94 protein-coding genes (2 of these 94 running past the window's edge) are annotated in these 115,343 nt (G+C 61.7%); 43 read left to right on the top strand and 51 right to left on the bottom strand.

The genetic code is table 11. The features are described 5' to 3' along the window. From ABD837_RS09660 to ABD837_RS09645, 4 genes are all read left to right on the top strand, one after another. Positions 1-746, top strand: partial view of an NYN domain-containing protein gene (locus tag ABD837_RS09660; protein WP_345053447.1) — the 3' portion only. The gene continues 352 nt to the left of window position 1, outside the view; only the last 746 of its 1,098 coding nucleotides appear in the window; the start codon falls outside the window, past its left edge; its stop codon occupies positions 744-746. A gap of 154 nt (positions 747-900) precedes the next feature. Beyond that, the gene (locus ABD837_RS09655) at positions 901-1,248 is read left to right on the top strand and encodes a hypothetical protein (RefSeq protein WP_345053444.1); all 348 of its coding nucleotides are present in this window, start codon (positions 901-903) and stop codon (positions 1,246-1,248) included. A gap of 188 nt (positions 1,249-1,436) precedes the next feature. Continuing rightward, on the top strand, positions 1,437-1,811 hold the full coding sequence (locus tag ABD837_RS09650) for a hypothetical protein (RefSeq protein ID WP_345053442.1): 375 nt from the start codon (positions 1,437-1,439) through the stop codon (positions 1,809-1,811). A gap of 112 nt (positions 1,812-1,923) precedes the next feature. After that, positions 1,924-2,412, top strand: coding sequence for an SMI1/KNR4 family protein (locus tag ABD837_RS09645; protein ID WP_345053439.1), 489 nt, complete (start codon positions 1,924-1,926; stop codon positions 2,410-2,412). A 63-nt stretch (positions 2,413-2,475) separates the two neighbouring features. Here ABD837_RS09645 and ggt read toward each other — a convergent pair whose 3' ends face one another. Next, positions 2,476-4,227, bottom strand: a complete 1,752-nt coding sequence (ggt, locus tag ABD837_RS09640) for a gamma-glutamyltransferase (protein WP_345053436.1) — start codon at positions 4,225-4,227, stop codon at positions 2,476-2,478. 159 nt (positions 4,228-4,386) lie between these two features. Between ggt and ABD837_RS09635 the strand changes: the two genes are divergently transcribed. The 5 genes from ABD837_RS09635 to ABD837_RS09615 all read left to right on the top strand — a co-directional run bounded on the left by ABD837_RS09635 (position 4,387) and on the right by ABD837_RS09615 (position 17,172). Further along, positions 4,387-6,615 (top strand): alpha amylase C-terminal domain-containing protein, encoded by a 2,229-nt coding sequence (locus tag ABD837_RS09635; protein ID WP_345053434.1) that lies wholly within the window; start codon positions 4,387-4,389, stop codon positions 6,613-6,615. 1,074 nt (positions 6,616-7,689) lie between these two features. Beyond that, on the top strand, positions 7,690-9,528 hold the full coding sequence (locus tag ABD837_RS09630) for a carbohydrate-binding protein (protein WP_345053431.1): 1,839 nt from the start codon (positions 7,690-7,692) through the stop codon (positions 9,526-9,528). A 150-nt stretch (positions 9,529-9,678) separates the two neighbouring features. Continuing rightward, positions 9,679-11,628 carry a 7TM diverse intracellular signaling domain-containing protein gene (locus ABD837_RS09625; protein ID WP_345053428.1) on the top strand — a complete coding sequence of 650 codons (1,950 nt, stop codon included), beginning with the start codon at positions 9,679-9,681 and terminating at the stop codon, positions 11,626-11,628. A 522-nt stretch (positions 11,629-12,150) separates the two neighbouring features. Next, a complete protein-coding gene (locus ABD837_RS09620; protein ID WP_345053425.1) occupies positions 12,151-13,983 on the top strand; it encodes a tetratricopeptide repeat protein in 1,833 nt (610 codons plus the stop codon). A 282-nt stretch (positions 13,984-14,265) separates the two neighbouring features. Further along, positions 14,266-17,172, top strand: coding sequence for a M4 family metallopeptidase (locus tag ABD837_RS09615; RefSeq protein ID WP_345053422.1), 2,907 nt, complete (start codon positions 14,266-14,268; stop codon positions 17,170-17,172). Between the two features lie 333 nt (positions 17,173-17,505). Here the strand turns inward: ABD837_RS09615 and ABD837_RS09610 are convergent, their stop codons facing one another. The 5 genes from ABD837_RS09610 to ABD837_RS09590 form a co-directional block, all read right to left on the bottom strand. Next, the gene (locus ABD837_RS09610; protein WP_345053419.1) at positions 17,506-17,967 is read right to left on the bottom strand and encodes a hypothetical protein; all 462 of its coding nucleotides are present in this window, start codon (positions 17,965-17,967) and stop codon (positions 17,506-17,508) included. A 691-nt stretch (positions 17,968-18,658) separates the two neighbouring features. Then, positions 18,659-19,090 carry a hypothetical protein gene (locus ABD837_RS09605; RefSeq protein ID WP_345053417.1) on the bottom strand — a complete coding sequence of 144 codons (432 nt, stop codon included), beginning with the start codon at positions 19,088-19,090 and terminating at the stop codon, positions 18,659-18,661. A 395-nt stretch (positions 19,091-19,485) separates the two neighbouring features. Further along, entirely contained in the window at positions 19,486-21,369 is a 1,884-nt protein-coding gene (locus ABD837_RS09600; RefSeq protein ID WP_345053414.1) for an alpha-amylase family glycosyl hydrolase, read from the bottom strand. A 167-nt stretch (positions 21,370-21,536) separates the two neighbouring features. Continuing rightward, a complete protein-coding gene (locus ABD837_RS09595; RefSeq protein WP_345053411.1) occupies positions 21,537-22,007 on the bottom strand; it encodes a DUF1905 domain-containing protein in 471 nt (156 codons plus the stop codon). 173 nt (positions 22,008-22,180) lie between these two features. Further along, complete coding sequence (locus ABD837_RS09590) at positions 22,181-23,530, bottom strand: glycosyltransferase family 4 protein (protein WP_345053409.1); 1,350 nt, start codon at positions 23,528-23,530, stop codon at positions 22,181-22,183. A 231-nt stretch (positions 23,531-23,761) separates the two neighbouring features. On the opposite strand from ABD837_RS09590, the gene ABD837_RS09585 reads away from it, so the two are divergent. Together ABD837_RS09585 and ABD837_RS09580 are read left to right on the top strand one after the other, a co-directional pair. Beyond that, positions 23,762-26,230, top strand: a complete 2,469-nt coding sequence (locus ABD837_RS09585) for a glycoside hydrolase family 31 protein (RefSeq protein ID WP_345053406.1) — start codon at positions 23,762-23,764, stop codon at positions 26,228-26,230. Between the two features lie 26 nt (positions 26,231-26,256). After that, a complete protein-coding gene (locus tag ABD837_RS09580) occupies positions 26,257-26,583 on the top strand; it encodes a DUF1493 family protein (protein WP_345053404.1) in 327 nt (108 codons plus the stop codon). A 104-nt stretch (positions 26,584-26,687) separates the two neighbouring features. Here the strand turns inward: ABD837_RS09580 and ABD837_RS09575 are convergent, their stop codons facing one another. After that, positions 26,688-27,377 carry a hypothetical protein gene (locus ABD837_RS09575; RefSeq protein ID WP_345053401.1) on the bottom strand — a complete coding sequence of 230 codons (690 nt, stop codon included), beginning with the start codon at positions 27,375-27,377 and terminating at the stop codon, positions 26,688-26,690. A gap of 494 nt (positions 27,378-27,871) precedes the next feature. Here ABD837_RS09575 and ABD837_RS09570 point away from each other — a divergent pair, with 494 nt between their 5' ends. Beyond that, positions 27,872-27,997, top strand: a complete 126-nt coding sequence (locus tag ABD837_RS09570; protein WP_345053398.1) for a hypothetical protein — start codon at positions 27,872-27,874, stop codon at positions 27,995-27,997. A 38-nt stretch (positions 27,998-28,035) separates the two neighbouring features. Next, positions 28,036-28,464: a hypothetical protein gene (locus tag ABD837_RS09565; protein ID WP_345053396.1), complete on the top strand. Its 429-nt coding sequence runs from the start codon at positions 28,036-28,038 to the stop codon at positions 28,462-28,464. 222 nt (positions 28,465-28,686) lie between these two features. Here ABD837_RS09565 and ABD837_RS09560 read toward each other — a convergent pair whose 3' ends face one another. Continuing rightward, positions 28,687-29,802, bottom strand: a complete 1,116-nt coding sequence (locus tag ABD837_RS09560; protein WP_345053394.1) for a fatty acid desaturase family protein — start codon at positions 29,800-29,802, stop codon at positions 28,687-28,689. 337 nt (positions 29,803-30,139) lie between these two features. Here ABD837_RS09560 and ABD837_RS09555 point away from each other — a divergent pair, with 337 nt between their 5' ends. Together ABD837_RS09555 and ABD837_RS09550 are read left to right on the top strand one after the other, a co-directional pair. Continuing rightward, positions 30,140-30,316, top strand: a complete 177-nt coding sequence (locus ABD837_RS09555; RefSeq protein WP_345053391.1) for a hypothetical protein — start codon at positions 30,140-30,142, stop codon at positions 30,314-30,316. Between the two features lie 75 nt (positions 30,317-30,391). Further along, entirely contained in the window at positions 30,392-30,808 is a 417-nt protein-coding gene (locus tag ABD837_RS09550; protein WP_345053389.1) for a hypothetical protein, read from the top strand. 102 nt (positions 30,809-30,910) lie between these two features. On the opposite strand, the gene ABD837_RS09545 is transcribed toward ABD837_RS09550, so the two are convergent. Then, positions 30,911-31,060, bottom strand: a complete 150-nt coding sequence (locus tag ABD837_RS09545; RefSeq protein WP_345053387.1) for a hypothetical protein — start codon at positions 31,058-31,060, stop codon at positions 30,911-30,913. Between the two features lie 153 nt (positions 31,061-31,213). Between ABD837_RS09545 and ABD837_RS09540 the strand changes: the two genes are divergently transcribed. The 4 genes from ABD837_RS09540 (at position 31,214) to ABD837_RS09525 (ending at position 34,232) form a co-directional block, all read left to right on the top strand. Beyond that, positions 31,214-31,873 (top strand): outer membrane beta-barrel protein, encoded by a 660-nt coding sequence (locus tag ABD837_RS09540; protein WP_345053384.1) that lies wholly within the window; start codon positions 31,214-31,216, stop codon positions 31,871-31,873. Between the two features lie 68 nt (positions 31,874-31,941). Beyond that, positions 31,942-32,220 carry a hypothetical protein gene (locus ABD837_RS09535; protein WP_345053382.1) on the top strand — a complete coding sequence of 93 codons (279 nt, stop codon included), beginning with the start codon at positions 31,942-31,944 and terminating at the stop codon, positions 32,218-32,220. A gap of 102 nt (positions 32,221-32,322) precedes the next feature. Further along, entirely contained in the window at positions 32,323-32,820 is a 498-nt protein-coding gene (locus ABD837_RS09530) for a hypothetical protein (protein ID WP_345053380.1), read from the top strand. 296 nt (positions 32,821-33,116) lie between these two features. Continuing rightward, on the top strand, positions 33,117-34,232 hold the full coding sequence (locus ABD837_RS09525; RefSeq protein ID WP_345053377.1) for a mandelate racemase/muconate lactonizing enzyme family protein: 1,116 nt from the start codon (positions 33,117-33,119) through the stop codon (positions 34,230-34,232). Positions 34,233-34,418: 186 nt separating this feature from the next. Here the strand turns inward: ABD837_RS09525 and ABD837_RS09520 are convergent, their stop codons facing one another. From ABD837_RS09520 to ABD837_RS09485, 8 genes are all read right to left on the bottom strand, one after another. Then, positions 34,419-35,228, bottom strand: coding sequence for a hypothetical protein (locus ABD837_RS09520; RefSeq protein WP_345053375.1), 810 nt, complete (start codon positions 35,226-35,228; stop codon positions 34,419-34,421). 54 nt (positions 35,229-35,282) lie between these two features. Next, positions 35,283-35,624 carry a hypothetical protein gene (locus ABD837_RS09515; protein WP_345053374.1) on the bottom strand — a complete coding sequence of 114 codons (342 nt, stop codon included), beginning with the start codon at positions 35,622-35,624 and terminating at the stop codon, positions 35,283-35,285. Positions 35,625-35,788: 164 nt separating this feature from the next. Next, positions 35,789-36,526, bottom strand: coding sequence for a LytR/AlgR family response regulator transcription factor (locus ABD837_RS09510; protein WP_345053373.1), 738 nt, complete (start codon positions 36,524-36,526; stop codon positions 35,789-35,791). Continuing rightward, entirely contained in the window at positions 36,526-37,548 is a 1,023-nt protein-coding gene (locus ABD837_RS09505; protein WP_345053370.1) for a sensor histidine kinase, read from the bottom strand. The genes ABD837_RS09510 and ABD837_RS09505 overlap by 1 nt, the downstream gene beginning before the upstream one ends. A 74-nt stretch (positions 37,549-37,622) precedes the next feature. Continuing rightward, the gene (locus ABD837_RS09500) at positions 37,623-38,645 is read right to left on the bottom strand and encodes a sensor histidine kinase (protein ID WP_345053367.1); all 1,023 of its coding nucleotides are present in this window, start codon (positions 38,643-38,645) and stop codon (positions 37,623-37,625) included. Positions 38,646-38,719: 74 nt separating this feature from the next. Then, positions 38,720-39,766, bottom strand: a complete 1,047-nt coding sequence (locus ABD837_RS09495; RefSeq protein WP_345053365.1) for a sensor histidine kinase — start codon at positions 39,764-39,766, stop codon at positions 38,720-38,722. Positions 39,767-39,858: 92 nt separating this feature from the next. Then, positions 39,859-40,515, bottom strand: coding sequence for a hypothetical protein (locus ABD837_RS09490; protein ID WP_345053362.1), 657 nt, complete (start codon positions 40,513-40,515; stop codon positions 39,859-39,861). Between the two features lie 229 nt (positions 40,516-40,744). Further along, positions 40,745-41,689, bottom strand: a complete 945-nt coding sequence (locus tag ABD837_RS09485) for a T9SS type A sorting domain-containing protein (RefSeq protein ID WP_345053360.1) — start codon at positions 41,687-41,689, stop codon at positions 40,745-40,747. A 194-nt stretch (positions 41,690-41,883) separates the two neighbouring features. Here ABD837_RS09485 and ABD837_RS09480 point away from each other — a divergent pair, with 194 nt between their 5' ends. Beyond that, entirely contained in the window at positions 41,884-43,116 is a 1,233-nt protein-coding gene (locus tag ABD837_RS09480; protein WP_345053357.1) for a serine hydrolase, read from the top strand. Here ABD837_RS09480 and ABD837_RS09475 read toward each other — a convergent pair. Then, positions 43,113-43,532 carry a thiol-disulfide oxidoreductase DCC family protein gene (locus ABD837_RS09475; protein WP_345053354.1) on the bottom strand — a complete coding sequence of 140 codons (420 nt, stop codon included), beginning with the start codon at positions 43,530-43,532 and terminating at the stop codon, positions 43,113-43,115. The genes ABD837_RS09480 and ABD837_RS09475 overlap by 4 nt on opposite strands. A 141-nt stretch (positions 43,533-43,673) precedes the next feature. Beyond that, positions 43,674-43,850 (bottom strand): hypothetical protein, encoded by a 177-nt coding sequence (locus ABD837_RS09470; protein WP_345053351.1) that lies wholly within the window; start codon positions 43,848-43,850, stop codon positions 43,674-43,676. Here ABD837_RS09470 and ABD837_RS09465 point away from each other — a divergent pair. The 3 genes from ABD837_RS09465 to ABD837_RS09455 all read left to right on the top strand — a co-directional run bounded on the left by ABD837_RS09465 (position 43,849) and on the right by ABD837_RS09455 (position 46,330). After that, positions 43,849-44,145 carry a hypothetical protein gene (locus ABD837_RS09465; RefSeq protein ID WP_345053349.1) on the top strand — a complete coding sequence of 99 codons (297 nt, stop codon included), beginning with the start codon at positions 43,849-43,851 and terminating at the stop codon, positions 44,143-44,145. The genes ABD837_RS09470 and ABD837_RS09465 overlap by 2 nt on opposite strands. Positions 44,146-44,331: 186 nt before the next feature. After that, positions 44,332-45,909: an HTTM domain-containing protein gene (locus ABD837_RS09460; protein WP_345053346.1), complete on the top strand. Its 1,578-nt coding sequence runs from the start codon at positions 44,332-44,334 to the stop codon at positions 45,907-45,909. A 130-nt stretch (positions 45,910-46,039) separates the two neighbouring features. Then, positions 46,040-46,330: a hypothetical protein gene (locus ABD837_RS09455; protein WP_345053342.1), complete on the top strand. Its 291-nt coding sequence runs from the start codon at positions 46,040-46,042 to the stop codon at positions 46,328-46,330. 92 nt (positions 46,331-46,422) lie between these two features. Here ABD837_RS09455 and ABD837_RS09450 read toward each other — a convergent pair whose 3' ends face one another. After that, positions 46,423-47,574: an esterase/lipase family protein gene (locus tag ABD837_RS09450; protein WP_345053339.1), complete on the bottom strand. Its 1,152-nt coding sequence runs from the start codon at positions 47,572-47,574 to the stop codon at positions 46,423-46,425. Between the two features lie 114 nt (positions 47,575-47,688). Here ABD837_RS09450 and ABD837_RS09445 point away from each other — a divergent pair, with 114 nt between their 5' ends. Both ABD837_RS09445 and ABD837_RS09440 read left to right on the top strand, forming a co-directional pair. Continuing rightward, entirely contained in the window at positions 47,689-48,027 is a 339-nt protein-coding gene (locus ABD837_RS09445) for a hypothetical protein (RefSeq protein ID WP_345053337.1), read from the top strand. Between the two features lie 197 nt (positions 48,028-48,224). Next, positions 48,225-49,373, top strand: a complete 1,149-nt coding sequence (locus ABD837_RS09440) for an MBL fold metallo-hydrolase (RefSeq protein ID WP_345053335.1) — start codon at positions 48,225-48,227, stop codon at positions 49,371-49,373. A gap of 131 nt (positions 49,374-49,504) precedes the next feature. Here ABD837_RS09440 and ABD837_RS09435 read toward each other — a convergent pair whose 3' ends face one another. Beyond that, positions 49,505-49,951, bottom strand: coding sequence for an IS4 family transposase (locus ABD837_RS09435; protein WP_345053333.1), 447 nt, complete (start codon positions 49,949-49,951; stop codon positions 49,505-49,507). A 178-nt stretch (positions 49,952-50,129) separates the two neighbouring features. Here ABD837_RS09435 and ABD837_RS09430 point away from each other — a divergent pair, with 178 nt between their 5' ends. The 3 genes from ABD837_RS09430 to ABD837_RS09420 all read left to right on the top strand — a co-directional run bounded on the left by ABD837_RS09430 (position 50,130) and on the right by ABD837_RS09420 (position 52,185). Next, the gene (locus ABD837_RS09430; protein ID WP_345053987.1) at positions 50,130-51,143 is read left to right on the top strand and encodes an ISAs1 family transposase; all 1,014 of its coding nucleotides are present in this window, start codon (positions 50,130-50,132) and stop codon (positions 51,141-51,143) included. A gap of 213 nt (positions 51,144-51,356) precedes the next feature. After that, positions 51,357-51,767, top strand: coding sequence for an LIC_13387 family protein (locus tag ABD837_RS09425; protein WP_345053332.1), 411 nt, complete (start codon positions 51,357-51,359; stop codon positions 51,765-51,767). Between the two features lie 25 nt (positions 51,768-51,792). Then, entirely contained in the window at positions 51,793-52,185 is a 393-nt protein-coding gene (locus ABD837_RS09420) for a hypothetical protein (protein WP_345053330.1), read from the top strand. A gap of 252 nt (positions 52,186-52,437) precedes the next feature. Here ABD837_RS09420 and ABD837_RS09415 read toward each other — a convergent pair whose 3' ends face one another. Both ABD837_RS09415 and ABD837_RS09410 read right to left on the bottom strand, forming a co-directional pair. Continuing rightward, positions 52,438-52,800, bottom strand: coding sequence for a DUF6463 family protein (locus ABD837_RS09415; RefSeq protein ID WP_345053328.1), 363 nt, complete (start codon positions 52,798-52,800; stop codon positions 52,438-52,440). 358 nt (positions 52,801-53,158) lie between these two features. Continuing rightward, positions 53,159-53,788, bottom strand: coding sequence for a flavin reductase family protein (locus ABD837_RS09410; protein ID WP_345053325.1), 630 nt, complete (start codon positions 53,786-53,788; stop codon positions 53,159-53,161). A gap of 139 nt (positions 53,789-53,927) precedes the next feature. Between ABD837_RS09410 and ABD837_RS09405 the strand changes: the two genes are divergently transcribed. Continuing rightward, a complete protein-coding gene (locus ABD837_RS09405; protein ID WP_345053323.1) occupies positions 53,928-55,385 on the top strand; it encodes a M20 family peptidase in 1,458 nt (485 codons plus the stop codon). Between the two features lie 87 nt (positions 55,386-55,472). Further along, positions 55,473-55,961: a hypothetical protein gene (locus ABD837_RS09400; protein ID WP_345053321.1), complete on the top strand. Its 489-nt coding sequence runs from the start codon at positions 55,473-55,475 to the stop codon at positions 55,959-55,961. Here the strand turns inward: ABD837_RS09400 and ABD837_RS09395 are convergent. The 4 genes from ABD837_RS09395 to ABD837_RS09380 form a co-directional block, all read right to left on the bottom strand. Next, the gene (locus ABD837_RS09395) at positions 55,945-57,456 is read right to left on the bottom strand and encodes a M28 family peptidase (protein WP_345053319.1); all 1,512 of its coding nucleotides are present in this window, start codon (positions 57,454-57,456) and stop codon (positions 55,945-55,947) included. The two genes, ABD837_RS09400 and ABD837_RS09395, sit on opposite strands and share 17 nt — an antisense overlap. Positions 57,457-57,588: 132 nt before the next feature. Next, positions 57,589-59,580 carry a S9 family peptidase gene (locus ABD837_RS09390; protein WP_345053316.1) on the bottom strand — a complete coding sequence of 664 codons (1,992 nt, stop codon included), beginning with the start codon at positions 59,578-59,580 and terminating at the stop codon, positions 57,589-57,591. Between the two features lie 168 nt (positions 59,581-59,748). Further along, entirely contained in the window at positions 59,749-61,140 is a 1,392-nt protein-coding gene (locus ABD837_RS09385; RefSeq protein ID WP_345053315.1) for a POT-type proton-dependent oligopeptide transporter, read from the bottom strand. Positions 61,141-61,309: 169 nt separating this feature from the next. Then, a complete protein-coding gene (locus tag ABD837_RS09380; RefSeq protein WP_345053313.1) occupies positions 61,310-62,728 on the bottom strand; it encodes an alpha/beta hydrolase family protein in 1,419 nt (472 codons plus the stop codon). A 265-nt stretch (positions 62,729-62,993) separates the two neighbouring features. Here ABD837_RS09380 and ABD837_RS09375 point away from each other — a divergent pair, with 265 nt between their 5' ends. Together ABD837_RS09375 and ABD837_RS09370 are read left to right on the top strand one after the other, a co-directional pair. After that, positions 62,994-64,031 carry a sensor histidine kinase gene (locus ABD837_RS09375; RefSeq protein WP_345053310.1) on the top strand — a complete coding sequence of 346 codons (1,038 nt, stop codon included), beginning with the start codon at positions 62,994-62,996 and terminating at the stop codon, positions 64,029-64,031. Further along, positions 64,028-64,771 (top strand): LytR/AlgR family response regulator transcription factor, encoded by a 744-nt coding sequence (locus ABD837_RS09370; RefSeq protein ID WP_345053309.1) that lies wholly within the window; start codon positions 64,028-64,030, stop codon positions 64,769-64,771. Before ABD837_RS09375 ends, ABD837_RS09370 begins: the two co-directional genes overlap by 4 nt. Positions 64,772-64,924: 153 nt before the next feature. Here ABD837_RS09370 and ABD837_RS09365 read toward each other — a convergent pair whose 3' ends face one another. The 10 genes from ABD837_RS09365 to ABD837_RS09320 all read right to left on the bottom strand — a co-directional run bounded on the left by ABD837_RS09365 (position 64,925) and on the right by ABD837_RS09320 (position 83,167). Continuing rightward, a complete protein-coding gene (locus ABD837_RS09365; RefSeq protein WP_345053307.1) occupies positions 64,925-67,264 on the bottom strand; it encodes a S9 family peptidase in 2,340 nt (779 codons plus the stop codon). Between the two features lie 179 nt (positions 67,265-67,443). Beyond that, positions 67,444-69,273 carry a DUF885 domain-containing protein gene (locus ABD837_RS09360; RefSeq protein WP_345053305.1) on the bottom strand — a complete coding sequence of 610 codons (1,830 nt, stop codon included), beginning with the start codon at positions 69,271-69,273 and terminating at the stop codon, positions 67,444-67,446. 176 nt (positions 69,274-69,449) lie between these two features. Continuing rightward, positions 69,450-71,264, bottom strand: coding sequence for a DUF885 domain-containing protein (locus tag ABD837_RS09355; RefSeq protein WP_345053302.1), 1,815 nt, complete (start codon positions 71,262-71,264; stop codon positions 69,450-69,452). Between the two features lie 159 nt (positions 71,265-71,423). Further along, entirely contained in the window at positions 71,424-72,542 is a 1,119-nt protein-coding gene (locus tag ABD837_RS09350) for a DUF3575 domain-containing protein (protein WP_345053299.1), read from the bottom strand. Between the two features lie 127 nt (positions 72,543-72,669). Beyond that, positions 72,670-74,913 carry a M3 family metallopeptidase gene (locus tag ABD837_RS09345; protein WP_345053297.1) on the bottom strand — a complete coding sequence of 748 codons (2,244 nt, stop codon included), beginning with the start codon at positions 74,911-74,913 and terminating at the stop codon, positions 72,670-72,672. Between the two features lie 51 nt (positions 74,914-74,964). Then, a complete protein-coding gene (locus ABD837_RS09340) occupies positions 74,965-76,731 on the bottom strand; it encodes a DUF885 domain-containing protein (RefSeq protein ID WP_345053294.1) in 1,767 nt (588 codons plus the stop codon). A gap of 140 nt (positions 76,732-76,871) precedes the next feature. After that, positions 76,872-78,500: a serine hydrolase gene (locus ABD837_RS09335; protein ID WP_345053291.1), complete on the bottom strand. Its 1,629-nt coding sequence runs from the start codon at positions 78,498-78,500 to the stop codon at positions 76,872-76,874. Between the two features lie 103 nt (positions 78,501-78,603). After that, positions 78,604-80,388 (bottom strand): DUF885 domain-containing protein, encoded by a 1,785-nt coding sequence (locus ABD837_RS09330; RefSeq protein ID WP_345053288.1) that lies wholly within the window; start codon positions 80,386-80,388, stop codon positions 78,604-78,606. 280 nt (positions 80,389-80,668) lie between these two features. Beyond that, positions 80,669-82,480: a DUF885 domain-containing protein gene (locus tag ABD837_RS09325; RefSeq protein WP_345053285.1), complete on the bottom strand. Its 1,812-nt coding sequence runs from the start codon at positions 82,478-82,480 to the stop codon at positions 80,669-80,671. A gap of 168 nt (positions 82,481-82,648) precedes the next feature. Further along, complete coding sequence (locus tag ABD837_RS09320) at positions 82,649-83,167, bottom strand: T9SS type A sorting domain-containing protein (RefSeq protein ID WP_345053283.1); 519 nt, start codon at positions 83,165-83,167, stop codon at positions 82,649-82,651. A 1,025-nt stretch (positions 83,168-84,192) separates the two neighbouring features. Between ABD837_RS09320 and ABD837_RS09315 the strand changes: the two genes are divergently transcribed. After that, the gene (locus ABD837_RS09315; RefSeq protein WP_345053280.1) at positions 84,193-87,324 is read left to right on the top strand and encodes a serine hydrolase domain-containing protein; all 3,132 of its coding nucleotides are present in this window, start codon (positions 84,193-84,195) and stop codon (positions 87,322-87,324) included. 200 nt (positions 87,325-87,524) lie between these two features. On the opposite strand, the gene ABD837_RS09310 is transcribed toward ABD837_RS09315, so the two are convergent. After that, positions 87,525-89,564 (bottom strand): T9SS type A sorting domain-containing protein, encoded by a 2,040-nt coding sequence (locus ABD837_RS09310; RefSeq protein ID WP_345053278.1) that lies wholly within the window; start codon positions 89,562-89,564, stop codon positions 87,525-87,527. Between the two features lie 302 nt (positions 89,565-89,866). Between ABD837_RS09310 and ABD837_RS09305 the strand changes: the two genes are divergently transcribed. After that, positions 89,867-91,492 (top strand): 3-(methylthio)propionyl-CoA ligase, encoded by a 1,626-nt coding sequence (locus tag ABD837_RS09305; protein ID WP_345053275.1) that lies wholly within the window; start codon positions 89,867-89,869, stop codon positions 91,490-91,492. Between the two features lie 62 nt (positions 91,493-91,554). Here ABD837_RS09305 and ABD837_RS09300 read toward each other — a convergent pair whose 3' ends face one another. From ABD837_RS09300 to ABD837_RS09280, 5 genes are all read right to left on the bottom strand, one after another. Continuing rightward, complete coding sequence (locus ABD837_RS09300; RefSeq protein ID WP_345053272.1) at positions 91,555-92,055, bottom strand: DUF2059 domain-containing protein; 501 nt, start codon at positions 92,053-92,055, stop codon at positions 91,555-91,557. Between the two features lie 38 nt (positions 92,056-92,093). Further along, positions 92,094-92,894 carry a pyrroline-5-carboxylate reductase gene (gene proC / locus ABD837_RS09295; RefSeq protein WP_345053270.1) on the bottom strand — a complete coding sequence of 267 codons (801 nt, stop codon included), beginning with the start codon at positions 92,892-92,894 and terminating at the stop codon, positions 92,094-92,096. A 199-nt stretch (positions 92,895-93,093) separates the two neighbouring features. After that, positions 93,094-94,467 (bottom strand): vanadium-dependent haloperoxidase, encoded by a 1,374-nt coding sequence (locus ABD837_RS09290; RefSeq protein ID WP_345053267.1) that lies wholly within the window; start codon positions 94,465-94,467, stop codon positions 93,094-93,096. Between the two features lie 121 nt (positions 94,468-94,588). Further along, positions 94,589-94,807: a hypothetical protein gene (locus ABD837_RS09285; RefSeq protein WP_345053265.1), complete on the bottom strand. Its 219-nt coding sequence runs from the start codon at positions 94,805-94,807 to the stop codon at positions 94,589-94,591. 25 nt (positions 94,808-94,832) lie between these two features. Then, a complete protein-coding gene (locus tag ABD837_RS09280; protein WP_345053263.1) occupies positions 94,833-95,750 on the bottom strand; it encodes a DUF58 domain-containing protein in 918 nt (305 codons plus the stop codon). A gap of 264 nt (positions 95,751-96,014) precedes the next feature. On the opposite strand from ABD837_RS09280, the gene ABD837_RS09275 reads away from it, so the two are divergent. Continuing rightward, positions 96,015-96,383, top strand: coding sequence for a DUF3276 family protein (locus ABD837_RS09275; RefSeq protein WP_345053261.1), 369 nt, complete (start codon positions 96,015-96,017; stop codon positions 96,381-96,383). A 266-nt stretch (positions 96,384-96,649) separates the two neighbouring features. Beyond that, entirely contained in the window at positions 96,650-97,750 is a 1,101-nt protein-coding gene (ychF, locus tag ABD837_RS09270; protein WP_345053259.1) for a redox-regulated ATPase YchF, read from the top strand. Between the two features lie 110 nt (positions 97,751-97,860). On the opposite strand, the gene ABD837_RS09265 is transcribed toward ychF, so the two are convergent. Genes ABD837_RS09265 through ABD837_RS09255 form a run of 3 tightly spaced genes read right to left on the bottom strand, consistent with a single transcriptional unit; the run spans position 97,861 to position 100,401 of the window. After that, the gene (locus tag ABD837_RS09265) at positions 97,861-98,730 is read right to left on the bottom strand and encodes an SDR family oxidoreductase (RefSeq protein ID WP_345053256.1); all 870 of its coding nucleotides are present in this window, start codon (positions 98,728-98,730) and stop codon (positions 97,861-97,863) included. Beyond that, positions 98,723-99,715 carry an NAD-dependent epimerase/dehydratase family protein gene (locus ABD837_RS09260; protein ID WP_345053254.1) on the bottom strand — a complete coding sequence of 331 codons (993 nt, stop codon included), beginning with the start codon at positions 99,713-99,715 and terminating at the stop codon, positions 98,723-98,725. Before ABD837_RS09260 ends, ABD837_RS09265 begins: the two co-directional genes overlap by 8 nt. Then, complete coding sequence (locus ABD837_RS09255) at positions 99,715-100,401, bottom strand: TIGR04283 family arsenosugar biosynthesis glycosyltransferase (RefSeq protein ID WP_345053252.1); 687 nt, start codon at positions 100,399-100,401, stop codon at positions 99,715-99,717. The genes ABD837_RS09260 and ABD837_RS09255 overlap by 1 nt, the downstream gene beginning before the upstream one ends. Positions 100,402-100,546: 145 nt before the next feature. Between ABD837_RS09255 and ABD837_RS09250 the strand changes: the two genes are divergently transcribed. Further along, positions 100,547-101,170: a DUF6134 family protein gene (locus tag ABD837_RS09250; RefSeq protein ID WP_345053248.1), complete on the top strand. Its 624-nt coding sequence runs from the start codon at positions 100,547-100,549 to the stop codon at positions 101,168-101,170. A gap of 136 nt (positions 101,171-101,306) precedes the next feature. On the opposite strand, the gene ABD837_RS09245 is transcribed toward ABD837_RS09250, so the two are convergent. Further along, positions 101,307-102,770: a M48 family metalloprotease gene (locus tag ABD837_RS09245; protein WP_345053245.1), complete on the bottom strand. Its 1,464-nt coding sequence runs from the start codon at positions 102,768-102,770 to the stop codon at positions 101,307-101,309. Positions 102,771-102,988: 218 nt separating this feature from the next. Here ABD837_RS09245 and ABD837_RS09240 point away from each other — a divergent pair, with 218 nt between their 5' ends. Next, positions 102,989-103,780, top strand: a complete 792-nt coding sequence (locus ABD837_RS09240) for a hypothetical protein (RefSeq protein ID WP_345053242.1) — start codon at positions 102,989-102,991, stop codon at positions 103,778-103,780. Between the two features lie 104 nt (positions 103,781-103,884). Here ABD837_RS09240 and ABD837_RS09235 read toward each other — a convergent pair whose 3' ends face one another. Both ABD837_RS09235 and ABD837_RS09230 read right to left on the bottom strand, forming a co-directional pair. Beyond that, positions 103,885-105,351 carry a M48 family metalloprotease gene (locus tag ABD837_RS09235; protein WP_345053239.1) on the bottom strand — a complete coding sequence of 489 codons (1,467 nt, stop codon included), beginning with the start codon at positions 105,349-105,351 and terminating at the stop codon, positions 103,885-103,887. A gap of 111 nt (positions 105,352-105,462) precedes the next feature. Beyond that, positions 105,463-106,797: a type IX secretion system plug protein gene (locus ABD837_RS09230; RefSeq protein ID WP_345053236.1), complete on the bottom strand. Its 1,335-nt coding sequence runs from the start codon at positions 106,795-106,797 to the stop codon at positions 105,463-105,465. A gap of 277 nt (positions 106,798-107,074) precedes the next feature. On the opposite strand from ABD837_RS09230, the gene ABD837_RS09225 reads away from it, so the two are divergent. The 4 genes from ABD837_RS09225 (at position 107,075) to ABD837_RS09210 (ending at position 111,112) form a co-directional block, all read left to right on the top strand. After that, positions 107,075-108,166 (top strand): hypothetical protein, encoded by a 1,092-nt coding sequence (locus tag ABD837_RS09225; RefSeq protein ID WP_345053233.1) that lies wholly within the window; start codon positions 107,075-107,077, stop codon positions 108,164-108,166. Then, the gene (locus ABD837_RS09220) at positions 108,132-108,239 is read left to right on the top strand and encodes a hypothetical protein (protein ID WP_345053230.1); all 108 of its coding nucleotides are present in this window, start codon (positions 108,132-108,134) and stop codon (positions 108,237-108,239) included. The genes ABD837_RS09225 and ABD837_RS09220 overlap by 35 nt, the downstream gene beginning before the upstream one ends. Before the next feature lie 286 nt (positions 108,240-108,525). Beyond that, a complete protein-coding gene (locus ABD837_RS09215) occupies positions 108,526-108,879 on the top strand; it encodes a nuclear transport factor 2 family protein (protein ID WP_345053227.1) in 354 nt (117 codons plus the stop codon). A gap of 604 nt (positions 108,880-109,483) precedes the next feature. Continuing rightward, positions 109,484-111,112 carry an eCIS core domain-containing protein gene (locus ABD837_RS09210; protein ID WP_345053225.1) on the top strand — a complete coding sequence of 543 codons (1,629 nt, stop codon included), beginning with the start codon at positions 109,484-109,486 and terminating at the stop codon, positions 111,110-111,112. A 258-nt stretch (positions 111,113-111,370) separates the two neighbouring features. Here the strand turns inward: ABD837_RS09210 and ABD837_RS09205 are convergent, their stop codons facing one another. Beyond that, positions 111,371-113,275 carry an ABC-F family ATP-binding cassette domain-containing protein gene (locus ABD837_RS09205; RefSeq protein ID WP_345053223.1) on the bottom strand — a complete coding sequence of 635 codons (1,905 nt, stop codon included), beginning with the start codon at positions 113,273-113,275 and terminating at the stop codon, positions 111,371-111,373. Positions 113,276-113,441: 166 nt separating this feature from the next. Between ABD837_RS09205 and ABD837_RS09200 the strand changes: the two genes are divergently transcribed. Next, positions 113,442-114,485, top strand: coding sequence for a hypothetical protein (locus tag ABD837_RS09200; RefSeq protein ID WP_345053220.1), 1,044 nt, complete (start codon positions 113,442-113,444; stop codon positions 114,483-114,485). Positions 114,486-114,825: 340 nt separating this feature from the next. Here ABD837_RS09200 and ABD837_RS09195 read toward each other — a convergent pair whose 3' ends face one another. Further along, a protein-coding gene (locus tag ABD837_RS09195; protein WP_345053217.1) for an AsmA family protein crosses the window boundary here: on the bottom strand, positions 114,826-115,343 show its final stretch. Its footprint extends 2,167 nt past the window's final position; 518 of the gene's 2,685 nt are visible here — the last part of the coding sequence; its start codon lies off the right edge, out of view; it ends in the stop codon at positions 114,826-114,828.

The following is a 115,343-nucleotide window of genomic DNA, read 5'->3' as shown; positions in this document are numbered from 1 at the left end:
TCGTGGCCGGCGACCGCGACTACATTCCTGTGCTGCAGCACCTGCGCCGCCAGGCCCGGCAGGTGCTGGTGGCGGGCTTTCGCGAGTCGGTATCCGGCGATTTGCTCCAAAACATCGGAGCTGCGCAGTTTATCGATGCGCGCGACTTGCTCACGCCGGCCCGCATCGAGCAACTCGAAAAACGCCGCACCGACCGCCAGCGCTCCATCGAGGAAAGCCGCCGCCTGCGCGAGCAGGGGCTGGCCGGTGTGCCCTCGGCGGCGGCCCTGGCCGCCCGGGCCTCCGCACCCGAAGCCCCAAATGGCGCGGCCGAAACTTCGCCCGAAAACGCCGTCCCGCTGCCGCGCGTGGTGCCGGTGCCCTCGGCTGCAGCGCCCCGGCCGCTTGCTCCGACCCGGCCGTTCGTGTCGCGCCCGGGCGAAGAGGGCGCCGAATTTTCGCCTACCCGAAGGCTGGCCACCGACACCGAGCGCCGCACCCTGGCTTTCATGCTGGCCGAGTTTCAGAAGCTCGAAACCAAGCAGCAGCGCCGCGTAACGGAACTGTGGCTGGGCCCGTTCATGCGCCTGCTCACCGATGAGCTTCCCGAACTGCCGGACTACGAGCGCCGCGACCTGTTGAACAAGCTGCGCGATGCCGGCACCATTCGCATCGAAAAACGCGAAGGCGAGCCGCACCCGTTTTCGGTCATCGTGGTGAACTACAGCCACCCCGACGTGCAGGAGCTGCACCCCGGCGAGGAGTAGCGACCGGCGGCTGCTTAACCAGTCGCTGGTCCGAAAAGTTTGTTAGCAAATTGTGTAAAAATAAATGACAAAATTTTGTAATTCAGAAAGTTAACATCTGCGGGTTTGCTGGGTTGCTAGGGCATCAATTCACCCAAACAAACTCTCTTTCAACATGGATAATCAATCGCAAAGCAGCCAGGGCACCAGCCAGCTCGACGCTACCCTTAACGCCCTCCAGGGCGGCCTCGCCGCCGCCGCTGGAGCTGCCGGCCCCAACATTGCCGGCTGGATTAAAACCCTGCAGGGCAACCCGCAGCTGTCGGGCATCAGCTCCGAGCTGCAGAATCTGCACGATGCTCTCAGCAGCGGCGCTTCCGATACCGGCGCGCTGGCCAGCAGCCTGAGCACCCTCGGCGAGCACACCACCAAAGTGGCCGACGCTGCCACCCCCGATGCCCAGGACAAGCTGCGCCAACTGGGCCAAGCCCTGAGCTCGGCCGCCAGCCAGCTGAAAGGCTAAATTCTGATTAGCACCAGCCCAACGGGCACTCTGGGCCGATGCCTGGGGTGCCCGTTTTGCATGCCCGGGCCAGTGGGCTGGGTAGCAGTTTAGCTGCCCGGCTGCGTATCTTCGTGGCCGAAACCAGGCCGGGCGGATGCTCCATTCGTGGCCTCATTGCCGTACCATCTCACTTCTAAGTTTATCCCATGAGCTTTTTCTCCGAAGCTGAATCCAGCATTCGTCTCCTCTTCGATACCGTTAACCTCGGCTTCAACGTGGACCCCAGCAAGGGCCAGGACCACCTCGAAAACTGGATTCAGCACTTGCGCAGCATCGACCAGCCCGCCACCCGGCCCATCGTGGCCGAGCTCGAAACCCTGCGCGGCCACGTAAACGCCAACAATGCCGCCGCCATGGCCCAGTCGTTCCAGACCCTGGGCGAGCTAACGGCTCAAGCCGCTGCCGGCACTCACAGCTTTAAGGGCGAAGGCGACAAAGCCCGCGAACTGAGCCAGAAGCTCATTACCGCCGCCGGCAACCTGCGCCTGGTAGCCCGCCAGACCCCGGTGCAGCAGCAATAGGTTAATAATAAGTAAGTTGCTAGAATGGCCGTTCTGGCGTGTAGCGTCCTACGTTGCCCGGCAGAACGGCCCTTTCGCTTGCTGCCGGAAGCAAACCCGTATAACTGGTAGAATGAAAGAAATCGTGCTAAACGGCGTGGCAACCGCCGTTAATCTGGAGCGGTACCCGGCGGCCCTGCCGAGCGAAACGCAAGTGGAGCAGTTTGAACAGGCACTGGGCCATCGGCTGCCGCCTGACTATCGCACCTTTTTGCTCACGTACAATGGCGGCGTCTGCGATTTTGAACGGATGCTCATGCCTATTGAAGTTTATATCTGCGACTTGTTCGGTCTTCCCGTAGGCGACTCAGCAGAAACCCTGGTGCCTTTGCTACTTCCCAATAGCCCACAACTCACGGAGCTATGGGATGATTTGCCGGCTAACCTGCTGCCCATCGGAGAAACCGACGGCGGCGATATGGTGGCCATCCGGTTTCTGCCCAAGGGCAGCGAGGTGGTGGTGCTGGACCACGAAAGCAGCGCACTACGGGAAATGCTGCGGGCCAGCACTTTCACCGAGCTACTGCTCAGTACCTGCCCGCCAGATGAAGATGATGAGTAAGCAACTGCCTGGTTAGGAGATAATACCCGAAAAAACAGAACATCAACCTCTCAGCCTCTCATTCTAATACCCCAGCGCCTTGTCGTCGCCGCGCGGGTCGGCGCCGCCTTCGAGCACGCCATCGGTGCGAATGTGGATGAGGTCGAGGCGGCCCCACGGCAGGCGGGGGTTCAGGATGTAGCCGTGGGCGCGCAGGGTGTCCTGGGCGGCGGGCAGCAGGGCGCCGGCTTCTACCTCAATCTGGTCGGGCAGCCACTGGTGGTGCAGGCGCGGCGCCGTCACGACCTGTTGAGCGTTCAGGCCGTAGTCGACAATGCCCAGGATGCTTTGCAACACGCTGGTGATGATGGTGCTGCCCCCGGGGGTGCCCGTCACGAGGGCTACTTTGCCGTTGCGGGTGAGAATAGTAGGCGTCATGCTGCTGAGCATGCGCTTGCCGGGGGCAATAGCATTGGCCGAGCCGCCCACCAGCCCGTAGGCGTTGGGCACGCCGGCCTTGGCCGAAAAGTCATCCATCTCATTGTTCAGCAAGAAGCCCGCGCCGGGCACCACCACGCGGCTGCCGTAGGCGCCGTTGAGGGTGGTGGTGCAGCTCACGGCGTTGCCAAAGGCATCGACGATGCTGTAGTGGGTGGTTTCGGAGCTTTCGTAGCCGGGCAACTTGGCGCCGGCGGCTACGCTGGCGCTGGGCGTGGCCCGGCCGCGCGAGCGGAACGAGGCAGCCCGCTGGCGGTTGTAGTCCACGTCGAGCAGCTTCTGCACCGGCACGTTGCCGAAGTCGGGGTCGCCGAGGTAGGTGGCGCGGTCGGCGTACACGCGCCGCTCGGCCTCGGTAATATAGTGCACGGCCAGGGGCGTGTGGTAGCCAGCCTGGGCCAGGTCCACGGGCTCCAGCATCTGCAGCATTTGCAGCAGGGCCACGCCGCCCGAGCTGGGCGGCGGCATTGTAATCACGTCGTAGTCGCGGTAGCGGCCGCGCAACGGCTCGCGCCATTTAGCCTGATACTTATCGAGGTCGGCCTGGCGTACCAAGCCCCCGCCGCGCTGCATGGAGGCCAGCAGCAGGCGGGCCGTCTCGCCTTTATAAAAGCCGTCGCGGCCCTGGTCGCGCACGCGGGCCAGGGTGCGGGCCAGCTCGGGCAGGTGCAGGGTATCGCCGGCCTGCCACTCGCCGCCTCCGGGGTGCAGGTAGGCGGGGGTGCTGCCGGGGTTGTACTTCTGGAAATCGGCCCGGAAATTATTCAGCAGGTTAGCTTCCTTGGGCGTGAGGGCTAAACCGCGTTTGGCCAGCGCCACGGCGGGCTGCACCAGCGAAGCCCACGAGAGCTTGCCCAGTTGCTTGTGCAATGCCGCCATGCCCGCCACCGTGCCGGGGGTGCCCACGGCCAGCGGACCGGCGGTGCTCAGGTCGGGCACTACATTGCCTTTTTTGTCGAGGTACATGTCGCGCGTGGCCCCGGCCGGGGCAGTTTCGCGGAAATCGAGCGAGCCAGCCGAGCCGTTGCGGTCGCGGTAGAGCAGGAACCCGCCGCCGCCGATGTTGCCGGCTACGGGCAACGCCACGGCCAGCGCAAATTGCACCGCCACGGCTGCGTCGTAGGCATTGCCGCCGCGCTGCAGAATCTGGGTGCCGATTTTAGACGCCTCGGGATGAGCAGAAACCACCATGGCGTAGCGGGCCAGCTTGGGCGCGGCAGCCGGCGGCAGGGGCGAGGCCAGCGAACCCTCAAAAGCGCGCGAGGTGGAGGTAACGGGGCGCTCGGCCGAGCAGGCCAGCAGCAGGGCCAGCGGAATAGCGAGTAAACGGTGCTTCATTGGGGTTGGAAATAGAGCACCAAAGTACGCCAAAGCCTGGCCTCGATTGGGATAGACCCAATAAAATATAGAATGTTGGCTGCGCAACCGATGGCACGGCAGCTCTCTGCTAGCAGTGCCCGCGCCGGCCCCTTACATTTGGCCTAAACCGACTTTCCCATGGCTAAGAAAACTCCCGCGGCCCCTGCCGCTGCCCAGGCTCCTGCCGTCACTCCCGGCTCATCGACCACTTCCACCAAGCGGGCGGCGGCTGTCAAACCGTCTCAGCCCACGGCAAAGGCTGCTCCGGTCGACACTACGGAAATTGCTGCCATTAAAACGGCTAAGGCGTCGTCAGCGAAAGCTGCTCCCGCAGCTAAAGCCGTGGCTGCTGCCAAACCCCGCCGCCCGGCTTCGCTGACACTCGTTCAACATGACCCCTGGCTGGCTCCGTTCGAGCCGGTGCTGCGCGCCCGCCAGGCCCGGCTGCAAGCGCGGCTGGCCGAAATTGAGCAGTACCACGGCTCGTTGCTGAACTACGCTACTGCACACCAGCAGCTGGGCCTGAACCACGACGCGGCCCGTGGCGGCTGGGTGTACCGCGAGTGGGCGCCTGCCGCGGCCGGCTTGTTTCTGATTGGCGATTTCAACGTCTGGGACCGCCGCGCTACACCGCTGCAGAAGCTTGATTTTGGCGTGTGGGAAGTGTTTCTGCCCGATGCGGAATACGACCAGCGCCTGAGCCACGGCAGTCGCTTCAAGGTGCACGTTGTGACGGAGGCCGGGGGCAAAGACCGCCTGCCCGCCACCCTGCGCCGCGCTGTGCAGGATGAGGAGACTAAGGATTTCGCTGGCCAAATCTGGCGGCCCGAGCAGCCCTTTGCCTGGACCGACCAGCAGTTCCGGCCCGCCACCGCCGTGGCCGAACCACTGATTTACGAGGCCCACGTGGGCATGGCCACCGAGGAAGGCCGGGTGGGCACCTACCGCGAATTCGCCGAAAATATTCTGCCCCGCATCGAAGCCGGCGGCTACAACACCGTGCAGCTCATGGCCGTGATGGAGCACCCCTACTACGGCTCGTTTGGCTACCACGTGGCCAATCTGTTTGCCGCCAGCTCGCGCTTCGGCCCGCCCGAAGACCTGAAGTTTCTCATCGACGAAGCGCACCGGCGCGGCATTGCCGTGCTGCTCGACATCGTACACTCGCACGCCGTGAAGAACGAAGCCGAGGGCCTGGCCGATTTTGATGGCTCCGGCAACCTGTACTTCCACAAAGGCGAGCGCGGCAACCACCCCGGCTGGGACAGCAAGCTGTTCGACTACGGGCGGCCCGAGGTGCAGCAGTTCCTGCTCAGCAACCTTCGCTACTGGCTCGAAGAATTCCACTTCGACGGCTTCCGCTTCGACGGTGTGACGAGCATGCTCTACCACCACCACGGCGAGGGCGTGGCCTTCGTGGGCTACGACAACTACTTCGGCCCGGCCGCCGATGAGGACGCCATTTTGTACCTGCAGTTGGCCACCACGCTGGCCCACGAGTTCAAAAAAGGAAGCCTGCTGATTGCCGAGGACATGAGCGGCCTGCCCGGCCTGTGCCGTCCCATTAAGGAAGGCGGCGTGGGCTTCGACTACCGCCTGGCCATGGGCATTCCGGACTACTGGATTAAACTGCTCAAGCACACGCCCGACGAAAACTGGCCCCTTGGCGACCTCTGGCATACGCTCACGAACCGCCGCGCCGGCGAGAAAACCATTGCCTACGCCGAAAGCCACGACCAGGCTTTGGTGGGCGATAAAACGCTCGCCCATTGGTTGTTCGATGCCGGTATTTATGCCCATATGCACGTGACCGACGGCGACCCCGGCGCGGCGCGGGCCCTGGCCCTGCACAAAATCATCCGGGTGCTTACGCTGGCGGCCGGCGGCGAGGGCTACCTCACCTTTATTGGCAACGAGTTCGGCCACCCCGAGTGGGTTGATTTCCCTCGGGAGGGCAACAACTGGAGTTATCAATTTGCCCGCCGCCAATGGGGCTTGGGCAACAACCCCGACCTGAAATTTCACCAGATGGGCGAGTTCGATAAGGCCATGGTGCATTTGGCTAAAACCCGCCACCTGCTGGGCGCCGGCCCGGCTACGCTTTTGAAGCACGACGAGGAAAACCAGGTGCTGGCCTTCGAACGCGGCGGTTTGGTGTTCATCGTGAACCTGCACGTCGAAAAAAGCCTGACCGACTACCGTTTCTGGGCAACCGAGGAAGGCAAGTACCGCGTGGTGCTCTCTTCCGATAACGGCCGTTTCGGCGGCTTCGACCGGCCTGATGAGGGCTATGCATACGAAACGTATGAGCACCAGCTTAGTCTGTACCTGCCGAGTCGGGTGGCGCTGGTGCTGGCGCGGGGGTAAGCCGCCGCAGGTGGTTTCTTTGGTCCCTTACATTACTCACCCAAGCCGTTGCAGCATGCGTCCGTTGTTCCCAGCCTTGGCGCGCGGTTGCACTGTCAGCCTATTGGCGTTGGCCCTGTTGGTTTCGGCCTGTGAACGGCCGTCCTCGCCCGTGGCCAGGCGCGCCGTGCCTACGGACGAGCTAGGGGAAACCGGCGCCCTCTCGATGCGCAGTGCGAGCAGTTACCGCCAAGCTTTCGGAACGTACTCTCCCCGGACGAAAGGCTTTACAGGCACCGACCTGGGCACGACATCACGGTACTACGATGTGCAGGTGCTCGCCGAGCGGTACCTACAGGTCGCTGACCTGACGGCCGATGGAAGCAGGCGGCAAAGCGATATGGTGCTCCGCGACGAGATACAGGAGCTACCAAAAGTAGGAGCTTTTCCATTTCACTATTCTTCCGTTGTGCTGTGCCAGCCCAACGAGTTGTTTGGGCCAGCCCAGCGGTTGGAATACTGTTGGACTGCTTCCTGCTTAATCATCTGGTCAGCACCGATGCCGGTTCAGTTAGGCTTTCCAACACTGGATATCCCCCGTCCCGCTATCCAGTTAGACTTTGAGGAGTGAGGCGAGGGGCGCTGGGAAACCCACTCGACCACCCAAGCTTGCTACGTCGCTGGGTATGTTGTCGGTATTGCACAGGCTAGTGATGCAGCAGCCACAGAGTTGGCGAATAGGAGCAGTGTCGGTATGCCAAAGCCAAGGCGAGCTCCCAACGCCAACCTGCTTGGGCCAACCCAAGCCAAATCACCTGCAACCAGATAACATAATTCGGGCTTTCGTCGGCTTTTTTCTTGTTGCTCAACCGATTTTCTTGTGCCTGACCTGGTGTGTCCTAGTGCGCCTGCTCGCGCAAAAGCGAGAGGTTTGCATGTGTCGGAAGCGTAACGGGGAATTTGAAAAGGTTGTTTTTAAGCGTTTTAAGCGGTTTTTGAAGCTGCTTGCGTAACAGTTGGTGGATATATTTGGCCCAGTTGCCGGACTCGCGACCGAGCCTGCAGCTTCCATTACTTACCAAAATCCCACCCTCTATGAACAAACGTTTTCGCACTGGCTCCGCGCTGGTACTTGCCGTACTTGGCACTGTAGCCGCCCAGGGCCAAACTTATAAGGCCACGCCCGTGTGGGCCGATGAATTCAACGGCACGACTGTGAACACCGCCAACTGGAACTTCGATACCGGCAACAACGGCGGCTGGGGCAACCACGAATGGGAGAACTACCAGGTGGCCAACGCCACGGTAGGCGGCGGCGTACTGGCCATCACGGCCCGCAAGGAGTATCTGAATGGCTCGTGGCAATACACCTCGGCCCGCATGAAAACCCGCAACCTGCAGGATTTCCGGTTTGGCAAAGTGGAAGCCCGCATCAAGATGCCGCTGGGGCGGGGCCTGTGGCCCGGCTTCTGGATGCTGGGCAGCAACGAAACCGCCGCCCGGCCCTGGCCCCTGTGCGGCGAGATTGACATCATGGAGCACGTAAACGCCGACAACGTGACCCACGCCACCGAGCACTGGGACAACGGTGGCCACGTGCAGTACGGTACCACTGGCACCATACCGGCCCCCACCGACGGCTACCACACCTACACCCTGACCTGGGATACCAACTACATCCACACCTTCGTGGACGGCGTGGGCTACCACGACTTCAAGATTGCCGGGGGCGTGGGCAGCACTGAAGAGTTTCAGAAGCGCTTCTACATTCTGCTGAACCTGGCAGTGGGTGGCGACTTCCCCAACGTTACCAGCATCGACGAGAGCAAGCTGCCTGGCACCATGTACGTCGACTACGTGCGGGTGTATGAAGAGGCCACGGCGCCGGTGGTGAACCCGGCCGTGCTGCTCGAAGCCGAAAACGCCAACGCCGGCCACGGCATGCTGGCCGAAGCCACCACCGACGCGGGCGGCGGCGAAAATATGGGCTACATCGACGCTGGCGACTACCTCAAGTTCAACGTCAACTTCCCGGCCCCGGGCAGCTACAACATTGAATACCGGGTGGCCAGCGGCGGCACCGGCGGCACCATCTCCTGCGACCTCAACGGCGGCGCTACGGCCCTGGGCAGCACGTCCTTCGGCGGCACCGGGGGCTGGCAGAACTGGACCACCGTGTCGAAAGTTGTGACCGTGCCGGCCGCTGGTACCTACGACTTCGGCGTGTTTGCCCAAACCGGCGGCTTCAACCTTAATTGGGTGCGCATCAGCAAAGGCTCGGTTTTGCTGCAGGCTGAAAACGCCAATGTGAACAACGGCATGGTGGCCGAAGCCTGCTCCGACGCCGGCGGTGGCCAGGACATGGGCTACGTCGACGCCGGTGATTACCTGGTGTTTAATCAGGTCACGTTTCCTACTTCGGGCAGCTACGTTATCGAGTACCGGGTGGCCAGCGGGGTCGGGGGCGGCACGGTGTCGTCGGACCTGAACGCAGGGTCGATTCAGCTGGGCAGCACGACTATTCCGGGCACCGGCAGTTGGCAGAACTGGACCACCGTGTCGCGCACCGTGAATGTGAATGCCGGCACGTACAACTTCGGCGTGTTTGCCCAAACTGGCGGCTGGAACATTAACTGGGTCCGCATCAGCAAAGCAGTGAGTGGAGCCCGCGAGACCTTGGCAACCACCAGCTCGAACAGTGGCCCGGCCCTGGTGCTGTACCCCAACCCGGCCACCGACCGGCTGGCCCTGGATGCGCCGGCCAGCCTGCTCGGGGCCGCTCTGCGCATTACTGACATCACCGGTCGCCAGGTGTGGGCCGGAACCTATACCGGGGCGGCGCTCGACGTGGCAGCGCTGCGGCCCGGGCTGTATACCCTGGCGGTAGCGGCCCCCAACCAGCCGGTGCTGGTGCGGCGCTTCAGCAAGGAATAAGTAGCGCCACTGCAAGGTTCGGGGAAGCCCAGCGCGCTGGGCTTCCCTTTTTTCGTTGGGCCCGGCTGCTGGCCTTACCCAAGTATCTTTACTTTCTGCGTTCATCTGCTGCCGATTATCATGTTTCCCGCCTCCTTACTTCGTTGCTTGATGCTGGCAGCCCTGCTGCTTGGGCCGCTGTGGGCGCGGGCCGAAGCCACGAAACCCGTGGTGGTTGACGCCAAAACGGAAGTCATCCTGCTCGACAAAGTCTACTTCGACGTGCTGGAAGACCCCACCGGCCGCCTCACGCTAGCCCAGGTGCAGCAGCCAGCCGTGGCGGCCCGGTTCGGGACGCTGCCCGGGCAGCCCTACACCATGAGGCAGCCCGGCGCGGTGTACTGGATGCGGTTTCGGGTGCGCAACGACGGCCTGCTCCCCAGCCAGTGGTTTCTGGAGCTGTTTGATTCGCACCTGGCGCATGTTACCTGGTACCAGCCCCGCGGCACCGGCATGCTCCCCGACAGCGTGGTGACGGGCGCGGGCCGGCCCTACCTCACCCGCTATTACCAGTACCGCGACTTTATCTTCCCCCTGCAGCTGGCGCCGCGCAGCGAGCAGGTGTACTACGTGCGGCTGAGCTCGCCCACCAAAACCAGCCTGCGCAGCATCGTCTGGAACGAGCAGAACCTGGTCATCCACCTGCGCAACGACTCCATCTGGCTCGGCATTTTCTACGGCATTCTGGGCATCATCGTGCTCTACAACCTGTGCCTGTTTTGCTTTGTGCGCGAGCGCACCTACCTCTACTACATTCTCTACGTGCTCAGCTGCGGGCTGTTTTTCCTCTCGGAAGACGGCCTGGGCTTCGAATACCTGTGGCCCAGCCACCCGGCCCTGAATCTGATTATCAGTGACTTTGCGCCCGTGTTGCTACTGGTGCTGTTCGCCCTCTACTCGCACCGCTTCCTCGACACTGCTCCGCGCTTACCGCGCTACAACTCTTGGCTGAAGCGCCTCACGCTGCTCAGCGTGGCACTCATTCTGCTCGATGTAGTGGTGCTGCGCAGCGGGCGGGGCTACTGGCTGTACGTGCTGCCCTACGCGGCCTACTACGCCGCCGGCGTGCTGCTCCTGAAGCAGGGCTCGAAGCCGGCCCGGTTCTACCTGGCGGCCAACTTGGTGGTGGCCATTAGCGTGGTGTTTCTCATTGCCCGCAAGCTGGGAATCGAGCTGCTGAGCGACCAGCCCATCACCGTGTACAGCATGAACATTGCCCTGGTACTCGAGGTGTTTGTGCTGTCGTACGCCCTGGGCGAGAAAATCCAGGACATTCGCAACGCCGCCCTGCACACGCAGCAGCAGCTACTAAAGCAGCTGCGCAAAAAGCACCGCGTGCAGGAACAGCTCGTGGCCCAACTGCGCCGCAACCAGGAGCTCAAAGACAACCTCAACACCGAGCTGGAACGGCAGGTGCTGGTGCGCACCGACGAGCTGCAGCGCCACGCCCAAACCATTGCCGGGCAGAACGCGGAGCTGTCCGGGGCGCTGGCCCTGCTCCACGAGCAGTCGGTAACCATCGAGCAGCTCAACCACGAGCTCAAGCGCGACCTGCAGCACACCCAGGAAGCGCGCGTACTCAGCAAAGCCGTAAGCTTCGAAGACTTCTGCCTGACCTACCCCGACCGCGACGCCTGCCTGCGCTACCTGGCTGAGATGAAGTGGGCCACTGGTTTCCGCTGCCGCAAATGTGGCCACGAGAAAAGCTGCGAGGCGCGCGAGCCCTACGCTCAGCGCTGCACCCGCTGCGGCTACGTGGAGTCGCCCACGGCCTACACGCCGCTGCACCGCTGCAAATTCGACATCGTGAAGGCGCTCTACTGCATTTTCGTGGTGTACACCAACCAGGGCAACTACTCATCGCTGCTGCTCTCGCAAACGCTGCAGCTGCGCCGCGCCACCTGCCACAGCTTTCTGCAAAAGGTGCACGCGGCAGTGCTGGCCCGCCAGCAAGCGCCCGGCTACGTCAAAAACGAAAGCTGGACGAATATTCTGTTCGAGGAGTACCAGGCCATCGAGCCCGACGAAGCCGTCTGGAGCAACGTGGGGGAATTGGAGTAGCAGGTGCTAACCAGGCGTGTATTTGCCGCGTCGGGTGGCGCTTCTGTTTGAAACCCTTGAAAGGTGCCGAAAGTAAGAGCATCACCCTTTCGCTGAACGAGAGGCTGTTGCCCTTATCTTCGGCACCTACGCTTCTTTCGCATGGATAATTTTCAACGCTTGATTGGTGAATAACCGAGCGCAGTTTGCTGTGTCCAGGATTACCTGCATGTGTAATTTGATGGCTACAAGTTCGCCACGTACACTACGCCCGTGGTGCAACTAGCGCCAAGTGAGCGGCTCGTCTACACACACGACCAGTATAAGAACCAGCTGTGCCGCTTCATTACCCACTGAGTTGAATCCGTGGGGTGCGAATCAACCTAAGTGATAATTGCTTTTCAAAACTGTTGCCAACGCATCGTATTGCCTCGGCATCCAGGGCATGACAATGTCTATTACACCGACTATGAGGACCGTTGATTCATGCTTTAAAGCACCCTTCAAGTCGACCGAGCTGGTATGAGTCTGACACGGTTTTTTTTGCTTTTTGCCACCTGCTACTTCCTTGCCGGCCCCGAGGCGCAGGCCAGCCCGGCCATGAGTTTTGCCAACCGGGCGTCGCCAGCAGCGGCGGTCGGTGATACCGCTCAGGTAGTGCGCCTGCTCAAGCTGGCTGAGCTGAGCGTTACCAGCAAACCCGACAGCGCGCTGCACTACGCCAACGAAGCCCTGACCCTGGCGCGGCGGCGGCATCGGCCGCGCCAGGAAGCCGAGGCCCTGGAATACATCGGCTGGGTTAGCTACGTTCGGGGCGACTACCCCGGCAGCCTGCGCCTGTACCAGCAGGCCCTGAGCGTGGCCCAGGCCGCGGGCTATGCCAAGGAGTGCGCCCGGCTGCACACGTACATTGGCATGGTGCTGCAGGCCGAAGGCGCCTACCCCGAAGCGCTGGCCAACAACCTGGCGGCACTCAAGTACTACACCGCCGTGCGCGACACGGCGAACCTGGCGTTTTCCATTATGAACGTGGCCGCGGTGGAATACCACGCGCACCACTACGCCCAGGCCATTGCCTACTACCAGCAAGCCATCCAGCAGCTGAAGAAAAACAACGACCTGGAAGACCTGAATGCCAGCTACCTGGGCCTGGCCAGTGTGTACACCGACATGGGGAATCTGGGCCAGGCCGAAACGTACTTCCGGCTGGGGCTGGACTTCTTCCGACGCCAGAAAGACCGCACCAACGAAGCCATTGTGCTGAACAACCTGGGCGAGGTCAGCACCAAACAGAAAAACTACGCCCAGGCACACCGCTTCCTGACGCAGGCCTTGCAGCTGGCGCAAGCCAATCAGGATGCCTCGGTAACTGCGGCATCCTCCGCCGCCCTGGCACAGGTGTTTTTCCTGCAGGGCCAGCACGACCAAGCCCAGACGTACGCCCGGCGCAGCCTGGCACTGGCCCAGCGCATCAAAGCCCGACCGGTAGCCAAAGACGCCTGCTTGGTGCTGGCCAACTCCCTGGCCGCGCAACGCCGCTTCGAACCCGCCCTGGCCTTTTATAAGCAAGGCAAGGTCCTGGAAGACTCGATTTATGGCCTCGAGCACACCGCGCAGCTCGAAGCGTTGCGCAGCCAGTACCAGGAGTACCGCCGAGAGCAGCAAGAATCGGCGCAACGCTACCGAATCCAGCAGTTGGAACGCGACCAGCGCATCAGCCGCTTAACGCTGACACTAGTACTGGGCGTGGGCCTGAGTTTGCTGGTATTCGCGTGGCTGGGGTGGCGCCAGTACCAGGCCACTCGCCAGCGCAACCGCGCCCAGAAGCAAGCCGAGCAGGCCGCCGAGCGGGTAGAGCAGCTGCAGAACGAATCCCGGCTGCAGCAGGCAGAGTACGAGCTGGGGTTTAAGGACCGCAAGCTGGCCACCCTCGCGCTGGCGGCCATGCAGAAAGGCGAGTTCCTGCACGAGGTGAAGGAGCGCCTCGACGTGATTGCCCAGACGGCCGATGAGGAGGTGCGTCGGCAGCTGGGGCGCCTGCGGCTCAGCATTGAGCAGAACGGCTCGTCGAACAAAGACTGGGACCAGTTCCGCGTCATCTTCGAGGAAGTGCACCCCAATTTCTTTGCGGAGCTGCAGCGGCAGTTTCCCGAAGTTACCCCCAACGAGCTGCGGCTGGCAGCCTTGCTGCGCCTCAACTTTTCCTCCAAGGCCATGGCCGGCCTGCTGGGCATTTCGGAGGAGAGCGTAAAGAAGGCCCGCTACCGGCTTCGTCAAAAATTGCAATTGAGCACCGCTGACAACTTGGTGGAGTTTATGATGCGCCTCGATGCGGCCAGCCTGAGCGGCACCGCCGCAATCAAGAATCAAGAGTAGACTTTTCGAGGGTTTGTTGGACTATTTCGCCAATGTCCACCTGAAGTCACCCCGATTTGGGGTCGCTGTCCACTTTGGGTAGCCCTGCCGGGGCATTGGGGCGGCCCGGGAGGCCGGTAGTTTTGCATTCGCTAGCTGAGTGGTGACCGGCGCCACGCTAGCAAAAAACCAAAAAGCGGGAGGGACGCCTCCCCGGGTTTATCACGCTTCGGCAGGTCGTACGGCCTGCCCTTTCGTACCATTTTCCTTTTTCCAATTCCCACGTTTCGCGCTTCTTATCTTATGATGAAAAAATACTCGGCGATGTCCCTGCTCGTGCTCGGCACCGCCTTCTTTGCCTCACCAATCCAGGCCCAGGATGCCTCCCGGATTCAGGCCAAAGTGCTGGGCGACGACCGCCAGCCCGTGCTGGTTGCCTTCTCTGCCGCCGGCCAAAATGCGTACCGCGGCGTGCCCGGCGAGCAGGTGCTCCGGCAGGAGCTAGCCCTGGGCAGCGCCGACCAGCTGCGCCTGTCGAAAGTGGAAACCGACCAGCTCGGCTTCACCCACCAGAAGTATGCGCAGTACTACCAAGGCATCCGGGTAGAGCACGCCGACTACACGGTGCACGCCAAGGGCGGCACGGTAGAAAGCATCAGCGGTGACTTTGAGAGAATTGCCGGCCTCAGCACGACGCCGGCCCTGAATGAGCAGGCTGCGCTGGCCCGGGCCCTGGCTTCGGTAGGCGCCCGCACCTACATGTGGCAGAGCAAGGAAGCCAACGCGGCCTCGTTCCGGCCGGCCGGCGAACTGGTGGTGGTGCGCGACGGCCGCGTGAGCGCCGGAGCCGGTCCCCTGGTGCTGGCCTGGAAGTTCAACATCTACGCCCAGCAGCCCATCAGCCGCGCCTTCATCTACGTGGACGCCCGCACCGGCGAGGTAGTGCTGACCGACAACATCATCAAGCACGCGGCGGCCACCGGCACCTTCGCCACGGCCTACAACGGCACGCGGACCTTCAACAACGGCACCACCACGGGCGGCTACTTCCTGCGCGAAGGCACCACCCGGGGCCAGGGCATCGAAACCTACAACTGCCGCAAAAGCAACAACTTTACCGCCGCCACCGACTTCATCGACGCCGACAACAACTGGACCGCGGCCGAGTACAACAACGCCAACTTCGACAACGTGGCCGGCGACGCCCATGTGGGGGCCCAAGCCACTTACGACTACTGGAAAAATATCCACGGCCGCAACAGCTACGACAACGCGGGCGCCAAAATCAAGAGCTACGTGCACTTCGATGAAACCCCTGGCGACGGCGTAGGCACCGAAAATGCGTTCTGGGACGGAACGGAGATGATTTACGGCGACGGCGCAACGCGCTTCCGCCCGCTGACATCGCTCGACGTGTGCGGCCACGAAATCGGCCACGCCGTGTGCGAAAAAACCGCCGGCCTGGTGTACGCCAACGAATCGGGGGCCATGAACGAAGGCCTCTCCGACGTCTGGGGCGCCGCCATCGAGGCCTACGCGGTGGCCAGCCTGGGCTTTACCTCAAGCGGTTCGAGAGCCAAGTCAACCTGGCTGATTGGCGAAGAAATTGACAAGCAGCAGGCTGCACTGCGCTCGATGAGCGACCCCAAGTCGCTGGGCCAGCCCGCCTTCTACCGCGGCCAGTACTGGGCGGCCAACAGTGCTTCTCCTACCCGGGCCAACGACTGGGGCGGAGTGCACAGCAACTCGGGCGTGCTCAACTACTGGTTTTACCTGACGGCGGCGGGCAAGACCGGTACCAACGAGCAGGGCAATTCCTTCGCGGTAACGGCGCTGGGCCTGGACGCCGCCGCCAAAATCACCTACCGCATGGAAAGCGTGTACATGATTCCCAACTCCACCTTTGCCCAAGCCCGCACCTATTCCATCCAGGCGGCCACTGATTTGTACGGTGCCACTTCCCAGCAGGTGCAGTCCGTAACCAACGCCTGGTATGCCGTTGGCGTCGGTGCGGCCTACAGCGGCACGCCCACCCCGGTTCCCAGCAGCTACTGCACCTCGCAGAGCAGCACCGTGGCCTACGAATACCTGGCGCAGGTAAGCCTGGGCAGCATCAACCGCACTTCGGGGGCTGACGGCGGCTATTACAACGGCACCGCCCTGAGCACCAGCGTAGCCCAGGGCTCCTCGCAAACGGTTAGCTACAAAGCCGGCTTCGTCGGTACGGCCTACCTGGAATATGTGAAAGTGTACATCGACTGGAACCAGAACGGCAGCTTCGCCGATGCTGGCGAAGTCGTTGCTTCGGGCACAGTGAGCACGACCACGGCCCAGTCCGTAGCCTTCACGGTGCCGGCCACGGCCAAAACCGGCCCGACGCGGATGCGCGTAGTCATGAGCGACAACGCGGCCACCACCAGCTGCGGCAGCTACACCTACGGCGAAACCGAAGACTACACGGTGAACGTGACCACTGGCACCACGCCGCCCCCCACGCTTGCCTACTGCGTTTCGAAAGGCAGCAGCCAGGCTTACGAGTACCTGGCGCAGGTAAGCCTGGGCAGCATCAGCCGCACCTCGGGCGCCGATGGCGGCTACTACAACGGCACGGCCCTGAACACCAACGTGGCCGCCGGCTCCTCGCAGACCATGACCCTGGCCTTTGGCTACACCGGCACCGTGTACACCGAGTACGTGAGCGTGTTTGTGGACTGGAACCAGAACGGCATCTTCGAAGCCGCCGAGCGCATGGACTACGGCTCGGCCGCCACCACCGGCCTCCTCACCAGCACCTGGACGGTGCCCGCCACGGCTAAAACCGGCACCACCCGCCTGCGGGTCGTGCTGAGCGACAACGCCGCTACCCCGGCCTGCGGCACGTACAGCTACGGCGAAACCGAGGACTACTCCATCACTGTAATGGGCGGCACCATGGCGGCCCCCGCCAACAAGCCGCTTGCCGGCACTCCGCTGGGCCACGAGGCGGCGCAGGTGCTGGCCGTGTACCCGAACCCCGCTACTGAAGTGCTGCGCCTCTCGCTGCCCGGCACTGCCGTAACCGTAGAAATCGCCGATGTGCGCGGTGTTCGCGTGCGCAACGTGCCCGTTGCCAACGGCGAAGTGAACATCCGCGGCCTGGCTAAAGGCCTGTACATCATCACCGTGAGCAACGGTGAGAAAACCTTCCACCAGCGCTTTGTAAAAGAGTAGGTGCCCACACTTCCGAGCTATGAAAAAGACCCGTCAGCATTGCTGACGGGTCTTTTTGATGCGCACCACTAACTGGCTTCTTATCGCAGCCGCGCCCATGCTGCGTCTTTTTCGGTCCCGGAAACAACAAAAAGCGTGACCAATAACCCCGCATAACACGCCGCAAACAATTCGTTACGGGCGTTATCCCCGGTATATACCCGGTATGCGCCTGGTTTTAACCGGGTATGCGGCACTCATGCAGCAAGTATTTGATATACAAACCTTGGTTTCACCAAACTGAATGCGTTCACGTTTGGACCATTTTGCCAAACAGGGTGCTGCTACCGCCCTTTAGGCACTATGCTCTGCCTTAAGGGTCGTGGAAAGTATCAGGAGGGAAGGGTCGTACTCCCCGTCCTCGTATTGCTCTTGGAAATAAACCGCCCGCTGAAGTTGTTGACTTAGGTCGGGCAACTGCACTGCGGCCTGCACCGTTTGCGTCACTACATCCGAAGGCTGCGGAAATAAATAAAACGAAGGCGGGGTATGGCCCAGCGCGTCTTCCAATGGGAGCCTGTCAATGGGCTGACCGGCAGCTGAAACGGAAGTGGTTGCCAGGTGGATAATGAGCAGTATCTGATAGTTCTGGCGGGCAATCAGTTGCTCTAGGACTTCGAGGACCATCACGCTCGCTTCCATCCAGCGTCCGGGGCGTCGGAACTGCGAATCCAGCTCGTCGACGTGCAAATCGTCAAAATGCTCCCACCGCTGACCACGTATGACTTCGTCAACCCACTCTTGGAGTGCGGGCATATACTTCGCTACGTTCAAAGGCTGCATCGCTATCAGGACAAGAAATAGAAATGGGTTAAGGGGCACGCGAAGAAACACACGTTTACCTTGCCACCGTTTGAATGAACGGGTCCTACCCAGAAAATAGAACCTTGTTTTGCACTCAAATTAACTTTCTTCTTCCACTTTCCGGGTTGAATCCCCTAGCCAGCTGGGCTAATTCAGACCATCAATGAATAGTGTCAATCTACAAGCTCGAATTAGGCGAAATATGCTGGACAAGCTTTCCGGCACTTATTACGTCGCGGAACACTCCGCGATAATCAAACAACTGAATGCTGTACATAAACACGCATTGGTAGGCATCCAAAGAGCGGATGGCATATATACTATAATCGGCTCGGAGAACATCTATTATTCAACCTCTTTCGGAGTTGAGGGAGAAATAAGTATTAAGGATTTTTTGAATATTTTAAGGGAAAATGCTTTACGGCTTGGCAAGACTGCCAAATATGAATTCATTGCAATAAATGACAGGGATGTTGTTTGGGTAATGAATCCTCAAGTAATGAGTGCGCTATGGAACACGCTTCTTTTGCTCGCCGGGTCCTCACGTTAAACCAGGTACTTAAACAGAGTGCGTTTACCTTCGGACCGTTTTTGTAGACTAGGGTGCGTAAGTCATCTAGGCGGCTCCCTTACAGATGCTGCCTTAATCAATGCGGTGTTTCCACTGCTCGTCATGGTTAATCACGGCAATAACAATCCGGCTTGGTAGCTCCGCATAAGGCCCCAAGTTATAGTTGAAACTCACAAACAGCGATTGGTCACCGGCTAGGGCAATCACGGAATCCTTTTGAAGTGGGCCAAACGTGACGTGCAGCCGGTGCGGGCCGGGGCAAACAGCGAGCGACTTGGTGAGCTTCTCAGAACTGGCGAGCAGCCGAGGAATCAGCGCGTCCACGACCACCGTATCATCCAGCAGGATGCGGGCGTGTACCACGGTATCGGGCTGGCTGATGTTGACCGCGTACACGTCCAGTCCTTTCGGGTGCGCGCAGCCAGAAGCCTTGGGAGCAGGCGGATGACAGCTGGGCAGCAGACCCAAGAAAAGAAGCACACTGAACTTGGGGTCGAAACGCATAGCCCAACAAAGATGAACAACGAACTTTAACGCTCGTGGCTGTTGCAGAACTCTCCAAAAGCCCGCACCGCCGAGCAACAGCCATGGCGCACGGCCGAAAACGGGCCGCCAGGGACTTGTTCTGGCAGGTGATGAACCATCAAATAGGTGGCAAATGGCCGTTTAGCGAGTTCTGCAACAGCCACGCTCCTTTTCCTAAACCAATGTTTACAGAGGTCTAAAAGCAATTCAATAGCATCTACCGCTCAAGTGGAGTTCAGCAAACTGGTTCACCTTTCAACGTTCGCGAGACTCATCGCTGAATTGAGTTTCGTGAACTATGAAAGGTAGATTTCGGCAGCCATTTTGGACAACATATTTTGCTCTGGTTGTTTGGTAGTGCGCCATCCAAGTGGCTACTTCCCCAACTCCAGCACCACGGCGGTTTTGGCGGGCAGCTGCAACGTGGCCAGGTTGCCTAGGCTTTCGCCCGTGAGCACATTGCGGGCCTTCGTGAAGCCAGTCATGCGCTCGGCGAAGCGGGCAGTGGACAGCGCGGCGGGCTTGTCGGTGGTGTTGGATGCCACCATTACCGTGCCGGTGGCATCGTAGCGGAAGTACACGTAGAGGCCGTTTTCGGGTAGATACTGCATCAGCTTGCCCGAATGCACCACCTTATGGTCGCGACGGTAGGTAGCTAGTTTTTTGACGAAGTCGAAGGCCTCGTTTTCCTTAGCCGACCGGCCGGCGGCAGTGAACTTGTTTTCCTTGTCGCCGGGCCAGCCGCCGGGGAAATCCTTGCGCACCTCGGCATCAGTGGGGTCCTTGAAATTCTTCATCAGGATTTCGGTGCCGTAGTACATGCTCGGAATGCCGCGCGTGGTGAGCAGCCAGGTGAGGCCCATCTTGTAGCGGTCGAAGTCGTCGCCGATGACGGACAGGTAGCGGTCGTGGTCGAAGTTGTCGAGGAAGGTGACGAGCTTGTTGGGGTTCTCATACACCACATCCTGCGCCAGGGTCTGGTAGAGGTGCTGTGCGCCGCCGTCCCAGCCGGTGGCGGCCGGTGTGCCCACTTCCTTCAGCGCACCCAGGAAGCCGCCTTCGAGCACAAAGTCAAGCCCGCCGGGCTGGTTCGACTTGAAGGGAAAGTCGATTTTGTTGCGGGTGTAGTAGGCCTGGTCAATCACATTATTCACCGACGACTCGCCGAAGATGTGCAGGCGCGGGTACTCGGCCAGCAGCGCCGCGTTGCAGCGGTTCATAAAGGGCTGGTCGTTGTACAGGTAGGTGTCGATGCGGTAGGCGTCGATGCCGAAGTTCTCCACGTTCCAGAGGGCGTTTTCAATCAGGTAGTTGGCCACGTAGGGGTTTTGCTGATTGAGGTCGGGCAGGAAGGGCACGAACCAGCCGTCGAGCGTGACTTTGCGGTCGCTCTGGGCGGCGTGCGGGTCGGTCACGGGCTGGTACTTGTAGGTAGTGTTGGTGTAGGTAGGCCACTGGTGCAGCCAGCTTTTCATGGGCAAGTCCTGTAGTATCCAGTGGGTGTTGCCCACGTGGTTGTACACGGCATCCTGCACCACTTTCAGCCCCGCCGCGTGGGCCTGCTGGATGTAGCTTTTGTAGCCCGAGTTGCCGCCAAAGCGCCGGTCAATCTTATACTGGTCGGTGAAGCCAAAGCCGTGGTAGGAGGCGCGCATGGTGCCGCCCTCGTTGGTGAGGGGCTGGTCGTTTTCGGTCACCGGGGTCAGCCACACGGCCGTCACGCCCAGCTCTTTCAGGTAGGGGAAGTGCTGGGCTACCCCGGCCAGGTCGCCGCCGTGACGGGAGAAAGGATTGGCGCGGTCGAGGTTGGGGTCGCGCATGTCGGCGAACTTGTCGTTGGCCGGGTCGCCGTTGGCGAAGCGGTCAATCATCGCCACGTAAATGAAGTCGGCATCGGTTACCCCCTGGGCTTTGGGCGACTTGTCGCGGGACCGGATTTCCCAGGTTTGCGTTACCGTCTGGCTGCCTTTCTTGCCGGTAATCTGCACCCGACCGGGCTTGGCGGTAGGGGCAATAACGAGGTCGAGGAAGGCGTAGTTGGGGTTCTCGACCGTGTTGGTTTTCACCAGCTTCACCCCGGGGTAATTGATGCTGTAGGCCAGCGTGCCCGCAGCCGGCCCGTGCACCAGCACCTGCACGCTGGGGTTTTTCATGCCCACCCACCAGTTGGTCGGGTTCACGCGGTCGATGGCCGCAGTTTGGGCCTCCGATAAGTACGGCAGCAGGGCCAGCAGCGGCAGCAGGAAGCGGTTTTTCATGGGGCGGTAATAGGTCGGTGGGAAGAAGTAGAAGGCTAAAAGCACGTCATGCAGAGCGCAGCGAAGCATCTAGCATGTAGTCACTAATCCAATCGAAAGAATTAGCTCTTGCACGCGAGATGCTTCGCTGCGCTCTGCATGACGTGCGTTTTAATCGGGATGACGGACTACGGGCGCTTGCGGCCCTGGCCCAGCAGCTCCAGGGTTTCGGCCAGGCGGCGGGCGCGGGTTTCGGGGCGCTTGGCGCCTTCGAGCCAGCGCACGAACTCGCGCTGGTGGGTGTAAGCCAGTTTGTCGAAATAGGCGGCGGCTTTGGGATTGGTGGCCAGTTGCTCGGCCAGGTCGGCTGGCGCTTCCATTTTGCGCACTTCCGTATCGTGCGACATCGTCACGCGGACGGAGTCGCCAATGGTTTTGTCGATGGCTTTGCGGATTTGCTTGAGGATGAGCAGGGCATGGTGCCCGTCGCCGAGCGGTACGGCGCTGCCCTGGTAGGGGTAGCCATCGAAGGTGGCTTTGACCGGCAGCTGGCCGCGCTTGCCATACGCTTCCTGAATCGAAAACGGTATCACGACAAACACGCCGCCATCGCCATCGCCCGTTTCTAAAACTGCTTCAAATTCGTGTTCGGGCTGCATGGGTTTACTGATTAGAGGCCTTTGAGAGCGCAAAGGAAGCCAATTTGGCGCAACTCGCGAGCCGGAATTGCCAGCATTCCGCATTTGCAATCCGACTACGGCAATGATGCTTGCCAAGCTGGCTACACCCTGGATTGACGCTTCGGGGTACTGGTGCCACAGCCCCAACCGCCTCAGCCCAGCGCCACTTCGGCCAGCACCAGCTGCAGGGCCGCTTCGTCGGTGGCGGGCACAATGCGGATTTCGCCCAGCGCATCGGGGTGGCGGGTACGTATCTGGTGCAGCACCTCGGCATCGGGCACCAGCACGAGGTGGGCGCGGCGCAGGGCCATGCGCTCGAGGCCCAGCAGCCAGCCCCGCTCGGCAGCGGGGGCCGTGTCGCTGGCCAGCGCGGCCGCGTACAGCACCAGCGGCTGCCCCGAGCGAAGGCGAATTTCGAGCGCCGCCAGCCAGGCTGGCCAGCTGGGCGCGTAAATCACGCCGAAGTCCTGCCGGCTATCCACGAGCTGCGCTGCCTGTCGGGCATACTGTATCATGCGGAAGTTGAGGCCTTCCAGTGTGGGCTGGCGCACGGCCCAGGTAGCCGCGGGCGCTGGCGCGGAGGCTTCTGCTTCCGTTGCGGGCGCAGTCGCCGTTTGGGCCGGCGGGGCAATATCAGGCACAAGGTCGTCTTCCGGTGCGCTGAGGTCGCTGGCTTCGGCGGCGCCCATTTCCTCCACCGGCGCATCAAAAAGTGCCGGTACGGTCACATCAGCCGGTGAAGGCACTGTTGAAACAGAAGCCGCCTGCAAAGGGGAAGTAGCAACCGCCGTGTCGGTTTCCGGAGCGTGGCTGGCCTCGCGAACTACCTGGGGCTCTGCCGGAAATGGAGTAGTTGGCACCGGGCGAGGCGGCGGGGCCGGGAAAGATTCGCGGGCAGCCCGCTGGGGTGGTTCCTGAGTTGCTTTAGGGGATTCATCGGTGGCCCCGGCGTACGGCGCGGCCGGCGCCTGCCAGCCTGCCGCCCGCAAGGGGCCGGAGTGGGCAGGCCACTGGCTGCGGGCGGCTGAAGCGGAGTTGGCGGCAGCCAGTGGCCCGCCCGCTCCCTGGGCCACTGCCGACGCAAGCGACAGGCTATGCGCGGTCGGCAGTGCGCCCTGCACGGCGGGCAGCAACTCATCGAGGCCGACGAGGCGGGAGCTGCCGGCCGGCGTGGGCGGCGTGGGGCCAGTTGGGGCCGTAACTAGTAGCAGGCGGACGCCCGGGCCGTTGGTTTCGGCTTCGAGCGGACTAGGAACGATGCCGGGCTCGGGCCAAGTTGATGCAGCGCTGGTAGCAGTAGAAGCAAGGGGCGACTGGGGGGTGTCTTCAATCTGTGTAGCAGCGGCGGGCAGGTGCGGATACAGCGCCAACACGGGTTGCTGGGTGGCCAGCCGGTACACCAGCGGCAGGGTAGGGGGCAGGGCGGAGCCGCCGAGCACGGCCACGCCAGGGTCGGCGTCGTCCCAGGCCAGGAGCAGGACGGAAAAATCGGTCGGATTCATGGGCAGCAGCGAAGGAGCGGACGGCGACAGTAAGCGCGACGCCAGGCCCCGCACGCCGTTCAGCCAAAACTTCCCCAATGCTACGGCCTACAGGCCACATCTCGCCGAAAATTCCTTTCCGGAGGTTTCATAAAAAAGTAACTTGCGAACTTAACCCGACCGCAACCGGCCCGGCTAACTGGATTTTGGTTGATTCGTTGCCCGGGTTGCCCTTTGCTTAGAAACGACTTTATGGATACCTCTATTCAGGAAAACAACTACATGGTGAACGACCTGGCGGCCAAAAGCCACCAGGAACATTATCCCGGCGAAATCATCCGGGCCGACGAGCTCGACAACCACCGCTTCCTCTTCAATTGCCAGAACGGCGTGCGCCTGCTGCTGCACGTGCTCAACGATAAGATTCTGCGCTTCCGCTACCTCACCGACGGCCCGCTCTCGCCCGACTTTTCTTACGCCGTGCCCGCCGATGCCTTGTCGCGCATGGCCCCGGCCCAGGTGGAATTCCGCGAAAAGCCCGACCACTACCGCCTGACGACGGCCCGCCTCATCTGCATCATTCAGAAGGAAAACCTGAAGGCCCGCGTGCTCGACCGCTCCGGTACCATCCTGAGCGACGACGAAAAGGGCTTCCACTGGGAGTACGACTACGACACCGGCAACGACATCGTGAAGATGAGCAAGCAGGTGCCGCCCGGCGTGCACTACTACGGCCTCGGCGACAAGCCCGACAACATGAACCTGCGCGGCAAGCGCTACACCAACTGGGGCTCCGATACCTACGGCTACGTGAAGGGCTCCGACCCGTTGTACAAGAACATCCCGTTCTACCACGTGCTGCACCAGAAAATTGCCCACGGCATTTTCTTCGATAACACCTTCAAAGCCTGCTTCGACTTCGCCGCCGAGCGGGCCGACGTCACCAGCTTCTGGGCCCAGGGCGGCGAGCTGAACTACTACTTCATCTACGGCCCCACGCTGCTGGAGGTAACCGAGGAGTACACCCTGCTCACCTGCCCACCCGAGCTGCCGCCGCTCTGGACGCTGGGCTACCACCAGTGCAAGTGGAGCTACTTCCCGGAGCGCAACGTGAAGGAAATTGCCAGCGGGCTGCGCGACCGCAAGATTCCCTGCGATGCCATTTACCTGGATATCGACTACATGGAAGGCTACCGCTGCTTCACCTGGAGCAAGCAGCACTTCCCCGAGCCCAAACGCATGGTGCAGGAACTGGCTGCCGACGGCTTCAAAACCATCGTCATCATCGACCCGGGCATCAAGATTGACCCCGAGTATTCGGTATACAAAGAGGGCGTGGCCAACGACTACTTCTGCCGCCGTGCCGACGGCCCGCTGATGAAGGGCTCGGTGTGGCCCGGCCTCTGCAATTTCCCCGACTACACCAACCCCGACGTGCGCGAGTGGTGGGCCGGCCTGTTTCAGGAGCTCATCCAGGACGTGGGCGTACGCGGGGTATGGAACGACATGAACGAGCCAGCAGTGTTCGAAAAAGGCACCTTCCCGCCCGATGTGCGCTTCCACTACGACGGCCAGTGGGCCTCGCACTCGAAGGCCCACAACATCTACGGCATGCAGATGGCCCGCGCCACCAACGACGGCGTGAAGCGCTTCAGCTACCCCAACCGGCCGTTTACCATTACGCGCAGCACCTACAGCGGCGGCCAGCGCTATTCCTCGGGCTGGACCGGCGACAACATTGCCAGCTGGGAGCACCTCTGGCTGGCCAACATCCAGTGCCAGCGCCTGAGCATTTCGGGCTTCAGCTTCATCGGTTCCGACATCGGCGGCTTCATCGATACCCCCACCGGCGAGCTGTACGCCCGCTGGATTGCGCTGGGAGCCTTCCACCCGTTCTTCCGCACCCACAGCTCCGGTGACCACGGCGACCAGGAGCCCTGGAGCTTCGGCGATTCGGTGACCGATTTGGCCCGCCACTTCATCGAGTTGCGCTACCGCCTGCTGCCCTATATGTACACCGCCTTCTGGCAGTACACCACCAAGGGCACGCCCATGCTGCGCCCGCTCACCTTCCTCGACCAGAACGACACCGAGACCTACCTGCGCATGGCCGAGTTCGGCGTCGGCGACAACCTGCTCGTGTGCCCCATCACCCAGCCCGGGGCCGAGGGCCGCTGGATGTACCTGCCCCGCGGCGACTGGTTCTACTACTGGACCGACGCGCCCCAGGCCGGCGGCAGCGAGGTGTGGGCGGCGGCCGACCTCACCCGCATTCCACTCTTCGTTCGGGCCGGCGCGGTCGTCACCATGCAGCCGGTGCTGCAATACGTGGGCGAAAAAGCCATCGAGCAGCTCACCCTGCACGTGTACTACAAAAACGGCACCGCCGAAACCGTGCACTACGACGACGGCGGCGAAGGCTACGCCTACCGCGAAGGCCACCAAACCGTGCGGCGCTTCACCGTCACCGGCTCGCCCACGGGCCTCGTGCTCACCCAGGCCATCGAAGGCGACTACGCGCCCAGCTACGCCACCTACCGCGTGGTGCTGCACGGCGTGGCCGGCGCCATCGAAGTAACCACCGACGGCCAACCCGTCGAAGTTTCAGAAGAAGCGCTAGAGACGGGTTTGGTGCTGCCTGGCCTGGTGGTGCCCGTCGGCTTCGGCGAGGTGCGCGTGGTGCCGGCGGGGGCGGCCGAGGCTGTTGCTCCGACCACTTAAGTTTCTTAATTCATCTATCAAATTTTATGGACACTCCTGTATCAACAGAATTGACTGATTTTATTCGGCATGAGTGTGCCATGCATGTCTCTGAAGAAATAGTAGCTAGCACCGGAATGCAACGCGACCTCGGCGTGTACGGCGATGATGCTGTGGAATTCCTGATTGCATATTCCAGGAATTTTCATGTAGATGTAAGCCACTTCATGGCGGCTGACTATTTCGACGGAGAAGGGTTGGGTTTTCTAAGCTTATTCAAAGTGAAGAAAACCAAAAAAGAGTTAACGGTAGGGCATTTACAAAAGGGAATTGATGCTAAGCGGCTGGATGAGCAAGTGATTCATAATGCCTGATATTTGCTTTGTCATCACAAGTGCAAAACCATATACTTACGTAACCAAGCCCCAAAACAGGGCACCCCACAGGGTGCCCTGTTTCGTCCCAACCCACCCGGCCGCTACGCCTGGCCTGCCACGGTCGGCGCGGCCGGCGGGGGCGTGTCGGTCACCACGTAGTCGGCGTACTTGCGGGCATCTGTCGTGGCGTAGAGGGCCTTGCCGATGCCGCAGAGGTCGATGAGCTCGGTGTAGAGGGCGTTGCCGGCCAGGATGCGGATATCGGCGGCGCGGCCCCGGGCGGCTTCGGCGTCCTGCTGCTGGCCCAGCAGGCCCAGAAACTCCGCAGCGGCGGCGGCCAGCGTGTCCAGCATGGCGGCCGTGAGGCCGGCTTTGGCGTACTCCGCCAGGTGGGCGCGGCCCACGCGCACCACCCGCAGCAAGCCCACGTAGAGGTCGGCCTCGGGGCCGCCGGCCAGGCCGGCGCTCCCAAACATCTTGTAGCTCGCCGAGCGCACGTCGTGCACCGTGCCCACAATGCCCATCAGGGCTTGCAGCTCCGTGATGGCGCGGGTTTTCACGGTTTCTTTGGCATCGGTGGCGTTCTGCTTGGCGGCATCCAGCTCGATGTCGGTGGGCAGGGCTTCGTAGGCCTGCCGCAGGGTATCGAAGGCGGCAATGCGCTTGGCATCCACGCCGCGCGGGGCCAGCTCGGCGGCATCGCGCACGAGGTAGCCGTGCTTGTCGAAGCTGACCTTAATCAGCTCGCTCTGGGCCATGTTGTAGAGGGAAACAGGTTGCGTTTGGCGCATCAGTAAAAGGAGGAAAGGGGTACTGGGATAGACAATTAGCCCCAACCGCAGCCGGAGGTGCGTCCAAGGTAGCGAAACGTTCTGCATTCTCCGCCACCCGCTCCGCCCAGCCCCCTACTCGAGCAGCCCGAACGGCTAAACGCTCCGCTCACCGGCCCAATCCCTCCGCCCATCCTCCGAAACGCTCCGCCCATCCATCCGCCCGGTTCGCCCACCCGATTAAACACTTCGCCCACCTGATTAAACGCTCAGCCCACCTGATTAAACGCTCAGCCCAAGGTCTTTTTGAGCGTTTAGCGGGATTGGCGCGGGTTTTAAGGTGTCGCGCAGCCGCACCCCGAAGCTGGGGCCGCCGGGTAGCTGCTGAAGCCGCCGGGTGCGCCGCGGCGCGGTGGGGTCGGGCCGTATGCTGCCGGTGGGTTATCCGGCGTCGGGGGGGCGTAGCGAGCCTGGCCGATGCCGCCGCCTATCTTCGGCCTCACCCAGCCGCCACCGTGTCAGCAGCAGCGCTGGAAACGGGGCGGGTGCTGCCCGGCTTGGTGGTGCCCGTCGGCTTCGGCGAGGTGCGGGTGCGCGTGGTGCCGGCGGGGGAAGGCGCTTCTGCTAAACCGGCTGCTTAAGAAGAGGAAAAGATTTCACCGCTGTTAACTTATTTGTTATGAAAACATCCTTTATGCTATTTGCTTTTGTGGTGCTGTTATTTTCTTGCTTTATATGGAAAGAAAAGCCTATTAGAAATTTCGCGATTGGGAATTACCATTATGACATTGCTTTACAAAAGCAATACGCCCATGACGATGATGCATACAACACCTATTTTGTTGTCACCCAAGCCAATTCCCGCAAGACACTGTGCAGCGCTACGCTACTTTCCTTGCGTGCTGATACTGTGTTGAGCAAAGGCTCCTATTTAATCACAAGTAAGAATCTTCAATTTAAAGAACGATATTTCGGCCCTAGAAAAATTCGCGGGTTTGTGTTTGCAGATTCCATTCGAAAAACCTTTTATCCAGATAGGAATGGAGGTTTGCATCTAACTGAAGTAGTAGAATATAAATCCGGAAAAGTAACAACAACTCGCCATTAATAGCTCGCAAATTCCCCAATATAACAGGGTTGAATGACCAACCCAAAACCAAAACAGGGCACCCCACGGGGTGCCCTGTTTCGTTCCACCCCACCCGGCTGCTACGCCTTGCCCGGCACGGGCGCGTCGGTCACCAAGTAGTGCTCATACTTGCGGGCGTCGGTGGTAGCGTAGCGAGCCCAGCCGCCGTAACCGACGCCTCTTTAGAAACGGGTTTAACAATCACGGTTGGGCCAGTGCGCGGGCCGGGGGAGCCACCGGCTGCGGCCGGCCCAGGCGCCGCAGCATGCAGTAGTGCGAGCGCAGGGCGGCCCCAAAGGTGGGGTTTTCCAGGTAGGGCAACCCAAACTCGTGCGCCGTTTGCCGCACGATGGGGGCCAGGGCGGGGTAGTGAATATGGCAGATGCGGGGAAACAGGTGGTGTTCGATTTGGCGGTTGAGCCCGCCGCAGAAGAAGCTGGCCATGGCGCTGCGGGGCGCGAAATTGGCCGTGGTTTGCAGCTGGTGCACGGCCCACACTTCCTGCATCGTGCCGCTGGCATCGGCCTCCGGGAAGGCCGTGCCCTCCACCACGTGCGCCAGCTGAAAGACCAGACCCATCACCACGCCCTCCACCAGGTGCAGCACCAGAAAGCCGAGTAGCACCTGGCCCCAGGGCAGCGGCAACACCCCCAGGGGCACCGCAATGAAGAGCAGGTAGTACAGCGCCTTATAGAAAAACAGGTTGAAGTATTCCCGGCGCGGGTGGCGGGTCACGTGCTCCCCGATTTTGGGTTGGAAGAACTTTACGTAGTCCTTGCGGAAAACCCAGGAGAGGGAGGCCAGCCCGTAGAGCGGGAAGGCGTAGAGGTGCTGGTAGCGCTGCCAGGGCCGCCAGGGCTCCTCGGGCGACAGCCGAATCAGGCCCGGGGCTACCTCAATGTCCTCGTCGTGCCCGGGAATATTGGTGTAGGTGTGGTGCACCACGTTGTGGGTGAGGGTCCACACGTAGGGGTTGGCCCCCACCAGGTTGAAGAGCAGGCTAAACACCCGGTTCACCCGCTTGTTGGCCGAAAAAGCGCCGTGCATGGCGTCGTGGCAAACGTTGAACCCAATGAAGGCGTTGCAAGCGCCCAGCAGGCAGGCCAGCACCAGCCGGGTGCCCGCACCAAAGGGCCCCAGCAGGATGAGGCCATAGAGCACAACGAAACTCGCCAGGAAGAAGACCGTTTTGGCCCACATGGCCCCGTTGGCGTGGCGCGAAAACTGCCGGGCCTGGAAGTGGGCGTCCACGCGCTGGCGCAGGGTGGCATAAAAAGTCGGGCCGTTGGCGGCCGAGAATTTCAGGGGGATAGGCATAGGCAATTAAATCATACGGCAGAAGCACGGGCTCCGCTTGAAGCGTCCGCAAGGTTTGGGGCAACACCCTAACTGCTTAGGTGTTTAAAATACCTGATGCGGCGCTGGCACCTCACCGAAACCGCACACACCGGAACCCTCCCGGCTGGCGCGCGTCACGTGACGCGCGCCAGCCGCAGTGCCGCTCCGAAAAACCCGTAAACCACAACGGGGCACCCGACGGGGTGCCCTGTTTCGTTCCAACCCATCCCGCCGCTACGCCTAGCCCGCCACGGGCGGCGCGGCCACGTAGTCGGCGTACTTGCGGGCGTCGGGGGTGGCGTAAAGGGCCTTGCCGATGCCGCCGCCTATCTTCGGCACACCCCAGCCGCCGCCGTGTCAGCAGCAGCGCAGGAAACGGGGCCGGGTGCTGCCCGGCCTGGTGGTGCCCGGCCTGGTGGTGCCCGTCGGCTTCGGCGAGGTGCGCGTGGTGCTGGGGGGGCGGGGGCTCCGGTTGCGCCTGCGGTTTAAATAAGCGAGTAGCAGCGACATAATGTTTTACGCTGCTACTTGCTAAAAGCTTGCTCGGAAATAACCGCAATACTCTGCTATGGATGATTTTAAAATTGCCCTTTTTGAGCGTGAGCACAGCAATAGGTTTCCACCGTATGAAACCTTAACCTATGAAGGATGTGGGAGAATACGAACCAGTTTAGCTTCAAAATATGGGGTAAATTCCTTCCGATTAGAAGTTGAATTGGCTGCTATGCAGTCTGTATGCAGTGAAGTAAATGGCGAAGAACTTAAGCTGTTGCATATTTTGACAAGTCTTGGCGTCAACCCCATGCCGAACGTTTATATCAATTGGTGTCAATTTGAAAGAATCGATAAAATAGCCATCGCTGCACTAGATAAATTTTTCGATGATATATGGTTTCCAGTATCTGATGACATTGATTTGTTTGATGAAAGTTTAAGCTGGGTACTATCAATAAGGCACGATGGAGTTGTTTCTTTTATGAAGTGATTCTTACTCGTTGCACTAGAAGCAACAGTATCAATTCTCTTTGCCAAAACCACAACAGGGCACCCCACGGGGTGCCCTGTTTCGTTCCAACCCACCCGGCTGCTACGCCTTGCCCGGCACGGGCGGCGCGGCCGGTGCGGGCGTGTCAGTCACCACGTAGTCGGCGTACTTGCGGGCGTCGGTGGTGGCTTGATGGACTTTGCCAAATGTTAAAGCGAGGCCGACAGGACGCGAAACTCCTGCAGTTAGCACAGCGCACAATTTGGATAGAGATTATTGGAGAAGCTTGCCTACTGTGCAGATATTTAGCCAATGAGTATTTGTAGAATGTCGAAAACACGCGAAGAAATAGCTTGCTGACTCACAGCTGACTTAGCTTTGCCTATCCACTTTCCTCCCTTTTACATGAAAACTTTGATAGCGGGGTTGCCTGGCGCTGGCATTGCCCTGAGCCTGATGTTGACCAGCTTCATTACCCACGCGCAGGATGTTGCGCCGGGTGCTACGCCCAAGTGGTATGTTGGTGGGCAGGTAAGTGCGAACCACCAGGTATACATTGTTGGGCAGGGGATGGGCTTTGGGGCGCCAACAACTACGGTGGGCGGCTACGGCGGCTATCAACTGAGCCCACAGCTGGCGGTGCAGGCGGGCCTGAGCTATGGCCGGGGCAGTACCCCGGCCGAAGCGCCGTCGGGGCAATTCAACTACTACCCGCAGGCCGAGTACGTTACCAGCCTGCTGACGCTGCCCGTACTGCTCCGCTGGGATTATGTCACCCAGCCGCGCCGCTTTCGCCTTGAGGGGTTGGCGGGCTTGCACGTGAGCTACTTTAACCTGCGCCAACGCAGCGGCCACCTCCAAACCGAACCGCGCTTCGTAACCGATAGCCGGGGCGTAAATGGCTACCTCGACCTGGGCCTGGGCGGTCGCGTGCAGCTGGGTTCCCGGCTGGAAGTGGCCGCCGACCTGCTGCTGAACGTGAACCTGCAACACCCCAGTAACTTCTACTTTCCGCTCGCGCCGGGAGGCAGTGCCGCGCTCGGGCTGCACTACCGGCTGCAGTAGCCCAGGGTAGCCAGGGGCTGAATTAGCCTGATACACAAACCTGTTGAACATCCTTAACTATACATCCTATGGGTTACACGCTGCGAGCATTTGTGGGCCGCCCGCCAGCACTGAAACCGTTGACCGAGGCGTCACCGCATGCACATCTTATTCCGCTTCAACAGGGCTTCGGTCTGATTCCACTGACGGATGAGCTATTTGATGCCCTAAACAATTCCAGTCAAGGCGAAGAGCTGGCGCCGTTTTATTTTTTTACAACTTTCCTGGAAACTCAGGTAGTGGCATTGATTGGAACCCAGATGGTGGGGTACATCGAAGCTGAATATTTCGGCGGCGACGGGGAGTAAGCTGCCGTTCTGTGGAGCGGAGGAGAACGACAGCTCCTGGCAGGTCCCGATTATGGGGCCATTAATGCGGTGCTCAAGCAGCTTGGAGTCACTTTTAGCTTGATGCATCGCGATGAATTCGAAGCCGTGGGCTTAACGCAGCACCGGGACACCGAAGATTGGATAGTGTGTGACACCGGACTGGTGTACCAACTGGTAGCCAGCAGGGGCGAAACTACTACCTACCGGTTGGCGGTGGGCATGGCACTGGCGGCGGGCTTTCTCCTCATCTGGATAAATGCTGCCGTGGGCCTCATTGGCAGCGAGGGTAACCCGGCCAACCTGCTCTATGCCGGCGTGCTGGCCGTTGCGCTAATTGGGGCACTGCTGGCGCGGTTCCGGCCGGTGGGCATGGCCCGCGCGATGGGTGCAGCGGCAGTGGCACAAATAGCGGTGCCGCTGCTGGCGCTGCTTATCTGGCAGCCCTGGTCGGCAACGGGACCGGAAAGCTGGAATACCAAGGTGGCCGTGGGCGTGACGGTGATGTTCGTGGTGCTGTGGGTTGGTGCGGCGCTGCTGTTTCGCCGGGCTGCTGCTCTGGGCGCGAATGGCAGCCGGTAACTCGCCTAAAGATTTTACTCTCAACGGCCGAAGGCAGTGCCGGCGGTCCAGGCAAGCCCGGCCGGTTAGGCTTGTCCTTACCCAACACTCGTTGCCTGCCTGCTGGCGGCACTTGACCGGTCCAGTCCGACCGCCCTAAGCGGTCCGACCGGTTGAAGAACCCCCGGTTTTGCTCCGCCAACAACCGCTCGGACCGCCTAGGGCGGTCGGACCGGAGCAACGACCGCCGTTTTGGGTAAGGACAAGCCGGTTAGGTCAGGCTTTTTGCTTTCATTTGCCCCGCGAGTTTCCTGCCTATGCCCGGTACCACCATCCAAGCCATCAGTATTTACAAGCTGCTGGTGCCCCTGCGCGAGCCGTTCGTGATTTCCCTCGGGCCGCTGCTGGCGGTGGAGAACATCGTGGTGGTGCTGCGCACCGCCGACGGCCACATCGGCTACGGCGAGTGCAGCCCCTTCCTCACCATCAACGGCGAGAGCGTGGATACCTGCTTTGTGGTGGGCCAGTACTTCGCGCCCGCGCTGAGGGGCCGCGACGCGCTGGACCTGGCCGGCAACCTCGCCGAAATGGACCGCATCATCTACGGCAACTGCAGCATCAAAAGCGCCTTTGATATTGCCCTGCACGACATTGCGGCGCAGCACGCGGGCCTGCCGCTGTATGCGTTTCTGGGCGGGAGCAACAACAAGATTCTCACCACCGACATGACTGTGAGCCTAGGCCCGGCCGCCAAAATGCGAGCCGATGCCGAACAGTTTCAGCGGGAAGGCTTCCCGGCCATCAAGGTGAAGCTGGGCGGGACGTTGGAGGAGGATGTGGCTCGCATTCGGGCTATTCGGGCGGGCATTGGTCCCACGCACCCGCTGCGCGTGGATGCCAACCAGGGCTGGCGCACGGCCGCCAACGCCATTGCCGTGCTGCAGGCGCTGGGCGAGTTCAACATCGAGCACTGCGAGGAGCCCATTCTGCGCCAGCACTTCATGGAGCTGAGCCAGGTGCGGGCGGCCTCGCCCATCCCTATTATGGCCGACGAAAGCTGCGGCGATGAGCACGACGCCGCCCGGCTCATCCAACTGCAGGCCTGCCAGATGCTGAACATCAAGCTGGGCAAGTCGTCGGGCTTTCATCGGGCCCAGAAAATTGCGCAGCTGGGCCAGGCCGCCGGCCTCACGCTGCAGGTGGGTGGCTTTCTGGAATCGCGGCTGGGCATGACGGCCGCCGCGCACTTGGCCCTGAGCAACCCGGCCATCCACCACTGCGATTTTGATACCCCGCTTATGTTCACCGCCGACCCCGTGGTGGGTGGTTTTCGCTACTGCCCGGGCGGCGTGATTGAGATGCCCACCGGGCCGGGCCTGGGTGCTTCGATTGACGAAGCCTGGCTGCGTCGGGCTGAGCAGGTGCATTTCTGAGGTTGTGCAGCCGGGCGCAGGCGCTGCAACGCCCATGGGTGCAAAGCCAAAAAAGCCGCTCAGTGAGCGGCTTTTTTGCGGGGTTGGGCGGGCTGGTAGAGCAGGCTGGTAGGGGCCAGTTGCGGGCCGCAGCGAGAGCTGGGCCGGGCGGCACTGGGCCACAGAAGGAAATGTGAAAAGGAAAAGTTAGAACGTGATGTCGAAGCGCCCGTTGGTGATGGTTTGGTCGGGGGTAGGGGTGCCGGAATTGCTGAGATTCAGGAACGTTACGTAGCTAAAGGTGCCCGTTGCGACACGGGCCACTAAGTCGTAGCGCGTGACCACAACCTGGCCCACCTGCCGGCCCGCGTAGGCGGTGGTGTATTGGTCGAAGGGCCCGTTGCGGGTGTAGAACTGGCACCCGGCCCAAGGATACTCGGCCGTGCCCACGGGGTAGGTGCCCGCGCCCGTGAAAGGCGTCGCATTGCCGCGGACTGCGAAGGGCAGCACAAAATTCACGTTTTGACTCCGTCCGGCCTGGTCAAACGGCGTGTTGCCTTCCAGCGAGAAAAAGCTTTGCGTAATATCGCCGTAGAAGGTAGCTGCCGAATACGTGGTGCCGTTTTGCTCCCAGGTCATGGTGCCGTGAATGCGTCCGTCGCGAACCAGGCGAAAGTTGCCAGTCGTGGTGGTGCCAGCCGTCACCGTCAGGAGCAGGGCGTCGGGCTGGTTGAAGCCGACGACCGGCGTGGCCCTCAACTGGTAAGCGCCGGGGGCAAGCGCGGTAAAGGCAAACGCCCCGGTGATGGCATCCGGCACTGCCGATTGGGTCCGGCCATCCGCCGCCGTGGCTGTAACCGCACTGGCCGACCCCACCGGGCTCAGCGTGCCCGCCAGCTGGCCCGTAGTAGCCGGGGCCGGGGCAACGTCGTCTTTTTTAGCGCAGGCGCTGCTGAACAAAACGAACACGATGCCCAGCAGGGCCGTGGCAAGATGCAGAAAGGAACGGTGACGCATGAGGGTGGAGCGGTGAAAAGGAAAGGAGGAGTCAGCAAAGCCCGGTTGCCCGCGCTAAAAGGGCAGCCGAGGGCCGTTGCCGCGGGCTACCTGCCGGGCCAGCGCGGCCAGCCGCGAGCGGAACAGCAGGTGGTCGAGCAGGGTGGGGTGGTCGAGGTGGGCCAAGTAGCGCAGCTGCAGCGGGCCAAGCTGCAGCGTGAGCTGCGGGGCGGTGGCGGGCGGGCTGGCCGGGGTAGCAGCGGGTTCCTGCTGGCCGGGCGCGGCCGGTGCCGCCACCGCAGCCTTGGCCACGATGGGGGTGCACGGCGCCGGGCCGGCAGCCCGGGCCGCGTGGCCGGAACCTGTTAGCAGTAGCAGCAGCAGCGAGGCCCGGAGCGAAGTGGAAAGGAAGGACATGGTGCAGAAAGGAAAGGTGAGAAAAGCCGTTTTCAGGGAGTGGGTTTGGCCGTTGCCTGAACCCGAAGCAAACCTAGCCGGCGCAATGGCGGCTTGCCAGAATATTACACCAACCCGGCAAAAAGAAGGACGAACCGGGCATTTGGGGTGAGATGCCGCCGGAGCTACTCGGCGCTTTTGCCGCCCACCACGTGGCGCTGCAGCGCTTCGAAGAAACCCCGGCGGTAGGTGTCGCCAAGTGGCGCGGTGGCTTTGCCGTCGCGAAACAGAATCAGGTTACCGTCGAGGGCTTTGATTTTGTCGAGCGACACGATGTAGGACTTGTGCACGCGCATGAACTGGGCGGCCGGCAGGCGCTCCTGCAAATCCTTCATGTTGAGCAGCGTGACGATGCGCTCCTGCTCGGTGTAGATGGACACGTAGTTCTTCAAGCCCTCCACGTACACAATGTCGTTGAAGGCCACTTTGCGCATGTGACCTTTGTTGTCGCCTTTCACGAAGATGTAGTCGTCGGGCAGGGTGGCGGGTGTAATGGGCAGCGCCACCGGGGCCTGGGCCTTGAGCGCCTTCTGGCTGGCCTTGAGGAAGCGCTCGAAGGCAATGGGCTTGAGCAGGTAGTCCAGTGCTTCGAGCTCGAAGGCCGGCACGGCAAACTCGCTGTAGGCCGTGGTGAAGATGACCTGGCACTTGCCGCGCAGCAGCGGCAGCACCTCCAGGCCCGACAGTTGGGGCATGTGGATGTCGAGAAACACCAAATCGACGGGCTGGGTAGCCACTATTCGCAGGGCCTCGATGGGGTTGGTGGTGGTGCCGGCCAGGGTCAGGAACGGCGTTTTTTCTACGTACTGGCGCAGAATATCGATGGCGGCTTGCTCATCGTCAACAATCAGGCAGGAAATCACTAGAGCGAAAGGTGCAGGTGGACGGTATAGGTTTCGGGTTCGTCGATGACGCGCAGTTCGTAGCGGCCGGGGTAGACGGCGTCGAGTCGGCGGCGGGTATTTTCCAGGCCGATGCCGGTGGAGTGCTCGACCGGCCCCGTGCGCTTGCGGTTGCTCGTGAGGAGCTCCAGCTCGTTGTCGCGCACGGTCAGGCGCAGCCGCACGGGGTGGGCCGGGTCGAACAGCTCGCCGTGCTTAAAGCAGTTTTCGACAAAGGTGAGGAGCACCAGCGGCAGAACCAGCAGGTAATCGGTGCTGCCGGTCACGTCGAATTCGACCTGCAGCTGGTCGCCGAAGCGCAGCCGGTTCAGGGCCAGGTAATTGCGCAGGTGCTGCACCTCTTTGTCGAGCATCACCTTGCCCTGTTCGCCGCCCTCGTTGAGGGCGTAGCGCATGATGTCGGAGAGCAGCAGCACGCTTTTGGCCGTGGGCTCGGAGAGGGGGTAGACCTGGGCGTAGAGGAAGTTGAGGGCGTTGAAGAGGAAGTGCGGGTTGATTTGGCTTTTGAGAAAGGCGATGTCGGCTTCGAGCAGGCTGCGCTCCTGCCGGCGCAGGCGGTTGGCCAGGCCGATGGCGTGACGGGCATAGGCATAGCCCATGCTGAAGCCCAGGAAAAACGTGGCCCGGTATATCGATTGTACTGCCAGAATTTTAAAAGGAGCATCGTAGTGCGATTCCTTGTCTTCTAGGTACACCAGCACATAGCGAATCAGCCCGTAGCGCGTGAGGCAATACGCCGCGAGCAGCAGCAGCAGCGCGCCCGCGTAGGCCAAGTAGCGCTGGCGCGCAAAGAGTCGCGGAAACAGCCACAGGGCGTTGAGGTACACCAGCGCAGCATTCATCGACCAGGTCAGCAGCGAGACCAGCAGGCCCGGCAACGGGGCCTGCATCATCAGCACAAAGAGCGTCTCGTAGGTGTAGTAGGCCAGCCACACCGCCAGGTGGACAAGCACGGTACGAACACGGGCAACAGAAACACGCATAGCAAGAGCGGAGGCTGGCAGCGAAAGCGCAAGTAAACGCATGGTGGAAGGAGAGCGGTACTAACCCGGCGACCCTACAGGGCGAGGTGCAGGTAGGTAGAATAGGTGGTGGGCTCGTCGACGACGCGCACCTCATAGCGGTTGGCATAGACGGCGTCGAGTCGGCGGCGGGTGTTTTCCAGGCCGATGCCGGTGGAGTGCTCGACGGGCCCGGTGCGCTTGCGGTTGCTCGTGAGCAGCTCCAGCTCGTTGTCGTGCACGGTCAGGCGCAGCCGCACGGGGTGGGCGGCATCGAAGAGCTCGCCGTGCTTGAAGCAGTTTTCGACAAAGGTGAGGAGCACGAGCGGCAGAACCAGCAGGTAGTCGGTGCTGCCGGTCACGTCGAATTCAACCTGCAGCTGGTCGCCGAAGCGGAGTTTGTTTAGGGCTAAGTAGTTGCGCAGGTGCTGCACTTCTTTTTCGAGCATGACCTTGCCCTGTTCGCCGCCCTCGTGCAGGGCGTAGCGCATGATGTCGGAGAGCAGCAGCACGCTCTTGGCCGTGGGCTCGGAAAGGGGGTAGACCTGGGCGTAGAGGAAGTTGAGGGCGTTGAAAAGGAAGTGCGGGTTGATTTGGCTTTTGAGAAAGGCGATGTCGGTCTCAAGCAGGCTGCGCTCCTGCAAACGCAGGCGGTTGGCCAGGCCAACGACGTGGCGGCCATAGGCGTAGCATATGCTGAAGCCCAAGAAAAACGTGCCCCGGTACAGCGTTTGAACCGTGTAGAGGTGCATATTGGCAAGGCTTTTTGCCGCCTTCGGCTCGAGGTGCGTGAGCACGTAGCGCGTGAGCCCATAGCGTGTGAGGGAAAACGCCGCGAGCAGCAGCACCAAGGCGCCCGCGTAGGCCAGGTACCGCCGCGTCAGAAACAGGCGTGGGAATAGCCACAGGGCGTTGAGGTACACCACCGCGGCGTTCAGCGACCAGGTAAGCAGCGAAGGCCGCAGGCCCGGCAACGGGGCCTGCATCACCAGCAGTTGAATAACCTCGTAGGTGTAGTAGGCCAGCCACGCCGCCACATGAAGTAGCACGGTGTGAGCCCGGGCAACAGAAAAACGCATAGCAAGAGCGGAGGCTGGCGGCGAAAGCGCAAGTAAACGCATGGCGGAAGGAGCGTGGTAACGACCCAGCGGCCTTAGAGCGTGAGGTGCAGGTAGGTAGAATAGGCGGTGGGCTCGTCGATGACGCGCAATTCGTAGCGGCCGGGGTAGACGGCATCAAGGCGGCGGCGGGTGTTTTCCAGGCCGATGCCGGTGGAGTGCTCGACGGGGCCGGTGCGCTTGCGGTTGTGGGTGAAAAAGGTGAGCTGGTTTTCGTGCAGGTCCAGGCGCAGCAGCACCGGGTGCGCGGCATCGAACAGTTCGCCGTGCTTGAAGCAGTTTTCGACGAAGTTGATGAGCACCAGCGGCAACACCAGCAAAAACCGGGTGCTGCCCTCGGTATCAAACTGTACCTGCAGCTGGTCGCCGAAGCGCAGCTTGCTTAGAGCCAGGTAATTGCGCAGGTGCTGCACTTCTTTGTCGAGGGCCACCTTGCCGTGTTCACTGCCCTCGTGCAGGGCGTAGCGCATGATGTCGGAGAGCAGCAGCACGCTCTTGGCCGTGGGCTCGGAGAGGGGGTAGACCTGGGCGTAGAGGAAGTTGAGGGCGTTGAAAAGGAAGTGCGGGTTGATTTGGCTTTTCAGAAAGGCGATGTCGGCTTCGAGCAGGCTGCGCTCCTGCAGGCGCAGCTGGTGTTCCTGTTCGCGCAGCCGCCGCAGCAGCCCAATGGAGTGCGAGGCGTAGGCATACAGCAGGCTATAGCCCAGGAAAATGGTGCCCCGGTAGTAGGTGCCTGCTATGAATGGCTGAAAAGCGGGTGTGTAGAGCGGCTCAACCTTTAAGCCCAGGCTTGGCAGCAGGTAGAAGTGCATGCCGTAGCGCATTGCGCCAAAAGTCAGCATCACTCCCAACAGGCCCAGCGCGTAGGCTGCATAACGCCGTTTGAGCAGGTAGCGGGGAAACAGCCACAACGCGTTGCTGTACACCAGCGCTGCGTTCAGCGACCAGGTGAGCAGGGACGTTCCCGGGCTGGGCACGCTTTCCTTCATCATTATCAGGAAGCACACCTCGTAGGTGTAGTACCCCAACCAGGCTGCTGCATGAATCAGAACGGTTTTGACACGGGCCAGGGGAAGGGGCATAGAAAAAGCGGGAGCAGGCGGCGAAAGCGCAAAGGTGTTCATAAAAACGGGGCAGCAGACGTAGGTTGAACGCGGAGACCGGGCCCGCCAGCTTAGCGGACCAGGCTCAGGCGCACGCCCAGCTCCACGGTGGCCGATACGGGCAAGCGTACTCCGAGCCCGCTCCAGAGCAAAGGCACGGTTTCGGCCCCAAGGCCGGCAAACGCATCGACCAGGCCGTGGCTGCCGAGGCGGCGCTGCATGCCCCACTGGGCACTGAGGCCCAGCCCACCGGGATACAGCTGGCCGAAATATGGGAAAGCTTCGGCGCGGGCATTTAGCGCCACGTAGTTGCCGCCGTAGGCCCTGGTGATGGGGTGGGCATCGGCGCGGTAGTAGCGCCGTACGCCCAACTCAGCCCCCAGCTTGAAGACCCGAAAACCATACTCACTATTGGCGAACGGGCGTACCCGGCCCGCTATGCCTAAGGCATCCAGGCTACCGGTAATAGCCAGCTTGGAACTGAGGCGCCGCTCGATGCCTAGCTGCAGCGGCACTGGCACGATTTGGCCAATGCCACTGAGGGTGCGGTTGGTGAGCACCGTACCGAACTTGAGAAGCGTGGTGCGCTGGAACTCGGGCGCCACCGCCGCTGGGGCAGCCGGAGCAGTAGCGTTGGCCGGCACCGGGGCGGTTTGCGCCCGGGCAGTAAGTGCGGTGCCAAGGCTGGCCATGAGCAGGAAAGTGCGGAAGGAGGAGGAGGTACGCATTGCAGAAAAAAGGTGAATGGTGGAAAAGGAGCCGGGCCAGTCCGGCGGCGTTCGGATGCTACAAACCTCGCCCGGCGCCCCTGCTACCCAAAGAATATTACACCAACCCCCCGTTTTCGAGTACCAACGCCCGCAACAGTCGCCATTCCGGCCGCTAAGGCAAGCGCCCCACCCGCTGGGCCAAGGGGCCAGTGGGTGGGGCGCAGGAACGACTGCGGGAGGTAAGTAGCTACCGGATAAGCTGGCGGGTAATGACGCCCGTTGGTGCCTGCACCTGCACGGTGTACACGCCAGCTGGCAGGTCGCCCAGGTCGAGGAAACGTTCTGCGGTTGTCAAACCCGGGCGGAGCGCCGCTTCGCGGTGCACGGTACGGCCGGCCACGTCGAGCACTACCAGCGGGGCCGTCAACAGGGCCGGCTCAGTACTGCCGAGGCGGTAGCGGCCGTCGGGGCTGGGATTGGGCCACACGGCTAGCGAGGCCGTCTTAGCTGGTCCGCGCGCAGCCAGCACCGTGCCCGTCAACGAGATATTGTCAACCAGCAGCGTGGTGCCGTCGGTGCGGATATCGACAGAGCCCGACGTAAAGCGCAGCATCACCGAATCCGGCGTGAGGGAGGAGTAATAGTGGAGGGGCACCCGGGCCAGGGTGTAGGCCGAAGTCTGGGCCGGCACCATAAAAAGGGCTTCGGCCACCAGCTCGGCGGTGCCGTTCACGTTGCGGGTGAGGCGGACCAGCGCGGCGGCCGAATCGGCCACGTTGCCCTTCATTTGGTAGTAGAACTCGAGGGCGGCCGGTCGGGCGGTGCAGGGCAACCCGCCGGGCAGGTCGTCGACGCCGCCGTGCAGCGAGCTGCCCAGAATAATATCACCCGAAATCTGCCCCAGGCCCGGCACGGTGCGGGTTTGCAGCTGCACGGCCAGGGTGCCCTGCTGAGCGTCAGGGGCTTTGGTAACGGTACCCGTCGGGGTACGCTGCTGGGTGAGGAATTCTACAATGTCGTCGCTGGTCTGCCAGCCATCCGGGGCCTCCTCGCCGGCGCGGGGCTGCCAGCTTTCGAAGCTGCTGTTGGGGATGGCCGGGGCCTGCGCCGCCGCCAGGCCCGGAAGCAGCAGGACCAGTGCCGTGCCCAGCAAGCGGGGAGTCGATAAGGAGAAAGAGAAAGGGTTTTTCATGTGGAAAGGGAAAAAGGGAAGAAGAAAAAAGACGGTCTGCCGATTGCAGCTTAGCTGCTCTAATAGGCTGCGACAAACCTATGGCGTTGCCCCGCGGCTTGGAATTTTATTACACCAACGCCCGCTAAACCGGGACCAACGGCCCCGGCCCATCCTGTTATATTTGGCCGCATGATGCTCTTCCTGTTTCCCTGATGCGCGGGCTGCTACTGCTACTCTTGCTGGCTGGCACCGTGAAGGCCGGTGCCCAAGGCAGGGCCAATGCCCTACGCCAGGTGCTACGCCACGACACAGTTGGGCTGGGCCGGGTGCTGGCCCGCCCCGCTGCTTACCAACTACAGATTCTCTACACCCGCATCCGACGCGATGCGGCGGGCCAGCCGCACTTTCGCTCCTATAGCTACCGGGTACGGCCCCAAGAATACTTCTACCCGGCCAGCACCGTGAAGCTGGCCGGGGCTGCGCTGGCCCTGCAAAAGCTGCGGGCGTTGAGCGCGCAATCTCCCGGCCTCAGCCCCGACTCGCCGATGCTGACGGATTCGGCCTTCGCGGCCCAGTCGCGGGTGCGGCGCGACACCAGCAGCGCCAGCGGCCGGCCCACGATAGGCAACTACGTGCGCAAAGCGCTAATCGTGAGTGATAACGACGCTTTCAATCGACTCTACGAATTTGTGGGGCCCGGGGAGCTGAACCGCGAGCTGGCCCGCCTGGGTCTGCGCCACAGCCGCCTGCTGCACCGCCTGTCGGTGGGCGACCAGGAACCCGGCAGCCGCCACAGCAACCCCGTGCGCTTCTTCGCCGATACGGCCGCTACCCAGCTCCTGTATGCACAGCCGGCCGGCTACTTTAGTGGCGCGTGGCCCCGGCTTGGGCTGCGCGAGGAGGGTATTGGGCAGGCCTACCTCAACGGCAACCAGCAAATAACTGGTCCCATGGATTTTAGCCAGAAAAACGCCTTTTCGCTGCCCGACCAGCAGCAGCTGCTACGCACCATTCTATTCCCCGAAAGCGTGCCCGCCGCCCGCCGCCTGCGCCTGGCCCCCGACGACTACGCGCGGCTGCGGGCGGCACTGTCGGAGTTGCCGCGCGAAAGCCGCCACCCGTGCTACGACGTGGCCCACTACCCCGACACCTACGTCAAGTTTCTGCTGGGTGGGGCCGGCCTGGCCGCGCTGCCGCTGGGCGTGCGGGTGTTCAATAAAATCGGCCAGGCCTACGGCTTTCTCATCGACAATGCCTACGTGCAGGACGAAGCCCACGGCGTCGAATTCCTGCTCAGCGCCGTGCTGTACGTGAATGTCGACGGCGTGCTGAACGACGATAAGTACGAATACGACCGCATCGGTTTCCCCTTTCTGCGCGACCTCGGCCAGCGCGTGTACGAAGCCGAACTGCAGCGCGCCACGGCCTGGACGAAGCGCCGCTAGCAGAAGCGCGCTTTGAGTTCGGGGGTGGGCAGCCAGCAGCTTTCCTGCCGCCCAAACCAGCGGTAGCGGTGCCGGGCCACAAAGCGGTAGGCGGCGTCGCGCCAGGCCCGGGGCAGCAGGCGGCCCAGTAGCAGCAACCGCCACGGCCCGCCCAACTCCTGCGCTATGCGCAGCACGGCGTCGGAGTGCGAGTACAGTTTGCCGTCGAGCTCCAGCAGCACCGACTCGGGCTCGGCTGCAATGGCGGCGGCATCGGCGCCGTGAGTAGCCAGCACGGCTTGCCCCGCCGCACTTTGCAGCGCCGCAAACCGGAACCGGCCCGTCGGGTCGTGCTGAATGACGAACTGCACGAAGCCGTTGCAAAGGTTGCACACGCCGTCGAAGAGGATAAGCGCAGAAGCAGCAGGACTAGTCATGCGGGAATAAGCCTAAGGGAATTCGGATAACGGCCGGGTGAACGAGGGGTTGGGAGCCAGCCCCCAAAGCGGTGCTTCAAGGGTACGTATACGTAGTTGTACCGAAGAAAATACGGGTTTATTCCGCCGTTGTGCCACTTCTCAGCCCGTATAGCTATGCAAACCAACCACCTTATCCTGATGTTTACGAAAAAGAATAAGTGCTTCTCTCTTCACGCTTGCCCTGAGCACAGCGTTATTGAGCTCCTGCTCAAGCAATGGCTCTGGCGAGTCCGGCAACGGCGGTTCGGGTAGCACCACCGAATCGTCCAGCACCATGAGCAGCGATTCGAGCAGCATGACTTCGGATAGTGGCACCAGCTCACCCGACAACATGGGCTCGAGCAACGGCACCACCGCGGGCGGCACCACGGGCAGCAGCACAGCCGGTACCACGGGCGGCATGGCGGGCGCCGGCAGCACCTCGGGTTCGGGCAGCACGGCTGGCGGTGGCATGTCTGGTTCGGGCGCAACGGGCAGCAGCACGTCGGGTTCGGGTACCACGGCGGGCGGCAGCACGTCGACCTCGGGCACTACGGCAGGCGGCAGCACCTCCGGCTCCACCACGCGCTAACTGCGCTGCCGGGCCCGCGAGGATTCTGGCTGGCTATGGTGCAGCCAAATACTGCATCATGGTTAATGCGGCCATAGAAAGCCAGGCTTCGGCCGTTGAGAAGGAAGCCAGACGCCTGGCCTCTGTCACTCACGGGCCGGAGCCTGGCTTTCTGCGGGTTTGTAATAGATTGTCCAGAATGGCCATATGACTCTGCTCTCCTCGCCAACTTCTCAAGCACCGGCACAGCCCGTAGCCTTGGTTCCCCACCAGCGAACCGGCTTCTGGGGAGTACTGCGGCGCTCGTTTGTGCTCGACCTGCGGGCGCTGGCGCTGCTACGAGTGGCCACGGCCGCCGTTATCCTGCTCGACCTGGCCATTCGAAGCACCGACCTGGAAGCGCATTACGCCAACGTGGGCGTGCTGCCGGTGTCGGCACTTATGGACCACGCCTGGACGCCCTACCAGTTTTCGCTGCATGCCGCCAGCGGGCTGTGGCAGGCACAGGCGGTGCTGTTTGCGGTAGCAGCGGCAGCGGCAGTTGCCATGTTGCTGGGCTACCACACGCGGCTGGCTACGGTAGCTTCGTGGTTACTGCTGGTCTCGTTGCAGAACCGCAACCCGCTTATTGGGCAGGGCGGCGACGACCTGCTGCGCATGCTGCTGTTCTGGGGCATGTTTCTGCCCTGGGGCCGGGTGTGGTCCTGGGATGCGCGCAGCCGGCCTGCTCCCGCGCAACTCGGTTACTTCAGCGCCGCTACAGTGGCTTATGTGGTGCAGCTGGCCCTGCTGTACTGGTGCACCGCGCTGCTGAAAAACGGCCCTGAGTGGACCAAAACGGGCACGGCGCTGTACTACGCCTTCAGCCTCGACCAGGTGCTGCTGCCCGGCGGCCGCCTGCTGTACCCTTACCCGGCGCTGCTGCGCTTCCTCACGTTTGCCGCCTACTACACCGAGCTGCTGCTGCCGTTTGCCTTATTCATTCCGGTTGGGGTGAAGTGGTGGCGGCTGCTGGTAGTCGGTGTGCTGTTTGGCTTCCACCTGAGTATCAGCTTCACGCTATATGTAGGCCTGTTCTTCATCATCAACATGGCGTCGGTGCTGGGCTTGCTGCCGCCAATGGCCCTCGACTGGCTGACGGCCCGCGCGGCCCCGCACGCGGCGCGCACCCGGCGCTGGTGCCCGTCGCTGCCAACTTGGCCACTGCCGTGGCGCCTACGCCTGGAGCGGACCCGGCCCTCAACCGCGGATGGGCGGCGACTGGCGCGCACCGTGAGCAACACGTTTGTGGGCCTTGTGCTGGCCTATGTGTGCTGGTGGAACCTCGACGACGTGGCCGTGTTGCGCCCCGCCGGCCACCTGATGGCAGCCCCGGTGCGCTGGTTCGGCTACCTGTTTCGGGTCGACCAGCACTGGGGTATGTTTGCGCCGGCCGTGTTCAAAGACGATGGCTGGTACATACTGGAAGGCACGACCAATACCGGCCGCGTGCTCGACCTGAACCGGAGCGGTGCTCCCATGCGCTACGCCAAACCGGCATCGGTGGTGGCACTGTTCAAAAACGACCGGTGGCGCAAATACTCCGAAAACATCCTCTTCGTGAACAATGCCTGGATGCGGCCCTACTACTGCAACTACCTGCTGCGCATCTGGCACGAAAACCCGGCCCACGCGCCACTTCGGCACTTATCGGTGGTGTACATGAAAGAGGTTTCGCTGCCCAACTACCAGGTTTCGCGGCCAACGCGCGAGGTGCTGTGCGACTGTGAACCAGTCAAGCCCTAAGGCTTTGGGCCAGTAAGTAGTCGATTTACGTGTTTATGCTGAGCTAAATACGGGTATTTCGCGCCGCTACTGCCCGTATAACCAGACAAGCTCTGTGAGCGAATCTATTCTTTTTCTTTTTCCAAACCCCATGAAAAACAAACGTTCCTTCGCCTTGGCCGGCCTGCTCCTTAGCGCGTCGCTTGGTATGTTTAGTGCCTGCAGCACATCCGAAAATGCCGGTAGCGGCTCCACCAGTGGTTCTACTTCGGGCTCTACTTCAGGCTCTACCAGTGGCAGCACTACGTCCGGCACCACCAGCGGAATGTCCACCAGCGGCACCTCTACCAGTGGCAGCACTTCGGGCTCTACTACCAGCGGCACTACTTCGGGCAGCACGTCCGGCACTACGTCGGGCTCCACCACGGGCTCCACTACCTGAGCCAGCGCCAGCCGCTAGTGCTTCTGCAGCTTCGGTAAGCCGGGCCACCTTCGTCGAGATGGTGGCCCGGCTTTTTGTTGATAATCAAGTGGCTAACTCCACTGCTTGAGGTACTGAAACACCTCCGGATGCGTGAGCAGGCCGCCGTGGTGCTGCTGGCTGAACACGGCAGTGCGCACGCTGGCACCGGCGGGCATTGCCGCCTCATCGCCAAAAGTGGCGTGGCCGCGGGCGCTGCCGTGGCCCACCAGCCCATCGCCGAAATACTCGCGCAGGGCCGAGGGCCGGGTGGCCCGCAGCCACGACCCCATCAGAATGTGGTACTGCACGCCGGGCAGCGGCGGCACGGGCGTGCGCGGCGGCATGAAGTCGTTGGCGTGAGCGTCCTGCCAGTCCTCATCCACCAGAATGGAGTAGCGCAGGTCCTTGATGCCGTTGCTGCGCTGGTTGAGGGCCTTGCTGAGAAAGCGCGTCGGAAACAGGTTGATGCGCTCCAGCAGGCGGGCCGTGAAGTGCGAGTTCTGCTCCAGCCACGAGCCATCGTTGGGCGTGCCAATAAGGAAGATGGAGCGCAAATGGGCCAGCCAGGGCGCTTGGTTTTGAATTAATAATTGAGAATTAGTAATTGAGAATTGCGCGCTTTCTTGCGTTGACTTTGAGCTTAATTCTTCATTGTTAATTATTAATTTATTCCCATAATACCCTGCCGAGCGAATAATCAACCCGCCCATGCTGTGGCCCACCAGCACCAGCTCGCCAATGGCATCGGGCCAGGTTTCGACCAGCTCGGTGAGCAGGCGGTTGAGCTCGCGGCCGTTTTGGGAGAGGTGCAGGCCCGAGTTGAAGCGCAGGTACAGGGCGCGGCTGCGGGTTTCTTCGGCCAGGCGCGGGCCGTAGCGGCGGCTGCCCGGCGCATCCTGGAAGCCGGTTTGCCAGATGAGCTCGTCGCCCATCAGGCCGTGGATGTACACCACGGTTTTTTGGTGGAGCTCGGCCAGGCCCAGGTCGGCCACGGCCACGTCGTGGCCGCCGCGCCGAAAGCTCATGCGAATGGCCCGCGAGTCGAAGCGGGTGGCCAGCTGGTCGCCGAGCGCGCCATTGAGCACGGGCAGGAAAAAATGCTGGTGCGCCTGGCCCGCCCGCACGAGGTAGCTGGCGCCCTGCACGGGCAGCAGGGCAGCCCGGCCCACGGCCCCCAGGGCACGGCGGAAGCGGGAAGGTGGCTTGGGAGCAGAATCGGACATAAGCAAGCAGGGCAGGGGTGGGCCCGCCTCCGAAAGTACCACCAGTACCGCCATAAGGTTGGCCTTCCGTCCGAAATCAACGTACTTTGCATAACTAATTCCAAGCACTACTTCATGAAGCTTACCCTCCGTCCCGCCCTGGCCCTGTTGCTGGGCACCGCTTTGGCGGCCTCGCTTTCGTCCTGCGACTATAACTGGAGCCCCGGCGTAAACCCGCAATTCCAACACGGCTTCACCAACCCTCCCGGCTGGCACAACGCCGATGTGAACCGCGACAGCATTAATTACAAGCAAAAAGCCTACACGCCCATTGGCACCGGCTCGGCCGCTGGCATTAAGAACGGCACCGTGCAGGACAAGCTCGATTCGGCTCCGGCCGGCTCCAGTGCCACCGGCGGCCAGAGCGCCAGCGGCCAGATGGGCGACGTGGAGCAGGCGCAGCCAAAAAAATAGCACGCACGTGCATCCATGCTGAAAAGCCCGCTGCTGGATAAGCAGCGGGCTTTTTGCGTTGGCGCCAAGCACAACCGTTGGCGCCGGCTAAGCCCAACGATGATGAACAAAGGCCAACCTTGGGGTCGGAACGAACCGTAGTATCAGCGCCGCGCCGGCTGGCGGGCCCCGGTTCGTTCACTTTTTCTATCATCGCAATGCTTTCCAATGATGCCTCGCGGGCCAGTATGCCCGCATTCACTGCCGTAGTGCCCGGTCTGAGCGTGCTGCGCGACGTGTTCGTAAACCTGTACTACGCCTTCGCGCCCGACCAGCCCCAAGGCCCCTGGGCACTGATTGACGCTGGCCTACCCGGCTCGGCGGGCAAGATTAAGGCGCACGCCCAGGAACTGTTTGGGGCTGATACGCCGCCCACCGCCATCCTGCTCACCCACGGCCATTTCGACCACGTAGGCGGCCTGCACGGGCTGCTCGAGGCTTGGCCCGACGTGCCGGTGTACGCGCACCCCCTGGAGCTGCCCTTCCTCACCGGCCGCTCGGCCTACCCCGCGCCCGACCCCACCGTGGGCGGCGGCATGATGGCCTACTTGTCGTTCACCTACCCCAAGCAGCCCTACGACTTTGGCAGCCGCGTGCAGGCCCTGCCCGCCGACGGCACCGTGCCCGGCCTGCCAGGCTGGCGCTGGGTGCATACGCCGGGCCACACGTTCGGGCACGTGTCGTTTTTCCGGGAGCACGACAAAGTGCTGGTGGCGGGCGATGCCTTTACCACGGTGTTTGCCGAGTCGGGCCTCAGCACCCTCACCCAAAAGCAGGAAGTGCACGGACCGCCGGCCTACTTCACGCCCGACTGGGACGCGGCCCGTGCTTCGGTTGAGCTGCTGGCGCGCATGGAACCGGAGGTAGCCGCCACCGGCCACGGCATTGCCATGCACGGCAATGCCCTGCGCACGCAGCTGGCCACTTTGGTGGCACAATTCGACACCGTGGCGCGGCCCAAAGTGGGCCGCTACGCCCAGCAACCTGCTACTGCCAACGGCAGCGGCGTGACTTCGGTGCCACCACCGCTGGTGAACCCCTGGCTGAAAGCAGCAGCAGTGGCGGGAGTTGCCATCGGGGTGCTGGCGTTGGCCTCCGCCGGCAGTAAAAAACGGAAGAAAGCACGCCACGGACACGCGCAATCCCAGCGCTCCACCTCGGCCAAACCGGATTCATTAGAGCACGACTGGAATCACGAAGACCAGGCGCCGTTCCATCCCACTGGGGCCGTGCAGTCGCCGCACTACATGGGGGAGCACCACCAGCCAACCCACAACCAGGGCAACACTGACCAGTACGACGCCTAAGACAGGCACTACTAACTGGATGTTCATCAACCAAAGTGTGCATTTTAAGCATCAAAAAAGCCCGCCTCGTAATAAGCTTGTCCTTACCCACATCTTGCTAGAAAGCGCCGGCCAGCAGGCCGGCGCTTTTTTTAGTCCTCGTCCAAGGTCAGGTGCGCCGCCAAGCGCACGCCTGTCACGAGCTGGCGCAGGCTCAGGAGCCCGAGCCAGAGCGTTTGCCACCCCGGTGGCCCATCGCCCGTCCGCCCCAGGTGCCCGCCCAGGGCGTAAAACACGTCGCGTACCGTGACCAGCGGCCGCGGACGCAGGCTGCGTAAAATGCGCAAGTAGGTGGCCGAGAGCCCGGCCGTTTCGGCTGGCGCCTCGGGCTGCTGCCGGCTGCGTTCCCGCAGTTCGACCAGGGCCAGGGCCACCACGCTGAGCAGGGCCACGGCGGCGAACAGGCGCGCCGCCGTTTGCAGTTGCAGGCGCTCGGCCCCCAGGCCCGTCTTCAAGGCCTTGTGGAAATCCTCGATGAGCCAGCGGCTGGCGTACTGCCGCACCACGGCCTGGGCCTGGGGCAACCCAGTTACGGGCATATCGGTGAGCAGCAGCTACTCCACCCCCGGCGTGCCGTCCGCCGGCGCCTCCCAGACCCGCACCGCGGTCGCGGCCACCGGCTCGCCCTTGCCCGTGGCCCCGCCCGGTCGCTGCGGGGCCCGCAGGGCCAGCGGCGGACTCCAACTCAGGTGCAACACCACCTCCCGCGCTGGCTAACTGGTTGACATCCTGGCCCTGCTGCTGTGCGGCACGTTGGCCAGCTGCGACGATTTGCTGGAAATTTGCGACTACGGCCGTGCCCGACTCGCCTTTCTGCGGGCGGAACTGGGCTTGTCTTTTGCCAACAGCATCCCCTCCGAAGACACGTTAGAAAGGCTGCTCAAACGCCTGAACCCAACCGAATTGGAGCAGACCTTGCGGGCCTGCGCCGGGTCGCTGGCCAGGTGGCAGTTGTGCGTCGACGGCAAGGAACACCGCGCCACCACCCCCGCTGGCCAGCGCCATGCCCTGGTGCGGACCGTCAGCGTGTGGCTGGCCGATGCCCACCTGAGTTTTGGACAGGCGCAGATTGGGGCCAAAACGAACGAAAAAACGGCGATTCCGGCCCTGCTCGACGTGGCCGGCAGCATCGTGACCATCGACGCCATTGCCTGTCAGCCGGACATCGTCGGCAAGGTGGTCGAGCGCGGGGCGGACTACGTGATTGCCCTGAAAAAGAACGCCAAAACCCTCTACGAGCAGGCCAGCGAGCACCTGCTGGCCCGCAGCGTCCACCTGCCGACTTGGCGCAGCGTCTACAAGGGCCACGGCGGGGGGGAGCAGCGCACGGTGCGCATTTGCCAGGACCTGGCCTTGCTCGAGGCCTGCGCCGATTGGCCGGGCCTGCGCACGCTCGTGCTGGTGGAAACAGAACGGCACACCCGCCAGGGCGTTGCCCGCACCCAGCGCTTCTACCTCAGCTCGTTAACGGACCACGACCCGGCGGTCTACGCCCGCCTCGTTCGGGGGCACTGGGCCGTCGAAAACCAGTTACACTGGCAACTCGACCTCACCTTCAAGGAAGACCAGTCGCGCTTGCGAACGGGCCATGCGGCCCTTAACACCAATATCTTACGCCAAACGGCCCTCTACTTGCTGGCCCAGGACCCAAAGCCCATCAGCCTCAACCGAAAGCGCAAACAAGCCGCCTATGACAATGAGTACCTCCGCCGGCTACTACAAAATGCCTGATATTTGGTGCGCAAGCCCTCCCTTCCATCAAAATACGAAGCATAATCCCCGCTGCACCCCGACCTTCACTCACGTTTGAGCACTGCCTCGCGGGCCTGTGGTTGGTGCCGGGCTGCCCAAATTTCCTTCGGGGCGTGCCGGCGCCGGTGGCCAAGGGCCGGCTCGTAAAGCGCCGGTGGTATGCCTCAATTTCTAACCCTTTTTTGTTTTAACATGGCCCACGTCCTGCTAATTGCCGGAAGCCTTATGCTGCTGCTGCTGGGCAGCTGCCATTTGGTACTTACATTTTTCAGCCAGAAGTTCTACCCCCGCCAAGCTGAAACCAGGCAGCAAATGGAGCAGGATTCGCCCGTGCTGACTCGCGAAAGCACCGTGTGGCAGGGCTGGGTTGGGAATCATGCCAGCCACAGCGCCGGAATGATGTTTGTGGGAGCGAATACGCTGGCGCTTGGCCTCCAGTCGTTCGACCGCTACACGCACTCCCCGGTGCTGCCCTGGCTGACGCTGGGCGTGTGCGGGTTCTATGTTTTCCTGGCGCAGCGGTACTGGTTTTGGGCGCCGCTGGTGGGCCTAATGGTCGCCACTGGTTGCTTGCTGGCTTCGTGGGTGCTGGCCCGCGGCTAACCGGCGCTGCTGGTAACTTGCGTCCATGCCTTCGGATGCGCTGCCCCAACGCCTGCTTTTCGTGTACAACGCCGACGGCGGCTTGCTGCCCGGCCTGAAGGACCTGTTCCACAAAATCCTTTCGCCGGCCACCTACCCGTGCTCGCTCTGCGCCGTCACGTACGGGGCCACCGCCCTGCGGCCCGAGTGGAAGGAATTCGTCCAGGCGTTGCCCGTGCCGGTGGCGTTTTTGCACCGCGACGAGTTCGTGCGGGCCTATCCGGCGAAGCAAAATGAGCCGCTGCCGGCCGCGTTTGCGGTGGGCGGGAGCGGGGCGCTGACGTCCTTTATTGAAGCGCCCGAAATGGACGCGGCCGATTTGAACGGGCTGATGGCGCTGGTGCAGCAGCGGCTGTCAGCAGCAGGCTCCGCTAGTTAAGAGACTTGTTTACGAATAAGTAAGGCTTCCGCACCAAATTCCGCGGTTTTTGAGCTGTTTTGTCATTGTCAAACCGCTTTGGGAGGCGCTTTCAGTGGTTCTGCACAGTGGAAGCAAAACGAAGGGCGTTTTTTGTGATTGGCAGAAAATGGCAACCCGTCAAATAGGGCTAAAAACCGCGAAATTTGGTGCGGAAGCCCTATCCGCGAAGTTGTATGACCCCGACGAAAAAACAGATGATGTATTTTTAGTTTAGTGAATCAATCCGTAGCCCCCTAAAATAAAGAATGGCGAGAGGAGTAAAAGCAGCCAAAGGGGCGATTTGGGAAATGCCAGCACGCCTACAACGGCAGTGCCCAATAGCGAAAAGCCGATTATTTTAAGGAGACTAAAATCCTGGGTGGCCACTGAATGGATTGCCACGAAACCAATTAATGCAATAGGCGGCCCCAGAATGGTGAACCAGAAAGCAACTCTTCGGTCGTCCGATTCACTGAACTTCCCGACGAAGCCTTCCGCAATCGCAGCCTGAAATTGCGGTTTAAACTGTATGATGCCAAATAGAACATGGGCGATGCCCAGGCCGAAGAGCACCCAACTGGCAATAAGTACCATATTCAACGCTTCTTAATCAAGTTTTTGTTTTGCAAAATCGCGCAGCACTGCTTGAATTGAGCGGCCCACTGCGGGCGCCTGCTGCTTGGCCAGCCCTATTTGGGCGGCAGGGGCGAAGGTAGGGCAGTGGCATAGAAAAGCTCCAGAGCCCTCCGGTTGCTTGTCCTTACCCGCACCGTTCTCGCACCGCTCTAACATGTGGGTAAGGACAAGCTTGTAAGAAGGCGGGCTTTTTTGGTGCACCAATTCGAGTGAACTAAAGACTCGGAATGAGCGTGTGCCTGAAGCGCCTAAACCAGTGTACTAAGGGCGGTCCGAAACCCGCAGGTATTCTCCGCTTAGCCTGCCTGCTACTCGCTTATTCCGCCACTGGGAGCTTGCCTGGCCGGGCGTAGCCGAAGCGCACGGGTAGCTGCACGGCGTGGTAGCCGTCGAGGCCGGAAATGGCGGCGGTGCCGGCCGCGGCCAGGTTCAGCGTACCATCGGGCCGCAGCAGCTCATCGCGCAAGTACACGTGCTCCACGGTACCCACCAGCAGCACCGTGCCGTTGCTGATGTGGTGCTCTTCCAGCAACCGCAGGCCGATGCTGAGGGCGCTTTCGGCCACGTAGGGCGCCGCGAAACCGTCGCGGAAATCGGCGGTGAAGCCGCAGGCGTCGAACTCCGAAACATCATCCGGAAAGTTGGCCGAAGTGTAGTGGGCCTGGGCAGCCAAGGCCTCGGGCACGTGGTTGAGGGTGTAGCAGCCGCTGGCCTTGAGGTTGGCGTAGGTGTGGCGGGGCACCGTGGTGGGCCGCGTCACGATGCCCAGCAGCGCCGGGTCGGAGCCCAGGTGCAGGGCCGAGCTGAACACGGCCAGGTTGGTGCGGCCGTCGGGCGCGGCGGTGCCCACCAGGTTGGCTGGCTTGAAACCCGGCAGGCCGTTGACGAGGTTGAGGCGGTAGATTTTGTCGAACGCCTGAATGTCGGCGGCGGTGAGGTGGCGCATGTTGTCGGAGTAGGGAGCTGGAACAGGGCCAAGACCAGCGAGTCGGCCGATTGTTCGGTCCAACAAGGCATGGGTTCAGGCAATCGGGCTTTCGGCCCTACCTTGGCGGTATCTTTCCAACCTGGTTTTCTGCGAAAATATGCGTTTTATACTCTGGCTGCTAGGTGTGACACTAGTGGTGCTGCTGGTGGTTTTAGTGGTCAATACCCTGCGGCTGCCCTCGAATCAACTGGGGGCGGTGCCGGCCGCGCCGGCAGTGGCCTTGCCCGATTCGGCGCTGGCCCGCCTGGTTGGTGCGGTCCGGATTCCGACGGTGTCGACCACCGACTACACCCAGACCGATACGGCCCAGTTTGGCCGGTTCAACCGCTACCTGCAGCAGGCGTTCCCGAAGGTGTATGCCCAGCTGAAGCTCGAAAAATTCAACGAGTACGGCCTGCTCTTCACCTGGCCTGGCACCAATGCCGCGCTGAAGCCCGTGCTGCTGCTGGGCCACTACGACGTGGTGCCCGTGCTGCCCGGTACCGAAAGCAAGTGGGCCCGGCCACCCTTCGCCGGGGTGCAGGCCGGCGGCTACCTCTACGGCCGCGGCACCCTCGACGACAAAGCCAGCGTGCTGGCCCAGCTCGAAGCCGTGGAGTACCTGCTCGGCACCGGCTTCCGGCCCACGCGCACGCTGCTGCTGGCCTTCGGGCACGATGAGGAAAGCCAGGGCCGGCGGGGCGCGGGTGCTATTTCGGCCGCGCTGCATCAGCGTGGCATCCAAGCCGAATTCGTGCTTGATGAGGGCGGCCTGGTGAAAACCGACGGGGTGCCCAGCGTTAAAAAGGCTGTGGCGCTGGTGGGCATCAGCGAAAAAGGCTACCTCACATTGGAGCTGACGGCTACCAGCAAGGGTGGCCACTCGTCGATGCCGCCTGCTCAAACGAGCATCGGCGCGGTGGCGGCGGCCGTGGTGAAGCTGGAGCAGCACCCGTTTCCGGCGCGGCTGGAGGGCGGCGACGACCACCTGCTCGACTACCTGGCATCGGAAGTGCCGCTGGGCAAGCGGCTGGTATTCGCCAACCGCTGGTTGTTTGCCCCGATTGTCAAGAAAATTATGGCGGCCACGCCCTCGACCAACGCCACCCTGCGCACCACCATCGCGCCCACCATTTTCCGGGCCGGCGCCAAGGAAAACGTGCTGCCGATTGATGCCACGGCCACCATCAACTTCCGTCTGCTGCCCGGCGACTCGGTGGCCGGCGTGGTACGCGAAGTGCGCCGCATCATCGACGACGAGCACATCAACATCAAAATCGTCGGGAAGCCCAGCGAGCCCTCGCCGGTGTCGAACCCCGACGCGGCGGCGTTTCAGCGGCTGCACCGCACCATTCGGAGCGTGTTTCCGGATGCCATTGTCGCGCCCTACGTGGTGACCGGGGCCACCGATGCCCGCCAGTATGCCGCCCTGAGCGCGAACGTGTACCGGTTCTCGCCCACCCAAATCAACCAGGAAGGCATCGAGAGCCTCCACGGCAACAACGAGCGGCTGGCCGTGGCCAATTACCCGCTGATGGTGCAGTTCTACGCCGCGCTCATTCGCAACAGCCAGTAGGGCTGAGGGGCTTCTGTGAGGCCGCCCCACGCGCCTGGCCAGAAGCGGGCTGGCTCAGCGAATTTACTCGAAAGCTACCTTTGGGTTATGGAATGCACCTGCTCCCAATACCGCGCGTTCGACCTCGACCGCCGCAGCATCTACAAGCGTATCAAGGCCACCCCAGCCATTCTGAAGCTACTGCTGCTACTGGCGGAAAGCGGCGCCGCCAAACTAAAGCTGCTGCAATGCCCGCACTGTGGCCAGTTTTGGCAAACCGGCCGCGAAATGACTTTTGGCAACGGTGAATACGGGTTTCAGGTGCCGGCTATCATAGTGGAAGAATGGCGGCAGGAACCATACCTACAGCCCGCCGCGTGGATGCTTTATGGCGTCAGCCAACAGTCCTACTATGCTGCAAACACGTTCGAACCCAGCGATATGCCCTGCGGGGTAGCACAGTGTCCGAACCGGGCCATCAGGGGTAGCGGTGTTTGTGAGCACCACCACATCGAGCAGCTGCAGCAATTCGGACTGCTCCGCAAACGGCCCGAGGGTCGACTGTTCCACCCGTACAACGCTACCGCTCCAGCTTGAAGCCGGGCTCCCGCGCCGGTGGTGCGGTGCGGTTGGCCACGGCCCAGCCGGTGAGGTACATCCAAGTGGTCATGCGCGTGAGCTTGGCGTAGTCGATGCGGCTGGGCTCGTCGCGTGGCGTGTGGTAGTCGACGTGCAGCAGCGAGGTGTACATAATGGCCGGGATGCCCAGGCGGGCGTAGGGCAGGTGGTCGGAGCGGAAGTACCAGCCCTCGGGGTGTGTGGGCTTGTCCCACTCGGTGTCGAGCTTGAACTTGGGGCCGGCTTGGTTGGCCGCCAGGGCGGTTTTCACGAGGTCTGACGAGTTTAGGTGGGGCGGCGTCGAGCCCAGCAGGGCGGCGCTGTCGGCTATGTTGCGGCCCATCATTTCAGCATTCAACACGGCCACGATGCTGGATTGCGGCACCGTGGGATGGGCCGAAAAGTAGGTGGACCCAATTAGGCCGCGCTCTTCCGAACCCTGGTACACGAACAGCGCCGAGCGGCGGCTGGGCTGCTGCTTGAAGGCCCGCATGATGGCCAGCAGGGCCGCGCAGCCGGTGGCGTTGTCGTCGGCCCCGTTGTAGATGGAGTCGCCGGCAATGGGGGCGCGCACGCCGTCGTGGTCCTGGTGGGTGCTGAACAGAACATACTCCTTTTTCAGCTGCGCATCGGTGCCGGGCATTTTCGCCACAATGTTCACGGACGGATACTGGAAACTGTCCACTTTCAGCTCGGCGGTGAGCTGCTGGCCGGCCTGCTGCACCCAGCTGGCGGCGCTAGCGGGCAGCCACACCACCGGCGGCGTGCTCACTACTTTGGTGTTGTTGGCACCGGGCAGGCTGTAGCGCCCCCGCTCAAAAGTGTGGCTCCAGTGGTCGTACAGCGCCTGCGAGGGCGCATCCGATACAAATACCACCGCCACTGCACCGGCCTTCACCAGCTCGCCAGCCTGCCCGTTGAACTTTCCAAACACGTAGCGTCGGTAGCTGATGCCGTCGGTGGGCGCGCCCGAAATCTGCACGGCCACGGCCTTGCCTTTGATGTCGACCTTGGCCAGCTCAGCCGGCGAGCCGGTGCCCACGAACACGAGCGGCGCGTTCACGCTGGCGTTGGTGGGGGCGGTCACAGCGCCGGTTTCATTCAGCTTAATCTCGTGCGTGCCAATGCGCAGCGTGCTGCTTTTGCTCAGGCGGGTGCGCTGCAGGTTGAACCACTGAAAGTAGGTGCCGTCGTCGCCGGCCGGCAGCATGCCAGTGGCCCGAATCTGGTCGGCCAGCCACACCGAGGCCTTCAACTCATCCAGCGTGCCGCCCTCGCGGCCCCGAAAATGGTCGCCGGCCAGCCCAAATAAGTCGCGCTTGATGTCGGCTTCGCGGATAGCGCTGATTGCGTTGGTGGGTTTGGCGGCTGGTTTGGCAGTAGCCGGCTTTTTCTGGGCTGAAGCGGCCAATGGGGCGGTCAAAGCAAGCCCAGTCAGCAGCAGTCGGAAGGCAGTTTGAAAAGGTCTTTTCATGGGGGGTAAGCTAAGGATAGCGGGGTTTATTTAGAACGTAGTAGGGGCGGGGCCTGCCCCCGCCCGTCGTGAACGAAATCATTGTAATGACGCAAACAACTGGGTGGGAGCTGGCCCCGCCCCTACTACGTTCTATTTCAGGTACCGGTCGAGCCAGTCCAGCCACAGGCGGTTCCACTCGGCGCTGCGCACGGGGTCGCTGGGAATGTGGGCCGCAATGGGAAACGCCACGAAGCGCACCGGCACGTGCTGGTCCTGCAGCGCGTGGTAGAGCTTGTAGGAGTTGCTGATGGGCACGCGGTAGTCGCCCACGTTGTGCAGGATGAGCGTGGGCGTGCGCCAGCGCGTGGCCCGCGCCAGCGGCGACTGCGCGCGGTAGTGCGCCAGGTTTTCGGTGCTGAGCCAGGGTGAGGGACCGTAGTGCCCGGCGTTGGCAACGTTGTTGTCGCTCAGGTTGTAGCTGTCCAGCAAATCAACCACCGAGGCGGCCGCTACCGCGCAGCGCCAGCGGCGCGACTCGCCCAGCAGCCACGCCGTCATAAACCCGCCGTACGAAGCGCCCGACAGCGCAATGCGGCTGGTATCGACCCAGCCGCGCTTCTCCAATTCGGCGATGCCGGCCAGCACATCGCGCCCCGGCCCGGCCCCCGCATCATCCCGAATGGCCCGCTGGAAGGTGTAGCCCAGGTTGTCGCTGCCCCGGTAGTTGGGCTGAAACACGACGTAGCCGTGTGCAGCCACCGCCTGCCCCAATCCATAAAACGCCGCCCGCGAGGCATTGGATGGCCCGCCGTGCATCATCAGCACCAGCGGGTATTTCCGGGCCGGGTCGAAACCGGGCGGGTACGTCAGGATGCCATTGGGCCGCAGGTTGTCCGACAGCCACTCCACGGCCTCCATGCGGCCCAGGGCCAGGGCGGCGGTTTCGTGGTTGGAATCGGTAAGGCGGCGTGGGGCGGCGGCGGGTGAGGCCAGGTAGTATAACTCGGCTGGCCGGCCCGGCTCGTTGGCGGTGAGGGCCACGGCGTTGCGGCGACCAAGCGCCATTTCGACCCAGTAGCTGCCGTTGGGCGACACCGGGCCCAGGTTCAGCTTCTGGCTCCGGCCATTCAGCCCCAATTGCCAAATGGCAACCGTGGCCGCGTCGTTGCCACCCACGAACAGGCTCTTGCTGTCGGGACTCCAGATGGCGCGCTGCAGGTTGCGGTCGAGCGGGCGGCAGATGTGGCGCGCGGGGCCACCCGCAGCGGGTACCACATCAAATTCCAACGATTCGAAAAACGGCGGCTCGCGGGGCGTCTGGTAGCTCAGCCAGCGGCCGTCGGGCGAGTAGGCGGGCAGGTCGACGCGGTGCGGGGTGCCGGGCAATTCGCGCAGGGCACCGGAAGCCACATCCAGCGTGTATACCGTGGTTTCCTGGTCGCCGGTCTGGGCGCTGGGGCGCAGCACGCAGGCCAACGAGCGGCCACCGGGCGCCCAGGCAAAAGGGGCCTGAGAATCGTCGGGTAAGCTGAGCGAGCCGGTGGTGAGGCGGCGGGCGGGCGCGTCGCCGGTAGCCGAAACCAGCCAGAGGTGGTCGGGTGTCGGCGGCGCGGTCAGGGTCATGCTGCCGTTGCCTACCTCGAAGCTGTCGTTGCCCCGGGCCACTTCGGCAGCGTTGGTTGGTGCGTCGGCAGCCGAGTAGGCGAGGGCCGTGCCGTCGGGGCTCCAGCTATAGAGCTGCACGTTTTCGCTGGCCGTGGTCAGCTGGCGAAATTCGCCGGAGGCCAGGTTTTGTATGAAGAGCTGCGTATGCGCCACCTTGCCCGTGCCGGTACGCGCCAAAAAAGCCAGCCGGTCGCCGGTGGGCGACCAGCGCGGCTGCTTCACCGTGGGCCGCCCGCCGATGAGCACCCGCTGCCGGCCGCTGGCCACGTCCACCAGCACCACCTCTGCCTCGTTCCGGTTGGCGCTGAGGTTGGGCCCCGACACCACTACCAGTATGCTTTTGCCATCGGGCGAAAGCTGCGGGTCGCTCACGTTCACCAGCCGGCTAATGTCGGCCAACTCGAACCGGCGCTGGGCCTGGCTGAGGCCGGGGCCGAGCAGGAGGAGCAGCGCCAGCGTGAAGGTTACCAATTTCATAGCCGTAATAAAGCAATGCCGCACCGTTTCCGGGGCGTTGGGCAAGGGAGTGAACGATGTAGAGACGCAACCCTTTGCGTCTCGTCGTTGAACGGAGTCGACAAAGAGAACTCACATGGGCCGTGCAACGCCGAGACGCGAAGGGTCGCGTCTCTACATCGTTCTGACTTAAACCTCTGCCGCCGCTTCTGGCTCGGACTGCAAATAGATTCTTTCGGGCAGCCGCGACGCCACCAAGGCAAACAGCGTCACATTCACGGCCATCAGGGCCACTGAAAACCAGTAGAAATTGGCCCCGTGCAGCCCGGCCAGCCAGCCGCCCCGGGCAATGCTGCCATTCAGCAAACTCAGCCCAAAGTTGGCCGCTGCGATGGTGAGCACCCACAGCGAGGTGGTGACGCTTTTAAGCGCCCGCGAGGCGTGGGTGTACGCGTATTCCAGCCCCGTAATGGCTACCATGATGACGCCGCCCACCAGCACGCAGTACGCCAGAATCTGCCACCAGGCCGAAGGGTGCCCACCGGCATCGACTTGGGTTTGTATGCCGCCCACGATGAGTACGCCCAGTGCCGCGATGACCATGCCCGTGCCCATGCGCCGCAGCGGCGTAACCTTTACCCCGCGCCGGCTGAGGGCCGGATAGAGCCCGTAGGTCAGCAAGGGGTTCAGCCCGATGCCGAACACAATGCCCGACAGCTGCAGCTGCTCGGCCAGCGGCGTGAAGCCCGGCCACAGCTCCCGGTTGAGGTGGGTGGCCTGCAGCACCCATTCCGAGGAGCTTTGCTCGTTCAGCATCCAGAGCACGGGCACGAAGGCGAATACCACGGCCACGCGGCGCAGAGCGGCCCGGTCTTCGCCCGCGCCCAGCGTCTGACGCAGGCCGGCGCGCAGGCCGGTGGGCGGCACCCGCACGTAGCGCCGCCGCCCCGCCCAGAAGGTGAGCGCCGCCGTAGCCATCAGCAAGCCCGGCACGCCAAAAGCCACGGCCGGCCCGTAATACTTGTATAGCAGCGGCGTGAGGATGGTGGCCAGCGCCGCGCCTACATCAATACTCATCTGAAACCAACCGAAGGCTTTGGGCAGCAGCCCCGCGTTGGCCGGCGTGAACTGGTCGCCGAGGTTGGCCGTCACGCTCGACTTGATGCCGCCCATGCCCACGGCCACCACCACCAGCCCCAGCTGAAACCCCCTCAAATCGTCATTGAAAGCCGACAGCAGGACGTGCCCGAAGCAGTACAGAATCGAGAGGTACAGAATCACCCGGTACTTGCCCAACACCCAGTCGGCCAGCAGCGCTCCCACCACCGGCAGCGCGTAGCCCAGCGCCGAAAACGAGTGCACCAGCGCATTGGCCCGAGCCTCGGCGCCGGCCGTGAGAACTTCGCTGTGCGTGGGGTTGAAAAACTGCGCCACCAGAAAGGTGGGCAGTATCGTCATCATGCCGTAATAGCTGAACCGCTCGGCCACCTCGCTGCCGATGATGAATGGCAACGCGCGCGGGAAGCGGGCCGTTGTGGCTAGGGCAGGCGAAACCGAAGTAGCAGCGGCAGAAGGCGTCATAAGTCGAAAGAAAACAGAACGTCATGCTGAGCTTGCCGAAGCATCTCTACCGCAATAGTAAACCCAATTAACTGGATTACTGCTGCGGTAGAGATGCTTCGGCAAGCTCAGCATGACGTTCTTTATCAGGCACTGATTCAACCAGCCTTTCCGTTCAAGGGCCGGCGAGTTACCGGCCGGCCACACCCTTCGCGCCGGTGTGCGCGCTCAGCCAGTCGCCGATAATCTGCAGGGCGGCCGGGGCGAAGGTTTCTTCGATGTTGCCGTAGTCGGCTTTGGCGGCGGGGTCGGTCTGAAAGAGATGGTTCAGTTGGGGCAGGGCACGGGTGGTCACGTCGCGGTTGCGGGCGGCTTGCAGGCCGCGGGCAATGGCGGGCAGGTTTTCATCGGCGGCTACCTGCAGGTCGTTGGTGCCGTTGAGGGCCAGCACGGGGCACTTCACCTTGGCCAGGTACGAGGCCTGTTCAGAAGTCAGGAAAGCCCGCATCCAAGGGCCAGAATAGATGCCGGCCAGCTGCTGCGCCGTGGCCGCCGCGAGGCCAGGTTGCTGCTGCGCGACGGCAGCCAGCTTGGCCGCGAGCTCCACCGCCGGCAGGGATGCGGGCTGGCGGCGCAACTCGGCAAACAAGGCGTGGTTCAGACGGAAGTTGGCCCCGATGGCGGCCGAATCAGCGCCTTGGGCGCGGGCTATGTCCTTTTGCTGACGCAGCAGCACGGCATCGCCGGGCAGGCCGGGGCCAGCCAGCGACACGGCCAGGTCGGGGCCGCCGGGCTGGGCCGCGGTCTGCCATACAATGGCACCGCCTTCGCTGTGGCCCATCAGCGCTACCTGGTGGGGGCGAATGTCGGCGCGGGTGCGCAGGTAGGCCATTGCAGCCTGGGCATCGGTGGTGAAGTCCGTGGTCAGGGTACCCTTAAATGTGCCCTTCGACTGGCCTACGCCGCGGTCGTCGTAGCGCAGCACGGCGAAGCCCCGGCGGGTGAGGTAATCGGCCAGCACCAAGAAAGGCTGGTGGCCGAGGATGGTTTCGTTGCGGTCCTGCGGGCCCGAGCCGCTCACGAGCACCACGGCCGGAAATGGGCCCTTGCCAGTGGGCAGTGTGAGCGTGCCGGCCAGGTCGAAGCCGGCTTGCTTATTCGGGAACGTCAGGTTCTGGCTTTGGTAGGGGAACGGGGCCTGGGGCGTTTGCGGCCGGCGCGGCGCGGCTGCGGCTCTGGCCTGCTCGGTGGTGCGGCGCAGCGTAAGCGGCAGCTGCGCGCCGTTCTGGTACCACACGCCCGCAACCTGCTGCCCATCGGCCGAAAGCTTGCCAGCGAAACGGCCGCGCAGCGCCTCTGCGCCCAGCAGCAGGCTGTCGTGCCGCACCACTACACTGCTCAGCGGGAAAGATTTCCCGGTTTGCTGGGGCACGCTCATCGAACCGGTGAGGACTGGCGCTGTGCCTTTCAAGTCAAAATAAGCCTTGAGCTCATTGGTTGGGGCCACCTGAATGCCGCCCTGCCAGAGGCCGGCGACGGAAGGAGCCTGAGCGGCGGCGGCCGAAGCCAGCAGGAGGGAAGCGGCGGTGCAGAAAAAGGTGCGTTTCATAAGTGAGTTGGAAAGGTGAGTTGAAGGTGTGAAGCGGAAAAGCCGGGTGGCGATTTCTGCTGGCAAAACTCCGCCCCAGCCGCCGTTCCCGAAACCAGCCCTGTCCAACGCCTAATAAAACTGGTTATCCGCGGGCTGCGGGCTGACGAACCACGTTCGTCCGGTTGTTTTGCGGGCCGGTTGTGCCAGGGCCTACCTTCGTGACGTTCATTTTCCGGCCGTTTCCAGTGAGCCCGGCAATGGCAAAAGGTTCTCACTTCGCCCCATGACGCTGCCTCCGCTCCCTGCTGCTTCTTCCCGCTTCTGGCTCCGGCGCGTGCTGCGCGATGGGCTGGCCTGGCTGCCCATTATCGCGCTTTACGTGGTGGCTTACCACGCCCAGAAAAGCAGCGTCTACAACGGGCACATGCTGGCTGTGCTGGTCGTGGCCCTGCTCCCCTGGATACTGGGCGTGTATGGCAACCACCTCGTGCTGGTGCCCCGGCTGTTCGACCAGGGCCGTTACTTTGCTTATTTCGGCGCGCTCGTGGGTTGGGTGCTGGTGCTGCACGCGGTGGCACGCGGCCTGGGCTGGCTACTGCTGCCGCAGGAAGCGTGGGCCTCGAAAGCACCGTGGTTCATGCCGGGGGGCAACATTTTCGGCCAGCTGCTCTTGGCGCTGCCCTTCCTGTTTATGTGGCGGACCGTAACCGGGCGGCGGCAGGCCCAACGCACCCAGCTGCTGGCCCAGGAGCAGCAGCTGCGCCTGCTCGAAGCCCAAGTGAACCCGCACTTTCTCTTCAACACCCTCAACAGCCTCTACGCCCTGAGCCTGGCCCAAAGCCCGCGCACCCCCGACCTGCTGCTGGCCCTGGCCCAACTCATGCGCTACCAGCTCGAAAGCACCCTCCGCGCCCAGGTGCCGCTGGCCGAAGAGCTCGACTACCTGCGCAGCTACGCCCAGTTGCAGGAAATGCGCCTCGGCCCACGCTGCCCGGTGCAGGTAGCATTGCCGACTGAAGAAGAGGCTGCCGGCCGCACCATCGCGCCGCTGCTGCTGCTGGCGCTGGTCGAAAACGCCTTCACCTACGGCACGCGGCGGGCCAGCGGCAGCTTCGTGCACCTGCGCATTGGGTTGGCCGGGCCGCGCCTCAGCCTCAGCATCCGCAACGCCCTGCCGCCGGCCTCCCAGGCCGAAGGGGGCACTGGCACCGGCCTGCCCAACACCACCCAGCGCCTGGCGCTGCTCTATCCTGGCCGCCACTATTTGCGCGCCGCCCCCACCGAAACCGAATTTCAGACCGACTTAACCATTGATTTATGAGCCAGCCGGCTGCCCCCTTGCGGGTATTAATTGTCGACGATGAACCCCTGGCCCATGATGTGCTGAAAGCCTACATCGCCCGCGTAGCGCATCTGCAGCTCGTGGGCCAGTGCTACACCGCCCTCGAAGCCCTTTCCTTTCTGCACCAAAACCCAGTCGAGGTGCTGCTGCTCGACCTCAACATGCCCGAAATGACCGGCTTGGAGCTGCTGCGCGCCTTGCCGCGGCCGCCCCACACCATCCTCACCACCGCCTACAGCGAATTTGCCCTCGAAAGCTACGATTTCGGCGTGGTCGACTACCTGCTGAAACCCGTCAGCCTGCCGCGCTTCCTCAGAGCGGTGGCGAAGCTGCCCACCGTGGCCTCCGTGGCATCTCCGTCGGTGCCCACGACTACCGCATTACCTGCCGCCTCCGCTCCGGCAGCGGCGCTGCTGCTGCGCGACGGCACCACCACCCACCGCGTGCTGCCGGCCGATATCCGTTGGCTTGAAGCGTACGGCAATTACGTGAAGGTGCAAACTGCTACCGGCCGCCTGGTAGTCAACGATTCCTTCCGCCACCTGCTCAGCCAGTTGCCGGCCGCCGATTTCATGCAGGTGCACAAGTCCTACGCCGTGCCCCTGCGCCTGGTCGAGCGCCTGGAAGGCAATGTGCTCACGGTGGCGGGCCAGAAGTTGCCGCTGGGGGCAGCCTTCCGCCAGGAGTTCCTGCGGCGCTGGACCGCCCCGGCGGGATAGGTAGGTTGGGATGGGAATGGGGCAAAAGAGAACGTCATGCTGAGCATGTCGAAGCATCTCTACCGCAATAGTAAACCCAGTTAAAAGGGTTAGTTACGCGGTAGAGATGCTTCGACTGCGCTCAGCATGACGTTCCTTTTTCTCGTTTCTCGCTTACTGTACCGCGTTGCGCGGGTCGGGTTTCGGCTGCATCTGGTAGTCGTGCGGGGGCTCGGCGCCGGCCAGGTGTTGCACGAAGTAGTCCCAGCGGCGGCGCGTCATGTATGGAGAGTAAGTGCCGTAGCCGTGGGCGGCGTTGGGGAACAGCACCAAGTCGTAGCTCTTGTTGGCTTTGGTGAGGGCTTCGACTACCAGCAGCGTGTTGGCGGGCGGCACGTTGTCGTCCATCAGGCCGTGGGCCAGCATCAGTTTGCCTTTGAGGTTTTTGGCGAAGGTGGCGTTGGCTTGGTTGTCGTAGTTGGTGGTGCCGTCGGCGTTGGTTTTGAGTAGGCCGAGGTAGCGCTCAGCCCAGTCATCCTCATAGTTGCGGTTTTCGTGGTTGCCCGATTCCGAAATGCCTACTTTGAAGAAGTCCGGGTAGCGGAACATAGCCGCCGCCGTGGCGTATCCTCCCCCCGAGTGCCCCCAGATACCGGCCCGGTCCAGGTCGATGTAGGCGTACTTCTGCGCCAGCTGCCGCATGCCGGTTACCTGGTCCGAGAGCGTGTTTTCGGCCATGTTGCCGTAGCACGCATCGTGGTAGCTCTTGGAGCGCAACGGGTTGCAGCTCCCCTCAATCACCACCACCACAAAGCCCAGCTCGGCCAGCGCTTGGTTGTCGCCCCGCGCCGCCGAAAACGACCAGTTGCCCACGCCACCGCCCTGCGGCCCGGGGTAGATGTAGTTGATAATCGGGTACTTCTTGTTGGGGTCGAGGTTCGACGGCGTGAACATCAGGCCGTACAGGTCGTCTTTTCCATCCTGGGCTTTCACCGTGATGGGAGTAGGCGCCTTCCAGCCAGTAGCCGTGAGGCGGGAAATGTCCGTCTTTTCCAGCGTCGAAATCAGCTTGCCGTCGGTGCCGCGCAGTACCGTCGCGCCAGGCTTGTCGGGTTGCGAGTAGGTGTCGAGTACGTAGCGGCCCGAGGGCGAGAGCGTGGCGGTGTGGTTGCCGGCTTCGGGCGTGAGCAAGGTGAGGTTTTTGCCGTCGAGCCCCACGCGGTAGAGGTGCGTGAAGTAGGGGTTGTCCGGCTCGCGGCCGTCGGCCAGGAAGTAAAGCTGGTGCTTCTGCTCATCCACGCGCAGCAGCTGCGTCACCACGAAGTTGCCCTTGGTAATCTGGCGCTTTACCTTGCCGTTTGTGGCGTCATACAGATACAGGTGGCCGAAGTTGTCGCGCTCCGAATACCAAATAACTTCTTTGCTTTTGGGTAGGTAGCGCCAGTTAATCGCGCCCTGGCCCGATTCGTACTGCGTGGCCACAGTTTCGGAAAATACGTCGCGCACCGCGCCGGTTGCGGCGTCGGCCACCCGCATTTTCTCCTCCTTGTGGTCGCGCGAAGTCGATACAAACGCCAGTTGGCTGCCATCGGCGCTCCAGTCCACGTCATCAAATGTGCCGCTGCTCGAAATGTCGTCCGAGAGCGAGCCACGGTGCGGGTCGGGTGCCATCTGGAAGCGCACCACTTTCGGGCTGTTCACTTCAATGATTACCCGCTCGATGGTGGCAATGTCCTTGTCGCCGGGCAGCGGGTACTTCCAGCTCTTGAGTTTGGGTGCGCCCACGTTGGTGGTCACGAGGTACATGTCGCCCACGTTGCGCTGGTCCTGCCGGAAGGTGGCGATTTTGCGCGAGTCCGGCGACCAGCGCAAAATCGGCTTGTCGCTGTGGGTCCAGCCGGCGTTGTCGGTGGCGTAGCCGTAGTCCTTGGCGCCGTCGGTGGTCAGCTGCGTGGTTTGGTTGGTTTTGGTGTCGCGCACCCACAGGTTGTAGTCCTTGATGTAGGCGGCCAGCTGGCCGTTGGGCGACTCGATTTCGTTCTCGGCGTTGGAGTTTGGCGTGGCGGCCGGCTCAGCGTCGGCGCTTACCTGGCCGCTGGCTAGGTCGTATTTCCAGTTTTTGCCGCTCGCCGCGAAAGCAATACTCTTTTCATCGGGCGCAAACGTGATGCTGCGGAAAGGCAGCCGGCCCGCCTCATAGGTTTTGCCGGCTGCAGCCGAAAGAGCCGCCGCCAGCTTGGTGTGGTCGAACGCCGCGGTGCGGGTTTTACGGGCCGGGTCCACGAGGATGAACTCGCTGCCCTGGGCCGTCATCACGCGGTACCAGAACCGGTCGTTGAGCAACCAGTGCGGCTGGGCGGCGCTGTGGTCGACCAGCGCCTGGGTGTTGTAGCTCATGGCGCGCTCGGCGCGGGCATAGTCGTCGGCCGTGAGCACGGGCCGCTGCTGGGCCGAGGCAGCCGTCGAAACAAAAAAGGTCGCGGCCGCAAACAGGGCCGGTACGTGCTTGTGCATAGAGTTTAGCGAGAAAACGGAAGTACTGAATAATTGGGGAGCGAAAGGTAGTGCGGTTTGGGCGAGGCTAGGGTAGTTGCGGAGTTGCTGTACAGTAGCGCGAACTTTCAGTTCGCGAGTTGGCTGGCTGCTTCGCGGATTGAAAGTCCGCGCTACTATACAACGATTCTGAAACGGCCCTACCGCTGGCGGGCGGCCCAAGCGTCCATGCGCCGTTCGAGCACGGCCAGGGGCATCGAGCCGCCGGCCAGAATCTCGTCGTGGAACGCGCGCAGGTCGAACTTCGGGCCGAGCTGCTTTTCGTAGCGGGTGCGCAACTCGCGAATTTTTAGCTGGCCGGTTTTGTAGGCCAGGGCTTGGCCAGGGTTGGCCATATAGCGCTCTACCTCGGCCGTGGCGCCCTGCTCGCTAATGGCCTCGTTGGCCTGCATGTAGGCAATGGCCTGCTCGCGGGTGAGCTTGCCCGTGTGCAGGCCCACGTCCACCACCAGGCGCAGGGCCCGGTGAATCTCGGCCCCTAAGTGGCCCATCAGCTGGTTTGTGTCTTTGAACACGCCAAGTTCGGGACCCAGGCTTTCGGTGTAGAGGGCCCAGCCCTCATTGAATACAGTATAGCCGCCGAAGCGGCGGAACTTGGGCAGGGCGGTGTTTTCCTGCTGCAGCGAAACCTGGTAGTGGTGGCCCGGAATGGCCTCGTGCAAAAACAGGGTTTCCATAGCCGGGTTGGCCACGGTATTGAACTGGAGCGGGTCGAGAATCGGAACATAGAAAATGCCCGGCCGCGAGCCGTCGGCAGTGCCGCGGTTGTACTGGGCCGAGGCCGAAGCGGCCCGAAACGCTTCGGTGGCCCGCACCTCGAAAGCCGTTTTGGGGGTGCGGCTGAACAGTTTCGGCAGGGCCGGTGTAATGCGCGATTGAATGGCTCGGAACGCATCGAGCACTTCCTTTTCGGTTTTAAAGGGGCGAAACTTGGGGTCGGTGTTGACGAAAGCGAAGTAGGCTTTCAGGTCGCCGGCGAAGCCGGTTTTCGCTTTCACGCGCTCCATCTCGGCCGTGATGCGCGCCACTTCGGCCAGGCCGGTCTGGTAAATCTGCTCCGGGGTGCGGGTGGTGGTGGTGCTTGCTAACACGGCATAGGCGTAGCGGGCGGCACCCTGCGGCAGCGCCCCAATGCCACTGCTGGCGCGGGCCTGCGGCAGGTACTCGGTTTCGAGAAAGTCGGCCAGCTTCTGGTAGGGGGCCATCACGTCGCTGCGGATGGCCGCTTCAAACAGGGGCGTGAGGCGGGCTTTGTCAGGCGCCGAGAAGCCGGCCGGGAAGGTCGCCACCGGCCCATAAAACAGGCTTTTTGCCGGTTCGGCCCCGGCCACGGCGCGCAGCTGGCTTACCATTTTGGGCACCAGCACGTGGGGCAGCACCACGCCGGCCCGCATGCCGCGCCGGAAGTTGCCGATGGCCGAATCAGCCCACACCGGAAAACCCCGTACCCGACCCAGCCAGTTGTCGTAGTCGGCCACCGTTTTGAAGGGCTGCGCGCCGGTGCCCGCGCCCAGCTGCACCAGCGAGGTGTGCAGGCTGGCAAACTGGGTGAAGGGTATCATCCAGCTGTTGAGCGCGTAGCCCGCTAGCCGCAGGTCCAGCAAGTAGGCGAGCATGTCGTAGCTGGTCTGGTCGGTGGCGTTGAGCTGCTTGCGGTCGGTTTTGCGCAGCTGGGTTTGGTATTTCTGGTAAAACGTCCGGGCCTGTTCCCGAAAGGCCTGGGTCTGGTCGTTGGGCAGCTGGTCGTTGTAGCGGTTGTCGCCTTGGGCCGTGGCCTCCAGCGGAAACAGCTTGGCTTGCTCTTCCCAATAGGCATCAAACAGCGCCGCCAGCGGAGCCGAAGCGGCCGCTGTTGCTTTCGGGCTGGCGGCCTTCGCAGCCGGTGGGGCTTTCTGCGCCTGGGCGGCGGTGGGCGTAGCGGCGGCCAGCAGGGCGGTGGCGGCCAGCGTTTGCAGAAGCAGGTTTTTCATGGAAGGTCGGGAAGAAGTTGGGTTAAATGAGCAACTGCACTTAGAAGCTATTTGAGTTGTGGTGGAAGGCCATAAAAACGATGTAGAGACGCATATTTGCGTCTCGTCGTCGAATGAATGCCGCTTTTTGGTTCAACGACGAGACGCAAATATGCGTCTCTACATCAAGCGTCGATTTAGCGCTGGCGGGCGGCCCAGGCGTCCATCTTGCGCTCCAGCACGGCCAGGGGCATGGCACCGCCGGCCAGCAGCTCGTCGTGAAAAGCGCGCAGGTCGAATTTCTTGCCCAGCTGCTTTTCGTACTTCGCCCGCAGCCCGCTAATTTTCAACTGGCCCACTTTGTAGCTCAGCGCCTGGCCGGGGCTGGCCATGTAGCGCTCCACCTCAGCCGTGGCCCGCTGCTCGTCGATGGGCTCGTTGTCCATCAGGTACCGGACGGCCTGCTCGCGGGTGAGCTCGCCGGTGTGCAGGCCGGTATCTACCACCAGGCGCAGGGCCCGGTGGATTTCGGTGTTCAGGGCCCCGATACGCTGGTAGGGGTCGGTGTACACGCCCAGCTCCGCGCCCAGGCTCTCGGCATAAAGGCCCCAGCCCTCGGTGTAGGCGCTGTAGCCGCTGAAGCGGCGGAAAGCCGGCAGGGCGGTGTTTTCCTGCTGCAAGGCAATCTGGTAGTGGTGGCCCGGAATGGCTTCGTGCAGAAACAGGGCGTCCATGCCCCGCGTCAGGTTGTACTGGGTGGCATCGGGAATCGGCACGTAGAAGATGCCCGGCCGCGAGCCATCCGGCGCGCCCCGGCTGTATTGGGCCGAGGCTGAGGCTTCGCGGAAGGCCTCGATGCGGCGAACTTCAAACCCCGTTTTGGGCGTGTGCCCAAACAGCTTGGGCAGGTTGGGCGCTATGCGGGCCAGCACCCCGCGGTACACCGTCAGCACTTCTTCGGGCGTTTTGAACGGCTTGAATTGGGGGGCAGTGCGCAGGTGCTCGAAGAAAGCCAGCAAGTCGCCCTTGAAGCCCACCTGCTGCTTGAGCTGCTCCATCTCGGTGCGGATGCGCGCCACTTCCGCCAAGCCGGTCTGATGGATTTGCGCGGGCGTGAGGGCGGTGGTGGTGTAGTTGCGCACGGCGTAGGCGTACATCTCCGCGCCCCCCGGCACCGCCTCAATGCCGCTGCTGGCGCGGGCCTGGGGCAAATACTCCGTTTTGAGAAACTCAGCCAGCTTGCGGTAAGTGGGCACCAGCTGCGTCGTGATGGCTTGGCGGTAATTAGCAACCAGTGCCTGCTGCGCGCTCGCGGGCACTCCGGCCGGGAATTTTGCCACCGGGCCGTAGAACAAACTCTTGGTGGCATCGTCGGTAACGAAGGATTCAAGCTGCGGAATCATTTTCACCACCAAGGCTTTAGGCAGCACCACGCCGGCCCGCATGCCGCGCCGGAAGTTGGCGATGGCCGAGTCGGCCCAGACCGGGAAGGCGGCGACCCGGCGCAGCCAGTTCGCGTAGTCCTGCTCGGTTTTGAAGGGCTGGCTACCGGTGCCGGCCCCCAACTGGCCCAGGGTGCTGGGCAAGCCGCCGTTCTGCGAAAACGGCATCATCCAACTATTGCGCTGCAGCCCGGCCAGGCTCATGCCCAGGTCGTAGTCGAGAATGTCGTAGCTGGTCTGGTCGTTGGCACTGAGCTGCTTGCGGTCGGTTTTGCGCAGCTGGGTTTGGTATTTCTGGTAAAATGCCCGCTGCTGCTGGCGGTGAGCCTGGGTCTGGTCGTTGGGCAGCAGGTCGTTGTAGCGGTTGTCGCCCTGCGCCGTAGCCCCGAGCGGATACAGCCGGGCCTGCTCGTCCCAGTAGGCCGCCAGCAGCTTCGCCAGCGGCGCCGAGGCGGGAGCTGCAGTCGTTTTTGCGGCGGGTTTGCCTGGTTGCGCCAGGGCCGGCATGGGCGCGTGGGCGGCCAGTAGCGCCGCTGCGGTCAGGGTCTGCAGTAACAGTTTTCTTTTCATGAAGGTGAAGAGCGGGTGGGAGGTTGAATGCACAAGTACGCCTGAAATGGCCAGGCTATAAAAAGAACATCGTGCTCATCTGCCATCCGCTTGTCGAAGCAGCCGAAGCAATGCATTCGGCAAGCGCCGCCGTTCGGCCGCTGAAGGCAGCGACTGGCGCTAATCACGATGAAACGGAAAAACGTAACCCACTTTGAACACCAGTTCCACATCGATACTGCCCTTGGAGCCCGGCTCCTCGATTTGATTCAAGGGCTCTTGTTTCTTGGTAAGAAAGTTTACTACCCGCCGCTCGTTCAGCAAATCGTACTGGGTAGTTACGTAGCGGCCGCCCAGCCCGAGGCCTGCTTCTATCTGCCACCGCTCCCCCAGGTGCCACACAGAGCCGGCCTTCATGCCCAAGCCAAAAACATCCTTGGTGACGAAATTACGGTCGTAGGTGTAGTATTCTAAATCGTGGAAGTAGTTATCGGCGTAGCGCGTGTAGCGTTGCGGCGTATAGAAAACCTGCACGCCCAGGTAGGTTTCCTGGTTCTTGTGTTTGAGGCGCGGAACCAGGTAGCGGCGCACTTCCAGCTTAAGCTTGCGGTACGCAAAGTCATAGCGGCCATACAGCAACCCCAAGGTGGTGATGCGCAGGCCCGTGAACTGCTGCCCGTAGCTGCCCTCCACGCCGTAGCGCGCCGAGGGGCGGTACTCCACCCCCAACAGCAGCGCACTGGTGATGGGGTCCTGGGTGGCCAGGGGGGAGAATTTCAGGGATACCGCCGGCGCATAACCGGCCCGCCGTTTTTCAATGGCTAATTGATTGACTCGCTCAGTTGCTGAATCCACCACGGCCACCGGCGCCTCCACTACTGCCTCCACTACTGTCACAACAGCCACGCTTGAAGTAACAACCGCATCAATAGCCGTTTGCACAACGGCCCGAAAGCGGGTGGTGGTGCGCAGGTCACGAAAGGTATAAGTCCGGCCGGGGCCACCCGCGTACTCGAAGCCGACGCCGGTATCGGCCTGGTACATGAGGACGGTGCCAGAAACCCCCTGCAACGAAAGGGTGCCGGAATTTCTGCCGGCCGTCACCGTCGTAGCAGCCGGGCTTAGGGAGCCGCCCGCCACGTCCAGGCTTTGCGCCCGCGCGCCCAGCGCAGTGCCCAACACGAGTAGCAAGGCCCCAGCATACCCCCACCCGGCCCGGCCAAAAGCTGACGCGGAGGTAAGCAGGAAAGTAGCCAGCAGCGAACCCGCCGTCAGCGTTTGCAGTACAAGTTTTCGCACGTAATTCTTTTAAACAAATTGGTTTGCCTGCCGAAGGTACTGCGTTAATGATGCTCGCAAACGGGCAAAAAGAAAGCCCCGATGACGGGGCTTTCCTCACATTACATTGACACTACCGGTAAGGACGCTACTTGCTTTTCTTGGTTGCTTTGCTTTTGCCCGAAGCTTTTCCCGGCGTGGTCTTCGCCGCTGTCAGCGGGAAGTTGCGCTGCTTCATCAGGGCGTTGATTTTGGGGTCGCGGCCGCGAAAGGCGCGGTAGCCGGCGGCTGGGTCTACGGTGTTGCCTACCGTGAACACGTGGTTGCGCAGGCGCGCGGCCACGGCCTTGTCGTAGGGGCCGCCGGCCTCGGTGAAGGCGCTGAAGGCATCGGCCGCCAGCACCACCGACCACAGGTAGGAGTAGTAGCCCGCCGAGTAGCCATCCGAAGAGAAAACGTGCGAGAACTGCGGCGTGCGGTGACGCATCGCCAGCTCGCGCGGCATGCCCATTCCGGCCAGCGTTTCGCGTTCGAACTTGTCGGGGTCAATTTTTTGCGCACCCGCCAGGTGCAGCTTCATATCAATCAGCGCGCTGGCCAGAAACTCGGTGGTCGCGAAGCCTTCGTTGAACGAGCTGGCCTTGTTGATGCGGTCGACCAGCGCCTGCGGGATGGGCTGGCCGGTCTGGTAGTGCAGGGCGTACTTGCTGAGCACCTCGGGCGTGTCCAGCCAGTTCTCGAGCAGCTGCGAGGGGAATTCCACGTAGTCGCGCACCACGCTGGTGCCCGACAGGCTGGGGTACGTTACGTTGCTCGACAGCCCGTGCAGGGCGTGGCCAAACTCGTGGAACAGGGTGGTGGCGTCGGTCCAGGAGATGAGCACGGGCTCGCCGGCTTTGCCCTTCACGAAGTTGGAGTTGTTCGACACGATGGTGGTCACGGCCTTGCCGTCCAGGCGCTCCTGGTTGCGGTAGGCGTTCATCCAGGCGCCCGAATTTTTGCCGGCGCGGGCGTAGGGGTCGAAGTACCAGAGGCCGATTTGCTTGCCGCTGGTTTTGTCGTTCACCTGCCACACCTTCACGTCGGGGTGGTACACGGGCACGTCGGTTACGGGCACGAAGGTGAAGTTGAACAGCTCGCCGGCCACCCAAAACATGCCCTCGCGCATCTTGTCCAGCTGCAGGTACTGCTTCACCTCGTTTTGGTCGAGGTCGTAGCGAGCCTTGCGCACCTTCTCGGCGTAGTAGCGGTAGTCCCAGGGCTCAATCTTGAAATTGGCGGGTGCACCTTCCTTTTTGGCCAGGGCCAGCATGTCGGCCACTTCCTCGTGCTCGCGGGCCACGGCGGGCTTCCATACCTGCTCCATCAGCTGCATGGGGGCTTCGGGCGTTTTGGCCATGGTGTTATCCAGGCGCAGGTGGGCATGCGTGGCGTAGCCCAGCAGCTTGGCGCGCTCGGCCCGCAGCTGCAGAATCTGGGTAATGGTGGCGTTGTTGTCGTGCGCGCCGCCGTTGTCGCCGCGGTTCGTGAACATGCGCCAGGCCTTCTCGCGCAGCTTGCGCTGGGTCGAGTAGGTCAGAAACGGGTCGATGCTGGAGCGGGTGTTGGTAATCACGCCCACGCCCGAGTTGCGAATGGTAGCCGTGGTTTTGGCCGCATCCACCAGCGAGGCCGGCAGGCCCTCCAGGTCCTTCTGCGTTTTCAGTACCAGCACCGAGTCGGCCTCGTCGGCTAGCACGTTCTGCGAGAACTTCGTGAACAGCCCCGCCAGCTGCTGATTGATGGCCGAAACCCGGGCCTTGGCCGGGGCATCGAGCTTGGCCCCGGCCCGAACAAACTGCTTGTAGTTGACTTCCACCAGCCGCTGCTGCTCGGCCGTCAGCTTCTTGGTAGCCGGTGCGTTATACACCGCTTCAATGCGCTTGAACAGGGCCGGGTTCTGCGTAATCTGGTCGTTGAAGGCGGCCATCTTGGGGGCCATTTCGCGCTCCACCGCCGAGAAAGTCGGGTCGTTCAGCGTCGTTTTCCAGACGCCGTACACGGCCTGCACGCGGTCGAGGGCCCCGCCGCTGCGTTCCATGGCGGCAATGGTGTTTTCGAAGTTGGGAGCCGCCGGGTTGCTGGCAATGGCATTGATTTCGGCCAGGTTTTCGGTCATCGCCGCTTCCAGCGCGGGCTTGAAATCGGCCACGCGCACCTTATCAAACGCCGGCACGCCGCCGTGGGGGCCGCCCCAGGGCGCAAGCAGCGCCGGCTGGTTGGCGCGGGCCGCGGCCGATGCGGCGGGAGCAGGAGTCTGAGCCATGGTGGGAGCGGGAAGCAGGGCGACGGCCAGGCCGAGCATGGCCGTGAAGCCGGCCAGCCGGTTGGACCTCAAATAAGGGAATGGCATAAAATAAAAAGCTAGTGAGAAGTGCTGCGGCGTGAAGGTAACACGGGCGGCTTAGGGCTTCGCCGGGGCCGGCGCCAGCATCAACTCGCGGATATATTTCACGGGGGCGTTGCCGTAGCTGAGAAACTGTTCGTTGAAAGATTTTATGGCAAAGGCTTGGCCTTGTTTCTTTTTCATTTCCTCGCGCAGGGCCATAATCTCGGTGAAGCCAGCGAAGTAGCTGCTGAGCTGTACCTGGCTAAGCCGGGCGCGCCGCCACTTATTGCGGGCTTCGGACTCTTCCTGGAAACCCTCGCGCTGCAGCAGGGTCACCACATCGGTTTCGCCCATGTTGTCGACCTGAATGGCGTGGTCGACGACGGTGTTCAGCGTCACGCGCATATTCCATTTGTCCCAGAGCAGCCACATTTCGTCGGAATTATTGCCGTAGCCGTTTTCCAGCATCATGCGCTCGGCGTACACGGCCCAACCCTCCGCCATGGCCCCGTTGCTGAAAATGCTTTTCACCAGCGACGGTGAACGGTTGCCGTATACTCGTTGGGTATAGTGGCCCGGAATGGCTTCGTGGATGTTAAGAATCTGCAGGGTGTAGTCGTTGTACTCGCGCAGGTAGCTTTCGGCCTGGGCAGCCGTCCACTCGGCCGGAATCGGCTCGACGTTGTAGTAGGTATTGGCGCCTTTTTCATAGGGCCCGGGGGCCGACACGCTGGCGCCGGCTCCGCTGCCGCGCATGTAAAGCGGCGTCTCGCGCACAATCAGCGGCTGGCTGGGGTCCTGGGTCAGCAGCTTGTGTTCGTTCACAAACGCCACGAGCGTCGGAATCTGGGCCCTCACGGCCGCCACGAAACCGTCGCGCGTGGTGTGCTTCAGGGTGAGCTGGTTGATGACGGCCGTAATCAGGGCCAGCGTGTCGGCGGGCGCAGCCTGGCCGGGCACGTATTTGGAATAGAGGCGCGCGGCGCGCCGGCCCATGTCGTGCAACAGCTCGGCCTTGTGCCGGAGAGCTTGCTGGTACACTTGGTCGGCCGTGAACCGGGACTGGATGTCGTAGGTAAACTTCTGGTCGTACAATTTCTTGCCGATGCGGAACGAGCGGAATTTACCCGCCGGCAACACGTCGTTTTTCAGAAAATCCAGATACCCTTGCATGGCCTGCCGGGTGGCGGAAATGCGGGCCGTGAAGGTCTGTTTTTCCGCGGCACTCAGCCCCGACTTCTGCACCGAGTCGGCCAGGGCCGGGCCAAACACGGCCAGTCCGCCGGCCAATTGTTGCACGGCAAGCTCGGTGTGCTCCTTGGTAGGGGCACTGATGTTGGCGCGGGCGGCGGCGTAATAATCGGCGGCGTGGCTGATTTTGTCGGAGATGTTGCGCAGGCGCCGGTCCAGGCGGTAATAGCGGCCATTGAGCAGGGGGCCTACGTTGGCGCCCAGGTTGTAGGTGGCCGGGTTCCACTGCCAGGCTTTCAGGGTGTCGGCGTACCAGCGTCGGGCGCGCAGCTCGTTGCGCAGCAGGCGCAGGTCAATCTGGTTGCCGGGCGAAAGGCGGGCCAGGTCAAACGTGCCCAGCGTCGCCAGGTTGGTTTGGGCAAACGTGGCGTTCCGTTGCCGTTGGGCCGCGTTCGGTATTACAAGCAGCGAGTCGTACTTGTGGTAGCCTTTGGCGGCCGCCAGTTCCGGCTCCTGGCGCCACAAGGCCAGCAGAAACTGGTTTTTGAAGGCGTTGAACCGGACGTCGGGGCTGGGCGCGGGAGCGGGCCGGGCAGCTGGCGAGAAGCTGGAAGCGGCCAGCGCCAGTACGGGCAGGTAGCGAAGTTTCATCAGTAGTTAAGCAATAGGTACAAAATCATCCTGCTGGCAGGCGGGAGCGTTCAGCCAGGCCAGCCGGCCGCACGGCAACGGGTGCAGCGCAGCAGAAGCAGCCCGCAAGGTCCGCAAAATGGCCGATGTCCGGGCCGGCGTTACTTGATGGCGGCTGTCGTTTCCGGCACCCGCTGCAAATCCAGGTCCTGGAAGTCGTAGCTGAAGTCGGTAGCGGGCGAGATAGGCTTCATTTTCAGGCCCGAAGCGCGGCCCTGGTCGTCGAGGCTGAACGTGGCGAAGGCGTCGGCATTTAAGCTGCGAGCTTTCCAGCGCACGGCGAATGTGTTGCCGCGGTAGGGTAGTACCTGGCCTATTAAGCGCGGGGCGCGCACGGCCCGCAGCCACAGCTGGTTGTTCTGCAGATATACGTTCACATCGCCCAGCCAGGCATCGTGGTAGCGGCCCACGTAGGCGCTGTAGTCGGGTTTTTTGGGCGCAGCTTTCTGGGCCAGGGCTACCTGTTTCCAGGCAGCGGCCAATACTTTATCCGACTCGCCGGCCGCTGCCTGACGGTAGCCCAGCATCTGCTGCACCCGGTCCTGGTCAGTAACGCCCAGGTAGTGGTCGAGGATGTGGGACGCTACGGCCGTAAACGCCAGGCCGTCTTCCTGATTGGTGAGCACGATGATGCCTAAGTGAAGCTCTGGTACCAGCTGTACCTGGGTTACCATGCCAATTTCGCCGCCGGTGTGCGACACCATTTTGTATCCGCGCGCATCGTTGAGAAACCAGCCCAGCCCATAGGCCGCGAAGTGCGTGTTATAGGGCGACTGGCCGTGTCTCACCGGCAGAATGGTCTGGGGCGACCAGATTTCCCACTGCGTTTGGGGTTTCAGCAGGGGCGTGGGGGCACCCGGCCCGCCCAGTAGCATTAGGGCCCACTTGCTCAGGTCGTTCACGCTGCTGTACATGCCACCGCACGGCGCGGAGAACGGGCTGCGGGTGCGCTGGATAACCTGCACCTTTCCATCTACCGGGCCGTGCGCGTCAATGACGTTGGTGGGGTCGGGCAGGCGCGAGAAATCAGTCGCGGTACGCATCATGCCCAGTGGCTTAACTAGGCGAGCTTCCACAAAATCGGCCCAGGGCTGGCCCGCAATGCGCGTAACGACTTCGCCGGCCACGATGTACAGGTTGTTGTCGTAGTCGAACTTGCTGCGGAACGACGACACGGGCTTGAAATAGCGCAGGTTGTGAATTACATCCTTGACGGTGAAGTTGCTGGAGTCGGGGAACATCATCAAATCCCCCGCCCCCAGGCCCAGGCCGCTGCGGTGCGTCAGCAGGTCGCGCACCGTGAACTCGGCCGTCACGTAGGGGTCGTACATCCGGAACTCCGGGATGTAGTCGGTCACCTTGTCGTCCCAGCGCAACTTGCCTTCATCCACCAGCAGCCCCAGCGCGGCAGCTGTGAACGCCTTGGTGTTGGAGGCGATGCCAAACAAGGTGTTGGCGTCCATCGGGGATTTGGTAGCCAGCGAACTCACGCCGTAGCCCTTGGCCATTACTACCTGCCCGTCCTTCACCACGGCTACGGCAATGCCCGGCACGTTGAACCCCTTGAGGGTGCGGGCCACCACGGCATCCACGGCGGCCACATCGAGCGGCGCGGTAACGACTGGGGCCATTTGGGCGCGGCTTGTGCCGGGAAGCAGCGCAAGGACCAGAAAAGCAGCCGCTAAAATCATTCCCGGCCGCTGGCCAGCCCCGGTAAAGAATTGAATCATCAGCAGAAAAAAGTAGGTGAAAATTGGTTTGAACCAACAAGGTAAGCCACTGGCAACAACATAGCCGTTGTCAACTTTCCTGCCCCTGCCAAACCGGTTTCACCTACCGCTGCCGGGCCGCCCAGGCATCCATGTGCCGCTCTAGAATGGCCAGCGGCATCGAGCCGCCCGCCAGAATCTCATCGTGGAAGGCCTTGAGGTTGAATTTTTTGAGCAGCTGCCGCTCGTAGCGGGTGCGCAGCTCGCGCAGCTTCAGGGCGCCCACTTTGTAGGTGAGGGCCTGGCCGGGCATGGCCAGGTAGCGCTCTACTTCGGCGGTGGCGGCGGGCTCGGCAATGGGCTCGTTGGCCATCAGGTAGTCGATGGCCTGCTCGCGGCTCATGCCCTTCAGGTGCAGGCCCACGTCCACCACCAGGCGCAGTGCGCGGTGCATTTCGTCGCCGAGCGCGCCCAGGCGCTGGTAGGGGTCCTGGTAGAGGCCCAATTCGCGGCCCATGCTTTCGCAATACAATGCCCAGCCCTCGCTGAACGCCGGGTACGAGCCGAAGCGCCGAAACTTGGGCAGGCTGGTGTTCTCCTGCTGCAAGGACAATTGGTAGTGGTGGCCGGGAATGGCTTCGTGCAGAAACAGCGACTCCATGCCCGACGTCACGTTGAATTTGGTGGCGTCGAGAATGGGTACGTAGAAGATGCCCGGCCGCGAGCCGTCGGCCGTGCCCCGGTTGTACTCGGCCGACGCCGCCGCCGCCCGAAAAGCCTCCGTCTGCCGGATTTCAAACGGCGACTTGGGCGCCCGGCCAAATAGCCGGCTCAGGTTGGGGGCAATGCGCGCCTGCACGCCCCGGAAAGCCCGCAACACCTCCTCCGGGGTCTGGTAGGGCATAAAGCGCGGGTTGTTGCTCAGCGAGTTGAAGAAGCTCGACAGGCTGCCTTTGTAACCTACCTGCTTTTTCACCGCCTCCATCTCGGCCCGAATGCGCTTTACTTCGCTGATGCCGGTTTGGTAAACGGCGTCGGGGTCGCGCGAGGTGGTGGTCATCAGGCGCACGTCGTAGCGGTACATCTCGGCCCCGCCGGGCACGTCGCCCAAGCCGGTGCTGTTGCGGGCCTGAGGCAGGTATTCGGTTTGCAGAAATTCGGCCAGCTTGCGGTAGGTGGGCACCAAATCGGTGGCAATGGCCTCCTGATACGCGGCGGTGAGGCGGGCGCGGTCGGACTCCGAAAAACTGGCCGGCATGCGCTCGATGGGCCCGTAGAACAAGCTGCGCGTCGATTCGCCCACCACCTGGGCCTGCAGCTGCGGCACCATTTTCAGTACCAGTACTTTGGGTAGCACCACCGCCGCTTTAGCGCCTTCCCGGAAATTGGCCATGGCCGAGTCGGCCCACACCGGAAACCGGCTCACCCGGGCCAGCCAGTTGTCGTAGTCGCGCACCGTGCGGAAGGGCTGTGCGCCCGTGCCCGTACCCAACTGGCCCAGCGTGGTGGGCAGGCTGTAAATTTGGGCGAAGGGCATCATCCAGGTGTTCAAGCGCAGGCCCTCGATGCGCGTGCGCATCTCGTACTGGAAGATGTCGTAGCTGAGCTTGTCGTCGGCCGAAAGGCGGGCCCGGTCGATGTTCAGCAGGTCGTTCAGGTAGCGGCGGTAGAGGCGAGCCTGCTGCTGGCGGAAGGCGCGGGTCTGGTCGTTGGGCAGGCGGTCGTTGTAGCGGTTGTCGCCCTGGGCCGTGGCCAGCAGCGGAAACAAACGGGCGCGGTCGTCCCAGTAGTTATTAAACAGGTTGGCTAGCAAGGCGGCCGATGTGGTGCCCGGCGTGGGCTGCCGCGCCCAGCCGGCCCCGGCTACAACCCCCCACATCACCACCAACAGAACAAAAACACGCTTCATTAACCCTGGAATTAAGCCGGCAAGCTACATTTTTTTAACCAGAATACACCCCGCCAACCGTTCTGGTTAAAAGCAAAAACTCCCGCTCAGGTCCAGACCTTGGCGGGAGTTTAGGTGGCGACCTTGGTTATGACGGAACGTCAAAACAGAATATCCAAAAAAGGGACGTCATGCTGAGCTTGTCGAAGCATCTCTACCGCTTCGTTGAATCGATTGGATTACTTGTGCAGTAGAGATGCTTCGACAAGCTCAGCATGACGTTCTTTCTACTCACGACTCACTACTGCTGCTTCGCCCAGGCGTTCATTTTGGTTTCGAGCACGGCCAGCGGCATCACGCCGTCCTTCAGCAGCTCGTCGTGGAAGTTGCTGAGCGAGAACTTGCTGCCCAGCTGCTTCTCGTAGCGGGCGCGCAGCTCCTGAATCTTCAGCTGGCCGATTTTGTAGGCCAGTGCCTGGCCCGGAATGGCCATGTAGCGCTCGATGGCCGAGGTGTCGTCCTCCTTGCTGGCGGGCATGTTGTCGAGCATGTACTCGATGGCCTGCTCGCGGGTGAGCTGGCCGGTGTGCAGGCCGGTATCCACCACCAGGCGCACGGCGCGCAGCATCTCGTCGTTCAGGGCACCCACGTACTGGTAGGGGTCTTTGTAGAGGCCCAATTCTTTGCCCAAGCTCTCGCAGTACAGGGCCCAGCCCTCCGTCATGGCGCCGTAGCCGGCAAACTGGCGGAACTTGGGCAGGCCGGTGTTTTCCTGCTGCAGCGAAATCTGGTAGTGGTGGCCCGGAATGGCTTCGTGCAGAAACAGCGACTCCATGCCCTGCGTCACGTTGTATTCGGCAGGCTTGGGCAGCGGCACATAAAAAATGCCCGGCCGGGTGCCGTCCGGCGAGCCCTGGTTGTACTCGGCCGACGCCGATGCTTCGCGGAAGGCCTCGGTGCGGCGGATTTCGAACGGCGACTTGGGCACGCGCCCGAACATCTTTTTCAGGTTCGGGTCGATGGTTTTCTGAATCTGGCGGAAGCCGGCCAATACCTCTTCGGCCGTTTTAAAGGGCATGGCCTTGGGGTCGTGCTTCAGGCTTTCGAAGAACTGCCGCAGGGTACCTTTAAAGCCCAGCTGGGTTTTCACGCGCTCCATCTCGGCGCGCAGGCGGGCCACTTCGCGCAAACCCAGGGCATGGATGTCGGCCGGGGTTTTCTCGGTGGTGGTCCAGTAGCTGGCGTAGTAGCGGTAGATTTCGGGCCCGCCCGGCACCGCGTTGATGCCGCTGGTCGGGCGCGACTTCGGCAGGTACTCGTTGGCCAGGAAATCGCCCAGCTTCTTGTACGTCGGCACTACTTCGGCCAGAATGGCCTTCTTGTAATCCTCGGTAAGGCGCTTTTTGTCCGCGTCCGAAAACTCCTTTGGGAAGCGCGTGATGGGGCCGTAGAACAGCGACTTGGTGGCGTCGGTCACCTGCATGTCCTTGGCGCGCATCTGCGGAATCATCTTCTCCACCAGGGCCTTGGGCAGCACCACGCCGGCCCGCATGCCGCGGCGGAAGTTGCCAATGGCCGAGTCGGCCCACACCGTGAAGCCGCGCACCCGGCCCAGCCAGTTGTCGTAGTCCTGCACGGTTTTGAACGGTTGGTTGCCCTGCCCCGAGCCAAACTGCCCCATCGAAATAGGAAGGCCCCAGAACTGCTGAAACGGCATCATCCAGGTATTCAGCTTCATCCCATCCACACGCTGCTTCAGGTCGTACTGAAAGATGTCGTAGCTGATTTTGTCGTTCTCGTCCAGCCCGGCGCGGTCGAACTTGCCCAGCCGGCCCAGGTAGTCCTGGTAGAAGGTGCGCAGCGTGTCGCGGAAGGCCTGGGTCTGGTCGTTGGGCAGGCGGTTGTTGAAGCGGTTGTCGCCCTGGGCCGTGGCCGAGAGCGGGTCGAGGCGCGACTGCTGCTCCCAGAAGCTAGCGAACAGGCCGTTTAGGCCCTTGGTCGAGTCGGCCGCCGCGCCGCTTGCGCTGGTCGTGGCCGTTTCGGTGGTTTTGGTCTGGTTGCAGGCCGTGGTAAGGGCGGCCGCCACGAGGCCGGCCAAAGCAAATTTCTTCATGAAGGGAGGATGCGGAGAATGACGTCAATTAGCGGCCTCAAATAACGCGAAATTCCCGGCAGGGCCACCCGGGTTTGTCCGCTGCGTTCGGCCAACCTACGCTCGCCAGTACAACAAAGCCCCGCTCCCGGATGAGGAGCGGGGCTTTACCCGGAATAAACCGTGAGCCTATTGGCGCGTCAGGCGCTGGGTGTGGCGGCCGGTGGTATCGGTCAGTTCCAAGAAGAACGCGCCTTTGGGCAGGGTGCTCAGGTCGAGGCGGTCGCCGCCGGCAGCCTGGCCGCTGGTCAGCGTCTGGCCCAGGGCGTTGAGGACGCGGTAGCGCACGGAGCCCAGGCTGGCGGGCAGCATCACGGCATCGGCGGTGGGGTTGGGGTAAATGGTCGCGATTTCGCCGCCGCGACGGGCCGTGGCGACGGGCGAGTAGGCCGTGGTGCCGTCGGTGTCAACCTGGCGCAGGCGGTAGTAAGCCAAGCCGGCTAGCGGGCGCGCATCCGTGAAACCGTATTCGCGCGCGCTGCTGCTGCTGCCCTGGGCGGCTACGCGGCCAATGGCTTCGTAGGCTTCGCCGGTGGCGCTGCGCTGCACCTCGAAGTAGGCACTGTTTTTTTCGCTGGCCGTGGCCCAGCTCAGGCCCACGCCAGTGCCTTTAGCGGCGGCATCAAAGCGGGTGAGTTCGACAGGCAAGGGCGACGATGACGAAATCGTAACGTTGTCAATGAGTACCGTTGATTTTTTAGATGCTGTAAGTGTAATAGTTACCCCAACAGCTGTACGGATAGCAAAATTGGGGAGATTGATGATGAATTTCCCGACAACGTTGCTGTTTGATTCAATCACCTGAGCAATGGGGCTTGCGTATGAGCTTGCAACGGTAAGCCCTTGGCCTATGGTAAAGCTCGTTGCGGCATTGTTGGTGCTTGTTCCCGTCACGCTTAAGACCCTGACAGGAGCACCCCCGGCAACCGAGACGTCAACATACACTAAGTTGTTGTTGTCAAAACCAAACTGACCGTTCTGACCAACTTGAAACGTCAAAGCATTATTAGTTGAGCCCGCCTGAAATACTTGGGTGGCAAACACGATTGGAATGGTGTTGGGCGTAGCACTGGCATTCGCATCGGCCACTCCAAAAGCACCAAAGCCAGGCTGAGTAAAATTTGTCGCGAAGAATCCTGCTGTACCGGAGTTGGTTGCGTTGGCAGCAGTGGTGGCTGTTGCATACATGTTGGGGCTATCCGCGGCACCCGAAAAATCCTGCGTTTTGCTGAGGACTTGTGCCGAGGCTTCCTGGTGACTAAACGCCGCCGCAGCCAGCGCCAAGATATTTATCGATGCCAAAAAAGGTCGATTAAAAGTAAAGAGAGCCATTGGTTGAATTAGGTTTTTAAAAGTATTAAAAGACGGCGTTAGTCGGCAAATAACATTAATTGTTCAAAAAGTGAACTATACTTAATCGCTATTATAAAATAAATGATGCTTGACGCCCTAGAAGACGCTGTTTTACCTGGATGCATCTAAAACCGGAAATAACCTAAACTGATGCATGTGGGTAAGGAGCAAATTATCAGAATCAGTATGCTATAAAAGGGTGCGCCGCCGGGCTGCAATGCCTTCCAACAGCCGAGCTTGCTGGTGCCTGCAATTGGTGGCAGCTCGTGTTACTTTCGTATTAAGAAATACCTTCTCAGAATCAGAAAACGCATTAGGCTTTGTCAATATTTAAGTATTTGCTGTTGAGCTGGCTGCTGGCGGCTCCCTTGTTGGCACAGGCCCAGCAGCGCCCGGCACCCGTACGTGCCAATTCCTCCGCCCGGCCCCGTATCAAAGCTGCTCCCGCCAAAAAGGTTTTGCCCCGGCCGGCCCTGGTGCCCGGTACACCCGCCTTCACGCAGTACCTGCACTCGCCGTGGGTCGATAGCCTGATGCGGGTGCTCACGCCCGACCAACGGGCCGCGCAGCTGTTCATGGTGGCCGCGTACTCCAACCGCAAGCGCATCGATGAGGACTCAATCTCGGCCCTTATCCAGCAATCGGGCATTGGCGGGCTGATATTCTTCCAGGGCGGCCCGGGCCGGCAGGCGCGCCTCCTCAACCGCTACCAGAGCCAGAGCAAAGTGCCGCTGCTGGTGGCCCTCGACGGCGAGTGGGGCGTGGGCATGCGCCTCGACAGCGTGGTGAAGTTTCCGTACCAGATGAGCCTGGGCGGCGAAACCGACACGGCCCTGCTCTACGACATGGGCCGCGAGGTGGCCCGGCAGTTCAAGCGCCTGGGCATGCACGTCAATTTCGCGCCGGTGGTTGATGTGAATAACAACCCCGCCAACCCGGTTATCGGCTTCCGCAGCTGGGGAGAAAACCCCGCTGCCGTGGCCCGCGACGGCCGCCAGTACATGCGCGGCCTGCAGGATGCCGGCATTCTGGCCGTGGCCAAGCACTTCCCCGGGCACGGCGACGTGGACGCCGACTCGCACCTGGCCCTACCCACCGTTCGCGTCGACCGCAAGCGGCTCGATACGCTGGAGCTGCCGCCCTTCCGCAGCCTCATCGCGGGCGGGCTGGGCGGCATGATGGTGGCCCACCTCAACGTGCCCGCCCTCGACACCGTGCCCGGCCCGAGCACGCTTTCCAAACCGATTATCGAAGGCGTGCTGCGCAAGGAAATGGGCTTTAAGGGCCTGATTTTCACGGATGCGATGAACATGAAGGGCGTCATCACGAAATTTCCGCCCGGCGAAGCCGACGTGCGGGCCCTCATGGCTGGCAACGACATTCTGGAGTTCAGCAAGAACGTGCCGCTGGCCCTGAAAATGGTGCGCACCGCCGTGGACAGCGGCCGGATTTCGCAGAAGGAAATTGACGAACACTGCCGCCGTGTGCTGGCCCTCAAGCAGTGGTCGGGCCTGAACCGCTACCGGCCCATCGATACCAAAAACCTTTACGAAGACCTCAACGGCCCGCACGCCGAGTACCTCAGCCACCGCCTCACCGAGCTCAGCATCACGCTGCTGCGCAACCAGAAAAACCTGCTGCCCCTGCAGCGCCTCGATACGCTGCGCATTGCCACGCTGGTACTGGGCGGCTCCCCGCGCGACACCACCGATTTCCAGCGGGCGGTGGGCGACTATGCGCCGGCTGCGCATTTCCATGCCTCAGCCACGGCCACGCTCGATGAGCTGATGAAGCTGCGCGCCGCCCTCAAGCCCTACAACCTTATACTGGTGAGCTTGCAGAATCTGGGCCGCCTGCCTGCTACCAGTTTTGGCATCACGCCCGAAGCCAACATGCTGCTCCGCGAGCTCGCCGACCAAAAGCAGCAGCTCGTGCTTAGCGTTTTTGGCTCGGCCTACGCCGTGGCCCGGGTGCGCGACCTCGACCGCGCCAGCGCCGTCATCATGGCCTACCAGGAAAGCACGAATGCCCAAAACCTAACTGCCCAAGCCATTTTCGGCGGCATCGCGGCCACCGGCAAGCTGCCCGTAACCGTGAGCGACAAGTACCCCCGCGGCTTTGGCCTGCGCACCACTGCCGGCTCGCGCCTGCGCTACGCCAACCCCGAGGACGAAGCCATGGACCCGCGCCTCGAAGCTCGCGTGGACAGCCTCGTGGGCCGGGCGCTGGCAGCCCAGGCCTTCCCCGGAGCGCAGGTGCTCATTGCCCGGCGCGGCACGGTAGTGCTGCGCAAAAGCTATGGCAACCAAACGTATGCGGGCTTTGCCCGCAATGAAGAATTAGGAATTAGGAATGAGGAATTGAAAAAGCAAAAAGCGGCGAACAACAAGAAAGCGGCTGCCAATTCTTCATTAAACGAAGTGTCCGCCCCTCGCCGGGTGCATAACGACGACCTCTACGACCTGGCTTCGATGACCAAGCTGATGGCCGCCACGCCCGCGTTGATGCGCCTGGAAGGCGAGCGCAAATTCAGCCCCGATAGTGCGATGGGCAACTACTTCTCCTTCCTGCGCGGCACCAACAAGGCCGACTTAAAAATGCGCGACGTGCTGACCCACCAAGCCCGCCTGCAGGCTTGGATTCCGTTTTGGCAGGAGCTTCGTAGGAAAAACGGCGAGATGCGCCGCCGCTTTTTCCGCGCTGATTCGTCGGCCCGGTTCCCGCTGCCAGCCGCTGCCGGGCTGTGGGCGCGCAAGGACTTGCCGGCCCGCATCTACAAGGAAATTGGGGATTCGCCGCTGAATGCCAAGCCTGGCTACGTGTACTCCGACTTGTCGTTTATCCTCTATCCCGAGCTGGTGAAGGCCCGCACTGGGCAGCCGCTCGATGCCTACTTGCAGAAGCAGGTATACGGCCCGCTGGGTGCCACCACGCTGGGCTTCCGGCCCACCAACCGTTTCCCCCTCAAGCGCATTGTGCCGACGGAAGTGGATTCGGCTTTCCGGCGGCAGCTGCTGCATGGCACCGTGCACGACGAAGGCGCGGCTCTGCTCGGCGGCCTCTCGGGCCACGCCGGCCTGTTCGGCGATGCCAACGACGTGGCCAAGCTGGCCCAGACCTACGCCTGGGGCGGCCGCTACGGCGGCCAGCAGCTCTTCGACAAAGCCGTGCTGGCCGAGTGGACCAGCTGCCAGTTCTGCCCCGACAACCGCCGTGCCCTGGCGTTCGACCGCCCCGCTGCCAATCCTACGGTGAACTCGGCTAAAAGTGCTTCGCAGCGCAGCTACGGCCACACAGGCTTCACGGGTACCTACTTCTGGGTGGAGCCCGAAAAGGACTTGGTGGTGGTGCTGCTGACCAACCGCGTGCACCCCACGCGCCGGAACAATAAGCTGACGGAATTGAGCGTACGCTCGTCGTTGCTGCAGGTGGCAATTGAGGCGGCGCGGTAGGTGAGAGGCGGCTAATAGCCCCAGCGGGTGCATTCCTCTCTGAGCCGAGCTTTAATGACTGCTCCAGTAACCCGGCGGCGCGATGCGGCTTAGGTCCCGAACAATTGACACGGCAAGCTAAACCCTGACCCAAGCAAAAAAAAGAAGGCCGGACTGTGGTCCGGCCTTCTCTTCAACGGGTAGGCCCATTGGGCCCGCAACTACTTGACCACCGAGAGACGGGTGGTTCTCACCTCGCCATTAATTGCCAGTCGGCAGTAATACACGCCGCTGGGCAGGTTCTTGCTGTCAACAGTTACTGAGTACAGTTGGCCGGCTTCCGTCGGGCCGTCATAGAGCGTAGCAACTACAGCCCCGAGATAGTTGTAGAGCAGCAGCTTAGCCGGGGAGGCGGTGGCGTTGCGGAAGGAAACGGTGGCCTGGCCCGCGGCGGGGTTCGGGTAGGCTTCCAGGCTGGCCGCTTCGTCTACCGCAGCAGTGTTATCAGCGGCCAGGCTCCGGCCGAGGGCCTGGCAGGCACCCAGGTAGTCGGTATGGCTCGGGGAGGTCAGGTGCGTGTTCACGGCATTGGGCGAGATGCAGATTTCGTGGCCGTTGTGGCACACCAGTACCTTGTCGTTCTTATTGCCACAGCGCACATCGATTACGGCAATGGTGATGGTGGCGGTGGCGGTACAGCCAGCGGCGTTGGTTGCGGTAACCGTATAAGTAGTGGTGGTGGTAGGGGCCGCCAACACGGTTGCTCCGGTTGTGGTACTCAAGCCAGCAGCCGGGCTCCAGCTATAGGTGCCGTCGCCATTAGAGGCCGTCAACTGCACACTCTGTGGCCCATAGCCCAGGTAAATAGTTGTGACCGGTCCGCCCGTAAAGACGCTGCTCGTGGCTGTTGGGGTAATGACAGGAGTGGGTACCGGCGCTGGCTGCCCAACGGTGGCCGTCGCGGTTTTACGGCAATTGTTGGCGTCCGTCACCGTCACGGAATAGGTGCCTGGGCTCAGGCCCGTCAGGTCCTCGGTCGTGGCTGTGAACGTGCCGGGCCCGGTCCAGGCGTAGGTGGGCGTACCGGTCGCGCCGGTTACCGTCAGGTCAACGGTGCCATTGCTGCCACCGTTGCAGGTCACGTCGCTGCTGCTCGTTTGCAGGCTCAGGTTGCAAAGAGTTACATTGATGGTTACCGATGTAAGCGCCTGTACGCCAGCCGGGTCCTGCGCCGTGAAGCTTAGCACATGCGGGCCCACGTCGCCAGCAGTTGGCGTCCAGCTAAAGGTGCTGGCAACGGGGTTTGCGGCTGCTACGGCCGGAAAAACCGAGCCCGGCGGCAGGCCCGTGCCCTGTAAAGTCACCACGTCGCCGGCATCGGGGTCGTAGGCCTGCACATTAAAGGACATGGCGTTGCCGGCCACAACCTGAATGGTGCTGCCATCGGCAGGGGTCAGGCCGGGGCTATAATCAAACAAGGGGCTTTGCGAAGGCCCTACCATGCGAATGATGAAGTCAACCATAATGGTGGTCGACCCGTCAGAAATCGCGACAATGGCGTTGTAGAGGGCCCCAATTGATTTGCCAGTGGTGGGGAAGCTGGCCACGCCGGTTGGGGTAATGCTCAGGCCGGGCGCTTGGATAAACGAGGCATAGGGGGCCAGGCCGCCGGAGGGCACCAGCGAGAAGGTGAGCGGCGAACTGTCGCTGCCGGGCACGGTAAACGTGGCGGCTGCCTGGCCAACGGCCAGGTTCACAATTGCTGGCAGGGTCGAAACGGGCGAGTTATTGGTAGTGCCCACCGTTACGTCGGTGAAGACATTCCACGCCTGGTTCGCGTTGTTTTGCAGGGTGCCAATCCGGGCGTTGCTCGTATATAAGGCTGTATACTTCGTGCCTGCCGGGGCGGCAGCATACGTATGCGTGATTTCAGCTTCCCCAAAAAAGGAGATATCGGAAAAGTTAATCGACGTAATGACCAGGTTGATGGGGGCCGAATTGCCATCGCCGAAGTCGAGCGGTCCCGTGTATTCAGTGCCGCCCACCACGGGAGGTACTGCCCAGGGAAAGTCTTCCCGGAAGGCCTGGGTGACTTTAAACTTAACCGTGGTTTGGCCAGCCGCGTTGGTCGAAACGGTCTGCCAGGTCAGGCTGCCGTAGCGAAAGTGAGAGGCCTGGGCGGGAGCCGAGGCGGCCAGCAGCAGGGTGCAGAGCAAGCTCAGTACCAAAAGGCCAAAGCGCAGGGGCGATGCAACGCGCATCGGGAGGGGTTTTGGATTGCATCCGGAGTCGGAGTGTTCCATAGCGAAAAAAAGGTGGGATGGGATGGATATGTGCCGGCAGCCCGTCGCGAGGCAATGAGCTCAGCCGAACCTTTGTGGCTAAAAGGTGCGCAAATATAATATAATTAAAATATATAACAAGAATTATATAAAATGTTGTTTAGCAGTGGCCTATTTATTCGCTCTGCTGCCAGCCTAAGGCGTAGACGGAGCGAAACTGGTAGCAAAAGCCCCGAAGCTTGCTACCTTACGGGCATCTTTTCATTCCCAACCCGCTCCCTATGCAAGGACTGATGATGGCTGAGCCGCTGCGCGTGGCTTCGATAATCGAGCACGCCGCCAAGTGGCATTCCGATACCGAAATTGTGTCGCGGCTGCCCGAGGGCGGTATGCACCGCTACACGTATGCCGCCGCCAACCAGCGCAGCCAGCAGCTGGCCCAAGCCCTGCTGGCCCTCGGCATCGAAAACGGCGACCGGGTGGGCACCCTAGCCTGGAACACGCACCGCCATTTCGAGCTCTACTACGGCGTAGCGGGCATAGGCGCAGTGTGCCACACCATCAACCCGCGCCTGTTTCCCGAGCAGCTCGTCTACATCATCAACCACGCCGAAGACCGGCTTCTGTTCTTCGACCTCACATTTTTACCGCTCGTCGAGCGCCTGGCTTCGGTGTGCCCTTCCGTCGAGAAATGGGTGCTAATGGCCGGGCCCGAGCACTTGCCCAAAGAATCGGTGATGCCCGGCCTGTGCAGCTACGAAGACCTGCTGGCCGCCCAGTCTGGCGGCTACGCGTGGCCGAGCTTCGACGAAAATACGGCCTGCTCGCTGTGCTACACTTCCGGCACCACCGACCAGCCCAAGGGCGTGCTCTACTCGCACCGCTCCACGGTGCTGCACGCCATGGGGATTTCGTTTCCCGATTCGTTGGGCTGCTCGTCGGCCGATGTGATTATGCCCGTGGTGCCCATGTTCCACGTCAACGCCTGGGGCTTGCCCTACGCCGCGCCGCTCAATGGCTCGAAGCTGGTGCTGCCCGGCGCGGGCATGGACAGCGCCAGCCTGTTTGAGCTCATGGAAAACGAGGGCGTGACGTTTTCGGCCGGGGTGCCCACCATCTGGCTGGCGCTGCTGCAGTTCATGCGCGACGGCCACCGCACGTTCCGCACGCTGCGGCGCACGGTAGTGGGCGGCTCCTCGTGCCCGCCGGCTCTGATGAAAGCCTTCGTAGAGGAGCTGAATGTGACCATCACCCACGCCTGGGGCATGACGGAAACCAGCCCGCTAGGCACCGGTAGCCGCCTCAAAGCCAACCAGCAGCATTTGCCAGCCGAGGAAAAAGCGGCTATACTGGCCAAGCAAGGCCGGGCAGTGTTTGGCATTGATATGAAGATTGTGGGCGACGACGGCCAGGAGCTGCCGCACGACGGCGTGGCTTTCGGCGACCTGCTGGTGCGCGGCCCTTGGGTGGTGCGCGACTATTTCCGCAGCCCCACGCCCGGCGAGCTTACCGGCGACGGCTGGTTCCGCACCGGCGACGTAGCCACCATCGACCCCGACGGGTTCATGCAAATCACCGACCGTTCGAAGGACGTCATCAAGTCCGGCGGGGAATGGATTTCCAGCATCGACCTCGAAAACTTGGCCGTGGCGCACCCCGCCGTGGCCGAGGCCGCCGTCATTGGCGTGCCCAGCGCTAAATGGAGCGAGCGGCCGCTGCTGGTAGTGGTGCGTCGCCCCGGCCTGGACGTTTCGGCCGAAGAAATGCTCGCCTTCTTCAAAGGCAAAGTGGCCAAATTCTGCGAGCCCGACGCCGTGGAATTTGTGGAGCAGCTGCCACACACGGCCACCGGCAAAATTCTCAAAACCCAGCTGCGGAAGGATTTTGCGGGGTATTCGGTGGCGTAAAAAACGGCGGCAGCAGCCCAAAATATGGGTCGCTGCCGCCGCCGCCGCTGAACAGAAGGGTGTTACTTGCCCTTTTGGGCTTCCAGTTTGGACTTGATGGCTTCCTGGAGCTCCGGCAAATGCTCCTGCACCCGTTTTTGCCCAATCTCCATGCTCGATTGCATGAGCTGCGGCAAAACCGATGACATTTTGCGGCCGGTAGGCGTTTGATAAAACTTCGTGATATCGCGCAATTCCGTCTCCGTGAAATTGCGGCTGTAGATTTCGACTATGTCGGATTTCAAGCTGTTCCAGCTCATGTATTTGCTGAAAAACGACCTCATTTCGGCTTCAAAAGCGGCCGCTTCGGGTCGCTGCTTGAGTTGCATATCCAGCATCTGGTCGACGAGCTTGTCGAATGCGCCCGGCGGGTAAACGAGCGTCAGTAGTGTTTCCGCCGCCTGCCGATGGCTGGTTGAAACGAGGGAAGGGGCTGAAGTTGCCGTGGTGGGTTTCGACGTTTGGGCCTGGGCCGGCGTGTAGGAAAAGGCCGCGAACAGCAGGAAGGGGAGGAGTTTTTTCACGCGCCAAATAACCGACAGAAAAAGAATATGTGCGGGTATTAGCGCCCAAGCTCCTCGGCCCGGTCCCGCGCGGCACCAGCGCCGGCCATGAGCCCCTCGCGTACCGCACCCGCGCCGAAAGCGCCCAGTGCCGCCTCGGTGGTGCCGCCTTTCGAGGCTACTTTGGCAATCCAGTCCTGGCAGCTCAGGCCCGACTGCGAGTACAGCTCCACCGCCCCGCGAAAGGTCTGGCTTACCAGCAACTCGGCCTCGGCCCCGCTGAAGCCCATTTGGGCGGCGGCCGCCATCAGAGCTTCCATGCAGTAGTACACGTAGGCCGGGCCACTGCCGGAGATGGCCGTGCTGGCATCAATGGCGCTTTCCTGCTCCACGTACACGGTTTTGCCGGTGGTGCTCAGCAGGTTTTGCACCTGCACCAGCTCGGCCCGGCTCACCTCGTCGGTGCTGGTGAAGGCCGTCATGCCCATGCCAATCTGAGCGGGTAAGTTGGGCATGGCCCGAATGATTTTGGGCGTGCCGAGCGCCTCGCGCAGGGTGGCAATCCGCACGCCGGCCATGATGCTAAGCACGAGCTGCTGCGGCTGTACCAGCCCCTGCAGGGCTGCAAATAGCGTCGGCGAGTCCTGCGGCTTCACGGCGAGAATGAGGATGTCGGCACCCGGCACGCACTCGGCCGGCGAGCCCCACACCGTGCCAATCTCGTGGGCGGCCAGCGCGGCCACGCGCCCGGGCGAGCGGGCCAGCAGACGCAAATCGAGCCGCGAGGTGATGTGGGCGCGCACGAAGCTGCGGGCATAGGTGAGGCCCATATTGCCGCCGCCGATAATCAAGATTTTCATGGTTGGGGAGTTGCTTGCGAGCGCAAAGAACGACCGGAAGCAATTTGCCCAAGCAAAAAAGACCGTCATGCTGAGCGGAGCCGAAGCATCTCTACCGCAGCAGTAATCCAATCGACAGGATTTACTATTACGGTAGAAATGCTTCGATTCTGCTCAGCATGACGGTCAAATATTCGCTCAACGGCTTCCCAACTGCCTGCTACTTAAAGCGCAGCGCCGACACGTTGCGGCCAACTTTGCGGCCTTCTACCAGCCCAATTTCGTTGGAGCTGCGGAAGTGAATGCCGCCGTAGAGGCGCGAAACGGCGGCCTCGTCGGCAAAGGCCGCGAAGCTGGCGAAGGAGCGGGGCTCAAACCCCGCGCCGCGCGCCTGGTGCGAATTGTCAACAAACGCCGTTTGGGCCCCGAACAACTCTTCCAGTACCTGGGCGGCCGCGCCGGACTGCGACGAATGCCCCGACACGAACTCGGGGAAGGGGGGCGAGGCAATCAGCGGCTGCCAGGTTGGGTCTATCATGGCGCGAATCGCGGCATCGGGGCGTTGCCAGTTGAACTGGTACTTGCATTTCCAGCAGCTGATGAAGGCATCGGCCACAGCAATGCCCACGCGGGCGTAGGCTTCGGCCGCCAGCGCCAGTGTGGCTTTGCGGTCGCGCAGCACCACGCCCGTAATGCTGATGGAATGGCCGGGAGGAGTAATGGTCTGGCCGCCATCGGCCCAGTACAGGGCAGTGGTGCGCTGGGCCGCCGTGAGGGCGCGGCTGGTGGTGTACAACTCTTCTACCTGCCCATAATAGGCCGAGCCCGCTTGGGTGGAATACACATAGGGCAGGGCCGGCATGGCTAGGGCAGCATTGGCGGGCAGGAACATGCGGTTCTGGCCCCAGTAGGGCTGCAGGGCGCGGGCCGAAGCCGCGTTGCTGGCGGGGGCCCACAGGCCCGTGCCAGTGGGCGGCACGTACCCAGCCGGCTGGTTGCTGAGGTAGCTCTCGTGCCCGCCGTCGGTGCGCGACCAGTCGAACACGGCCTGGGCCACGGCGCGGCCAAACTGCACCGAGCGGTCGAACTCGGCCGCCGTGCGGTACGAGGCGTTCAGGGCCGTTTCCAACGAGTCGATGCTGGTGCGCTGGGCAGCGGAGGCGTTGCCAAACAAGCTTTTGGCCATCAGGGCCTGGGCGGTGTTGGCGGCCACGGCCCAGTTGTAGAACTGGCCAGCTTCGGGCTGGGGCAGGGTGTTGAGGCCGGTAAGCTGCCCGGCCAGCGACTGGCTGCCGGCAATGCCGGGCTGTACGGCCCCGTAGAGGGCTACGCCGGCGTAGCCCAGCGCGCGGGCCGCTACCGGTGGCGAAAATCCTGTTCCATTCTTGATGAGCCGCAGCTCCATGTCGGCCCATTTGGTGGCCGCGTCGGCCGAATAGGTGGAGGTAGCGGGCGAGGCGGGGGCCGCCAGCTCAACATCCTGGCTGCAACTGGTGGCTAGCAGAGCAGTTGCAAGCAGAGCTGCGCCGGCAAGCTTGCGCAGGGGCGTAGGTTCCAGCGGTAAGCCCACCCATTTGGGTGAAATTGTGAACATTTTATTGCAGAAAAAGGCGGAAAATTAGCGTAAAGCAAATATAGCAAAGTAGCATTACAAATCCTGCTTCTTCACCTATTCGATTCGCCCTAGCCTCTATCTGCATGCCAGCAAGGCGGGGTTACCGGCGCGGCGGGTTTTGGCGCCCGGCCTGGTCTTCGGCGCTCCGCTCGCGCATGGCCACGAACAGGGCAATAAATACCGAGAAAAAAGGCAGCAACAGCCCCAGCGCAAACCAGCGCCAGAAGGAGCGGCCGTAGTTGTAGGCGATGTAGCCCGTGATGGGCGCAAAAACCAGCAGGGAAACCCCAAAAATGAGCAAAAGGCGGAGCAGGAACACAGGAATCAACGTTTAAAATAAGAAACTACCGCACTTTGCCGCGCTTCACCAGGTAAGCATACAGCACCTTTTCGAAAGGCTCGCGCACATCTACCGGCACGAAGTCGATGCGCAGTTGGCCGCAGCGCAGCGCCAGCTCCTGCTCGTAGGTCGTCATGGCCGCTTGGTACTGGTCTTTAATCTGGGAGGGCTGGAGCTTGATTTCGAAGCCGGTTTCCACATCCTCGAAGATGTAAGGCCGCTCCGCAAACTCGAAGTTGGCCTCGGTGGCGCGGTCGAGCACGTGGAAGAGCAGCACCTCGTGGTGCTGGTGCTTGAGGTGCTGCAACGCCGAAAGGGCCGCATCCTGCTCGGCGGCCCCCCGCCCCAGCATGTCGCTGAACACGATAACGAGCGAGCGTTTCGGAATCTGCTGCGCAATGGTGTGGATGGTGCCGGCCACATCGGTGCCCCGGCCCGATTTGGGCGCCGGCGGCCGCTCCAGCAACTGCTGCAGGGCCAGCAGCAGCGTGTGGCGGTGGGTGCTGGTGGAGCGCACAGGCGTTTGCAGCTCAATGGTATCGGCGAAAGTGACCAGGCCCACGGCGTCGCGCTGCCGGGTGAGCAGCGTGGTGAGGGCAGCGGCGGCCAGAATGCTGAACTTCAGCTTGTCGTGGTTCGGGGCGGGGTAGTACATGCTCGGGCTAACATCGAGCAGCAGGTGGGCGCGCAGGTTGGTTTCTTCCTCGTAGCGCTTCACAAACAGCTTGTCGGTGCGGGCAAATACCTTCCAGTCGATGTGGCGCGTGCTCTCGCCGGGGTTGTAGAGGCGATGCTCCGAGAACTCCACCGAAAAGCCGTGGTAAGGCGACTGGTGCAGGCCGGTGATGAACCCGTCGACCAGCTGGCGGGCCAGGAATTCCAGGTTTTCGAAGGAGCGGATGGCAGCGAGGTCGAGGGGCATGGGAGAGGAGCGGGCAGAGGGCTTTGAAGCCATAAAGTACGGTCATGTCGAGCGCAGCCGAGACATCTCGCGTGGGGTAGTAATTCAATCGACAGGGAAACGAGTTAGCGGTAGCCCGCGAAACGTCTTGGCTCCGCTCGACATGACGTTCTACTCTCAACAGCCACCCTTGCTCCGGCGTTTATCTTTCGCACATCTTTCGTAAGTTAGGCCTTTCATCCAAACGACAAACCTATTTCCCACCCATACCCCCAACCCATTCCCGTGGACGACCGTCACGACCAGGAAGAGATTTATTCCCAACGCATTAAAGCCGGCAAGCGCACGTATTTCTTCGACGTGAAAGCCACCCGCGGCCAGGATTACTACCTGACCATCACCGAAAGCAAACGGCGCCAGAATGGCGACGATTCCGTTTCGTACGAGAAGCATAAAATCTTCCTCTACAAGGAAGATTTCCTCAAATTTGTGGATGCTTTGCAGGATGCCGTCGACTATGTGCGCGAAGAACTGCTGAGTCCCGAGGAAGTGGCCGAACTCGACCGCCCCCGCGACTTCGACGACCGCGACCAGCCCCGCCGCGAGGTCGAGCGCCCCGCCTTCGACCCCAACCGGGCCGACGACAACTACTAAGGGGCAATAGTTAATGATTAACGGTTAGCGGTTAATTTTTTGGCCACGCAAAACGGCGCAATCGGACTCTCGTCTGGTTGCGCCGTTTTTCTGTAGCGCGCAGCCTTATGCGGCGTGGCACGAGCGCAGCGAGTATACACGATTGGAGAAGCCGCCGGATACTCGCTGTGCTCGTGCCACGCAGCAAAGGCTGCGCGCTACGCCGTACCTTTGCGGCTGAATGGACTAATTCTTCATTCTTAATTCTTCAATCTTAATTAGAAGTAATGGGCCTCCGCTGCGGTATCGTCGGCTTGCCGAACGTCGGTAAATCCACCCTTTTCAACGCGTTATCGAACGCCAAGGCCGAATCGGCTAACTACCCGTTTTGCACCATCGAGCCCAATGTGGGCGTCATCACCGTGCCCGACGAGCGGCTGCAGATTCTGGAAGCCCTCGTGAACCCCAAGCGCGTGCTGCCCACCATTATCGAGTTTGTCGACATCGCCGGCCTCGTGAAGGGGGCCAGCAAAGGTGAAGGCCTGGGCAATAAATTCCTGGCCAACATCCGCGAGGTAGATGCCATCATTCACGTGGTGCGCTGCTTCGACGACCCCAACATCGTGCACGTAGCCGGCGGGGTTGACCCCGTGTTCGATAAGGATGTTATCGACACGGAGCTCCAATTGAAGGACCTGGAAAGCATCGACAAGAAGCTTCTCAAGAGCGAGCGCAGCGCCAAAGCCGGCGACGCCGTGGCCAAGAAGGAAGTAGTATCGCTGCAGAAATTCAAAGCGGCCCTCGAAGGCGGCGAGAATGCCCGCGCCGTAACGGCTTCGGCCGATGACCTCGAAGCCATTGCCGACCTGCAGCTGCTCACCATCAAGCCCGTGATTTACGTGGCCAACGTGGACGAAGCCAGCATTGCCAGCAACGGTAACAACCACGTAAGCGCCCTGCGCGAGCACGTGAAAGCCGAAGGTGCCCAGGTCGTGCTGGTATCGGCTGCCATCGAAGCCCAGATTGCCGACATGGAAGACCCCGAGGAAAAAGAAATGTTCCTCGGCGAATACGGCCTCACCGAGTCGGGCCTGAACAAGCTCATCCGCGCCAGCTACGAGCTGCTGAACCTGATTACCTACTTCACTGCCGGCGTGCAGGAAGTACGCGCCTGGACCATTCACCGCGGCGACAAAGCGCCCGCGGCAGCCGGCGTAATCCACTCCGATTTCGAGAAGGGCTTCATCCGCGCCGAGGTCATCAAGCTGCCCGATTACCAGGAATACAAGACCGAGGTGAAAATCAAGGAAGCCGGCAAAATGGCAGTCGAAGGCAAAGAATACGTGGTGCAGGATGGCGACATCATGCACTTCCGCTTCAACGTTTAACCTGCTTTTCGCTCCCAAGCAGGAATCGAAGTAGTCAATAAAAAAAGGCCCGTAGCAGATTGCTGCGGGCCTTTTTAGTATCGTTGATTTTTGCCAAAGGCCTCACCCCTCTATTCGTAAAACTTCCGCATTCGCTTTATCGTCGTCAGCACAATCCAGTCACCGAGCTTGGGCAGGGTATTGTGAATGAGAACGATAATGCGGCCCAGGAATGAGATGACCGTGCGCCGCTTCCGCTTCCGGATGTGGCGCACGATGATGGCCGCCACTTCGGCCTGCGACTTCTGCCAGCGGGGCGGGCGGTGCGCAATGGGCACCGGCTGGCCGGCCGCGTCGAGCACGCGCTTCTCGGGGTCGTTCTGGGTGAAGCCGATGTGCACCACGCCGAAGTGCATGCCCGTTTCGGCCAGCTCCAGGCGCAGGGTGTGGGCCAGGTTGGAAATGGCCGCTTTGCCGGCGCAGTAGGCCGAGCCGCTCGGCATGCCATTCAAAGCCGAGATGGAGGAGATAAAGGTGACGCTGCCCCGGCTGGCGACCAAGTGGGGCAGCGCGGCCATGAGCGGGTACACCGAGCCGTACACGTTGCTGTCGAGCACCCGGCGAAACACCTCGGGCTGCATGTCGGCGAAGTACGCGCGCTGCGAGATACTCGCGTTGGTTACCAGGATGTCGAGCCGCCCAAAGCTGCTGACGGCCGTGGCCACGAGGCGTTCGCAGTCAGCATAGTCGGTGATGTCGGCCACGCAGGTGGCTACTCGGTGGCCCGCCGCGGCCAGGGTGTGGCGGGTATGTTCGAGGCGTTCGGGCTGGCGGCCATTGAGCACCACGGCGGCCCCGGATTCGCACAACGTGCGGGCCGTTTCGCGCCCGATACCCGACTCAGAGCCCGTGACAATAGCTACCCGACCGGCAAAGACGCCAGCTCCGGCCGGGCGTAAGGGCAACCCGGCTACCGGTGCAGCCTTCGGCAACTCAGACATAATTATTGGCTTGAAACCAGGCCATGGCCTCCGCGGCGGCCTGGTCGATGGAAGTTTGCGGCAGGGAAAGCTCGGTTCGGGCTTTCTGGGCCGAGAAGTAGTGGCCGTCGTTGGCCACCGCAGCCATGGCCGCGTTCAATTGCGCCGGCCGGCCCGTAAGGCGGGTTTTTACGTCGCACAGCTTACCGTACACCATAGCCAGACTGGCCGGAATGGGCCAGCGCGGCGGGGGCACGTCCAGCATCCGGGCCAGGCGGGTAAAGGCTTCTTGGTAGCTCAGGTTTTCGTTGCCAAGGAGGTAGGATTCGCCCACGCGGCCCATGCTCAGGGCGTTGACAGTGGCAGTGGCCACGTCGTGCACATGCACGTAGTTTTTGCCGCCGGGCGGGTAGCCAGGCAGGCGACGCCGGTACAGCTCCAGCAGCAAGGCATTAGAGGTGGGCTTGGCGTCGTTGGGGCCGAGCATGAAGGTGGGATGCACCAGCACGGCGGGCAAATGCTGCTGGCTGGCGGCGCGCAGTACCAGGTCGGTGGCCGCGCGCTTGCTGTCCATGTAGTCGAGGCCGTAGCGGCGGCCGGCGTAGGGCCGGGTTTCGTCGCCGGGTTGGTCTTTGGTGCCAAAGCCAAATACGTTGGCCGTGCCTATGTACACCAGCCGCCCCACGGCGGCGCGGTGGGCTTCTTGCAGCACCCTTTCGGTGCCAACGACGTTGGTCGCCCACAGGGCCGGGTCGCGGGCCGGGTTCACGCTCGCTCGCGCGGCCGCGTGGATGATGGCCGCGCAGCCCTCAGCCGCGCCGGCAACTTGAGCCGCTTCCGTAATATCGGCAAAATGGTAGCTGATATCAGTATCGGCCGCATCGAAAGGGGCTGGCGTGCCGGGCCGCAGCAGCGCGCGCACGGGCTGGCCCCGACGGCGCAACTCGGCCACTAGGTGCCGCCCCAAGAAGCCGTTGGCCCCGGTCACGAGTACGGGCGCGGGCATCAATACGTGTTGAGCATGGCCTTGTAAGTGCGCGCGATTTTTACGGGCGAGGCCTTCAGGAAGAACAGCGAAAAGGCCGTGAGGTTGGCCAGCTGCACCCGCAGCCAGGAGTTGGTTTCGTACTTGCGGGCCGACACCGTGACGGCGTGCGGAGCAATGAAAAACCGCGCCACCCGCCGGATGCGCTGAATAATTTCGAAGTCCTCCATTATCACAAACTGCTCGTTGAAGCCGCCCAACCGCTCAAACAGCGCCCGCGTGATAAACAGTGTCTGGTCGCCGCCCCGACTCATAATGCCTTTAAAGCGCGTGCCGTAGCTATTGATGCGCAGCAGCGGATGCTGAGAATCGAACCGGAAACGGTAGCAGCCAGCCGCGTAGCCATCGGCCACGGCCTGCGTGATGGTGGCCACGAAATCGGGGTGCAGGCTCACATCGGCGTGCACGAAGTAGAGGAGCTCGCCGGTGGCGTTGGCAGTGCCGTGGTTCATTTGAGCGGCCCGGCCCGGCTTGGGGGCCAGCAGCACGGTTGCGCCCGCCTGGCGGGCAGCCTCGGCAGTGCCATCGGGGCTGTGGGCATCCACTACCAGCACCTGGGCCTGGGGGGCGTAGCTGCGCAGTTCGGTCACGAGCCGGCCAATGTTGCGGGCTTCGTTGTAAGTCGGAATAATTACGCTGAGGGTCATTTGAGGAAAGTCGGGAACGCAAATTCCGCATTTTTTGGGAACCCGCCTCACCTACGTAAGCCAGTGGGCAACCGGACGCGCGGAAACAGCATTTCCCGCCGACCTTTGCCCGTGCGGCTGCAAGGTAGCGCCCGCCTGCCGCCATATGAAGCACTTGATTGGTTTGTTTGCCGCCGCGCTACTGGGCCCCGCCGCCGCACGTGCGCAACCCGCCCGGCCCCCCGCGCCCGAAACACGCCGCTACGCCATCGAGGTGGCCGGCCTGCGCGTGGGCACCATGACGGCTACCCGCCAGCCCCAGCCCGGTACCACCGACGTGGTGTATACCTGCACCAGCGACGTAAAAGTCACCATTCTCTTTTACCACCTCAAGGTGTATTACCAAGTGGTGAACCGCGTGCGGGCTGGCCAGCTCCTGCTTTCTACCGTGGAAGCCCATACCAACCAGGGCGATTTCAGCTCGCGCACCGAGTGGAAAGGCGACCATTACGACATTCGGGCCGACCAGTACAAATACCACCGCTTAGCCACCGAAAAAGCACCTATCACCTACACTGTTACCGACATGTTTTTCGGCGAGCCAATGGGCCGTTCCCGTGCCTATGCCGAATATTTTGGCGATTTTTTCAGCGTAGCCAAAACGGCCGCCGGTACCTATGGCGCCCGCCGCGACGGCCGCGAGGATGAGTACCAGTACGCCAACGGCCAGCTCGTGACGCTTATCAAGAAGAACCCCATAAAGAACTTCATTATCCGCTACGTGCCATAGGAAACGCCCCTGGCAGGTGCATGCTTTGGTATCTTGAGGCTAAGCGCAGCTGGGGCAGGAACGGGTAGCCGGCTGCAAAACAAACGGCCCGCTGCCTGGAAAGCAGCGGGCCGTTTGTTTTGCGTAAGCTTCGAGCCTACTTGCCCACCACCTTATACAGCATGCCTTTCGGCAGCTTATCAGTGGTTTGCATGCCGTTGAGAATCGCCATCTCCTGGTAGCGCTTCGAGGAGATTCCGGCCGAAGCCAGGGCCGAGGCCAGCGTTTGGGTGCCGGTCGCGGTGCGGATGCGCACATGCTCGGGCTGGCGGTTTAGCTTGTTGGGGTCGGTGAGGCGGCCAAAACCCTGGGCCACTTGCTGAAATTGCGGGGCGTAGGTGGCGAACGAGGTCGGGGCAGCCAGGCCCACAAAAGCCCACACACTATTTCCATCCTGAATAAGCTGGGCCAGCACGTGGGGCGGGGCGCTCTGCTGGTCCTGGGCCTGCTGGTCGCCTTCAAACACCAGCGCCGGGAAACCGTTGATGGTCGTTTTCTGGGCCTGGGCATTGGTTACGCCAATTGCTTTGGCCAGGCCTTGGGCGGCCTCGTCGAGCGAGCTGCCCGATGCGCCCAGGAACACCAGCAGGGCCTTGCCATTGGGCTCGGCCATCTGAAATTTGTCGGGCGAGTTCTGCGACTTCCAGCCCGAGGGAATCGGGAAGCGGAACTTAAGGTCGGGGTGGTAAAACACGCTGCTCTCCACAAAGCCCTGGCGCGGGTCTTCTCCATAAGTTAGGCCCTCAATCTGGCGCAAATAGGTGTCGCGGTTCACCATGTAGCTGCTGCGGCCGCCGCTCTGCTTTGCTTGCGACGCCAGGCCTTTCACGCGGGTGTAGCGGTCGGCCGAGTTGGGGTGCGTGCTGAGGAAGGTGGGAATGCTGGCGCCGCGCTGCTCTTCGGTGCGTTGCAGCGTCTGGAAGAAATCGGCCATGTAGCTGGCATCGTAGCCAATTTTGGTCGAGTACTTCACGCCCAGGCCGTCGGCCTCGTTCTCGTCGTTGCGGCCGTATTTGAGCATACCGAGGCCTACTACTTGCTGCGCCACGCCGCCCACCGACTGCATCACGCGCGGAGCCAGCACCGACCCGAGTATCATGCCAATGCCGGCGATGGTGCTGCGCGTCTGCTGTTTTTTGCCGTGCTGGGCCGTGATGTGGCCCAGCTCGTGGCCCAGCACACCCGAGAACTGGGCCTCATTATTAAAATAGGCCATGATGCCGCGCGTGAAGTACACGTGGCCGTCGGGCGTGGCAAAGGCGTTGATGACGGGCGAGTCGACCACGGTGAAGCCGTAGTCGCCGGGGCGGTCCGAAACGGCGGCCATGGCTTTGCCGCGGGCCGTGATGAGGCTTTGCAGCTTGGCGTTGTTGTAAAGGCCAAACTGGGCAATCACGGCCGGGTCGGGCTTGGCACCTTGCAGCGGGCGGGCGGCGGGGGCCGCTGGCGCGGGGGCAGCCCGGTGGGCGGTCCAGTCGGTAACGCTCGATGAGCCGGCCAGCGGGGCCAGCAGGCAAACAACGGCGCCGGCGCGCAGGCCGCGGAGAAGAGGAGTATTCATGAGAACAAATAAAGCGGACAAGGCCGGTGAAGGGCAGTGAATGGGCTAGCAACGGAAGCAGAGCCGTAGCGGTTGCGCTGGCCCTGCCAGAGGCTACTTCCGGGGGCTAATACCATTTTCCTGCCAATGTGAAATAGGTTTGCCCGATATTCACCCAAACCGCACCGCCGGACGGCTAGCATTGCCGTCCCGCTCACCCATAATTTTCTCTTTTTTCGATGACCATTTCCCGTTGCTGGCCCGCCTTGCTGCCCACTACCATGCTGCTGCTGGCGTGCAGCCGCCAACCCATGGCCAGCCAGGCGGCCCGGTTCGCGGCCACTCCGCCCACCACCGACGGCCAGCCCACCGACTGGACCGATTCGCTGCGCTACGACCCCACCAGCAAACTCCAATACCAGGTGCTGAACGACAGCCGCACCGTGTATGTGCGCCTGAAAGTGGCCGACCAAGCCACCCAGGCCCGGGTGTTGCGCCGGGGCCTTACCGTGTGGCTCGATACCACGGGCCGCAGCCAGCACCAGTTTGGGGTGCGCTACCCGCTGGGCGGCGTGCCACCCGGCGCCCAAACGGCCCCCGACCCGAATGCCACGCTGGCCGAACGCCGGTCGCGCCGCACGCTCGCCCTGGCCGAAATGCGCGAAATGGAGCTACTGAATTACAAAGGCAGCAAGGAGGCTACCCTCACCGACGCACAGTCGCCGCTGGGCGTGAAAGTTGCCCTCGGCTTTAATGCCCAGGACGACCTGATTTATGAGCTGGCCGTGCCGCTGCGGCTGCTCTATCGCCGCCTGCCAGCCCTGAACCCTGGCCCGGTAGCGGTAGTGGGCGTGCTGGTAGCCGGCAACACGCCCGGTGGGGGCGGCGTGGCCAGCCCCGACGGCAGCGTAGTAGGCAGCCAGAATACTGTGGGGATGCGCGGTAGTTACGGTGGCGGCTATGGCGGCCGCGGTAGCTATGGCTCAAGCGGTATCGAGTTGATAACCAGTGTACAGCTTAGTGTGAAGTAGCCATTGCATGAAAAGCCTAGCGGAACTGGCCATGCTGAGTACCACCGCACCAGCCGGCTTTTTCATTTTTTTACGAACACCAAAGCCGTTGAGGTTCGGGCCGGCTATCGGCTCACCACTTTAATCAGCGAGCCGGCATTCACCTGCCCGTTCAGCGGCATGCCATTGAGAATGGCCAACTCTTCGAGGCGGTTTTCGGGGGTGCCATTGGTTAGCAGGGCTTGGCGCAGGTTGCTGCGCAGCTTCAGCTTCTGGATGTGAATGCGCTCAGGCTTCCGGTTCAGCTTGTCAGGGTCGGTGAGGCGCGCGAAGCCCTGGGCCACGCTGGCAAACTGCGGCGCGAAAGCCGGAAAATCGGCTGGTGCGGCTACCCCCATAAAAGCGTAAAGTGACTTGCCATCCTGAATGATGTGGCCCAGCACCCGAACGCCAGCTACCTGCTGCCCGGTTTGGGGGTCTTGCTGCACTTGGTCGGCGGTGAAAACCAGGGCCGGGAAGCCGTTGATGGTGGTGCGCTGCGACTCGGCGGGTTGCAGGTTTAGCTGCTTGGCCACGGCCTGGGCTGCTTCCTCGGGGGTAGTGCCGGGGGCAGGCAGCAGCACCAGCAGGCCCTTACCGGTGGGGTCGGCCATCTGGAACTGCGAGGGCGAATTCTGCGACTTCCAGCCCGTCGGAATCGGAAAGCGAAACTTTAGCTCGGGGTGGTAAAACACGTTGTTTTCGACAAACCCCTGCTTGGGGTCCTCGCCGTACACGAGGCCGTCGATGAGGCGCAGGTACTGGTCGCGGTTCACAGCCAGCTTGGGGTTGCCGTGCTGCTGCTTCCATTGGTCGGCCAGCTGGTGCACGGTGGCGAAGCGGTCGGCCGGGTTGGGGTGGGTGCTCAGGAAATCGGGAATGGCCTCGCCGCCCTTGGCCGCCTGCTCGCGCGAAAGTGTTTGGAAGAAATCGGCCATCTGGCTGGCATCGTAGCCAATCTGCGACGAATACTCCACGCCCAAGCCATCGGACTGGCTTTCGTCGTCGCGCCCGAATTTCAGAAACAACAGTTGCAGGCCCTGCGAGGCCTGCTGGCCAAACTGCGCCAGCCGCGGCGAGGCAATCATGGCCCCCATAAGGCCCACCTGCCCGATAATGGAATTGGTTTGCTGCTTGGCCGAGTGACGAGCCGTGATGTGCCCGATTTCGTGTCCCAGCACGCCCGCAAACTGCGCCTCATTGTTGAAATGGGCCATTATGCCGCGCGTGAAGTACACGTAGCCGCCCGGAACGGCAAAAGCGTTTATCACCGGCGAATCGACTACTCGGAACTGGTAGGTGAGCTCGGGCCGGTGCGAGATGGCACCCATCTTCTTGCCCTTCTCGTTGATAAAATCCTGGATTTTCTTGTCCGGATACAGGCCCATCTGCGCAATCACGGCCGGGTCTGATTGGGCTCCCATGGCCAATTCCTGGCCCTCCGATACCAGCATTACCTCCTTCTTGCCGGTCACTGGGTTCACGGCGCAGCCCGCCAGTATGCTCAGCACTACGGCCAGGGCGCCGCTTAATTGAAGAAGTGGTTTTTTCATGCGTACCTCCCGGCCGGGGCTGTAGCAGTGGGCCGGGGTTGGCCAACCGTTGCCGGCCGGCGGCGGGATACCCCGGCAAACGCAGGCCGGCGCGCCGGGTTGTGGTAGCGCTTACTGCCGCGAATTCATATCGACGGCCTGGTAGCCAATAAGCAGGTCGGCCCGGGTGCCGGGCGGGCGGTAGTACACCAGCAGGTCGTACTGGTTTTCGGTTTCGTAGTGCGTGCCTTCGAAGTAGGTTTCGTTGGGCGCGGTACCACTGGCGCCGGCCACGGCAAAATCGTAGTTGTAGTAGCCCTGCTTCAGCAGTGCGTGGCCGGTATAGAGCTGCTTGGCTTCGTCGTAGCGCAGCCGGAACTCGTCCTTCAACTGCCAGTCGGTAAGGGCCCCGAACACGTACACCGGGCCGGGCGCGGGCTGTGCCGCCTTCAGTTGGAACGTCACGTCGGCGTAGTCAGCATTAGTCGCGCCGTTGCCGTATTCGCGGCTCTCGAATACGCGTTGGCCGTTGGCATCGACGTACTGGTTGTAGGCGGTGCCGTTGCGCGACACTTCCGGCTGCAGCAGCACGGTGCTCACGGGGGCGGCGCGCGGGTCGACGTGCAGCACGCCAATGCCCACGCTTAGCAGCGAGCGGGTATCGAAAAAGCGGTACTCGCTGAGGCCGGGGAAAGCGTTTTCAAAGTTGAAGTACTGGTAGTCGAGGCGGCGCTCGGCATCGCGCACAAAGGTGGGGCGCAGGCCGTAGCGGGCATTGTCCCAGCGGAAGTTCTGGCGCAGCACGGTTTTCACTTCCACAACCGGGTTCACCAGCTCCACGTTGCCGTAGCTCACGGCGAAGTCGAGCTGCTGCAGCGTGAACCGCTCCTGCCCGCCAATCACGATGCCGGGCTTCAAGCTCACGTTCACGCGGCTTTCGTACACCAGCAGCCGGCGCGACAGCAGCGGCACGCCGGCCGGCGTTTGCACCACCCACAGGTAGTTGCCGCTCAGGCGCACGTTGGGGGCGCGCAGGCGGTAGTGGAAGTAGGGCGCTTTGGTGCCGGTACCCACCCGGTAGTCGGTGACCGTAAACTCGTTTATCTCGGTCAGAAACTGCATATCGGTCAGCAAGGAGGGCTGCCAGTCCACGTCGCAGTGAATGAGCTTGGCGGTGTAGCGCTGGCTCTGGTCGCCGAGCACGTCGAAATCCAGGGTAATGGCCGACGACTGCCCCAGCGGCACCACCGCCGGCTGAAATACCTCGTTGGGCTGGCCCGTGGCCATGTAGCACTGTACACTGCGCACGTCAGGCGAGTAGGTGTAGTCCTGGTAGCGCAAGGTTTTGTCGGCGTAGTATTCGGGCGGGCGCTGGGTGCCGGGCGCGGCCGGCGCGGTGCTGGTAATGGGCGTGCCCAGCGGCACACAGGCGGAAGCGAAAAGCAGAAGCGGAAGCAGATGGCGCATAGACGAAAGTAAGACCGTGGCGGCGAGCTGCCGCGTCCGCCAGCCGCCAAGGCCGGGTTCATGGTGCTGAAGAATGACTTGCCTGAAATTCGATTTGCTTTACAGCTCTAGTGTGAGGCTGCCGGGCTGTTGCCCAGGCCCACCCGCTGCTTTCGCTTAGGAACAGGAACTCCTGATGAGACTGCGCAGCGGGGACTTGCTGATAAGGCAGCGCTGCAAAAAGAATGTAGTTTAAGTTTGCGTCTATCCCCAACCAGTCATTCAACCCCAAAACGCTATGAAGACGCTCATTGCTGTAACCCTGGCCGCGGTCTATGGACTGGTAACGCGCCTGATGTTTGGGTTCCTGGATAATACGACTGAAATAATGAGCGTAACCTTCCTGTTTGTGGTTCCGCTGGTTATCGGGTTTCTGACCGTGCTGCTGATACCCACTGAGAAGACCACCAGCGGAACCGCCGCTTTCTTCAAGCCCTGGCTTACTAGTTTGGTGCTACTCTTTATTACCCTGTTATTCAACATAGAAGGCCTTACTTGCTGGATTATGCTATTCCCTCTATTCGCTACCCTGGCGGGTATTGGGGGCCTTATAGCTTACCATTACAAAAAGTCCCGCACGCTCGAGGCAGTGGGCTCTGCTACGATGGCTTGGCAAAAGCCCAACACGTTGAATGTGTCTCTGGTGTTTATCCTGCCAATTGCGCTGGGCTCCCTAGAAGGCGGGCGGGCCTGGACGCCCCAGGAAATCACCATTCGGGAGCAGCTTACCATCGAAGCGCCGGTGGCAAGCGTGTGGCAGGTGCTGGCGGGAAAACGCGTCGTTAGCCATCAACTAAAGCGGCCATTATCCTCTTCGCTACTGGGCTTTCCACGGCACATAGCAACAGCTCTGGATACGCTTGCCGTTGGCGGGACGCGCGTTTCTTACTATGATTCTTACTATGAAAAAGGCTTGCACTTTCAGGAAAAGGTAGTCCGGCTCGAAAAAGAGCGTTTGTTGACTTTCAGCGTCAAAACCGACCCAGGCCAATTCCCCCCAACCATCATGGATGAGCATATTTTGATTGGTGGCAAGCACCTGGATATACTCGACGATACCTACCAGTTTCAGGCGCTTGCCGACGGGACCACCCGCGTAACATTGTCCAGTCGATTTTATATCAATACCCCCTTCAACTGGTACGCCAGGATTTGGGCAAACTACCTGATGTCCGACATCCTTCAGGGGGAGCTGTATTCCGTGCGAGAACGCGCAATGGGCGCTAAGCTCCCCATTGCTTTTTCGGATTTCGACTCCGGAAGCAAGTCTGCTGAAAAGCGGCACCGACGTTCGCATGATTCAGGACCTGCTGGGGCACGCCAGCATTAAAACCACCGAAATCTATACGCATGTAGCCCAACGTACCCGCCCTGCGTCTCCCCTCGATGACCTGGACCTGTAAAGCAGCAAGTAGCGTAATCCCACCCAATCAGGCGCGGATTACGCTATATTGTAGCTCATCATTGGCCGATTGCCGCAACTTGCAGTGCTGAATAGCAGCAAGCTAAATGTTGACAGCATGCGACGTAAGACTTTAAAAAGCAAATATGGGAATTCTAAAGACTGCTGTTGTTTGTATGACCTTGGTATGTGCTACTACTGCTTGCTCTACTTTGCGAAAGAGCAGTAGTGAAGTAACAAAACCATATGTGCCGGCATCGAGAGACTTATATGACACTATTGCACATATGGACAGCGTGCTGTTTGACGCATTCAACAACCGGAATCTTGAAAAACAAAAAACGATATTTGCAACCGACCTTGAGTTTTATCATGACAATGGAGGGTTAACAAACTACAATCAGGTAATTGAAAATACCCGTCGGCTTTTTGACCAAAATAATGGGCTAAGGAGAACCCTTATACCCGGAAGTCTTCAAGTATATCCTATCAAAGACTATGGAGCTATTGAAACAGGTATGCATCAATTTTGTCACCCGGAAAACGGAAGGGATGATTGCGGAACATTTAAATTCGTTCATATCTGGCAGAAGAGAGTTGATGGGTGGAAGCTAACAAGAGTAATTAGCTATGAACATTAAGCTTATTGGAATTTGGGTATGATTAGAAACATGTCAGCAGCCAACGGTGCACTGGCAATATGGCGACGAATAAACCATCACCTGTAAATTGATAATCAGATTTTGTTCCAGCGTGACCGGATTCTATTGAGCTAAAAGCATTCAATTAACACTTGCACATTTATTTCTGCATTGGTCAGGGCTAAACGAATGGTGAATGCCGCCGCACCGCCAATGTTTTAACGTTAGCGCAATAACAAAAGCCTTTCCCAAAGCAATTGCTTCGGGAGAGGCTTTTGTTTTAAAGGAAACGCACCGGCTACACTTCGGCCAGCATTTGCCACCGGTCGTTCAGCTGCGCCGTGTTTTCATAGATTTTGGGGTCGGCGAGCTGCTTTTCGTAGCGGCCATTTCCGGTATCAGTCCGGCGATTTGGGTATTGTGAGCCAGCTTCGGCGTGGTTGCGTGCCCAGTCGTTTCCCGCTGCCGCACTCCGTAATTCTTCGTAGCTGGTTTTTATAATTCAGCTATTTCTCCGTAAAGTCAATAGTCGTTACCTTACCTGCTGATTCCTCCACCTGTCAGTTGACCAGGCACGCCCTTCCCCTGCTAAAGCTACCACATCATGTCTGCCCCCGCCGCCAAAGCCGAACAACCCAAAGCCCCGGCCCCGGCCCTGGCCGACCGTTCCGCCGCGCTCCAAAGTAGCGCCCGCGCCACCACCTCGTTTGCCGATAACCGCCCGGCCGCCGCCGCCCACCGCCAGCAGCAGGCCTTGATAAGCGCATCGCCCCGCATGCAGCATGCCGCCGCCAGCCAGGCCCTTATTGCGCAGAGCCCCCGGCAGCAGGCCGCGCAATTACAGGCGGTGGCAGCGCCCGCGCAACGCCCAGAAACTCCCGCCCCGGTGAGGGAGAATAAAACCGGTTTGCCCGATAAGTTGAAAGCGGGAGTGGAAAACCTGTCCGGCTATTCGCTCGATGACGTGCAGGTGCATTACAACTCCGCGAAGCCGGCGCAGCTCCAAGCTCATGCCTACGCCCAAGGCACGGATATTCACGTCGCGCCGGGCCAGGAGCAGCACCTGCCGCACGAGGCGTGGCACGTGGTGCAGCAGAAACAGGGCCGGGTGCGACCGACGCGGCAACTGAAGGGCAAGGTGGCGGTGAATGATGACGCGGGGTTGGAAAAAGAGGCGGATGTGATGGGAGAGCGGGCGTTGGTGCAACGCCAGATGCGGCCCGCCTTGGGCGCCGCTGGTCGGACGTCCGCCGGTATTTATCAATTTGCGGGAGAATACGAAGGCCGCATGGCTCGGCATGACACCTATAAAGACAGTTATGAATTCGGCGACCGAAAAACTGACTTTACCTACCACCACGTCATCCCCGAGAATAAAATTCATCAGGTGCTCAAAAAAATAAAGTCCGTGGTCGACTCTGAGGACAAGGTGAAAAATCTGAAGGAAGAAATTGGCACACACGCCAAAAGTCAATTCGTAAAGGCGCTGGTGACGGACACCGCGTTTTATATTTCCAAGGAAATAGATGATTTCAAAACGGACCCGGTAATTACGCTGTCAGAAAGCGAAGCCGAAGAAGTTATTCGTGCGGAACATGGCGACAGGATTCTGGTAATAAACGGCATCAGGAATATTTTGAAAAGCAAACTAAGCCGCCTCGAAACATCGGTTGATGATGAGGTGCTGAAACAGCGGATGAATTTGGGCGAAAAGCTCCTGGAGAAAGGATTTGAGGAAAAGATTGCCAAGTATGCGATTTCAGGAATCGGAGCCGAGGACAACTTCACTGAGGGAGCCGTGTGGATGCCGGGTAATATCCATCGGGGGCCAAAGGGCTCGTTCAGACTCGACCCCAAAAACGCGAAACAATTTCTGGATTGGCAAGACGATGGCGGCGACAAATTTGAGAAAGCGGCAGCCAATATTGTATCGGTTGAGCATTTTGGAAAATTATGGAAGCTCAACGCAGAAATGAATAAATTAATTGACATGCCCGTGCCCGATGCAGCGGATGAAGCGGAGGTTGCTGTATTTCGGGCGCAGGTGGTGGAGGTGCTTGAGCTTATGGATGCAATCAGGAAATTGCCCACCACAAAATTTGACGAATCTCAATGGCAAGCACATAAAGAGAAAAGTGGAAAAGGTATTAAAACCGACTTTATGCGGCTTAAGAAACACGTGCCGGAGGAAGATGGGGAAAAGAGGCTGGAAGAAGCAGCAAAACTGACCTAATTGTCTGTCCAGCTGTCCGTACTCAAGGCAGCGGTTTACAGCAAGAGGGCGAACCTGGCAGTTTGAGACTCGCAGCGCCTGAAGGTCTGACGGTGACTAGTTCAATTGTTGCGGAGCTTGGCGCGCGATTGACGAAGCTGCCGGGGCGCGTAGGGAAACCAGCCTACCCGCGGTGAACGAAAAAGCGGGCCGCCGCCCACTCCGCAGAACAAGGCAGCGGCCCGCTTTCGCGCAAGGGCCGGCGGGCGACGGGACCGGCTACATCAGCTCTTCCCAGCGCTTGGTTTGGGCGGCCAACTCTTTTTTCACCGCCTCAAATTTCAAGGTCGTGTCCTTCAATTGCGAAGCGTTGGTGTAAATGGCGGCGTCGGCGAGCTGCGCTTCGTACACGGCCAGTTCTTTTTCCAGCTCCGTGATGCGTACTTCTACTTCGGCCAGCTCCTTGGCGGCTTTTTTAGCGTCGTGGCTGCTGGGGATGTTGTGCGCCGCGGCTTTGGGCGTTTCTTCCTTGGGCTGGGGCTTGGGAGCCGAGGGGCTGGGAAGACCGGCTTTTTTGGCAGCCTTTTCGCGGTCCTCCATCCAGGTTTCGTATTCGTTGTAGGTGCCGGGGTACTCCTTCAGCTGGAAATCCTCGATGTACCAGATTTTGGTAGCCACGTTCTCCACGAAAAACCGGTCGTGACTGATGACGATAAACGTGCCCTGGTATTGCTCCAGCGCCTGAATCAGGATGTTTACCGACACCATATCCAGGTGGTTGGTCGGTTCGTCGAGCAGCAGGAAGTTAGCTTCCGAAATCAGGGTTTTGGCCAGGGCCACGCGGCTTTTCTCGCCGCCCGAGAGGACTTTAATTTTCTTGAAAACCTCCTCGCCCGTGAACAGGAACGAGCCCAGCACCGAGCGCAATTCCATGTCGTTGCGCTTCGAGCCGGCCTCGCTCATCTCCTGCAAAATCTCATTGTCCAGCGTCAGCGACTCCAGTTGGTGCTGGGCGTAAAACGACATAATCACGTTGTGGCCCAGCTGGTGCTTGCCGTTGGTAGGCGCTTCGGTGCCGGCCACCAGGCGCATCAAGGTCGACTTTCCTTTGCCGTTGGCCCCGATGAGCGCGATTTTGTCGCCCCGCTCGATGTGCACGTTGGTGTCGCGGAAAATCAGCTTCTGGTCGTACTTTTTGGTCACGTGCTCCATGCGCAGGATGTGGCGGCCGGGCTCAACCTTGAAGGTGAACTTCATGTTGATTTTGGCAGCGTCGCCGGCCACGTCATCAATGCGTTCGAGCTTGTCGAGGGCTTTCACGCGGCTCTGGGCCTGCTTGGCCTTGCTGGCCTTGGCCTTGAAGCGCTCGATGAACCGCTCGGCCTGGCGAATCTGGGCCTGCTGGTTCTCGAAAGCGCCTTTCTGGATGAGGTTACGCTCTACTTTCTCTTCGAGGTAATAGCTGTAGTTACCGGCGTAGTGCACCAGCTTGCCGCCGATTACCTCAACGGTGGTGTTGGTGGTGCGGTCGAGGAAGGCCCGGTCGTGGCTCACAATGATAACCGCACCCTCGTAGTCGGCCAGGTAGTTCTCAATCCACTTAATTGACGGCAAGTCCAGGTGGTTGGTGGGTTCGTCGAGGAGCAGGAGGGACGGCTGCTGCAACAGGATTTTGGCCAGCATCACGCGCATGCGCCAACCGCCCGAAAAGCTTTTCAGTGGCTTGGTCAGCTCCTCGGTCGAGAAGCCCAGGCCTTCGAGAATTTCCTCGGCGCGGGCCTGCATGGTGTAGCCGCCCAGCGCCTCAAACCGCTCCTGCATGGTGGCCAGCTTGTCAATCAAATCATCCGAATAATCGGTTTCGAACAACACCAGAATATCATCGATTTTCTTCTGCAGCTCCAGCGCTTCCTCAAATGCCTGCATGGCCACGTGCAGAATGCTCTCGTGCGTGTCGTAGCTCAGCAGGTCCTGGTTCAGGAAGCCTAGGCTCACTTCCTTGCTCATCGAAATGGAGCCACCGTCGGCCTTGTATTCGCCCACCAACAAGCGCAGCAGCGTCGATTTGCCGGTGCCGTTCAGGCCAATAAGGCCGATTTTGTCCTTGGGCTTGATGTGCAGGCTGGCGTTGTCGTACAGGGCACGTGAGCCGAAGTGGAAGTCGAGGTCGGAAATGCTAATCATCGGGTTGCGGGGTATTGGGGGGCAAAGGTACGGCGCATGGGCTGGGCTTGGTAGCGGGACCCCGGCGGGGGAGCACCTTTAAAAAAACAAAATAGCCCGCCACTAGTATAACCCATGTTCCTACACGAATGCGGCTCGATTCGCACTTTTTAACTTTTCAATTCTCATGACGATGTTTTCCATTCAAGCTAAAGATGCCATATCCCGCCGCTTAGCCCCGGCTGCCGTGCTCGTCACCTTATTGCTAGCCAGCTGCGACAAGGGCGAAACCGGCCGGCTTATCGACCCGGTAACGCCGGTTCCCGCCGTCATCACTTTCACCCAGGCCGGTCTCTACCCCGAAGGCGTGCAGTACGATGCGCCCAACAGCCGCTTTTTGGTGACTTCCCTCACCACCGGCCGGGTGGGCCAGGTGAAGGACGACGGCATCTACAGCCCCGCTTTCCCCGACGACCCCAAGCTGGTGTCGGCTATTGGCCTGTACCTCGATGAGCCCCGCAACCGCGTGCTGGCGGCCATTTCGGACCCCGGAGCCAACCAGGCCCGCTCCACCGCCGCCACGCAGGGCAAGCTGGCCCGCCTGGCCATTTTCAACCGCAGCGCCCCCACGGCGGCGCCCGTAATAGTGGAACTGGGCACCCTGCGCCCAGCCCTTGCCCACTTCGCCAACGACGTGGCCGTGGACGGTTTGGGCAACGCCTACATCACCGACAGCTTCTCCAACCTCATCTACAAAGTGGATGCCGTGACCAACGTGGCCACCGTGTTTTTGGAAGATGCGGCCCGCCTGGGCACCCCGGCCGCCGGCGCGTTCGGCTTCAACGGCATCGTGTTTCACCCGGACGGGTACCTGTTGGTAGCCAAGTCGGACAACGGCATGCTCTACAAAGTGCCGCTCAGCAACCCAAGCGGGTACGCCCCGGTCGCCACCACCCAAAACCTGACCGCCGCCGATGGCCTGCTACTGCAAGATACCAACACGCTGCAAGTGGTGAGCAACGCCCAAGCCAAGGTGTTCCGCCTGGCCACTACCAACAGTTTTGGGGCGGCCACGCTCTCCGGCACCTTCGCCACTAAGGCCGAATTCCCAACCACACTGGCCCGCCGCGATGGCAACAGCTACGTGCTTTACGCTAACCTCGACAAGCTTTTCGGCGGGCAGATGCCGGCCGTCAGCCAATACAGCATCAACCGCGTGACTTTCCAATAAGCAAGCGTTGTAAAAGGTGATTCAGCCCCTTGTCTCAACGTTTTTTGCAGCGGATTACCGCAAGTGAAAGCCGTGAGGTAAGCGTAAAAAGAGGCCGCTTTCCGGATGGGCAGCGGCCTTTTTTGTAACGAAACAGGTCGAAGATTGATTGAAGGTCAGGCTAGCTGTCATCCGCGCAGTGGAAGCATTTCAGCCGCGCGAGCAAGCAATGCTTTCAACAACAAAAGAGCAGAACGGCCCTGGGCGGCGGAAGCGGTTCTCTTAGCCCAAGGAGTGCTGAGGCAAGCCGTGTATCAGGCCAGCGCTAAGGCACCTTCAACAGCGCCCTCAAGTGGCTGGGCTACTTGGGCAGCGGGGCTTTATCCTGCGCTTCGCTCAGCTTCTGCGCGATTTTCTGGGGCACGCCCACGTTGTTGAACAGGCCGCTCACCACGCCTTGGCGCCAAAGTGCGAACACCGAAAACCGCGGCTCGCGGGTGCTCTTCGTCTCGCCGCTCACCACCTCGCCGCGCTTGCGCGGGTTCTGGTCCCGAATCACGAGGACGTTGGCCGCTTTGGAAATAACGCGCTTCAGGAGTGTCTTTTTGACTTCCTCGTCCTTGTAGCCCAGCAGCTGCAGTTGCAGGTCGGTGTATTGGGTCCACATGGTGCCGGTGGTCCCTTTGCGGTCGACCTGCATATCGAAGCGGATGCCCTGCACGTTGCCGCTCTTGAACTTGACCAGCTTGGTGGGCACGGTCATCGAGTTGAGCATGGCAAACGGGCCGGGCCCAAACGTGCCCCAGATGCGGTGGCGGCCCAGTGGGTCGAGCAAATACGCAGACAGCTGCGCATCAAGCCGGCATTGGTTCTGGAGGT

It is taken from the genome of Hymenobacter glaciei, assembly GCF_039539585.1.
Taxonomy (GTDB): domain Bacteria; phylum Bacteroidota; class Bacteroidia; order Cytophagales; family Hymenobacteraceae; genus Hymenobacter; species Hymenobacter glaciei.
This window is presented reverse-complemented; position numbering and strand designations above follow the sequence as displayed.

Coding starts and splice junctions, on each gene's coding strand:
- ABD837_RS09655 (WP_345053444.1), top strand. CDS start 901: ATGGATAATCAATCGCAAAGCAGCCAGGGCACCAGCCAGCTCGACGCT.
- ABD837_RS09650 (WP_345053442.1), top strand. CDS start 1,437: ATGAGCTTTTTCTCCGAAGCTGAATCCAGCATTCGTCTCCTCTTCGAT.
- ABD837_RS09645 (WP_345053439.1), top strand. CDS start 1,924: ATGAAAGAAATCGTGCTAAACGGCGTGGCAACCGCCGTTAATCTGGAG.
- ggt (WP_345053436.1), bottom strand. CDS start 4,227: ATGAAGCACCGTTTACTCGCTATTCCGCTGGCCCTGCTGCTGGCCTGC.
- ABD837_RS09635 (WP_345053434.1), top strand. CDS start 4,387: ATGGCTAAGAAAACTCCCGCGGCCCCTGCCGCTGCCCAGGCTCCTGCC.
- ABD837_RS09630 (WP_345053431.1), top strand. CDS start 7,690: ATGAACAAACGTTTTCGCACTGGCTCCGCGCTGGTACTTGCCGTACTT.
- ABD837_RS09625 (WP_345053428.1), top strand. CDS start 9,679: ATGCTGGCAGCCCTGCTGCTTGGGCCGCTGTGGGCGCGGGCCGAAGCC.
- ABD837_RS09615 (WP_345053422.1), top strand. CDS start 14,266: ATGATGAAAAAATACTCGGCGATGTCCCTGCTCGTGCTCGGCACCGCC.
- ABD837_RS09610 (WP_345053419.1), bottom strand. CDS start 17,967: ATGCCCGCACTCCAAGAGTGGGTTGACGAAGTCATACGTGGTCAGCGG.
- ABD837_RS09605 (WP_345053417.1), bottom strand. CDS start 19,090: ATGCGTTTCGACCCCAAGTTCAGTGTGCTTCTTTTCTTGGGTCTGCTG.
- ABD837_RS09600 (WP_345053414.1), bottom strand. CDS start 21,369: ATGAAAAACCGCTTCCTGCTGCCGCTGCTGGCCCTGCTGCCGTACTTA.
- ABD837_RS09595 (WP_345053411.1), bottom strand. CDS start 22,007: ATGCAGCCCGAACACGAATTTGAAGCAGTTTTAGAAACGGGCGATGGC.
- ABD837_RS09590 (WP_345053409.1), bottom strand. CDS start 23,530: ATGAATCCGACCGATTTTTCCGTCCTGCTCCTGGCCTGGGACGACGCC.
- ABD837_RS09585 (WP_345053406.1), top strand. CDS start 23,762: ATGGATACCTCTATTCAGGAAAACAACTACATGGTGAACGACCTGGCG.
- ABD837_RS09580 (WP_345053404.1), top strand. CDS start 26,257: ATGGACACTCCTGTATCAACAGAATTGACTGATTTTATTCGGCATGAG.
- ABD837_RS09575 (WP_345053401.1), bottom strand. CDS start 27,377: ATGCGCCAAACGCAACCTGTTTCCCTCTACAACATGGCCCAGAGCGAG.
- ABD837_RS09565 (WP_345053396.1), top strand. CDS start 28,036: ATGAAAACATCCTTTATGCTATTTGCTTTTGTGGTGCTGTTATTTTCT.
- ABD837_RS09560 (WP_345053394.1), bottom strand. CDS start 29,802: ATGCCTATCCCCCTGAAATTCTCGGCCGCCAACGGCCCGACTTTTTAT.
- ABD837_RS09555 (WP_345053391.1), top strand. CDS start 30,140: ATGCCGCCGCCTATCTTCGGCACACCCCAGCCGCCGCCGTGTCAGCAG.
- ABD837_RS09550 (WP_345053389.1), top strand. CDS start 30,392: ATGGATGATTTTAAAATTGCCCTTTTTGAGCGTGAGCACAGCAATAGG.
- ABD837_RS09540 (WP_345053384.1), top strand. CDS start 31,214: ATGAAAACTTTGATAGCGGGGTTGCCTGGCGCTGGCATTGCCCTGAGC.
- ABD837_RS09535 (WP_345053382.1), top strand. CDS start 31,942: ATGGGTTACACGCTGCGAGCATTTGTGGGCCGCCCGCCAGCACTGAAA.
- ABD837_RS09530 (WP_345053380.1), top strand. CDS start 32,323: ATGCATCGCGATGAATTCGAAGCCGTGGGCTTAACGCAGCACCGGGAC.
- ABD837_RS09525 (WP_345053377.1), top strand. CDS start 33,117: ATGCCCGGTACCACCATCCAAGCCATCAGTATTTACAAGCTGCTGGTG.
- ABD837_RS09520 (WP_345053375.1), bottom strand. CDS start 35,228: ATGCGTCACCGTTCCTTTCTGCATCTTGCCACGGCCCTGCTGGGCATC.
- ABD837_RS09515 (WP_345053374.1), bottom strand. CDS start 35,624: ATGTCCTTCCTTTCCACTTCGCTCCGGGCCTCGCTGCTGCTGCTACTG.
- ABD837_RS09505 (WP_345053370.1), bottom strand. CDS start 37,548: ATGCGTGTTTCTGTTGCCCGTGTTCGTACCGTGCTTGTCCACCTGGCG.
- ABD837_RS09500 (WP_345053367.1), bottom strand. CDS start 38,645: ATGCGTTTTTCTGTTGCCCGGGCTCACACCGTGCTACTTCATGTGGCG.
- ABD837_RS09495 (WP_345053365.1), bottom strand. CDS start 39,766: ATGCCCCTTCCCCTGGCCCGTGTCAAAACCGTTCTGATTCATGCAGCA.
- ABD837_RS09490 (WP_345053362.1), bottom strand. CDS start 40,515: ATGCGTACCTCCTCCTCCTTCCGCACTTTCCTGCTCATGGCCAGCCTT.
- ABD837_RS09485 (WP_345053360.1), bottom strand. CDS start 41,689: ATGAAAAACCCTTTCTCTTTCTCCTTATCGACTCCCCGCTTGCTGGGC.
- ABD837_RS09480 (WP_345053357.1), top strand. CDS start 41,884: ATGCGCGGGCTGCTACTGCTACTCTTGCTGGCTGGCACCGTGAAGGCC.
- ABD837_RS09475 (WP_345053354.1), bottom strand. CDS start 43,532: ATGACTAGTCCTGCTGCTTCTGCGCTTATCCTCTTCGACGGCGTGTGC.
- ABD837_RS09465 (WP_345053349.1), top strand. CDS start 43,849: ATGAGCAGCGATTCGAGCAGCATGACTTCGGATAGTGGCACCAGCTCA.
- ABD837_RS09470 (WP_345053351.1), bottom strand. CDS start 43,850: ATGGTGCTGGACGATTCGGTGGTGCTACCCGAACCGCCGTTGCCGGAC.
- ABD837_RS09460 (WP_345053346.1), top strand. CDS start 44,332: ATGACTCTGCTCTCCTCGCCAACTTCTCAAGCACCGGCACAGCCCGTA.
- ABD837_RS09455 (WP_345053342.1), top strand. CDS start 46,040: ATGAAAAACAAACGTTCCTTCGCCTTGGCCGGCCTGCTCCTTAGCGCG.
- ABD837_RS09450 (WP_345053339.1), bottom strand. CDS start 47,574: ATGTCCGATTCTGCTCCCAAGCCACCTTCCCGCTTCCGCCGTGCCCTG.
- ABD837_RS09445 (WP_345053337.1), top strand. CDS start 47,689: ATGAAGCTTACCCTCCGTCCCGCCCTGGCCCTGTTGCTGGGCACCGCT.
- ABD837_RS09440 (WP_345053335.1), top strand. CDS start 48,225: ATGCTTTCCAATGATGCCTCGCGGGCCAGTATGCCCGCATTCACTGCC.
- ABD837_RS09435 (WP_345053333.1), bottom strand. CDS start 49,951: ATGCCCGTAACTGGGTTGCCCCAGGCCCAGGCCGTGGTGCGGCAGTAC.
- ABD837_RS09425 (WP_345053332.1), top strand. CDS start 51,357: ATGGCCCACGTCCTGCTAATTGCCGGAAGCCTTATGCTGCTGCTGCTG.
- ABD837_RS09420 (WP_345053330.1), top strand. CDS start 51,793: ATGCCTTCGGATGCGCTGCCCCAACGCCTGCTTTTCGTGTACAACGCC.
- ABD837_RS09415 (WP_345053328.1), bottom strand. CDS start 52,800: ATGGTACTTATTGCCAGTTGGGTGCTCTTCGGCCTGGGCATCGCCCAT.
- ABD837_RS09410 (WP_345053325.1), bottom strand. CDS start 53,788: ATGCGCCACCTCACCGCCGCCGACATTCAGGCGTTCGACAAAATCTAC.
- ABD837_RS09405 (WP_345053323.1), top strand. CDS start 53,928: ATGCGTTTTATACTCTGGCTGCTAGGTGTGACACTAGTGGTGCTGCTG.
- ABD837_RS09400 (WP_345053321.1), top strand. CDS start 55,473: ATGGAATGCACCTGCTCCCAATACCGCGCGTTCGACCTCGACCGCCGC.
- ABD837_RS09395 (WP_345053319.1), bottom strand. CDS start 57,456: ATGAAAAGACCTTTTCAAACTGCCTTCCGACTGCTGCTGACTGGGCTT.
- ABD837_RS09390 (WP_345053316.1), bottom strand. CDS start 59,580: ATGAAATTGGTAACCTTCACGCTGGCGCTGCTCCTCCTGCTCGGCCCC.
- ABD837_RS09385 (WP_345053315.1), bottom strand. CDS start 61,140: ATGACGCCTTCTGCCGCTGCTACTTCGGTTTCGCCTGCCCTAGCCACA.
- ABD837_RS09380 (WP_345053313.1), bottom strand. CDS start 62,728: ATGAAACGCACCTTTTTCTGCACCGCCGCTTCCCTCCTGCTGGCTTCG.
- ABD837_RS09375 (WP_345053310.1), top strand. CDS start 62,994: ATGACGCTGCCTCCGCTCCCTGCTGCTTCTTCCCGCTTCTGGCTCCGG.
- ABD837_RS09370 (WP_345053309.1), top strand. CDS start 64,028: ATGAGCCAGCCGGCTGCCCCCTTGCGGGTATTAATTGTCGACGATGAA.
- ABD837_RS09365 (WP_345053307.1), bottom strand. CDS start 67,264: ATGCACAAGCACGTACCGGCCCTGTTTGCGGCCGCGACCTTTTTTGTT.
- ABD837_RS09360 (WP_345053305.1), bottom strand. CDS start 69,273: ATGAAAAACCTGCTTCTGCAAACGCTGGCCGCCACCGCCCTGCTGGCC.
- ABD837_RS09355 (WP_345053302.1), bottom strand. CDS start 71,264: ATGAAAAGAAAACTGTTACTGCAGACCCTGACCGCAGCGGCGCTACTG.
- ABD837_RS09345 (WP_345053297.1), bottom strand. CDS start 74,913: ATGCCATTCCCTTATTTGAGGTCCAACCGGCTGGCCGGCTTCACGGCC.
- ABD837_RS09340 (WP_345053294.1), bottom strand. CDS start 76,731: ATGAAACTTCGCTACCTGCCCGTACTGGCGCTGGCCGCTTCCAGCTTC.
- ABD837_RS09335 (WP_345053291.1), bottom strand. CDS start 78,500: ATGATTCAATTCTTTACCGGGGCTGGCCAGCGGCCGGGAATGATTTTA.
- ABD837_RS09330 (WP_345053288.1), bottom strand. CDS start 80,388: ATGAAGCGTGTTTTTGTTCTGTTGGTGGTGATGTGGGGGGTTGTAGCC.
- ABD837_RS09325 (WP_345053285.1), bottom strand. CDS start 82,480: ATGAAGAAATTTGCTTTGGCCGGCCTCGTGGCGGCCGCCCTTACCACG.
- ABD837_RS09310 (WP_345053278.1), bottom strand. CDS start 89,564: ATGCGCGTTGCATCGCCCCTGCGCTTTGGCCTTTTGGTACTGAGCTTG.
- ABD837_RS09305 (WP_345053275.1), top strand. CDS start 89,867: ATGCAAGGACTGATGATGGCTGAGCCGCTGCGCGTGGCTTCGATAATC.
- proC (WP_345053270.1), bottom strand. CDS start 92,894: ATGAAAATCTTGATTATCGGCGGCGGCAATATGGGCCTCACCTATGCC.
- ABD837_RS09290 (WP_345053267.1), bottom strand. CDS start 94,467: ATGTTCACAATTTCACCCAAATGGGTGGGCTTACCGCTGGAACCTACG.
- ABD837_RS09280 (WP_345053263.1), bottom strand. CDS start 95,750: ATGCCCCTCGACCTCGCTGCCATCCGCTCCTTCGAAAACCTGGAATTC.
- ychF (WP_345053259.1), top strand. CDS start 96,650: ATGGGCCTCCGCTGCGGTATCGTCGGCTTGCCGAACGTCGGTAAATCC.
- ABD837_RS09265 (WP_345053256.1), bottom strand. CDS start 98,730: ATGTCTGAGTTGCCGAAGGCTGCACCGGTAGCCGGGTTGCCCTTACGC.
- ABD837_RS09260 (WP_345053254.1), bottom strand. CDS start 99,715: ATGCCCGCGCCCGTACTCGTGACCGGGGCCAACGGCTTCTTGGGGCGG.
- ABD837_RS09255 (WP_345053252.1), bottom strand. CDS start 100,401: ATGACCCTCAGCGTAATTATTCCGACTTACAACGAAGCCCGCAACATT.
- ABD837_RS09250 (WP_345053248.1), top strand. CDS start 100,547: ATGAAGCACTTGATTGGTTTGTTTGCCGCCGCGCTACTGGGCCCCGCC.
- ABD837_RS09245 (WP_345053245.1), bottom strand. CDS start 102,770: ATGAATACTCCTCTTCTCCGCGGCCTGCGCGCCGGCGCCGTTGTTTGC.
- ABD837_RS09240 (WP_345053242.1), top strand. CDS start 102,989: ATGACCATTTCCCGTTGCTGGCCCGCCTTGCTGCCCACTACCATGCTG.
- ABD837_RS09235 (WP_345053239.1), bottom strand. CDS start 105,351: ATGAAAAAACCACTTCTTCAATTAAGCGGCGCCCTGGCCGTAGTGCTG.
- ABD837_RS09230 (WP_345053236.1), bottom strand. CDS start 106,797: ATGCGCCATCTGCTTCCGCTTCTGCTTTTCGCTTCCGCCTGTGTGCCG.
- ABD837_RS09225 (WP_345053233.1), top strand. CDS start 107,075: ATGAAGACGCTCATTGCTGTAACCCTGGCCGCGGTCTATGGACTGGTA.
- ABD837_RS09220 (WP_345053230.1), top strand. CDS start 108,132: ATGATTCAGGACCTGCTGGGGCACGCCAGCATTAAAACCACCGAAATC.
- ABD837_RS09215 (WP_345053227.1), top strand. CDS start 108,526: ATGGACAGCGTGCTGTTTGACGCATTCAACAACCGGAATCTTGAAAAA.
- ABD837_RS09210 (WP_345053225.1), top strand. CDS start 109,484: ATGTCTGCCCCCGCCGCCAAAGCCGAACAACCCAAAGCCCCGGCCCCG.
- ABD837_RS09205 (WP_345053223.1), bottom strand. CDS start 113,275: ATGATTAGCATTTCCGACCTCGACTTCCACTTCGGCTCACGTGCCCTG.
- ABD837_RS09200 (WP_345053220.1), top strand. CDS start 113,442: ATGACGATGTTTTCCATTCAAGCTAAAGATGCCATATCCCGCCGCTTA.